99 protein-coding genes and 2 tRNA genes (2 of these 101 only partly in view) are annotated in these 115343 nt (G+C 61.1%); 60 read left to right on the top strand and 41 right to left on the bottom strand.

The genetic code is table 11. From position 1 onward, the window contains the following. A protein-coding gene (locus MPC4_RS15765) for a penicillin-binding protein activator (protein ID WP_174513339.1) crosses the window boundary here: on the bottom strand, positions 1-747 show its 5' portion. 477 nt of this gene lie to the left of the window's left edge; the window shows 747 of its 1224 coding nt (coding positions 1-747); its start codon is at positions 745-747; the stop codon falls past the left edge of the window. Between the two features lie 347 nt (positions 748-1094). On the opposite strand from MPC4_RS15765, the gene rsmI reads away from it, so the two are divergent. From rsmI to nadC, 6 genes are all read left to right on the top strand, one after another. Continuing rightward, positions 1095-2081 carry a 16S rRNA (cytidine(1402)-2'-O)-methyltransferase gene (rsmI, locus tag MPC4_RS15760; protein WP_174513338.1) on the top strand — a complete coding sequence of 329 codons (987 nt, stop codon included), beginning with the start codon at positions 1095-1097 and terminating at the stop codon, positions 2079-2081. Between the two features lie 25 nt (positions 2082-2106). Then, a complete protein-coding gene (locus MPC4_RS15755; RefSeq protein ID WP_134486391.1) occupies positions 2107-2481 on the top strand; it encodes a YraN family protein in 375 nt (124 codons plus the stop codon). Positions 2482-2566: 85 nt separating this feature from the next. Next, positions 2567-3550 carry an NUDIX hydrolase gene (locus MPC4_RS15750; RefSeq protein ID WP_166795840.1) on the top strand — a complete coding sequence of 328 codons (984 nt, stop codon included), beginning with the start codon at positions 2567-2569 and terminating at the stop codon, positions 3548-3550. Between the two features lie 59 nt (positions 3551-3609). Next, on the top strand, positions 3610-4647 hold the full coding sequence (gene nadA / locus MPC4_RS15745) for a quinolinate synthase NadA (RefSeq protein WP_174513337.1): 1038 nt from the start codon (positions 3610-3612) through the stop codon (positions 4645-4647). Positions 4648-4701: 54 nt separating this feature from the next. Next, positions 4702-6222, top strand: coding sequence for an L-aspartate oxidase (locus MPC4_RS15740; RefSeq protein WP_174513377.1), 1521 nt, complete (start codon positions 4702-4704; stop codon positions 6220-6222). Between the two features lie 86 nt (positions 6223-6308). Continuing rightward, positions 6309-7172 (top strand): carboxylating nicotinate-nucleotide diphosphorylase, encoded by an 864-nt coding sequence (gene nadC / locus MPC4_RS15735; RefSeq protein ID WP_174513336.1) that lies wholly within the window; start codon positions 6309-6311, stop codon positions 7170-7172. A gap of 10 nt (positions 7173-7182) precedes the next feature. Here nadC and MPC4_RS15730 read toward each other — a convergent pair whose 3' ends face one another. The 5 genes from MPC4_RS15730 to MPC4_RS15710 all read right to left on the bottom strand — a co-directional run bounded on the left by MPC4_RS15730 (position 7183) and on the right by MPC4_RS15710 (position 10050). Further along, positions 7183-7437 (bottom strand): hypothetical protein, encoded by a 255-nt coding sequence (locus MPC4_RS15730; protein WP_174513335.1) that lies wholly within the window; start codon positions 7435-7437, stop codon positions 7183-7185. Positions 7438-7532: 95 nt separating this feature from the next. Further along, positions 7533-8015, bottom strand: a complete 483-nt coding sequence (locus MPC4_RS15725; protein ID WP_174513334.1) for a DoxX family protein — start codon at positions 8013-8015, stop codon at positions 7533-7535. Positions 8016-8030: 15 nt separating this feature from the next. Further along, positions 8031-8807, bottom strand: a complete 777-nt coding sequence (locus MPC4_RS15720; protein WP_244629055.1) for an HvfC/BufC N-terminal domain-containing protein — start codon at positions 8805-8807, stop codon at positions 8031-8033. 2 nt (positions 8808-8809) lie between these two features. Next, positions 8810-9685 (bottom strand): MNIO family bufferin maturase, encoded by an 876-nt coding sequence (gene bufB / locus MPC4_RS15715; RefSeq protein WP_174513333.1) that lies wholly within the window; start codon positions 9683-9685, stop codon positions 8810-8812. 68 nt (positions 9686-9753) lie between these two features. Next, complete coding sequence (locus MPC4_RS15710; RefSeq protein WP_134486405.1) at positions 9754-10050, bottom strand: BufA1 family periplasmic bufferin-type metallophore; 297 nt, start codon at positions 10048-10050, stop codon at positions 9754-9756. A gap of 173 nt (positions 10051-10223) precedes the next feature. On the opposite strand from MPC4_RS15710, the gene MPC4_RS15705 reads away from it, so the two are divergent. The 6 genes from MPC4_RS15705 (at position 10224) to MPC4_RS15680 (ending at position 16674) form a co-directional block, all read left to right on the top strand. After that, a complete protein-coding gene (locus tag MPC4_RS15705) occupies positions 10224-10799 on the top strand; it encodes a sigma-70 family RNA polymerase sigma factor (RefSeq protein ID WP_174513332.1) in 576 nt (191 codons plus the stop codon). Next, complete coding sequence (locus tag MPC4_RS15700; RefSeq protein ID WP_174513331.1) at positions 10796-11431, top strand: NrsF family protein; 636 nt, start codon at positions 10796-10798, stop codon at positions 11429-11431. The genes MPC4_RS15705 and MPC4_RS15700 overlap by 4 nt, the downstream gene beginning before the upstream one ends. Positions 11432-11782: 351 nt before the next feature. Continuing rightward, the gene (gene proS, locus MPC4_RS15695) at positions 11783-13105 is read left to right on the top strand and encodes a proline--tRNA ligase (protein WP_174513330.1); all 1323 of its coding nucleotides are present in this window, start codon (positions 11783-11785) and stop codon (positions 13103-13105) included. Further along, positions 13102-14373, top strand: coding sequence for a lipoprotein-releasing ABC transporter permease subunit (locus tag MPC4_RS15690; protein ID WP_174513329.1), 1272 nt, complete (start codon positions 13102-13104; stop codon positions 14371-14373). Before proS ends, MPC4_RS15690 begins: the two co-directional genes overlap by 4 nt. Before the next feature lie 2 nt (positions 14374-14375). After that, positions 14376-15059, top strand: coding sequence for an ABC transporter ATP-binding protein (locus MPC4_RS15685; protein ID WP_134488328.1), 684 nt, complete (start codon positions 14376-14378; stop codon positions 15057-15059). 658 nt (positions 15060-15717) lie between these two features. Beyond that, positions 15718-16674: a GNAT family N-acetyltransferase gene (locus MPC4_RS15680; RefSeq protein WP_174513328.1), complete on the top strand. Its 957-nt coding sequence runs from the start codon at positions 15718-15720 to the stop codon at positions 16672-16674. A gap of 11 nt (positions 16675-16685) precedes the next feature. Here the strand turns inward: MPC4_RS15680 and lipB are convergent, their stop codons facing one another. Next, entirely contained in the window at positions 16686-17405 is a 720-nt protein-coding gene (gene lipB, locus MPC4_RS15675; protein ID WP_174513327.1) for a lipoyl(octanoyl) transferase LipB, read from the bottom strand. A gap of 224 nt (positions 17406-17629) precedes the next feature. On the opposite strand from lipB, the gene MPC4_RS15670 reads away from it, so the two are divergent. Beyond that, positions 17630-17714 (top strand) — tRNA-Leu (locus MPC4_RS15670). 54 nt (positions 17715-17768) lie between these two features. Here the strand turns inward: MPC4_RS15670 and MPC4_RS15665 are convergent. Beyond that, a complete protein-coding gene (locus MPC4_RS15665) occupies positions 17769-18740 on the bottom strand; it encodes a polysaccharide deacetylase family protein (RefSeq protein WP_244629054.1) in 972 nt (323 codons plus the stop codon). Positions 18741-18860: 120 nt separating this feature from the next. Here MPC4_RS15665 and mgtE point away from each other — a divergent pair, with 120 nt between their 5' ends. After that, a complete protein-coding gene (mgtE, locus tag MPC4_RS15660; RefSeq protein WP_174513326.1) occupies positions 18861-20276 on the top strand; it encodes a magnesium transporter in 1416 nt (471 codons plus the stop codon). A 9-nt stretch (positions 20277-20285) separates the two neighbouring features. On the opposite strand, the gene MPC4_RS15655 is transcribed toward mgtE, so the two are convergent. From MPC4_RS15655 to MPC4_RS15645, 3 genes are all read right to left on the bottom strand, one after another. Then, the gene (locus MPC4_RS15655; RefSeq protein ID WP_244629053.1) at positions 20286-21701 is read right to left on the bottom strand and encodes a multicopper oxidase family protein; all 1416 of its coding nucleotides are present in this window, start codon (positions 21699-21701) and stop codon (positions 20286-20288) included. A 113-nt stretch (positions 21702-21814) separates the two neighbouring features. Beyond that, on the bottom strand, positions 21815-23149 hold the full coding sequence (locus MPC4_RS15650) for an ABC transporter ATP-binding protein (RefSeq protein WP_174513324.1): 1335 nt from the start codon (positions 23147-23149) through the stop codon (positions 21815-21817). Between the two features lie 9 nt (positions 23150-23158). Beyond that, positions 23159-24895: an ABC transporter permease gene (locus MPC4_RS15645; protein WP_174513323.1), complete on the bottom strand. Its 1737-nt coding sequence runs from the start codon at positions 24893-24895 to the stop codon at positions 23159-23161. 667 nt (positions 24896-25562) lie between these two features. Between MPC4_RS15645 and MPC4_RS15640 the strand changes: the two genes are divergently transcribed. Next, positions 25563-26309: a glycoside hydrolase family 25 protein gene (locus MPC4_RS15640; RefSeq protein ID WP_174513322.1), complete on the top strand. Its 747-nt coding sequence runs from the start codon at positions 25563-25565 to the stop codon at positions 26307-26309. Positions 26310-26703: 394 nt separating this feature from the next. On the opposite strand, the gene lhgO is transcribed toward MPC4_RS15640, so the two are convergent. The 4 genes from lhgO to MPC4_RS15620 all read right to left on the bottom strand — a co-directional run bounded on the left by lhgO (position 26704) and on the right by MPC4_RS15620 (position 33106). After that, positions 26704-27900, bottom strand: a complete 1197-nt coding sequence (lhgO, locus tag MPC4_RS15635; protein ID WP_174513321.1) for an L-2-hydroxyglutarate oxidase — start codon at positions 27898-27900, stop codon at positions 26704-26706. 111 nt (positions 27901-28011) lie between these two features. Next, entirely contained in the window at positions 28012-29181 is a 1170-nt protein-coding gene (locus tag MPC4_RS15630; RefSeq protein WP_174513320.1) for an acyltransferase family protein, read from the bottom strand. 140 nt (positions 29182-29321) lie between these two features. Continuing rightward, positions 29322-30815 (bottom strand): hypothetical protein, encoded by a 1494-nt coding sequence (locus MPC4_RS15625; protein ID WP_174513319.1) that lies wholly within the window; start codon positions 30813-30815, stop codon positions 29322-29324. 323 nt (positions 30816-31138) lie between these two features. After that, positions 31139-33106 (bottom strand): hypothetical protein, encoded by a 1968-nt coding sequence (locus MPC4_RS15620; protein WP_174513318.1) that lies wholly within the window; start codon positions 33104-33106, stop codon positions 31139-31141. 482 nt (positions 33107-33588) lie between these two features. Between MPC4_RS15620 and MPC4_RS15615 the strand changes: the two genes are divergently transcribed. Next, positions 33589-35172 carry a 2-isopropylmalate synthase gene (locus MPC4_RS15615; RefSeq protein ID WP_174513317.1) on the top strand — a complete coding sequence of 528 codons (1584 nt, stop codon included), beginning with the start codon at positions 33589-33591 and terminating at the stop codon, positions 35170-35172. 94 nt (positions 35173-35266) lie between these two features. Here MPC4_RS15615 and MPC4_RS15610 read toward each other — a convergent pair whose 3' ends face one another. Further along, positions 35267-36283, bottom strand: a complete 1017-nt coding sequence (locus MPC4_RS15610; protein WP_174513316.1) for a phytanoyl-CoA dioxygenase family protein — start codon at positions 36281-36283, stop codon at positions 35267-35269. A gap of 236 nt (positions 36284-36519) precedes the next feature. Here MPC4_RS15610 and MPC4_RS15605 point away from each other — a divergent pair. Beyond that, positions 36520-36595 (top strand) — tRNA-Lys (locus MPC4_RS15605). Between the two features lie 436 nt (positions 36596-37031). On the opposite strand, the gene MPC4_RS15600 is transcribed toward MPC4_RS15605, so the two are convergent. Next, positions 37032-38417, bottom strand: a complete 1386-nt coding sequence (locus MPC4_RS15600; RefSeq protein WP_174513315.1) for a hypothetical protein — start codon at positions 38415-38417, stop codon at positions 37032-37034. Positions 38418-38711: 294 nt separating this feature from the next. Between MPC4_RS15600 and MPC4_RS15595 the strand changes: the two genes are divergently transcribed. Next, positions 38712-39449 carry a carbonic anhydrase gene (locus MPC4_RS15595; RefSeq protein ID WP_244605731.1) on the top strand — a complete coding sequence of 246 codons (738 nt, stop codon included), beginning with the start codon at positions 38712-38714 and terminating at the stop codon, positions 39447-39449. 182 nt (positions 39450-39631) lie between these two features. On the opposite strand, the gene MPC4_RS15590 is transcribed toward MPC4_RS15595, so the two are convergent. The 5 genes from MPC4_RS15590 to MPC4_RS15570 all read right to left on the bottom strand — a co-directional run bounded on the left by MPC4_RS15590 (position 39632) and on the right by MPC4_RS15570 (position 44768). After that, entirely contained in the window at positions 39632-40618 is a 987-nt protein-coding gene (locus MPC4_RS15590; RefSeq protein ID WP_174513314.1) for an aldo/keto reductase, read from the bottom strand. 200 nt (positions 40619-40818) lie between these two features. Next, a complete protein-coding gene (locus MPC4_RS15585; protein WP_174513313.1) occupies positions 40819-42003 on the bottom strand; it encodes a glycosyltransferase in 1185 nt (394 codons plus the stop codon). Between the two features lie 415 nt (positions 42004-42418). Then, on the bottom strand, positions 42419-42715 hold the full coding sequence (locus tag MPC4_RS15580) for a hypothetical protein (protein WP_174513312.1): 297 nt from the start codon (positions 42713-42715) through the stop codon (positions 42419-42421). Then, entirely contained in the window at positions 42702-43697 is a 996-nt protein-coding gene (locus MPC4_RS15575; RefSeq protein ID WP_244629052.1) for a bifunctional riboflavin kinase/FAD synthetase, read from the bottom strand. Before MPC4_RS15575 ends, MPC4_RS15580 begins: the two co-directional genes overlap by 14 nt. A 153-nt stretch (positions 43698-43850) precedes the next feature. Beyond that, a complete protein-coding gene (locus MPC4_RS15570) occupies positions 43851-44768 on the bottom strand; it encodes a TIGR01459 family HAD-type hydrolase (protein ID WP_174513311.1) in 918 nt (305 codons plus the stop codon). Positions 44769-45176: 408 nt separating this feature from the next. Here MPC4_RS15570 and MPC4_RS15565 point away from each other — a divergent pair, with 408 nt between their 5' ends. From MPC4_RS15565 to MPC4_RS15540, 6 genes are all read left to right on the top strand, one after another. Continuing rightward, complete coding sequence (locus MPC4_RS15565; protein ID WP_174513310.1) at positions 45177-45881, top strand: hypothetical protein; 705 nt, start codon at positions 45177-45179, stop codon at positions 45879-45881. Positions 45882-46037: 156 nt separating this feature from the next. Next, positions 46038-46682 carry a molybdenum cofactor guanylyltransferase MobA gene (mobA, locus tag MPC4_RS15560; RefSeq protein WP_174513309.1) on the top strand — a complete coding sequence of 215 codons (645 nt, stop codon included), beginning with the start codon at positions 46038-46040 and terminating at the stop codon, positions 46680-46682. Between the two features lie 87 nt (positions 46683-46769). Then, on the top strand, positions 46770-47102 hold the full coding sequence (locus tag MPC4_RS15555) for a rhodanese-like domain-containing protein (RefSeq protein WP_174513308.1): 333 nt from the start codon (positions 46770-46772) through the stop codon (positions 47100-47102). 488 nt (positions 47103-47590) lie between these two features. Further along, complete coding sequence (locus MPC4_RS15550) at positions 47591-47932, top strand: septal ring lytic transglycosylase RlpA family protein (RefSeq protein WP_342343637.1); 342 nt, start codon at positions 47591-47593, stop codon at positions 47930-47932. 232 nt (positions 47933-48164) lie between these two features. Continuing rightward, entirely contained in the window at positions 48165-49928 is a 1764-nt protein-coding gene (gene rpsA / locus MPC4_RS15545; protein ID WP_174513306.1) for a 30S ribosomal protein S1, read from the top strand. Between the two features lie 202 nt (positions 49929-50130). Continuing rightward, a complete protein-coding gene (locus tag MPC4_RS15540) occupies positions 50131-51429 on the top strand; it encodes an Hsp70 family protein (protein WP_174513305.1) in 1299 nt (432 codons plus the stop codon). Between the two features lie 4 nt (positions 51430-51433). Here the strand turns inward: MPC4_RS15540 and MPC4_RS15535 are convergent, their stop codons facing one another. Both MPC4_RS15535 and MPC4_RS15530 read right to left on the bottom strand, forming a co-directional pair. Then, entirely contained in the window at positions 51434-51670 is a 237-nt protein-coding gene (locus MPC4_RS15535; protein ID WP_174513304.1) for a hypothetical protein, read from the bottom strand. A 105-nt stretch (positions 51671-51775) separates the two neighbouring features. Next, positions 51776-52660: an alpha/beta hydrolase gene (locus MPC4_RS15530; RefSeq protein ID WP_174513303.1), complete on the bottom strand. Its 885-nt coding sequence runs from the start codon at positions 52658-52660 to the stop codon at positions 51776-51778. Between the two features lie 390 nt (positions 52661-53050). On the opposite strand from MPC4_RS15530, the gene rsfS reads away from it, so the two are divergent. After that, the gene (gene rsfS, locus MPC4_RS15525; protein WP_341264366.1) at positions 53051-53365 is read left to right on the top strand and encodes a ribosome silencing factor; all 315 of its coding nucleotides are present in this window, start codon (positions 53051-53053) and stop codon (positions 53363-53365) included. Between the two features lie 13 nt (positions 53366-53378). Beyond that, positions 53379-53861 (top strand): 23S rRNA (pseudouridine(1915)-N(3))-methyltransferase RlmH, encoded by a 483-nt coding sequence (gene rlmH / locus MPC4_RS15520; protein WP_174513302.1) that lies wholly within the window; start codon positions 53379-53381, stop codon positions 53859-53861. Between the two features lie 44 nt (positions 53862-53905). Here rlmH and MPC4_RS15515 read toward each other — a convergent pair whose 3' ends face one another. Continuing rightward, positions 53906-54493: a hydrolase gene (locus MPC4_RS15515; protein ID WP_174513301.1), complete on the bottom strand. Its 588-nt coding sequence runs from the start codon at positions 54491-54493 to the stop codon at positions 53906-53908. A 108-nt stretch (positions 54494-54601) separates the two neighbouring features. Here MPC4_RS15515 and MPC4_RS15510 point away from each other — a divergent pair, with 108 nt between their 5' ends. The 4 genes from MPC4_RS15510 (at position 54602) to MPC4_RS15495 (ending at position 58892) form a co-directional block, all read left to right on the top strand. Next, positions 54602-55243, top strand: a complete 642-nt coding sequence (locus MPC4_RS15510) for a TetR/AcrR family transcriptional regulator (RefSeq protein WP_174513300.1) — start codon at positions 54602-54604, stop codon at positions 55241-55243. Between the two features lie 76 nt (positions 55244-55319). Continuing rightward, positions 55320-56705, top strand: coding sequence for a murein hydrolase activator EnvC family protein (locus tag MPC4_RS15505; RefSeq protein WP_425312486.1), 1386 nt, complete (start codon positions 55320-55322; stop codon positions 56703-56705). Continuing rightward, positions 56702-58045, top strand: coding sequence for a S41 family peptidase (locus MPC4_RS15500; RefSeq protein WP_134492366.1), 1344 nt, complete (start codon positions 56702-56704; stop codon positions 58043-58045). The genes MPC4_RS15505 and MPC4_RS15500 overlap by 4 nt, the downstream gene beginning before the upstream one ends. Positions 58046-58358: 313 nt before the next feature. Next, complete coding sequence (locus MPC4_RS15495; RefSeq protein WP_174513298.1) at positions 58359-58892, top strand: RNA pyrophosphohydrolase; 534 nt, start codon at positions 58359-58361, stop codon at positions 58890-58892. Between the two features lie 170 nt (positions 58893-59062). Here the strand turns inward: MPC4_RS15495 and infC are convergent, their stop codons facing one another. After that, entirely contained in the window at positions 59063-59590 is a 528-nt protein-coding gene (infC, locus tag MPC4_RS15490; RefSeq protein WP_174513372.1) for a translation initiation factor IF-3, read from the bottom strand. A 193-nt stretch (positions 59591-59783) separates the two neighbouring features. Then, the gene (locus MPC4_RS15485; RefSeq protein ID WP_174513297.1) at positions 59784-61007 is read right to left on the bottom strand and encodes a glycosyltransferase; all 1224 of its coding nucleotides are present in this window, start codon (positions 61005-61007) and stop codon (positions 59784-59786) included. Between the two features lie 117 nt (positions 61008-61124). Here MPC4_RS15485 and MPC4_RS15480 point away from each other — a divergent pair, with 117 nt between their 5' ends. The 3 genes from MPC4_RS15480 (at position 61125) to rplS (ending at position 62844) form a co-directional block, all read left to right on the top strand. Further along, a complete protein-coding gene (locus MPC4_RS15480) occupies positions 61125-61916 on the top strand; it encodes an alpha/beta hydrolase (RefSeq protein WP_174513371.1) in 792 nt (263 codons plus the stop codon). Between the two features lie 108 nt (positions 61917-62024). Next, positions 62025-62264, top strand: coding sequence for a hypothetical protein (locus MPC4_RS15475; protein WP_174513296.1), 240 nt, complete (start codon positions 62025-62027; stop codon positions 62262-62264). A gap of 130 nt (positions 62265-62394) precedes the next feature. Further along, complete coding sequence (gene rplS / locus MPC4_RS15470; RefSeq protein ID WP_134488258.1) at positions 62395-62844, top strand: 50S ribosomal protein L19; 450 nt, start codon at positions 62395-62397, stop codon at positions 62842-62844. A 48-nt stretch (positions 62845-62892) separates the two neighbouring features. Here the strand turns inward: rplS and MPC4_RS15465 are convergent, their stop codons facing one another. Further along, positions 62893-63294, bottom strand: a complete 402-nt coding sequence (locus tag MPC4_RS15465; RefSeq protein ID WP_174513295.1) for a VOC family protein — start codon at positions 63292-63294, stop codon at positions 62893-62895. Between the two features lie 135 nt (positions 63295-63429). Between MPC4_RS15465 and leuC the strand changes: the two genes are divergently transcribed. After that, positions 63430-64836 carry a 3-isopropylmalate dehydratase large subunit gene (leuC, locus tag MPC4_RS15460; protein WP_174513294.1) on the top strand — a complete coding sequence of 469 codons (1407 nt, stop codon included), beginning with the start codon at positions 63430-63432 and terminating at the stop codon, positions 64834-64836. A gap of 193 nt (positions 64837-65029) precedes the next feature. Here the strand turns inward: leuC and MPC4_RS15455 are convergent, their stop codons facing one another. Then, positions 65030-65947, bottom strand: a complete 918-nt coding sequence (locus tag MPC4_RS15455; protein ID WP_174513293.1) for an anti-sigma factor family protein — start codon at positions 65945-65947, stop codon at positions 65030-65032. A gap of 13 nt (positions 65948-65960) precedes the next feature. Then, the gene (locus tag MPC4_RS15450; protein WP_244629050.1) at positions 65961-66536 is read right to left on the bottom strand and encodes a sigma factor-like helix-turn-helix DNA-binding protein; all 576 of its coding nucleotides are present in this window, start codon (positions 66534-66536) and stop codon (positions 65961-65963) included. A 234-nt stretch (positions 66537-66770) separates the two neighbouring features. Here MPC4_RS15450 and fabI point away from each other — a divergent pair, with 234 nt between their 5' ends. Continuing rightward, positions 66771-67619 carry an enoyl-ACP reductase FabI gene (gene fabI / locus MPC4_RS15445; RefSeq protein WP_174513292.1) on the top strand — a complete coding sequence of 283 codons (849 nt, stop codon included), beginning with the start codon at positions 66771-66773 and terminating at the stop codon, positions 67617-67619. A 254-nt stretch (positions 67620-67873) separates the two neighbouring features. After that, on the top strand, positions 67874-71959 hold the full coding sequence (locus MPC4_RS15440) for a Pls/PosA family non-ribosomal peptide synthetase (protein WP_244629049.1): 4086 nt from the start codon (positions 67874-67876) through the stop codon (positions 71957-71959). A 27-nt stretch (positions 71960-71986) separates the two neighbouring features. On the opposite strand, the gene MPC4_RS15435 is transcribed toward MPC4_RS15440, so the two are convergent. Both MPC4_RS15435 and MPC4_RS15430 read right to left on the bottom strand, forming a co-directional pair. Beyond that, on the bottom strand, positions 71987-72682 hold the full coding sequence (locus tag MPC4_RS15435; RefSeq protein WP_174513291.1) for a uracil-DNA glycosylase: 696 nt from the start codon (positions 72680-72682) through the stop codon (positions 71987-71989). Next, positions 72679-73299 (bottom strand): LabA-like NYN domain-containing protein, encoded by a 621-nt coding sequence (locus MPC4_RS15430; protein ID WP_174513290.1) that lies wholly within the window; start codon positions 73297-73299, stop codon positions 72679-72681. Before MPC4_RS15430 ends, MPC4_RS15435 begins: the two co-directional genes overlap by 4 nt. 589 nt (positions 73300-73888) lie before the next feature. On the opposite strand from MPC4_RS15430, the gene rpoZ reads away from it, so the two are divergent. Then, positions 73889-74284 (top strand): DNA-directed RNA polymerase subunit omega, encoded by a 396-nt coding sequence (gene rpoZ / locus MPC4_RS15425; RefSeq protein ID WP_134488246.1) that lies wholly within the window; start codon positions 73889-73891, stop codon positions 74282-74284. Positions 74285-74825: 541 nt separating this feature from the next. Next, the gene (locus MPC4_RS15420; RefSeq protein ID WP_174513289.1) at positions 74826-77036 is read left to right on the top strand and encodes a RelA/SpoT family protein; all 2211 of its coding nucleotides are present in this window, start codon (positions 74826-74828) and stop codon (positions 77034-77036) included. Between the two features lie 84 nt (positions 77037-77120). On the opposite strand, the gene MPC4_RS15415 is transcribed toward MPC4_RS15420, so the two are convergent. Next, the gene (locus MPC4_RS15415) at positions 77121-78263 is read right to left on the bottom strand and encodes an MBL fold metallo-hydrolase (RefSeq protein WP_174513288.1); all 1143 of its coding nucleotides are present in this window, start codon (positions 78261-78263) and stop codon (positions 77121-77123) included. A 240-nt stretch (positions 78264-78503) separates the two neighbouring features. Here MPC4_RS15415 and MPC4_RS15410 point away from each other — a divergent pair, with 240 nt between their 5' ends. The 11 genes from MPC4_RS15410 (at position 78504) to MPC4_RS15360 (ending at position 88907) form a co-directional block, all read left to right on the top strand. Beyond that, positions 78504-79256: a pyridoxine 5'-phosphate synthase gene (locus MPC4_RS15410; RefSeq protein WP_174513287.1), complete on the top strand. Its 753-nt coding sequence runs from the start codon at positions 78504-78506 to the stop codon at positions 79254-79256. Positions 79257-79270: 14 nt separating this feature from the next. Further along, positions 79271-79714 (top strand): holo-ACP synthase, encoded by a 444-nt coding sequence (gene acpS / locus MPC4_RS15405; protein WP_174513286.1) that lies wholly within the window; start codon positions 79271-79273, stop codon positions 79712-79714. 240 nt (positions 79715-79954) lie between these two features. Further along, positions 79955-80749, top strand: a complete 795-nt coding sequence (gene lepB / locus MPC4_RS15400; RefSeq protein WP_174513285.1) for a signal peptidase I — start codon at positions 79955-79957, stop codon at positions 80747-80749. Beyond that, positions 80750-81463, top strand: coding sequence for a ribonuclease III (rnc, locus tag MPC4_RS15395; RefSeq protein ID WP_134488236.1), 714 nt, complete (start codon positions 80750-80752; stop codon positions 81461-81463). Further along, positions 81460-82395, top strand: a complete 936-nt coding sequence (era, locus tag MPC4_RS15390) for a GTPase Era (RefSeq protein WP_244629048.1) — start codon at positions 81460-81462, stop codon at positions 82393-82395. Before rnc ends, era begins: the two co-directional genes overlap by 4 nt. 144 nt (positions 82396-82539) lie before the next feature. Continuing rightward, the gene (locus MPC4_RS15385) at positions 82540-83424 is read left to right on the top strand and encodes a YicC/YloC family endoribonuclease (protein WP_174513284.1); all 885 of its coding nucleotides are present in this window, start codon (positions 82540-82542) and stop codon (positions 83422-83424) included. Between the two features lie 103 nt (positions 83425-83527). Next, positions 83528-84139: a guanylate kinase gene (gene gmk / locus MPC4_RS15380; protein WP_174513367.1), complete on the top strand. Its 612-nt coding sequence runs from the start codon at positions 83528-83530 to the stop codon at positions 84137-84139. Between the two features lie 474 nt (positions 84140-84613). Further along, the gene (gene rfaD, locus MPC4_RS15375; protein ID WP_174513283.1) at positions 84614-85594 is read left to right on the top strand and encodes an ADP-glyceromanno-heptose 6-epimerase; all 981 of its coding nucleotides are present in this window, start codon (positions 84614-84616) and stop codon (positions 85592-85594) included. Positions 85595-85965: 371 nt separating this feature from the next. Beyond that, a complete protein-coding gene (locus MPC4_RS15370) occupies positions 85966-87060 on the top strand; it encodes a glycosyltransferase family 9 protein (RefSeq protein WP_174513282.1) in 1095 nt (364 codons plus the stop codon). An 87-nt stretch (positions 87061-87147) separates the two neighbouring features. Then, positions 87148-87702, top strand: a complete 555-nt coding sequence (locus MPC4_RS15365) for a D-glycero-alpha-D-manno-heptose-1,7-bisphosphate 7-phosphatase (RefSeq protein ID WP_174513281.1) — start codon at positions 87148-87150, stop codon at positions 87700-87702. 227 nt (positions 87703-87929) lie between these two features. After that, the gene (locus MPC4_RS15360; protein WP_174513280.1) at positions 87930-88907 is read left to right on the top strand and encodes a CgeB family protein; all 978 of its coding nucleotides are present in this window, start codon (positions 87930-87932) and stop codon (positions 88905-88907) included. Positions 88908-89362: 455 nt separating this feature from the next. Here the strand turns inward: MPC4_RS15360 and greA are convergent, their stop codons facing one another. The 3 genes from greA to MPC4_RS15345 all read right to left on the bottom strand — a co-directional run bounded on the left by greA (position 89363) and on the right by MPC4_RS15345 (position 94841). Next, positions 89363-89836 carry a transcription elongation factor GreA gene (greA, locus tag MPC4_RS15355; RefSeq protein ID WP_134488222.1) on the bottom strand — a complete coding sequence of 158 codons (474 nt, stop codon included), beginning with the start codon at positions 89834-89836 and terminating at the stop codon, positions 89363-89365. Positions 89837-90107: 271 nt separating this feature from the next. After that, on the bottom strand, positions 90108-93431 hold the full coding sequence (gene carB / locus MPC4_RS15350; protein WP_174513279.1) for a carbamoyl-phosphate synthase large subunit: 3324 nt from the start codon (positions 93429-93431) through the stop codon (positions 90108-90110). A gap of 405 nt (positions 93432-93836) precedes the next feature. Further along, a complete protein-coding gene (locus tag MPC4_RS15345) occupies positions 93837-94841 on the bottom strand; it encodes an aldo/keto reductase (protein WP_174513278.1) in 1005 nt (334 codons plus the stop codon). Between the two features lie 146 nt (positions 94842-94987). Between MPC4_RS15345 and MPC4_RS15340 the strand changes: the two genes are divergently transcribed. The 4 genes from MPC4_RS15340 to MPC4_RS15325 all read left to right on the top strand — a co-directional run bounded on the left by MPC4_RS15340 (position 94988) and on the right by MPC4_RS15325 (position 101260). After that, complete coding sequence (locus MPC4_RS15340) at positions 94988-96172, top strand: glycosyltransferase family 2 protein (RefSeq protein ID WP_174513277.1); 1185 nt, start codon at positions 94988-94990, stop codon at positions 96170-96172. 256 nt (positions 96173-96428) lie between these two features. Then, positions 96429-98951 (top strand): sensor histidine kinase, encoded by a 2523-nt coding sequence (locus MPC4_RS15335; protein WP_174513276.1) that lies wholly within the window; start codon positions 96429-96431, stop codon positions 98949-98951. Beyond that, positions 98941-100512, top strand: a complete 1572-nt coding sequence (gene tsaE / locus MPC4_RS15330) for a tRNA (adenosine(37)-N6)-threonylcarbamoyltransferase complex ATPase subunit type 1 TsaE (RefSeq protein ID WP_174513275.1) — start codon at positions 98941-98943, stop codon at positions 100510-100512. Before MPC4_RS15335 ends, tsaE begins: the two co-directional genes overlap by 11 nt. Positions 100513-100534: 22 nt before the next feature. Further along, positions 100535-101260, top strand: a complete 726-nt coding sequence (locus tag MPC4_RS15325; RefSeq protein ID WP_244629047.1) for a nucleotidyltransferase family protein — start codon at positions 100535-100537, stop codon at positions 101258-101260. A gap of 191 nt (positions 101261-101451) precedes the next feature. On the opposite strand, the gene MPC4_RS15320 is transcribed toward MPC4_RS15325, so the two are convergent. After that, complete coding sequence (locus MPC4_RS15320; RefSeq protein ID WP_174513273.1) at positions 101452-102549, bottom strand: acyltransferase family protein; 1098 nt, start codon at positions 102547-102549, stop codon at positions 101452-101454. A 265-nt stretch (positions 102550-102814) separates the two neighbouring features. Between MPC4_RS15320 and MPC4_RS15315 the strand changes: the two genes are divergently transcribed. From MPC4_RS15315 to rfaE1, 3 genes are all read left to right on the top strand, one after another. Continuing rightward, positions 102815-104353 carry a YifB family Mg chelatase-like AAA ATPase gene (locus tag MPC4_RS15315; RefSeq protein WP_174513272.1) on the top strand — a complete coding sequence of 513 codons (1539 nt, stop codon included), beginning with the start codon at positions 102815-102817 and terminating at the stop codon, positions 104351-104353. A gap of 116 nt (positions 104354-104469) precedes the next feature. Continuing rightward, entirely contained in the window at positions 104470-105681 is a 1212-nt protein-coding gene (locus tag MPC4_RS15310) for an AGE family epimerase/isomerase (protein WP_174513271.1), read from the top strand. 136 nt (positions 105682-105817) lie between these two features. Beyond that, complete coding sequence (gene rfaE1, locus MPC4_RS15305; protein WP_174513270.1) at positions 105818-107293, top strand: D-glycero-beta-D-manno-heptose-7-phosphate kinase; 1476 nt, start codon at positions 105818-105820, stop codon at positions 107291-107293. A 45-nt stretch (positions 107294-107338) separates the two neighbouring features. Here rfaE1 and MPC4_RS15300 read toward each other — a convergent pair whose 3' ends face one another. Further along, positions 107339-108901 (bottom strand): bifunctional aminoglycoside phosphotransferase/ATP-binding protein, encoded by a 1563-nt coding sequence (locus tag MPC4_RS15300; protein ID WP_174513269.1) that lies wholly within the window; start codon positions 108899-108901, stop codon positions 107339-107341. Positions 108902-109096: 195 nt separating this feature from the next. Between MPC4_RS15300 and ribH the strand changes: the two genes are divergently transcribed. The 3 genes from ribH to thiL are packed head-to-tail and all read left to right on the top strand — an operon-like array spanning position 109097 to position 111073. Beyond that, the gene (gene ribH, locus MPC4_RS15295; RefSeq protein ID WP_174513268.1) at positions 109097-109591 is read left to right on the top strand and encodes a 6,7-dimethyl-8-ribityllumazine synthase; all 495 of its coding nucleotides are present in this window, start codon (positions 109097-109099) and stop codon (positions 109589-109591) included. After that, positions 109591-110055: a transcription antitermination factor NusB gene (nusB, locus tag MPC4_RS15290; protein WP_134488197.1), complete on the top strand. Its 465-nt coding sequence runs from the start codon at positions 109591-109593 to the stop codon at positions 110053-110055. Before ribH ends, nusB begins: the two co-directional genes overlap by 1 nt. Further along, entirely contained in the window at positions 109994-111073 is a 1080-nt protein-coding gene (thiL, locus tag MPC4_RS15285; RefSeq protein WP_174513267.1) for a thiamine-phosphate kinase, read from the top strand. Before nusB ends, thiL begins: the two co-directional genes overlap by 62 nt. Positions 111074-111245: 172 nt before the next feature. Here thiL and MPC4_RS15280 read toward each other — a convergent pair whose 3' ends face one another. Then, a complete protein-coding gene (locus MPC4_RS15280; RefSeq protein WP_174513266.1) occupies positions 111246-112133 on the bottom strand; it encodes a hypothetical protein in 888 nt (295 codons plus the stop codon). 30 nt (positions 112134-112163) lie between these two features. Continuing rightward, the gene (locus MPC4_RS15275) at positions 112164-112532 is read right to left on the bottom strand and encodes a hypothetical protein (protein WP_174513265.1); all 369 of its coding nucleotides are present in this window, start codon (positions 112530-112532) and stop codon (positions 112164-112166) included. Positions 112533-112919: 387 nt separating this feature from the next. Here MPC4_RS15275 and MPC4_RS15270 point away from each other — a divergent pair, with 387 nt between their 5' ends. Next, a complete protein-coding gene (locus MPC4_RS15270; protein WP_134488188.1) occupies positions 112920-115058 on the top strand; it encodes a sodium-translocating pyrophosphatase in 2139 nt (712 codons plus the stop codon). Between the two features lie 259 nt (positions 115059-115317). Here the strand turns inward: MPC4_RS15270 and bamE are convergent, their stop codons facing one another. Next, positions 115318-115343 carry the 3' portion of an outer membrane protein assembly factor BamE domain-containing protein gene (gene bamE / locus MPC4_RS15265; RefSeq protein WP_174513264.1) on the bottom strand. It continues 463 nt past the right edge of the window, so 26 of the gene's 489 nt are visible here — the last part of the coding sequence; its start codon lies off the right edge, out of view — the gene reads right to left on this strand; its stop codon occupies positions 115318-115320.

Here is a 115343-nt window from a genome sequence, read left to right as displayed (position 1 = left end):
ATCGCCGAGCGCCGCGATTTTCTGCGCGGCGGCCGCCAGCGTCTGTGGCTGATAATGCTCGATCGTCATGACGCGAACATTGTCGCGTGCGGCCGCCTGCTGGAAGGCGGCTTCGGCGACGCGGCCGTAGTCATTCTCTGGGATCAGAGCAGCCATCGATTTTTTGCCCTTGGACGCGGCGAAATCAATGATCCGGTTGACATAGGATTCGACAAGGAAAGACAATAGATAGACGCCCTTGCCGCCGGTCGATGCGTCGGTCGAAAAGGCGATCACTGATTTGTCGGCCCCGTGCGCCAGGCGGCCGACTTCGCGCACGCTTGGGGCAAAGAGCGGGCCGATGATCAAATCGGCGCCTTCGGCCAACGCCTCTTGCGCCGCGATGCGCGCGCCATCCGGCGTCGAATGATCGTCCTTGACGATCAAGGTAAGATCATTGCTCCCCGCCTCGGTCAGAGCCATTTCGGCGGCGTTGCGCAAAGACGCGCCGACGACGCTGGGAGCGCCGGAAGCCTGCGTCAGCGGCAGCACCAGGGCGACCTTGACCGGACCCGAGCCGATATGCTCGGCGGGCGCTCCTGCGGCCGCGGGGCTGTTCTTCTGTCCACCCGCGATCGAATCGGCGGGCGGGCGCACGAATGGGCCGTTGGAGGACCCGCAAGCCGTCAGCGATAAAGCAAACGATAGGGCGCAGAATGATTTCATCAGCGCCGCCGCCGGGCCGCCTGCGCGGAAAAGAGCTCTCATCGATGCGGTCTCCGAACGCCGCGTCGGCGCTTTCCAGCCTGATCTTCAATAACAGTCGAGCCCTCGGCCAAGATCATGCGTCCAACACATCCCGTGCGCGGCCGTGCGGCGCTACGCGCATTTGAGCCAATCCACAAGGCTGCGACCGTGTTACCATGAAACTTACCGGCAGTTTCAGTCACAAAATTGAAGCTTGGGCAATAGAAACCGTACATGCACCGCTCTTTCTTGCAGAATCGCGCGGCGAGTTCTATAAATAGAACGAGCGGATGATTTATCGAACGGGCTGCGGGAGCGTTCAACCCGCGGGCCCGGAGACCGGCCGGGAAACCAGGGCGGAGCGGACCATGAGCACGAGTGAGCGGCGGAACGGTCGCGATCTGGACGAAAGCCGAGGCGAGGCGAAAGGCAAGGCCGGCCGTGAGAGCGACGGCGGCTCGTCGGCCGCCTTTACCGCTTTTGGCCTCCGGGCGGAGGCTGAGCCGATCCGCAAAGGCCTGCATGTCGTTGCGACGCCGATCGGCAATCTCGGCGACATATCGTTCCGTGCGCTGGCGACGCTCGCCGCCGCGGACGCGGTCATCGCGGAAGATACCCGCGTGACGAAGACGCTGCTGGCGCATTACGGGATAGCGACGCCTCTTGTCGCCTATCATGAGCACAACGCCGCGGTTATGCGACCGCATCTTCTGGCCCGTCTTGCGAGCGGCGCGGCGCTGGCGCTGGTGTCGGACGCCGGCACGCCGCTCGTCTCCGATCCCGGCTTCAAGCTCGTGTCGGACGCTTTGGCGCAAAATATCGAAGTGATCTCCGTGCCGGGCGCGTCGGCCGTTCTGGCCGCTTTGGTGGTGGCGGGCCTGCCGACCGATCGTTTCTTTTTCGAAGGATTTTTGCCGCCGAAATCCGGCCCCCGCCGCCAGCGGATCGCCGAGCTTGCGAACATTCCCGGCACGCTCGTGTTTTTCGAGTCGCCGCGACGGGTTGCCGAGATGCTCGCCGATCTCGCGGCCGTGCTTGGCCCGCGCGATGCGGCGTTGGCGCGCGAACTCACCAAGTATTATGAGACCGTCCGGCGCGCGCCCTTGCCGGAGCTCGCGGCAGCGCTCGCCGCCGAGGCGCCGCCAAAAGGCGAAATCGTCGTGCTGGTCGGGCCGCCCGGGGAGCAGGCGCTGACCGACAGCCAGGAAGAAATCGACGCCAAATTGACGAAGGCGCTGGAGACGCTTTCGGTCAAGGACGCCGCGGCGATCGTTTCGGCCGCGACAGGCCAGCCGCGCCGGAAAATTTACGCCAGAGCCATTGAACTGACGGGCTCGTCCGTCGTGAGAGAGTGATCCTTGACACGCGACAGGAAAATCCTTGCGCAGCGCGGATGATCGGCGCGCCGCGCTTTGGCAGGGGCTGACGGCCGAGCGCGTCGCCATCGCGGCCTTGCGGTTCAAATTCTACGCGATCCTCGCCTGCCGCTATCGCGTTCACGGCGGAGAGATCGACATTATTGCCCGGCGCGGCGACACCATCGCCTTTGTCGAAGTGAAGGTCAGACCGACCCTCGACGAAGCGCGGGCGGCGATTTCCGCCGAGAAACGCCGCCGCATTTCGCGCGCCGCGAGAGTCTGGCTGGCGTCCAACTCTTTCGCCGCCGCTTTGACCCTGCGCGGCGACGCTGTTTTCGTCGCGCCCTGGCGATGGCCGCGTCATGTCGTCTCGGCGATCGATCTCGACATAGGATGACCGAGGGTCGCCGATGGATGGCGCTCGTCCCCGACAAAGATTAGATATAAGCGCGTCATCGGGGCCTGTTCAGAGCGCATAAGTCATGGCATCGTTTCAGGAGCGAGATATCGTCGGGGCGCAGGCGCGCGCCAGTTCGTCCGCGATTCCCGTCGCGGAGGGGAAGGGCATCGCCGCCGATCTCATCGCGGTGCTCGTCGCGGTCACCTGCGGCGACCCGCGCGTTTTGACGATCCAGGATCAGCGGGCCCTGCCTTCGGGTCCTTTCCAGATCGCGCATCGCTCGCTTCAATCTGGCCTTCGCGCCTGGGTCGAACGCCAGACCCGCCTGCCGCTCGGCTATGTCGAGCAGCTTTACACTTTCGCGGACAAGGATCGCGCTGGCGCCGAGCAGCAGATCATCTCGATCAGCTACCTTGGCCTTACCCGTGAACAGCCCGCCTCCGGCGAATATGAAGCGAGCTGGGGCAGCTGGTATTCCTATTTTCCCTGGGAGGATCATCGCGTCGGAGCCCCCGCCATGATCGAAACGACGCTGGCGCCGCGCCTGCGCTCCTGGATCGACTCCGCGGAGGAGTCCGAACTGCGGCAGGAGCGGCTTCAGCGTGCGACGATCACCTTTGGCCTCGATGGCCGCGCCTGGAACGAGGAACTCGTCCTGCAGCGGTACGAGCTTCTCTTCGAGGCCGGGCTCATCGCCGAAGCGCGGCGCGGGAGCCCGATCACGCCGCCGGAGGGCGGGCGCTCGATGATCCTCGATCATCGTCGCATCCTTGCGACCGGGATCGCAAGGCTCCGCGCAAAGATCAAGTATCACCCCGTTGTTTTCGAGTTGATGCCCGAGACTTTTACGCTCTTGCAGTTGCAGCGCTGCGTTGAAGCTTTAGCTGGACGATTGCTGCACAAACAAAATTTTCGCCGCCTGATCGAACAGCAGGAACTCGTCGAAGAAACCGGGGAAACTAGCCAGGATACAGGGGGGCGGCCCGCCAAACTCTTCTGCTTCCGTCGCGCCGTTTTCACGGAGCGCGCCATCGTCGGCACCAAGTTGCCGATCGCGAAGGCTTGACAAATCTTATACTCATCCCCAGCATATGGACCAATAATGCTCAGAGGGAGTATAAGTCCATGGCTCTGCCGTCGGAAGTTTTGCGTGTCGACAATCGCGGCGAGGAGCCTCAGCGCGCGCGCCGGGCCGTCGCGCCTCATGCGCGCGATCTCTACGCCAAGGTAAGCCACGCGATCCCGGCGATCGAATGGCCTATTTACGCAGCCGACATTGACGCCATCATGACGTTGAAGCGCACCCGCAACGCGGTGGTGCTCGCGCATAATTATCAGACGCCTGAGATCTTTCACTGCGTCTCGGACATCGTCGGCGACAGCCTCGCCCTCGCGCGTGAAGCCATGAATGTCGACGCCGATGTGATTGTTCTGGCCGGCGTCCATTTCATGGCGGAGACGGCGAAACTGCTCAATCCGGACAAGACGGTGCTGATCCCCGATCTGGGAGCCGGCTGCTCGTTGGCCGAGTCGATCACGCCTGAGGATGTGCGGCGGCTGCGCCGGACTTATCCCGGCGTCCCGGTGGTGACTTATGTCAACACGTCGGCGGCGGTGAAGGCGGAATCGGATATCTGCTGCACGTCGGGCAACGCCAAGGCTGTTGTCGAATCGCTCGGCGTCGATCGCGTCATCATGCTGCCGGACGAATTCCTTGCGCGCAATATCGCCGCACAGACGAAGGTCAAGATCATCAACTGGTCAGGCCACTGCGAAGTGCATGAGCTGTTCACCGCCGCCGAGGTGCGCGAACTGCGTGAAGACTATCCGGGCGTCGTCGTTCTGGCGCACCCCGAATGTCCGCCGGAAGTCGTGGCGGAAGCCGATTTTTCCGGCTCGACAGCGGCGATGCAGGCCTATGTGGCGCGGCATCGTCCGGCGCGGCTGGTGCTGCTCACCGAATGTTCGATGAGCGACAATGTCGCCGTGCAATATCCCGAGCTCGAGTTCGTGCGCCCGTGCAATCTCTGTCCGCACATGAAGAAGATCACGCTCGGCAACATCAGACGCGCCCTTGAGACAATGCATCATGAGGTGCGCATCGATCCCGCGATCGCCGCCCGCGCGCGCGTCGCCGTCGAGCGCATGCTGGCCGTCAGTTAAGTCCGGCTGGCGTGATTGAACCAACACACCGAACACAGATTTAGGGTGACCGAAATGGACGCCACGGGCGCTTGCATCATTGTCGGCGGCGGTCTCGCCGGATTGTCGACGGCCCTTGCCTTGGCGCCGATGCCGGCCATCGTCTTGAGCAAGGCGCCGCTGGGCCTTGAAGCGTCGAGCGTGCTCGCGCAGGGCGGCGTCGCGGCGAGTCTTGGACCGGATGATGACGTCGCTTTGCATCTTGCCGATACGCTCAAAGCCGGTGACGGGCTGTGCGATGCGGCTGTCGCGCATTCCATTCTAAGCGCCGCCCCCGCCGCGATCGAGGAACTGATCCGCTATGGCGCGCCGTTCGATCGCGACGCGGAAGGGCGTCTTGTGCTTGGCCTTGAAGCCGCGCATTCGCGCCGCCGCATCGTCCATGCCGGCGGCGACGGCAGCGGCCGCGAAATCATGCGTGCGCTGGTTGAGCGCGTCCGCAACACGCCAACGATTACGGTTATCGAGGGGATCTCGGCGCACCGTCTGATCGTCGAAGACAATGCCGTCACCGGCGTCGTCGCCGAGGCGGAGACCGGACCCGTTCTGTTCGCCTCCAATCACATCGTCATCGCAACAGGGGGCGTTGGCGGCCTCTACCAATATGGCACCAACCCGGCAGGTTCTTTCGGTCAAGGGCTGGCGCTGGCCGCTCGCGCAGGAGCCGTGATGGCCGACCTCGAATTTGTGCAGTTCCACCCAACGGCGCTCGACAGCGACTCTTTTCCGCTGAAGCTCATCAGCGAGACCGTACGGGGCGAAGGCGCCATCCTGATCGACGAAACCGGACGCCGCTTCATGGCCGGCAAACCAGGCGCCGAACTTGCGCCGCGCGACATCGTGGCGCGCGCTGTCTTTGCGCAACTGGCGGCGGGGCATCGTGTTTTTCTCGACGCGCGCGAGGCCGTCGGCGCCGGTTTCGCCCAGCGCTTTCCCGCGATCACGAGCTTTTGCCAGGCGGCGGGCGTCGACCCAGCGACGCAGCCGATCCCGATCCGTCCGGCGGCGCATTATCACATGGGCGGCGTCAATGTGGATCTTATGGGACGAACTTCGGTCGAAGGGCTCTGGGCGTGCGGCGAGGCGGCCTGCACGGGCCTCCATGGTGCGAACCGGCTTGCCAGCAATTCTCTGCTTGAGGCGGTCGTTTGCGGCGGCTTCGTCGCAGAAAGCGTCGCCTCGACCAGCCCCGTCCGCCGGCGGAAAGTTCACTGCGATCTTCAGCCCATTGTTCCCGACGATCCGGCTCCGGTGCGCCAGATCATGACACGCGCGGTTGGCGTTTTGCGCGACGGCGAGGGACTACGCGAGGCCGTTGGGACATTGTTTGCTTTGGCGCGGGATCACCGGGCGGCGAGCGACGCCGCCATCGTCGGATTGATGATCGCGGTCGCGGCGTTACGCCGAAATGAGAGCAGAGGCGCTCATGCGCGCACTGATTTTCCATGTCCCGCGGCTACGCCGCAAAGATCGACTTTGCAGCTTGAGGAAGCGATGCGCGCGGCGGAGGCGCTTGTTCCCGAACTGGTCGATTGAGCATTTCCAGGCGAGGCAAATACCGTTGGCGTAGCGCCTATCCGGTTCTTTGACAAACGCCCGATTCAACGTGGTTGAGACTTGCGATGAGCCTTGCGTCAACTCTTGCGCCGCTGCCAAAGATTGCCATCGAACCACTCGTTCGCGCCGCGCTTCTCGAAGATCTCGGCCGGGCAGGGGACATCACCTCGGACGCCATCGTCCCCGCGGGGCTGAATGCCCGGACCGTGTTGGTCGCGCGCCAGCCCGGCGTCGTCGCCGGGCTCGACCTTGCGCGGCTTGCTTTCGAACTGATCGACGCGCGGATTTTTGTCCGCGTTGAGCGTCAGGATGGCGCGGCGGTGGGCGCGGGGGATCGCATCGCGGTCGTCACAGGACCAGCGCGGGGCATTCTCACAGCCGAGCGCACCGCTTTGAATTATCTTTGTCATCTAAGCGGCGTCGCCACCGCTACGGCGGCGGTGGTCGCGGCGGTGCGCGGTTACGGCGCCAAGATTGTCTGCACCCGAAAAACCACACCGGGCTTGCGGGCGCTCGAAAAATATGCGGTGCGCGCCGGCGGCGGCGGCAATCATCGCTTTGGCCTCGATGACGCCGTCCTGATCAAGGACAATCATGTGGCGATCGCCGGCGGCGTCAGGGAAGCGTTGCGGCGCGCGCGCGCAGGCGCCGGCCATCTCGTGAAGATAGAGCTTGAGGTCGATACGTTGGAGCAGCTTGTCGAGGCGCTTGATGAAGGCGTCGACGCGGTGTTGCTCGACAACATGAGCCCCGAAACGTTGACAAAGGCTGTCGCGCTAGTCGATGGCCGCGCGCTGACGGAAGCGTCAGGCCGCATCACCCCGTCGACAGCGCCAGCTGTCGCCGCCTCAGGCGTCGACCTGATTTCAATCGGCTGGCTGACGCACAGCGCGCCTATCCTCGACATTGGGCTCGATTTCGAGCCCTGAGCCGCCGCGCTTATTGATCGGACGAATAGCCCTTGTAATCAATCGGGCGCGCAAAATCGTCGAATGCGCCGGAGATTTCGCCTGGACGCTGAGCGACGAACGCGCTGCGGCCTTCTCGCAGCGGCGCTGTCGGCTCGACGCCGATCGCGGGCGCTGAATACTGCGACGGCGACGCGCTCATCGGGAAAGGCGTTTGCGCGTAAAGCGTGGTGGCCCCGAGGGCAAGCCCCGAAAAGAGGGTGAGTGTCAAGAGACTACGCGTCATTCCTTTTTCTCCTGCCTGAAGCGTCGCTACAAGCCACAATGCGCAACCTGCCAAAAAGTTCCGCGTGGCTTGGGCTGGGAACGAAAAGCCCGGCTTTATGGCTTGTTTCCAGAAAAGCCGAAGCGCCGCGCGATCAGATGGTCCAGCGAAAGCGCGCCGGGGCCCCGCGCGATGACCACGAGAAAGCAGGTCGCCCAGACGCCATGCGTCGGCCAGGCGTCGGGATAGACGAAGATTTCAATGACTGCGGTCATGCCGAGTAGAGCCAATGCGGCAAACCGGCTGGCGAGGCCAAGGACCAGCAGAACCGGAAAGAAATGTTCGGCGAAGGCGGCAATATGCGCCGCTATCGAAGGATCGATCAGCGGAAGCCGGTATTCGTCGCGAAAGAGATCAATCGCGCTGTCGCTCAGACGCCATCCGTCGACTTTCGTCTGGCCCGACATCCAAAAGACGGCGGCGGGAAAGATCCGCGCGCAAAGGGACACAAAAGATTGTGGAATGCGATCGAAACTGTCGATCGCGGCGCGGATCGGACGAACCGTGTTCGGCGCGCCATAGCTTTGCGAAATGTCCATCAGCTCGTTCCTTCTTTATGAAATGATTGTCCGAATGGCGAGGCCGGCGCTGACGAGCGAGGCGAGGTTAATCGCCAGATCGAAACTGCGACTATCTTGCCGCGCGACCGCCGCGGCCTCGCCCAGGGGCTCGCCGGATTTGAGGCTTTGAAGAAACGCCGCCGCCCCGGGCGGCAAGCGCCGCACCTCGACTTCGAAGGCGGGACGCAGGATGAGCGCATCTTCGCCGCGCCAATGCGCAACCGGCGCCAAAACCATTTCGCCCGCGTTCATCGCCCAGATCGTCACCACAGGAAAAACGGAGCGGACGATCTCCAGGGAAGGGTGCAGCGCGAAACGCAGTTCGCCTATGGCTGCAGCGGAGACGCCCGCGAGGTCTGACGCCGCAAGCGGGCGGACGTCGGCTGCGTGATAGGCGCGCGTCCGCGCCGCCTCGATGCGCGTGACGTCGGCGAGATACGGGACCTTGGCGGCTGGTTCGAACGCCGCGAGGAAATCGGGAAATTCATCGCCGTAGGTCGTCATCAGGGGCGAATGTGGTGGATGCGCCCCTGCGAAGACGCGGGCGCTCGCCTTGAAGAACTCTTCGCCGACGATGCGCCGCGTCGCCGGAAAGCGCGCCTCGAGCGCGCTGATGAGGCCGACCATGACATTGTTGCGGTAGACCGCGAAGCGCTTGGCCGGCGCTGGCGCGACGTCTGAGACGATCCCGGCCGGAGGCGCCACCGAAGGATCGCGCAACGCGGCGGCGAAATCCGTTTGGAATTGTTGTATGATGTCTACCATCGTCATGGTCAGGCCGCCGGGCGTGTTTTGACATTACGCGAGAACGCATCCAGCCGCTGTTGCGCGATCACGGCTTGGCCGAGAAGAATTTCGAAAGGCGGTACGTCATTGTCCCACTCAATCAAAGTTGGCAGCGGGCCGGCCCGTTCGATTGTCATATCAAACAACATGCGCACCTTGTCGGCGACAGGCGATCCATGCGAGTCGATGAGAAGCGGCGCGGATGCGTTGTCAGCAGTCTCAAAGAATCCGGCGAGGTGGATTTCGCGGACGAGATGCAAAGGGAAATGGTTGAGATAGGCGTTGGCGCCGGAGCCATGATTGTGTGCGCTGACGAAGACGTTGTTGAGGTCGAGCAACAGCCCACAGCCGGTCGCGCGAGCGAGTTCGGTGAGAAATGTCGTCTCGGGGATCGTGCTTTCCGCGAAACGCACATAGGTCGCCGGATTTTCGATAAGAATCTGCCGTCCGAGCGCATCTTGCGTTTCATCCACGTGGGTGATGACGGCGGCGAGCGTGGCCTCCGTATAGGGCAGCGGCAGAAGATCGTTGAAAAAAGCGCCGCCGTGCGAGGACCATGCAAGATGCTCGGAGAAGCTCTCGGGCTCGTAGCGATCGCAAAGCAGTCTCAGGCGGCGAAGATGTTCGCGGTCGAGCGGTTCCGTCGATCCGATCGAGAGGCCGACGCCGTGCAGCGAAAGGGCGTAATGGTCGCGCAGGAAACGCAGCTGCGCGTGTGGAACGCCGCCGTCGCCCATATAATTTTCCGCATGGACTTCAAAGAAGCCGATGGGCTGACGCTCCGCCGTGATTGCCGCGAAATGCTCTGGCTTGAAACCAGCGCCGGCGGTGGCGGGAAGGCGTGAGGCCGAAAAAAAGGACATGGCAAACCCTTGCGGCGTCGATGAAAAGGGAGGCGCGAGGATGATCCCGCGCGCCTCGATGCCGATCTTCAGGACTTGGAGGGGGTCATGGATCCCATGCCATGCGGGGTCGTGATGGTGTCGCATGTGCCCTTGGCGACATATTTCCAATGGGCGCCGTCGTAATCGACCTTCGAGGTGCCGGCGCAGGTCGTGCCCGCGCCCGCGGCGCAATCGTTTTGACCCTTGAGGGCAACGCCGTAGCATTTGTCCTTGCCTGGCTGCGCGGGGGCGGGGCCGGCGGAGGCTTGCGAAGCGAGCAGGGTCAGAGCCGTCGCAAAAGCGCCGGCGAGGGAGGCGGAGGCCATCTTGTCCTTGGCGGTCATGAATGTTTCCTTTATCGAAAGGTAGGATAGGCGCAGGCTGCTTCAGCCCGGCGTTGTCTATTACGGTGGCTGGACGGCCAGCGTTACGGCTGCTTTTGCGCTTTCCCGGTTGACAAAAAAGTGACCGTGAAGCCGCGCTACAGCGTAACGCAGGGGCCCTGGACGCCGAATGTATGAAAGATGGAGCGCGCGTGCGCGTTGAGGACCGCGAAAAAGAATGGGCCGGACTGATGCGCGCGAGCAACGCGGGCGACGCGGCGGCGTACCGGCGGCTGTTGCTTGAATTGACTCCGGCGTTGCGAGCCTTCGCGCGAAAGGGCGTCGTGCGCGCCGGTGCGGCGATAGCGGATGCCGAGGATGTCTTGCAGGAGACGCTGCTCGCGGTGCACCTCAAACGGCAGACCTGGGATCAGGACGCGCCGCTCAGCCCCTGGCTTTTCGCCATCGCGCGCCACAAGCTGATCGACGCCCTGCGCCGGCGCGGCCGCCGGATCGAGCTTTCGATCGACGATTTCGCGGAGGTCCTGCCGGGCGGCAGTGATGATTCTGAGTCTATCGTCTCGGACGTCAGCCGCCACCTCGACGGCCTGCCGCCCGGACAACGCAATGTCGTGCGCTGCATCGCGGTCGAAGGCGCCTCGATCGACGAAACGGCCACCCTTCTGTCGATGAGCAACGGCGCCGTTCGCGTCGCCCTGCATCGCGGACTGGCGGCGCTGGCTGCGAAATTTCGAAGAGTTGAGTCATGAAGACGAGCGAACTCCTCAACGCGCTTTCCGAAGATCAGGTCACGCCGCCGGCGCCTCGTCGCGCGTTGACGCTTGCTTTGATCCCCGCCGTCGTGATCGCCGTGTGCCTGTTTCTCGCGGTTCTGGGCCCAAGGCCTCATTTTCTGGCGCTGCTCGCCGAGCCGCGATTTTTGTTCAAGCTGATCGTCTGCGACTTGCTGGTCGCCTTCTCCGGGCTGCTGGTCTTGCGCCTGTTCCGGCCGGGCGCCGCCGTCCACGGCGCTTTGATGCTGGCCGTTGTCCCGCCGGCGTTGCTTGCGATCGGCGTCGGCGTCGAACTGGCCGTCGTTCCGGCCGCGCAATGGGGTCCGAGGCTGGTCGGCTCCAATTCGATGGTTTGCCTGAAAAGCATTCCCTTTCTTGGCTTTGCGCCGCTCATTGCGACATTGTTCGCGCTGCGTAATGGGGCGCCGGAGCGTCCGGCTCTCGCCGGCGCCGGAGCGGGGCTTTTCGCCGGCGCGATCGGCGCCGCCCTCTACGCGACGCATTGCCCGGACGATTCGCCTCTTTTCGTAGCGGTCTGGTATCCATTGGCGATCGCGCTGCTCACAGGCCTCGGCGCCGTGCTGGGCGCACGCCTGCTGCGCTGGTAGCGGGCTAGACTAGCGGATGGGCGACGACGATCAACGCGCGCATGGGCGGCCTCTGTTCACGGCGATAAGCCCCTCGAGCGTAAGCGCCGTTTGCAAAAAGTGAATGCCGATCTTCCCATTAAAGTGATAGGAAATCTCAAGCAAAAGTCGGACTGACGGTAGGGCATGCCGCCGAAAGGCGGAAACCGGTTTTCGGGCGACATCAAGTCTTCCTTGTTGATGAGAGCCGGACGAACGGGCGCGGAGGCGATTTGGCCGCCGCGCTTGCGTTTGCGCCTTTGCCTTTCGGCGGCGCGCGTCCTAAACCTCGTTTTCCATTTTGCCCGCTCTCAAGACACGTGTCCCTGATCCATGCGCCTTTCCCGTTATTTTCTGCCGATTCTGCGCGAAACGCCCAAAGAAGCTGAAATCGTCTCGCATCGTTTGATGCTTCGCGCCGGCATGATCCGGCAGGAAGCCGCCGGCATCTATACCTGGCTGCCGCTCGGCCTTCGCGTTTTGCAGAAGGTCACTGAGATCGTGCGCGAGGAAATGAATCGCGCCGGGGCGATCGAGCTGTTGATGCCGACGTTGCAGCTTGCGGACCTTTGGCGGGAGACCGGCCGCTATGAGGCCTATGGGCCGGAAATGCTGCGGATCAAGGACCGGCACGAGCGCGAGCTGCTCTACGGGCCGACCAATGAGGACATGATCACGGCGATTTTTCGCGCTTATGTGCGCTCCTATCGCGAATTGCCGAAAATCCTCTATCATATCCAATGGAAGTTCCGCGACGAGCAAAGGCCGCGGTTCGGCGTCATGCGGGGTCGCGAATTCTTGATGAAGGACGCTTACTCCTTCGATGTCGACGAGGCGTCGGCGCGGCTCGCGTATCACCGTATGTTCGTCTCATATCTGCGCATCTTCGCGCGCATGGGTTTGCGCGTCATTCCAATGCGCGCGGAAACCGGGCCGATCGGCGGCGATCAGAGTCATGAATTCATCATTCTCGCCGAAACCGGAGAATCGGCTGTATTTTGTGACGCTGGCGTCTTGGAATTGCCCGTTCCCGATGAGACCGTTGATTACGACGGCGATTTGTCGCCCATCGTAAAGCAGTGGACGAGCCTCTATGCCGCGACCGAGGACGTCCATGACGAGGCCCGTTTCGAGCGCGAGACGCCGGAAGGCAGGCGCATCCACACCCGCGGCATCGAGGTCGGACAGGTGTTTTTCTTCGGCGACAAATACTCAAAGCCGATGCACGCCATGATCACGGGGCCCGACGGCGTCGAGCGTCCGTTCCAGGGCGGCTCTTATGGGGTCGGCGTGTCGCGTCTCGTCGGGGCGCTGATCGAGGCCAACCATGACGAAGCCGGCATCATCTGGCCGGCGTCCGTCGCGCCGTTCAAGGTCGGGCTCGCCAATCTGAAAGCCGGCGACGACGCCGTCGACGCCGCCTGCGCAAAAATTTACGAGGCCCTCGAAACGGCGGGCGTCGACGTGCTCTATGACGACAGCGACGAGAGGCCGGGCGCGAAATTCGCCAAGCTCGATCTCATCGGCCTGCCATATCAGCTCATCGTCGGCCCCAAAGGCCTGGCCGAAGGGAAAGTCGAGGTGAAGACGCGGGCGACCGGGGCGCGCGAGTCGCTGAGCGTCGACGAGGCGATCTCACGTCTGACGCTCGCATGATGCGATCCTCACCCGGCGGCGCGCGGCCATTCGCGGCGTTTGAATGGATGGTCGCGCTGCGCTATCTGCGCGCACGACGTTCAAGCGGCTTTGTGTCGGTCATCGCCGGTTTTTCCTTCGCGGGAATCATGCTCGGCGTCGCGACCCTGATTGTCGTCATGTCGGTGATGAACGGATTTCACAAGGATCTGCTCGACAAGATTGTCGGCATCAATGGCCATATTTTTCTGCAGGCCGCCGATTCGCCGCTGACCGATTATGATGAAGTGTCGCGCGAAGTCGCCGCCATTCCGGGGGTTCAGCTCGCCATTCCCATGGTCGAAGGACCCGCCGCGGTCTCGACCACCAGCATGGCCTTCGCCCTCGTTCGCGGCATTCGAGAGGCTGACATCAAGCGCCTCCCGGGCATCGCAGGCAACGTCAAGTTTGGCGCGCTCGACGGCTTCGACAAGGCTGGCGGCGTTGCGATCGGGCAGAGGATCGCGGAAAATCTCGGACTGCGCGTCGGCGACAAGATCAAAGTGCTGATCGCCAATGGGCCGCAGACGCCCTTTGGCGTCGCTCCCCGCAGCAAGGTCTACCCCGTGACTGCGATCTTCCAGATCGGCATGGCGGAATTCGATAATCTTTTCGTCTATATGCCGTTGCCGGAGGCGCAGGGTTTCTTCAACAAGGACAATGAGGCGAGCGTCATCGAAGTCTTCCTAAACAGGCCCGAAGATCTCGACGCGGTGCGCAGCAAGATCGACGGGGCGGTGACGCGTCCGATGATCATGACCGACTGGCGCGAGCGCAACCGGACATTCTTCGACGCGCTGAACGTCGAGCGCAACGTCATGTTCGTGATCTTGACGCTGATCGTCCTCGTCGCCGCGCTTAACATCATCTCCGGCCTTATCATGCTGGTCAAAGACAAGAGCCACGACATAGCGGTACTGCGCACGATGGGCGCGACGCGCGGCGGCATCATGCGGATCTTTCTCATCACCGGAGCCTCCATCGGCGTCGTCGGCACATTCGCTGGCTTTTTGCTCGGCCTTCTCGTCGCCGGCAATGTCGAGACGATCCGCCAGCTCCTGAACCATCTGCTGCACGCCAATCTGTTTCCCGCCGAGCTATATTTTCTGTCGCGCCTGCCGTCGGTGGTCGATCCTGTCGACGTGCTGACTGTCGTTGGCATGACATTGGCGCTTTCCGTCCTTGCGACGATTTACCCGTCCTGGCGCGCCGCAAAGCTCGATCCGGTCGAAGCGCTGCGTTACGAATAGCGATGTCCGCCCCGGCCCTCTATCTGGAGAAGGTTGAACGCCGCTACGATCAGGCGGGCGCGCCGCTCGACATTTTGCGCGGCGCCGATTTTGGACTGTGGGCGGGCCAGTCGGCCGCGCTGATCGCGCCCTCCGGGGCTGGCAAATCGACCTTGCTGCATATCGCGGGCCTGCTCGAGCGTCCGGACGCGGGCGAGGTCTATATCTCAGGCGTGCCAACGGTCGCTATGGCGGATGAATCCCGCACCGCTCTGCGGCGCAGCGAGATCGGATTCGTCTACCAGTTTCACCATCTGCTGCCGGAGTTCTCCGCGCTCGAAAATATCATGCTGCCGCAGATGATCGCCGGACATTCGCGCAAGGAAGCGCGGGAGCGAGCCACTCAGCTTCTGGATTATCTCGGTCTTTCGGCGCGCGCTGACCATCGGCCCGCGGAGCTTTCGGGCGGCGAACAGCAGCGCGTCGCGATCGCAAGGGCGGTGGCGAACGGGCCGGGGCTCCTGCTGGCGGACGAGCCCACGGGCAATCTCGATCCGAAAACCGCCCATCACGTTTTTGAGGCCCTCGACGCCATCGTCAGGGCGACCGGGCTCGCAACCTTGATCGCGACGCATAATATGGAGCTCGCGGACCGTATGGATCGCCGCATCACGCTGCGGGACGGGCTTCTGGTTGAACTTCCATAGAGCGCATTCCTTAGTATCCGGCCCGAGGGTTGTCAGTTCGTCATACTGAAGGCCCATAATGCTTGGCTTCTGGCGTGCTTGCGCAGGCCTTCGGAATGTGTCGAAATACGCAGACCTACTTTGGAGCGCGGTGTATCAGCCAGTCGCCGATCGGACCAAAAGATTTCGCAATTTGATTGGAGTCGCGTCCGAGGGCAAAAAAAAACGGGGCGGCCGCGAGCGAGTGGGGACCTGATTCTCATGCGGCAGGTGGATCAGCCCGCATTACGATCGAACATTTTGCGATAACTCTTCTGAATAAACAAATATTGATAGGACTCTGCGCGAGAGCTTTTCTCTTTGATCCCTGTCGATCCGGCGTTCAAGGAAAAGCGTGCTACAAGGTAAACGGAGATTCAATTCGTTGGGACATTACTCTGAATCCTGGCGTCGTTCATAGGCCCGCCTCGATGAAGACTTTCAGGAGAAATGCTTCATTGAGGCAATGGATTGTGGCTTACTTAAACTCTGATTTATGCCAGCAATTTATTTGCGTGTATCTTTTAAGGTTGTTTTTTTAATAGAAATTGAAAGAATAGATTGTATACTAAGGGGGGTAGTGTGCACCGTAAATTTCCTCCTAAAACTATTTCAATTATATTGACGGGGGGAATGCCCGATGGAACATGTTTTTCCAGCGCCAAAAGTCATGATCGATGAGCTCGCGCCGACCATTTATCATGAGAAATGGTGGCTCGATATTGTCACCGGCGGTCAATATGAATGCGTCGAGGTTATAACCAACGGCAAACGCGTCGGCTGGCTGCCCTATTTCATGAAAAATAAATTCGGGCTGAAATTCAGCGTCCCGCCCGGTATGACCCATGTTCTCGGACCCGCCATTGACGCTGGCGGCGGAGACGCCGACGCCCAAGCCTATAATCGCACCGCCATCACGCGCGAACTGATCGCCAAGCTGCCGCCCGCCGCCATCTATAATTATAAATGCCAGCGTGATGTGACCGACGTCATCGCCTTTCAGCAGGAAAAATTTGCGACCTCCGTCCAGTTCACGCAGGAACTTGCGCCAAAACCGGCTGACGCCATCTGGAGCGGCATGCGCAAAAAGAAACGCAGCCAGATTCGCAGGGCGCAGGAGATCTTGAAAGCGTCAACGATCAACGATCCTGAACTTTTCTGGCGCTTCTACGAGAAGAACGTCAGCGAGCGGGGCCTGCCAAATCATTATAAAAAGCATGCTGTCCTCGCCTGCGCCGAACAGTGCCTGCTGCGCCAGCGCGGGCGCATTTATGCGGCAAGAGACAAGGACGATCGTCTGACCGCCGCGATCTGGTGCATCTGGGACAAGACGTCGGCCTATTATTTCATGACGTCGCGCAGCTTGGACGCCCATGATGGAGCCGTGAGCTTTCTGCTCTGGGAAGCGGTCCAGGATGCAATGCAACTTGGCCTCGTTTTTGATTTCGACGGCATAAGCAGCAATGAAAGCGTCGCCTTTTACGCCGGATTCGGCGGCCGTTTGACGCCGCGGTACATTGTGACGCGCACCTCGGGCATCGGGCGACTGGTCTGGGATCTCAAGGAAGCGCGGCGCGCCAATCGCTATCTTTGCTGATTCGCAAAGCATTAAATTCGAAGGAGCGGGCCGAAAATCGCTTCGAATTCGCGCGCCAGAATTGCGTCGACGTCGCTCATGGCGATCGGAAGGCCAAGATCAACGAGGCTCGTCACGCCATAATGCGCCGTCGCGATGCCGCACGGAACGATGCCGGAAAAATGCGACAGATCGGGCTCAACGTTCAGGGAAACGCCGTGGAATGACACCCAACGCTTGATGCGGATGCCGATCGCGGCGATCTTGTCCTCGGCGATTTCGCCCCCCAACCCGCGCGGCTTGTCCGGCCGCGGCGTCCACACGCCGACCCGATCCTCGCGCCGGCCTCCTTTGACGTTGAAGGCGTCGAGCGTCGCGATGATCCAGCTCTCGAGGGCCGCGACAAAGGCGCGGATGTCGGGCCGGCGCCGCCTGAGGTCGAGCATCACGTAAGCGACCCGCTGGCCGGGTCCGTGATAGGTATATTGGCCGCCCCGGCCGGTCTTGTGCACAGGAAAGCGCGCATCGACGAGATCGGCCTCTTTCGCCGACGTTCCCGCCGTATAAATCGGCGGATGTTCGAGGAGCCACACTTGTTCCCGCGCCTCGTCGGCGGCGATTGCCACGGCTCGCTCCTCCATGAAGGCGAGCGCAGCCGCGTAGGGCGTTAGCCCGCCGGACACGCGCCATTCGACGGGCACGCCGTCCGTCCGCTTCCATGAGCCTGTTTCCAGCCTGTCGCGTGAGGTCATGATTCGTCAGGCCTGCTTGTCTTTCGATATCGTCGCGGGATCGGCCGGAAAACGGCGCGCATTGCGATTATGCTCTGCACGATCCGAAGCCGGGAGTCTGCACTTTTTGCGCCTTCTCACGCGATCGGCGGAAATCCCCAACGCGGCCTTGCCAGCGGCCCACGCATTTGTTAGACGACGCGCCTGCCCCGTGCGGAGCTTCTTGCTCACAAGCACGGTTATCCGCGGCCATGGCGGAACTGGTAGACGCGCTAGCTTGAGGTGCTAGTCCTGAAAGGGGTGGAGGTTCGAGTCCTCTTGGCCGCACCAATCTTTTCGCGCTCTTGAGCGCGATGACGACGCCAGAGCAGGCGTCGTTTTTTTTTAAGGGCGCGCGGCGCCGGAGCCCTCGGGAATTTGCGGAATCGCGGCTTTTTCCGCGCCGCCTTTTCCCGCTGCGCCGCGGCTTTTTTGCGCGGATTCCTGCGAAAAAATCTGCGAGATGATCTTTTCCGTTTCGGACGTCCAGCCGGAGGGGGCGGCGCGCAGCGGCGGCGGATCGTCGCCCTGCTGAATATGCACGATATGGAAGCCGCGTTGCTTCAATTCGCGCAAGAGATCCGGCAGCATCGCCGCGGTTTGCGCCTTGATGTCATGCATCAAAAGGATGCCGCCCTTCGTCTGCTCGAGCCGGGAAAGGATAAGGGCAAGCTCGTCCTTCGGCGACATCGGCAGCCAGTCGGAGGCCCAGACATCGGCGCCGAAGATTGCGATATTGCGCGAGGCGAGCCAGGCGTCGAGCTCTGGCGTATCGGCAAAGCCGGGAAATCTGAAGAATTTTACGCGCGGTTCCGCGCCGGGCGCCCCATAGGCGGCCTTGTCGTCGGCCGCAAAGCCCCTGTCGATGTCCGCTTTGGCGGCGGCTTCGCTGAGGCGGCGCAGGGTCGCGGCCGGATGCGAAAACGTATGATGAGCGACGCTATGCCCTTCGGCGATTTCGCGCCGCACGAGGCGCGGGAGGCTTTGCGCATTGCGGCCGATGAGAAAGAAAGTGGCCTTGACGCATTCGGCGGCGAGAGCGTCCAGCACCTTGGCGGTCGAGCCGCTGGCCGGGCCGTCGTCGAAGGTCAGGACGATTTCATGGTCGGCTAGCGCGAGCGTCCTCGGATAGGTTTTGAGGCCGGCTTCAAATCCGCCCTGCGTGTTCAGGGACAAGGTGCGGCTGACGCCGAGCTTGTCCGGCCCGCAGGCCCCGACAGAGGGCGGGGCCGCGGCCGCCGCCGCGCCCATCCATAGACCCACCGCGAGACAGATCGCGCGCGGCGCGCCCGCTCGCAGCATCTTGCCCGCGGGCATTGTGCGCCTCCACATGAAACTCAAGCGCCGCCCGGAGGTTTCGGCTGCTTGTCGATTTGCCAGATCATAAAAGAACTCTATGAACCAGATTGCACAGGCTGACGAGGATCGATCGCGGGCATGGCCGATATGGAAGAGCAGGACCTCATCGCCGCCGGCTCCGCATCGATCTACGATGAAGATGGCGGCTTCAAGTCGGAATTTCTCGATAAAGTGAAGGCGGCGCTCGCGGCCGGCGACGCTGAGGGCGTCATAGAGCTCGCCGGCGCCCTGCACGAGTCCGATCTTGGCGCGCTTCTCGTCGCGCTCGATTCCGATCAGCGATTGAGGCTGGTCGAATTGATGGGGCCGCACTTCGACTTTGCCGCGCTGACCGAAATCGACGCCAATATTCGCGACGAAATTCTTGAGGAATTGCCGAACCGGGCCGTCGCCGAGGGCGTGCGCGAACTCGAGAGCGACGATGCCGTGACCCTGCTCGAAGATCTCGAGCCGGAGGACCAGGCCGAAATTCTGGGCGCGCTGCCGCCGATTGATCGCGCGCAATTGCAACGCTCGCTCGACTATCCGGAGCATTCGGCCGGCCGTCTGATGCAGACGACCTTTGTAACGGCGCCGCCCTATTGGACGGCGGGGCAGGCGATCGACGTCATGCGCGACGCCGATGAAGCCGATCTGCCGGACTCATTCTTCGAGATCTTCATCGTCGATCCGGCGCACCGGCTGCTCGGAACGCTGTTCCTCGACACATTGCTGCGCGCGAGAAGCACGACCTTGCTCCAGGACATCATGTCATCGGACCGCCGCCGGGTGGAAGTGACCGAGGATCAGGAGGATGTCGCCCGTGTCTTTGAGCGCTACAATCTCGTCTCGGTTGCCGTCGTCGACGAGGGCGAGCGTCTTGTCGGGGTCATCACCATCGATGACGTCGTCGACGTCATACAGGAAGAGGCCGACGCCAATCTGAAGGCGCTCGGCGGCGTCTCTGAATCGGAAGAGCTTTCCGATACCGTCTGGTGGACCACCAAAAGCCGTTTCGTCTGGCTCTTCGTCAATCTGATCACCGCCTTCGTCGCGTCCGCTGTGCTCGGGCTGTTCGAGGGTTCATTGCAAAAAATGGTGGCGCTCGCCGTGCTCGCGCCGATCGTCGCGAGCCAGGGCGGCAATGCGGCGACGCAGACGATGACGGTGGTGGTGCGCGCCCTGGCGACAAGGGAACTGTCGCATTCCAACGCCACGCGCGTTCTTTGGCGCGAGATTTTTGTCGGAGCCTTGAACGGCGCCGCCTTTGGCGTTCTGACCGGCGTCGTCGCCGGCTATTGGTTCGGCCTTGCTGGAATAGGCGTCGTCATCGCGCTCGCCATGTTGACCAACCTTGTCGCGGGCGCGCTCGGCGGCATTTTGATCCCGAGAATCCTTGATCATTTCGATATTGATCCGGCGGTCTCATCGAGCGCCTTCGTCACCACGGTGACGGATGTCGTCGGCTACGGATCGTTCCTTGGCATTGCGACGCTCTGGTTCAGCCTTGGGTGAGCTATTGGCTCAGACGTAGCGGATCGTCGTGAACATGCCGGCCTCCATATGATAGAGCAGATGGCAGTGCATCGCCCACCAGCCGGGATTGTCTGCGTCGAAGGCGACCGTCACCGTCGTCTTTGGCGGCACAAGCACGGTGTCGCGCATCGCGCCGGCAAATCTTTCGCCGTTGATGTCGACGACCTGAAAGAAATGGCCATGCAGATGCATTGGATGCGACATCATTGTCCTGTTGACGAAGACGAGCTCCACCCGTTCGCCGGCGAAGACCGGCAAGGGCGGCGTGTCCTTCGTGTAGGCGACGCCATTGATCGACCATTGATAGCCTGACATGGCGCCCGTCAGCTCCAGCCTATGCACCCGGTCCGCCTGCTGCGCTGCCAGAGGATCTTCGGCGCGAAGTCGACTTTCGAGATCGAAATCGATCGGCGCCGAGGCTTGATCCGCAAGCTCCGGCGCGCGCCGGACTTCGGCGTCGCCCGCGACGAGAATGACGCCGGTCTGGCTCCGATCTCCTTCGAGGATCGCCAGAATGGGATAGGCGCCCGGTCCTTTCGGAAATATCAGGCCGATGTCGAGCCGCTGCGCCGGCGCGATCGGAAAACGCCGCGCCCGGATGGGGGCGACGGCGTGCCCGTCGACGGCGACGAGATCGCCTTCGATCTGTCCGAGATCAATATGATAGGCGCTCATTGCCGAACTATTGATGATGCGCAGCAGCGCCATCCCGCCAGCCTCGACTTTCGTGACCTCGGGGTCCGCCAGCGTGCGGCGGTTGGCGAGAAATGCGTCATATTTCACGTCATTGAGGTCGGGCTTTGCGTCGCCGCCCATCTTCATGTCCGGCATATCGGCCATGCCGGCGCCCATAGACATGCCGCTCATGACGCCCATGGCGGGCTTGCGTAGCGCGGCATAGATCTCTTCCGGCGGCGTAAAGCTGAAATCGGCAAGCTCGATGATGATTTCCTGCTGCTTCGGCGCCTGGGGATCGCGGATGATCAAGGGCGCGGACATCAGCAGCTGCTCTTGCAGTCCCTGATGCGAATGCATGAAGAATGTCCCGTCGAATGTGAGCGGGAAGTCGTAATCGGCGGATTCGCCCGGCGCGAACGGCGGCGAAGAAATGTCGGGCACGCCATCCTGTCGCCACGGCGGCTTCAGCCCATGCCAGTGAATGAGGCTCGGTTCCGAGAGGTGATTTTCGACGCGCACGCGAAAAGCCTTGCCGACTTCCGTCTCGACGCCAAGCATGCCGCCCGGCTGGCGAATGTCCAGAATGGACGCCGCCTTGCCGTTCACCTCGATGTCGCGGCGCTCCAGCCGCAGGATCGTCGGCTGCGGCTCGCTTGTTTGCCCGCATGCGAAAGATGTCGCGCAGGTCGCAAGCGAGCCGCCAAGAAACGCGCGCCGCGAGAACATATCGGTCGTCCCTCTGGAGCAGAACGCATTTAAGCGGAATTGCATTCCGCCCTTTAGGGCTTGTTTTAATCCATACTGGGGATGAAAAGTCAGCAACTTTTCGGCATCATGCTCTATTGCGGATTCTCGAGGCTCAGCGTTTCCGAGCTCTCATCATAGGCGAAGACCTCGCCGTACCGGCCCCAGGTGATGACGCTTTTGAGCGTCTGCTCGGCATATTCCTCGGACATGTAATCTTCGAGCTCCCCAAGGAAGCGGGTTGCTCGCGCGGTATGGCTCGGGCGCTCTTCCAGCACCGCCTTGATGCGCGCTGCGAGCGGCAGATAGGCGAGCAGATGATCGCCGAAAAGCTTTTTGCGGGCGTCGGTTTCAAGGTCGGCGAAGCGCGCGCCGGCGGGGGTCAGCTTGATGTCGCCTTCCTCGATTTCGGCGAAGCGCAGCAGTTGCAGGGTTTCGCCGACGGGGAACAGCTCGTCGATCTCCATTTGCAGGCTGTCGGCGAGCGCCGGCAGATCGGCGCGGCCATGATAGGGTTCGGCGGCGATTTCTTCGATCATGCCGGCGAGGGTGTTGGTTGAGACCTGAGGCAAGGCCATCGCAAAGCCAAGGCCTGGAAAGGTCCCCTCGCGGCCGGGAGAGACAGGCTCGGGACGCTTCGTCATCAGCGCGTAGATCTTGTCGACGAGCTGGCGGAATTCGGGATCGAGGCGATTGCGCGGATGCTGTAGCGTCACCGTGATCTCGGCGGCGATGCGGCCCGGATTGGAGGCGAGGACGATGATGCGATTGCACATCAACACCGCCTCTTCGATATTGTGCGTCACCATCAGGATCGATTTGATTGGCATGCGCCCTTCGACCCAAAGGTCGAGAAGATCGGTGCGCAAGGTCTCGGCAGTGAGGACGTCGAGCGCCGAAAAGGGCTCGTCCATCAACAAAATGTTCGGATGCACGACAAGGGCGCGGGCGAAGCCGACGCGCTGGCGCATGCCGCCCGAGAGCTCTTTCGGAAAAGCGGATTCGAAACCATCAAGGCCGATGAGGTCGATGGCCTTCAGAGCGCGCCGCCTTGCCTCCTCCTTCGGCACTTTTCGAGCACGAAGGCCCAGCTCCACATTGGCGAGCACGGAAAGCCACGGGAAAAGCGCGAAACTCTGGAACACCATCGCCACGCCGTCGACCGGCCCCTCGACCGGCGCGCCGAGATAGCTGACGTCGCCGCTGGCCGGTCTGACAAGGCCGGAGACGATGCGCAAAAGAGATGATTTGCCGCAGCCGGAGCGTCCGAGCAGGCCGACGATCTCGTCCTCTTTCAAAGAGAGCGAGACATTGTCGAGAACGGCCGGACCCTGCTCGCCCGATCCGGTCTGATAGTGCTGGCTGACGTTTTTGACTTCGAGAAGCGGTTCGCGGGTTCCGAGCGAGGTTTTTGCGGCGGCGTCAAGCATGCGGCATCCTTAATCCAAACGCAGGCGGCGTTCGGCCAGACCAAACAGAGGCCGCCACAGCAGCCGGTTGAACAAGATGACGAAGACCGACATCACGGCGACGCCGAGCACGATCTTCGGGAAGTCGCCGTCCTCGGTCGCCTTGGCGATATAGGCGCCAATGCCATGCGCCGATATCGTCTTGTCGCCCCACTTCACATATTCGGCGACGATCGCGGCGTTCCATGAGCCGCCGGAAGCCGTCAAGGCGCCGGTGACGTAAAATGGGAACACCGCCGGAATGATGACGCTCTTCCACCAGTCCCAGCCGCGAATGCGGAAACCCGCGACGGCTTCCTTGAGATCATTCGGAAAGGCCGAAGCGCCGGCGATCACATTGAACAGAATGTACCATTGCGTGCCGAAGACAATAAGGGGGCTGAGCCAGATGTCGGGATTGAGCGAAAACCTCAAGATGAGGACGACGGCGATGGGAAAGATCACATTGGCCGGAAAGGCTGCGAGGAATTGCGCCAGCGGCTGAACCTTTTCCGCGATCCGGGGCCGAAGGCCAATCCAGACGCCGACAGGAACCCAGACGATCGTCGCAAGAATCATCAAGATGATGACGCGGAGCATGGTGAAACATGTGTATTCGACGCTGACCCAGAAATCGCTCCAGCTCAGTTCAGTGCTCACATATTGGACGATCTGACGCCCCGCCCATAGGATCACCGCGGCGATCGCGAGCAGCCAGACTATGTCGATGATGCGGCCCATGAGCGGATTTGCCGCGCCCGGGCGAACCGCCGCTCGCGGCCATTGCAGGCGCAGCAGAGCGATGCTCTGGAAAAGCTGGGCCGGCGGATGCGTCAAAGCGCGGAGCCAACGCGTGCGCGCGAACATTTGCGCGACCCATGATCGCGCCTCGACCTGGCCGGCCGAAAGTTCGACGCGAAAGCGCGACCCGAATGCGACGAGGGGGCGAAACAACAATTGGTCATAGAGCAGGATGACGACGGCCATGGCGACGATCGCCGCGAAGACGGCGTCAATCCGCTTCTGTTCGATGGCGAGGGCGAGGTAGGAGCCGATGCCGGGCAATTTGATGGTCGTGTCGCCAACCGAGATTGCCTCGGCGGCGACGACGAAGAACCAGCCGCCCGACATCGACATCATCATGTTCCAGATGAGCCCCGGCATGGCGAAGGGCGCGTCCAATTGCCAAAAACGCTGCCACCCCGAAAGCTGGAACCCCTGCGCCACCTCGGTCAGATCGCGCGGAACGCTGCGCAGGGACTGATAGAAGGAAAACGCCATGTTCCAGGCTTGCGAGGTGAAAATGGCGAAGATGGCCGCGCACTCGGCGCCGAGAATCGAGCCCGGAAACAAGCCAAGAAAAAAGGTCACGGTGAAAGAGAGAAAGCCGAGAATAGGAACGGATTGGAGAACGTCGAGGATGGGAATGAGGACAAGCTCGGCGCGACGGCTCTTGGCGGCGAGCGTCGCATAGATAAAGGTAAAGACCAGCGAAAGTCCCATCGCCGCGAACATGCGCAGTGTCGTGCGCAGCGCGTAATAGGGCAAAAGCGCATAATCAAGCGAAGTGACCGTCGATTCCGGCGCAGCGATCGGCAAAGTCAGGCCGCTCGAGAGATGCGCCGCCGCGATGAAGGCGGCGAAGATCAACACAAGGGCGAGCACGTCATATTGATTGGGCAGCGCCCTGCGGCCGAGCGACGTGAAGGCGACAAACTGGGAGAGCATAGAAGACTTTCGCGGACGAGGAAGAGGGCGGGCGGCGCGAATTCAGATGGAGGACACGGGCGCCATCGCCTCCGATGGACAGCGCGCTCTTATGGACTTTCCCCGGCCGGTTCACATGAACATAAAACCGGCACGGCTCACCTCAAGCAGCGCGCGCCTGCGGATGGATCGTGCGGTTGAGCATGTCGTATTTGTATGAAATTTCAAAGACCGCAAGCCATTTCACGGCCGAGTTTTTGTCATCTGGATCGAGCTTGCCGGCGGTCCGAAGCTTCTCGCAAAATATTGAGCGGCCAAGGGCGCGGGGGAGGTCCCGCACGGCTCGCCGCGCCGGAGAAAACCATAACTCCTGACCGTTCCGCGGCGCGAAAAAGGCGGGAGCGCCAGCGCCAAGCAAGCGTAAAGTTAGAAATAAGGTAAAGGACGGCTCTTGTCTCGCGTCGCCGCCGCGTCCAGGAGGCTGGGCTTTGTTGGGGGTCGAGAATAATGAAAAGAGGCGCTCCAGCAGCAAGGCGATTGCCATTCGATGGCGGTCCGGCGCCGCGGGCGGGCGGCTTCATCGGCGCCTGACTGTGAAATTGACTCCGCGCCGCCGTTTTTTCGACTTGTTAACGAGGCTTTACTAAACTTCAGCTAGATTGATTGCATTGAATTTGGCTTAGGCATTATGCGGCAGCTTTCCTTTTCCTTCTTTGCGCTCGCGCTCACGCTTCTCGTCGCTGGCTGCGCCGGCGGCGGCCTTGGCGATGATCCGTTTCCGAGTCCGTCGGATTACGAAGTCTACGGCATCGACGTCTCCAAATATCAAGGCGACATTGATTGGGACAGCGTGCGCGGTTCTGGCGTTCAGTTCGCCTGGATCAAGGCGACGGAAGGCGGCGATCACGTCGATGAGAAATTCGCCCGGAACTGGGCCGCCGCGAAAGCCGCCGGCATCCCGCGCGGCGCTTATCATTTCGCCTATTGGTGCCGGCCGGCGGAAGAGCAGGCGGCCTGGTTCACCGCCAATGTGCCGAACGATCCCGACGCCTTGCCGCCCGTTCTCGATGTCGAGTGGAACGGTCAATCAAAGACCTGCCCGAGAAAGCTGCCGCGCGAAGTGGCGATCGCTGAGATGAAGACAATTCTCGCGGCGATGGAGCGCGCCTACGGCAAGCGGCCGGTCATCTACACCTCGGTCGATTTTCACCGCGACGTGATGCAGGGCGAGTTCAACGATTATCCGATCTGGGTGCGAAGCGTGAAATGCCATCCGGCGCTGAAATATGGCGCGCGAAAATGGCGCTTCTGGCAGCATACGGCGGAAGGGCATGTCGCCGGCATCAAGGGCTATGTGGACCGCAACGCCTTTAACGGCACCGCCAAGGATTGGCGTGTCTGGCTTGCCGGCGTGTCGGTCGCCTCGCGCGCCTGATCCGCACGCGCGATGATTCCGCCACGATGATCCCGCATCGGATCAATCACGCCAGTTATCCTTCGCTTCAGGCGAGGATTTGAGCAGATCCCGTTCGAATGCAGGCGTGTCTTTATTCGGCGCGGAGGGGTTGATCGGATGCAAAAAGAAGGGCCGCCCGATGGGACAGCCCTTCCATTGTCAGACCGCGGTGCGCGATGCCTGATCACCTTAGGAGGCGAGAACCTCAAAGGCGCGAGTCCAGGTCCGGGCCCGCAGCATGAGACAATGAGACACTGGATCACCTCCTTCCGTTACGTTGAAGATGAAAGGAATATAGCCGCGAAGAAGCGATTCGCCAATGGCGCGTTTTGCCTCTCGGGAAATATCTGTTGAGGGCGATGAACGTCATCCGTCATTTGTCGCGCTCGAAAATTTTCGAGGCGATGACGCGGCCGATCGGAATCGCCGACGTCGCCGCTGGAGAGGGAGCGTTGCAGACATGCAATGTCCTCGCTGTTTCGGCGAAAAGGAAATCATGGGCAAAGCTGCCGTCGCGCAGCACCGCCTGCGCCCTGATTCCGGCGACAGCCGGCTCAAGATCTTCGATCGTGAGGCTCGGACAATATTTGCGGCATTCCTCGAGATAGGCCCGCTTCGAAAGCGCGTTTCTGAATTCTCTCAGTCCCGATCGCCAATGAGGACGAATGGCGCGCCAGAATCCTGGAAAGGCGACAAAGGAAGCAACGTCACGCGCCTCAAACGAGAATTTTTGATATTTCTCCCGCGCCAATCCAAGCACGGCGTTCGGGCCGACGATGACGCCGCGGTCCATGGTGCGCGTCAGGTGAATGCCGAGAAACGGCAGCTCGGGGTCGGGTATCGGATAGATGAGCGCATTGATCAGTCCGGCGCGCCTTGGGTTCACGGTGTAATATTCGCCGCGGAACGGCACGATCTGGTGACTGATCGCGACGCCCGCCATTTGCGCGATGCGATCGGCTTGCAGGCCGCCGCAAACGATGAGCCTTCGCGTCCTGAAAGTCTGTGAACGCGTCGAAACCGAAACCGCGTCGGCCTCTTCCTCGATGGCGACGATCTCGGACGACAGCTCCACATTGCCGCCCGCGGCTTTGAAATCATCCGCCAGGGCGGTGCTGACCCGCTTGTAATCGACGATCGCGGTGGCGGGTACGAAGAGGGCTGCGAGGCCGACGATATTCGGCTCGCGCCGCGTCAGTTCCTTCGCGTCGATGCGCTCGACCTCGATGGCGTTCTCTCGCGCTCGCTCGTAAAGGGCTTCCATGCGCGTGAGTTCGGCCGCGCTGGCGGCGACAAGCAATTTGCCGCAAGTCTCGAACGGAATGCCGTGCTCGGCGCAGAAAAGCTTGGTCGCCAGCGCGCCGTCCCGGCACAAGCGCGCCTTGAAGCTTCCCGGCGCATAATAGATGCCGGAGTGAATGACGCCGCTATTATGTCCGGTCTGATGCCGCGAAATGGCGGCCTCCTTTTCAAACAGGACCATTGCGGCGCCCGGACGCGCCTTAGCGATTTCGCGCGCGGCGGCGAGGCCGACAATGCCGCCGCCGATGACGCCATAATCATAGATCATGCGGGTCGGTTCTCATCTATCGCTGCGGGGGCTGCGGCGCTCGCAGCGATTTGGCGTAATCGCCTGCATCGAATCTCAATTCCTGGCGTCTTGTGCGGCGGATCGGCAAGGTCAAAACCCGTCGATAAATGCGAAGAACGAATTGGAGGCCCGGATTGCGAAGCGCTCGACATAGCGAAATGCGAATGCGGCGAGAAGACTCGCGCAGATGGTCGTCAAGATGATGAGATATGCTCCTGGACGAGTGACGACGCCATCCGAAAACATGCGCAGGACCAGATAGGACTGTAGCGACACGATGATCGGGAAATGAACGAGATAGATCGGAAACGATAACTCGCCTAAAAAATGGGACAGACGATTATCGAACACGCTTCCCAGCCAGTTCGAGCTATAGATCGCAAAGAGAAAAAGCGCCGCCGCAAAACTCAGCCGATGAGCGACGCCCGCTTGCGGTATCGGGAGCATCGGATAGATGGTCAATCCGAGCCCGACATCTAGCACTATGAAGAGAGCGATCCAGTTTGCCGCGGGATGCGCGGCAAAACGTTTGAAAACGCCAGACACCCGCATTTCGCCAAAAATCATCCCAAAAAGAAAACACATAAGCAGCGGGCTGAAGACAAGCATAAAAGCTCCCGTGACGGCGTAAACCGCCCATCTTTGCGCCGCGGTTCGGGTTACAAAAAGAGTAAGAAAAACAAACCCTGATCCAAATAATTCGAAACTCATAGTCCATAAAAACGAATTATATGATAGTTCTTTAGAGTAATCAAAATATACTCCGTAGAGTGAATAGGACAAGAAGGTTCGAATGTTGGGTTCAAAGCGCAGGAATTGTCCAAGCCAGTCCTCGCGATTGAGCAGGCCCGCTGCTTGATGAGAAAATATCAGGTTTGCCTTCATCAGGCAGAATACGATAAAGCAGGACGCGATAATCGGTATCGTCAGACGTACATAGCGTTTGATCGCAAGCTTGCGCACTATATTGATGTCATTCCGAACGAAGTATCCGTGCGCCAGAACTTCTCCGGATAAAACAAAGAATACAGCGACGGCAAAGCCGCCGTTCAGAATAAAACCCAGCCAATCCGACCCAAGCTCGGGCACTTTATGGGCGAACATTTCATGGGCGATGTGGAAGAAAAGAACCTGTAACGAAGCCCACCCGCGGATCGAATCGAGCAGATGCAGACGAAGCTTTGGCTTGGCAAGTTTCTCTGAAGGCGCTGATGTGTTCGAGATATCTCTTTGATCAACGTCGTCCACGGCACTGACCATGTAAGGCACCTTCTAGAAACGATTGCGGACGGACAACAACGTCTATGCTTTTGTCCCATGCGGCCGCTATTGCGCGATCTTGCCCTCGCGTTTGGGGCAATGCTCTGCCGTCGTAGTGGCGATTAGATCGCTCGCGCGGCTCAATGCGGTGTAGACGGGGCGATTGCAAGCGGATGGCGCCGGGTGGAATGACGAAAGAAGACAAAGTATATTCCGGTTAGAGCGACCAATAAAACTGGAATTTCTCTTGTTAGAGCAACCATGAAACCGTTCGACAGCCATTCGATCATGCCTGTTTGCAAAATTGTGAACAAATATATGCTTAGAGGGAGAGGCATGCGGAAGCTTGAAATACGCGCAAAGGCAAGAAGCACAGGAAGAATGAATATTACTGGATAGGCTATGAAACCGGGCCATCCCCAGGTCGCCAGCCCTTCCATTGGCAGGCCGAAATTAATGTAAGTAATGTACGGAGGCTGCAATATGCCGACTTGCCAGCCCATCCAGTCGCCCAAATTCGCGTCCTCTTTAACATAGCCTAGAAAGCCCGGCATGATGTCAGACAGACTTCGTTTGATTGCCGTGCTTCCAATGAGTGCTCGCGTTTTGGTGCCACTATAGACCGCGTCGAGCAATCCGATAAAAGAGAGTCTGTTGCCAACGTTCGACCGATCTCCATAGTAGTCATAAGGCGGATCGTCTTTTATATCTCCGAGAGCTGTATATTTTGCTGTCTCGTAAATTGTCTTACGAAAATTGGAATCGAATGTGGCTTTCACTGCAGTGTCCAAAGCCAGCTGAATAAATTGCAGCTTTGGCATTCTTTGCATGCGAAGGTATAGTGTCATTGGTGACAAGAAGTACATAAAAAATGCTAGAAACAAGGCGCCGATCACAATATATCGAAAGTGTATTACACGATAAATGAAGGCTATGACGACTATGGCGATGACGCCGTTCAAAAATGCGCCGCGCGCATTCAGCGCGATAACGATAAGAAGAGTTGCGGCCAGCATGGTTAATAGCCGTGGAGAAAATAGGGTGCGCCGACCGGACTTTTCGATGGCGTAAGCCGCTTCGGCGATCAAACCCAGATTGCTCAAGCTCGCCAGCGACGACACGACGATAAATAAAACTCCAGCGCTGGCAGTGCCATTGCTATCGGTCGCTCCGACAATGGCGTAGCTTATGGTGCCGATGACAAAACAGATAAGGGCCAGACGGCGCAAGCTCTTTGGGTCGTTGGGAAAGGGAAACAATGTCTTTCCCGGATCAAAGTGGCGTGCAGCCAGTATGACCGTTGTAGTAATAGCCATAAGAAGCAGTGCCCACGCGTAGGAGGCGGTGGGTTCCAGGAGATTGCTTTGTAGCGGCTGGCCGTACAGAGTCTTTATAACCAAGGCTGCACCGATATAACGAACGCTGAATAATATTGAAAACATTGCATAAAGGTCACGACCGTATATATACAATGGAATAAATGTAATCGTGATCCCGGCGGCGCTCATAAAGACAATGAGCGGATCGGCTCCTAAGTATAACTGGGTAAATTCGAAAACGCACGTCACGCCCAAGGGAATGGCGATCGGAACTCGTGTTGATTTTAGGTCAATCGAACCGATGTAATTTGCCAAAGGAGAGCCTTCTCTTTCGATGCCGCTGAGCCTGACTGTAAGTCGCCGAATGGCCCGCTTTTCCTAGCGCGGACGACGTCTCCGGCGCCAGGGTCATGGATAGCTTCTATCGTTCGCGATTTAATGCAGGTCTGCCGTACAGAACTCGTTCCGGCTCTTCTTAACACGAAATTCCATTCTATGTCTTCAATGCTTTCGCGATGCAGCAGAACCGCTGCTGGACTTAACGAAGGCGCCCCGACGGCGCGGGCCGAACTCCGTTTTGGTTTCGTCGGGCGTGAGACGCACTGGCGTCGCTGCAAAGGGCGGCGCAATGGTCCCCGTCACGGCAATTTTTCTATGATCATCCTATAGGCTTCTGCCACTCGCCGCCCCCATTCGTCATATCCGCAATCGGTGAGATGGGGGCCGCCGCTGCTCACGTCGAAAATGGCGTTGCCGGCTTTCGAGCCGCTCATATGGGCGGTGGCGCACGTGCCGTCCGCGACCGTCTGCCTTCCGGCTCCCATGATGAAGGGATATTGCGGAGGCTTCAAACTATTGTTTTGAATGAAATAGGTCAGATGATCGCCGGCGCGTTGCAACAGCGTCACCGCGTTCATGAAAGCCGTCTCATATTCAACGGCGATGGCGAGCGGGTAGGGCGCATAATAGGGAAGACCGCTATGCGCGCCCGCATTCCCGGAGATGGTCAGTTGCGTAGGATTAGACACGCTCGAAACCGGGTAGACGACATTATCGATGTCGATCGTGGTCATTCCGGTCAGACCAAATCTGTCACCCCCGCTGAGCGTCACCACGGAATTAGCCGCATCGGTCGTGCTGACTGTTCCTTTGAGGTGGTTGTCTGATCCCCAGGCCGACCCGACCCCGATAATCAGCGCGTTCGGATACTGCGATCTGATGTCCTTGAGCAGCGCGAGCGCAGCCGTCTGCAGCGCCGCAGGGGTAAAGGATGGGTCGCCTACTTTCGTATCATTGATCGGGGCCTCGATCAAAATGACCTTTGGCGCCCCCCTGAAATGAGCGTAGCGCTTCAAATCGCCGATAAAATGGCCCGCATAATTTGTCCCGTATGAGGAGGATGGCGCGGCGGGATTGAGGATGCCCGTCGCTCCGATGGCGAAGGTCGCATAATCGGGAAGGCCGACGAGATATCTGAAGCGGTTTCCCCAGCCCATGGCCTGGCTCGACGCCGTCGTCGCAACGGAGAGACTGGTCCCGACGAGCGCTATCCCGAAATTGTCGGACTCGGCCGGGTAAAATAGGCTGTCTGTTGGTCCGACGGCGACGCCGGCCAGCCCATTGGCGCTGGAGAACTCGACTTTGATTTTGCGGAACTTCCTGCCGCCCGAGTTGGTGAAGTCCAACTGAAGATAAGCAGGATTATCCCAGATTATATATTTGCTGATAGGCGAAACATAGCTATCATCTACAATAATATTTATTGTTGAGCTATTGCCGAGTGCAAACTCAATTATATTTGCCTGTGATAAAACAGTAAAAGATTGATAGTTGCACTGAATATCAAGCCCGCTATCGCCCAGGATCGTCAGGTTTCGCCCACAACCCGCGCCGTTAGCATTCGGGGCGACATTCGGTCCTGCCACCGTCGCCGTCGCATTCTGTACGAAAGGCCAGCCGCCCTCGAACCGCACGGCGCCAGAATTGTCTGGAATCAGAGCGTTGGCCGGCAGCCCTTGCGTCGCGTCATAGAAATTTGTCAGCGAAGCGTTATGACCAGCGGCGTTCGTCGCCACGGGCGCCGTTTGCGGCCCGACATATTTCCAGAGGATCGTGCCGTCCATGATCGCGGACGAAAATCCAGTTGGACCGGCGCCGCTCGTTGCCGGAAGACCCGCGGTGACGACCTCGTAGACGCTGCCGCCGTTGGAAACCTGATCTCCAGCAGCCAACCCGACATAAACCCAGGAGACGCCTCCGTCGTTATAGTAATCGTTACGACTTGTTGACGTTGGAGCGCCATTCGAGCCAGTCGTTCCACCTTTGAACGCATAATAAACATTTCCGCCGCTGGAGTAGAGCGCCCCGGCGGCCACGGGCTTTTCGCTCCCCGGGTATGCGCCAGCCAGCGGCAGCCACGCTTGGCCGCCGATCAATTGCGGCCGTTCGACCGGGTTGTTGTTTCTTGCCGCCGCCGCCAATCGGCGAAGTTGCGCGCCGAGCGTCTCCGTTTGTGAAAAATCACGAGAAAACTCCCCCGCGGAGACAGCGTCGCAGCTGATAAAGACCAATGCGACAAAGGCTAGAACTGACTTTATACAGGTCATTTCTTTGCAATTCTCCGCTCGGCGGAGCGTCGTCGACGCTCCTGTTATCATCCGCTCCTGTCGGAGCGGCGCATCATCAACGCGTCACCATTATCGAACGAATTGCGCCAGGTCTCGAAGACCTTTGCGCGCCGGTCTCACGATTATGCGAACGCAGGCCCTAAGTTTCTGCGAAGTCTTCGTCCAGAGCGTCAGCACGACGGCTCCGCAGGGCCCATCATCATTGCTTGCTTTTTTGAACCGGCTGCTCTAGTTTTGCGACGCGCTTCGATGCGAAGCGCCAGCTCACAATGAGATGCCGCGTGCCTTTCGTTTTTGACTTTCCGCTAGTGAACAGCGCAGGGAAATTCCCGGCGTCCTGCGGAGCTTTGCTGGCGAGCGGCCTTCTTCTGCTTACCCGCCCCTGAGGGCCGGCCGGGCGATCCGCCTGGGCGCTCAGGGGTCGCGCTTTAGCTTGAAGACCACCCTTTCCGGATAGAGTCATGACCGAAACAAATCATATCTCACGTGTTGAGACAGCGCGTCCGAATTCTGAATCTGTCGTCATTTTCGACACGACCTTGCGCGACGGCGAACAATCGCCCGGCGCCACCATGTATCTCGAAGACAAGCTGCAGGTGGCGGACGTTCTCGACGCCATGGGCGTCGACATCATAGAGGCGGGTTTCCCGATTGCGTCCGTCGGCGACTTCGAGGCCGTATCGGCCATCGCCGAGCGCGCGAAGAACGCCGTCATCGCCGGTCTCGCGCGCGCCATAGAAGCCGATATAGCGCGCTGCGGCGAGGCTGTCCGCAAGGCGCGCCGGCCGCGCATCCACACCTTCGTCTCGACCTCCCCCATTCATCTGCAACATCAGATGAACAAATCCGAAGAGCAGGTGCTCGAGATCATCGCACGCACGGTCGCCCAGGCGCGCAATCTCGTCGACGACGTCGAATGGTCGGCGATGGATGCGACGCGCACGCCGATCGAATATCTTTGCCGTTGCGTCGAGGCGGCGATCAGGGCCGGAGCGACGACGATCAACCTCCCTGATACCGTCGGCTATGCGCTGCCGTCCGAATATGAAGCCATGTTTCGCACCATACGCGAGCGGGTTCCGGACGCCGACAAGGCCATTTTCTCGGTCCATTGCCACGATGATCTCGGACTTGCCGTCGCAAATTCGTTGGCCGGGGTCGCCGGCGGCGCGCGGCAGATCGAATGCACCATCAACGGCCTTGGCGAGCGGGCCGGCAACGCCGCGCTGGAAGAGGTCGTCATGGCGCTGCGGGTGCGCGGCGACGCCATGCCCTATCACAGCGCGATCGACTCGACGATGCTGACGCGAGCCTCGAAGCTGGTGTCCGCGGTGAGTTCATCGCCCGTGCAATACAATAAGGCGATCGTCGGACGGAACGCCTTCGCGCATGAAAGCGGCATCCATCAGGACGGCATGCTGAAGAATGCGCAAACCTATGAGATCATGACGCCAGCGAGCGTTGGCGTGAGCAAGACCTCGCTTGTGATGGGCAAACATTCGGGCCGTCACGCCTTCAAGGATAAACTGCGCGAACTCGGCTATGAGCTGGGCGAGAATGCGCTTCACGACGCGTTCGTCCGCTTCAAGGATCTGGCCGACCGCAAGAAGATCGTCTACGACGAGGATCTGATCGCACTTGTCGACGATGAGATCGTTCATGCGCATGAGCGGATCAAGCTCGTCGATCTGACCGTCTTCGCCGGCACCAAAGGTCCGCAATCGGCCGCATTGACGCTGGAGATCGACGGAGTCCGCGTGACGCATCAGGCGACCGGAAACGGGCCGGTGGACGCGATCTTCAACGCCATCGTCGCTTTGGTGCCGCACAACGCCGTGCTCGAACTTTATCAGGTTCACGCGGTGACCAAGGGAACGGATGCGCAAGCGGAAGTTTCGGTGCGGCTCGCGGAAGACGGCAAGACCGTCACCGCGAAAGGCGCAGATCCTGACACACTCGTCGCCTCGGCAAAGGCCTATATCGCGTCTTTGAACAAGCTGATGGTCAAGCGCGGCAAATCTCAGCCTGGCGTCCTTGCAGGGTAATGCCTCAACAATCGAGTGATGCGGCGTGATGTCGGCGGAACTTTGCATTTCCGCCAACGTCATTTCGCTCGCTTTGCTCGCGTTCCAACGGCTTTTACCTGGTAAGCATCTTTATCGCTAATTTCTTGAGCGCCAGAATTGGTTTGGGGAATCTGCTTTCAGCCGCGAGAATCGCTCTATTCTTAAGAGAGACTTGGTCTTTTGGGTGATTTACATCCATCCCGTTGATTTTCTTCAAATGCATCGGCTTGATAATTGACTGAAATTGCAGAAGCCGATGCGATTGAGGAATGTAGTGGCTTGTGAATGATCGCCTCGAAAATGCGGGTTGCGTCGTTTCGAGGCTCCCATGGATGGTCTTCGCGTTCCACAAAAGCACGTCGCCCTTTCCCATAAACGGCGCGCGACACTCAAATCGACGCTCTTCGATGAATCGCCGCACGGTTTCTTTGTAACGGCTGTGGTTGAACGCGATGTCGTAATGGCCGCCGTTCTTGACGACGTCGGAGACGTGCGACCGTGGATAGATGAAAAAGCGCCCGGCGCCCGGCCTGATGTCCTCTAGGGCGAACCATGCGCCGACCATTGCGCCGATCTTTTCCGAATCCAGATAATAGCTGTCTTGATGCGCCCAAGTCGCCAGATTGCCTTCGAAATACATGGATTGAGCCATCTTGGCAGGCTCGCCGTAGAACGTCCGCAGGATGGCCTGCAGCTTCGCCGACGTCACAATATCTGACCCCAACTTGCGAAATCGAGGGAAACAGACCGGGTCGATGCTCTGAATGTTCTGGATGGCGTTCAGCATGAATCCGCTTTGGTCGAAGACATGACGCTCGGGATTCGACGTTTGCTGGCGATAGATGAAATTGTTTGAAGGCTTGACTTCTTTCTCAAAGGCCTCGTTCGCAAGATCACAGACTTGCGGATCAATCAGACCGCGAATGACGACATATCCTTCCGCCTCATAGTAAGAGCGAATCTCTGTCGCATCAGGCGCGAAATAAGGCGAATCGTCATTCAGTCCCACTGGCGTAGTCATCGTTTGGCCTAGTGGATCTTTGATCTCGTACCGGTTTTGTGCTTCATCGGAAGGAACTTGCTGCTTCATGGCGGTTCCAGATCTTCCAGAGGCATTTCTTTTGCTTTGGGTTTTCCATCAATGAAGCGGATGGCAGTTTTTCCCCGCACCCGCGAGCTTAAGAAATGTGGCCGGGTGCGAAAGACCCAAACGGGGCTTTTTGATCCAGTCGACAATGACGCTGGACAGCCCGGATGACATTTGCTAGATGCGGTGACCGCTTGGCTTTGGAGGCTCCCGCTTTCAAAGGAGCAAATCGGTTTGATGGGCGCATAGCTCAGTTGGTAGAGCAGCTGACTCTTAATCAGCGGGTCCACAGTTCGAGCCTGTGTGCGCCCACCATCAAATCAACGACTTCGGTAAAGTCAGTCCGTGCGGCCAAACGCTGTCCTGTTTGTGTATCAATCGGGACAACAGCCGCAGCGTTTCTGGCAGCCTCGCCCAGGCGGCTTTCACTTAGATGAGCACAGCCGCCATTCGCCGTCCAACGCAGCGGGGACAGTCGGCTCGGCGCGCCCGACCACCGCAGGCTCTCGACGATAATGTCGGAGCATAGGAGCGCCTCTTGCTGGATTGCCGCATCAGCTTGCCGGCGCCGCAAGCGGGACGCCGGAGCTTCCCGGCGTCTATCCATTCTTTGGCAAGGCGCCGGAGCGCGCGCTTTGCACCGCTTCACGCGCACGGAAGCGACGGAAAGACCACCGGCGTCTTGTCATTGCCGGACAGCCCTAAGAGGTTGCTCGAAGCCTCCGTGTTCCGCCGATCGTTGCGAGGCCGTTCATGGCGCCCGCGCGCCGCACAGCGTCCCGTTGATTTGACATTGCGGCGTGATCTGTAGCCTTTCCTGCTTTGCGTTCAGCTTCGCAATTTCCACTTGCGTCTCTGCGTCGATGTCAACGCCCGCGTTCGAACAACCACAGACCTGGCTGGCGCAACAACTGCACCCATCAGCCATTTCGAGAGCCAGAATCGCCTGGATCCCGCTCTGTTCCGCAAGGTTGCCACACGCGTTCTTCAACAGGTTGGCCTTTTTCAGCGGGTTTGACGGCGACTGTGTTGTTTGCCCAATTCCGAGGGTCGTGCACAGCGCGGCGTCGCAACTATAGGCGACCTGGACGCCCTTCGAAGATGGCGTGCTTGTGCCCTGGCGAATGCTGTTCTTGTAGCTTTCGCATACTTGCTTGCAAAGCGCGCTTCCCCTTGAGACGGGATAGCTGGTCGTCGGAGAGTAGAGCGGGCAACCCTTGCCACCCGCCATGTCCGGCAGGCAGCCTGTTGCCGGAGGACTGTCGGGGGTGGGGTTGGCCTTGGGATCGTGGGCGGCTGACCACACATATTGTGGTTGCGCGGGTGCGTTGGTTGGGTGACTGGCCTTTGGCGTCAACGCGTTTGCGTCGCACGGCGCCCCAACTTGCCCGACTTCGAACGGCCCATCGTACACGGGACACTTGCATTGGACGAGTTCTTCGCCCGCGCTATCGAACTTTCCGGTATGATAGCAGGGGGCCGTCATGCATCCCGCATATTTCCCGGCGGAGCATTTCGTTGATCCGCTGGGGTAGTCTCCGCTCTTGACCGGCGAAAACACCGAGATGAGTTCTGCGGTGGGAATGACCGCGTTATGATTGGCCGCCTTACAAGCCGGAGCCTTGTTCCAGGCCGTGTTCGCGACGATTGGTTGGCGCGGATTGCAATTTGCGCCGCCGTGACCGCAGACGGCGATCGTGCTCAAATAAAGATCAAGATTTAGGATGCTATTAATATCGATGAAATAGGGCACGTAAGGCGGATATTCTTCGGTGGTCAGTCCATAGCATGTGCAGTCCGCTGTTTTGCCGTCGGCGGACAGCGTGCAGGGCAATGGTGGATTGTAGGATGCGCCGCTTGTGGGTACGGGAGTGCCGATCGCGGGACCTGAATAGTAGCACAATGCGTAGGAGAACGTCCGCCCGACTGGCGGTTTGCAGGCTAAGAAATTTTCCGCCTTAAGCAGAATATCCGCGTAAGCGGGGCCAAAAGGTGTCGTATAAACGTCGTTGAAGCGGAAAGACTGCGCGGATACGCCACCGGTGCTTACGCCAATTATTACGGCAAGAAGAAACAATAAACAGAGCGGGCGATACAGCCATGGAAATAGATCGAGAGTCCGGCCGTCAGTCTGCATCGCTTCACCCCTCCGCAAGGACTTATCGCTAGTCGTTCTTGATATATATGTCAAAAAGATAGCTCATATTTATCATCCGATTTCTCCTGTCGGTGAACGGTTCGTTGCATAGGGTCATGCAGCGCCGCCCGGGCGTGGCGATCCGCCGATGACGGAGACGCCGCGGCGATGCCCTTCGACGGGGCGCCCCGCGCCGGATTGTGTTGAGCCGTCTTGCCTTTCCAAAAATCGCCGATACCATTCCCCGGACACAGCTTTGACCATTTCGAGTCGATTTCGATGGAGCCGCCAGCCGTGACCCTTCTCCATCCCTTACAAAATGCGTCAAAGCCGTTCTGCGGCTGCGCCGCCTGCGCGCCGCTCCAGCCGCGCCGGCGGTTCCTCAAGGAGTCGATCGCCGCTATGGCGCTGGCGGCCGGCGGCATGAGCCTGTTGTCTTGCCGGCCGGCGGCGGCGCAGACGACGCTGCGGCCGGACGAGGCTCTGAAGGAGCTGATGGACGGCAACGCCCGTTTCGTCGCGGGCGAGCTGACCTCCTTCGATGACGATCTCCACATCCTCAAGAGCAATACGATCGACAAGCAGGAGCCGTTCGCTGCTGTGTTATCCTGCGCCGATTCCCGGGCGCCGGTGGAGTTGCTGTTCGACCAGAGCATCGGTCATGTCTTCGTCGCCCGGGTCGCGGGCAATATCTGTACGCCGGAGATCATCGCGAGCCTTGAATATGGCGCCGGCGTGTTAGGGACGAAGGCGATCGTCGTGCTCGGCCATTCGGACTGCGGCGCGGTGAAAGCGACGGCCGCGGGCAAGGCTGTTCCCGGCCAGATCAGCGCCCTTTATGCCCCGATTCGTCCGGCAGTGGATCGCGCAGGCTCCGACCTCGAAGCCGCCATCAAGGCGAATGCGCAAATCCAGGCGGGTTTATTGCGGACCGCCTCACCCTTGATCGCCGGTCTCATCAAGGACAATAATGTCAAAGTCGTCGCCGCCTATTATAATCTCGCCGACGGCAAGGTTTCGCTGCTGCCGTAAGCGGCGACAGGGCATGATGCGGGAAACAGGAACCCGACCCAAAGTCGTCCGCTCTCACACCTAGAGGATATTCCGATCAGATCGTTCGATCTGATCGACAAGAATATGCTCAAGCTTCTGACTCTGGAGCGATTTCTGATCGATCGAATGACTCCATTCGATCGGAGAGCGCTCTCGGCGGCTTAAAAGTGGGGCGGCATCTTGGCGGCTGGCGAAGCGAGAACAGTCTTGTTGACGAACTCCACGACATCCGTGCGCGGCGCCCGCGAAGCCCTCGCGCAGTTCAGTTCGATGTGCGCCGGCTGAGACATGGCGACGACAACGACGCCCTTCGGATTATTGCCGAAAGCATAATCGATCAGAATTTCGCTTGCCATGAACGGCGGACCGTAGGCGAGTTGGGACGCAAGCGAGGCGAGACGGCCGCCATCGCCGACCAGCAAATGGGACAGACGCTCATAGGCTCCGCCGCCAAAGGCGCTCTGAAGAACAAAAAATGCCTCTGCGGCGCTCGGCGGCGTCGAACGAACGCGCTCGACCGTCCGGTGAAAAGGATTGCTGCGGAACTGAACGATCGCGAAGATTGGATGCGCGCGCGCCGCCTCGATCGCGTCGGGATCGCCGATGATCGACAGGCATCGGACATAGCCCTTGTCGACGACATGCTGGAGCGCCGCGAGAATCGCCGGATTTCCGCAGTCCTCAGGCGTCGGATCCTGCAGCGCGAGCACATCGATATAGTCGGTTTGCAGGCGCCGCAGACTTTCGACGACGGAGGGTTCGATCGACTCCGCGCGCAGCGGCTCTCGCTGCCTAATTAATTTCATCCTGCCGAAGGCGAGCGCGGATATTCCAGGAAAGGCGTTTAAGGCGCTTCGCTTAATGGCGCCGATGAAGTGCATGACCGGCGACAACGAGGGGCGGGCAACGCCGATACGGGTCGATACAACAGCCCGGTCGCGGCGCCCCGACAGAAAATGCCCAAGGATCGTCTCTGCCTCGCCATCACCATGGGGAGGCGCGACGTCGAACCAGTTGACGCCGCGCTCGAAAGCGTAATCAAGCACACGCCGCGATTGCGCCTCCGACACGCGCGATCCAAGCGAGGCGCAGCCAAAACCCAATACGGAAACATCTCGACCGAGGCCTGGACAGACGACGGTTCTCATGTGCGGCTTCCCCCCTTAAAGGGTCGCAACTAATTTTCTAAAGGTCGGACAAAGCCCCGCTACGTGTCAATCCCGATTACGATTGCGCATCGTCCCGCGCGCGCTGCTCTTTTGGAGGCCGGGACAAGGCTTGCATAGAAAGCAATATTGCGCCGGCGGGGCCGGTCAAGGGCGTCGAAGCTGAAAAATCAAGAGGCGGCTCAGGACGTGCGAAACGCCTCGATCAACTGGGGCGCCATTGTCGCGATATCGAACTTATCGACATAGGCGTTCCGCGCTCTCGCGCTCATCTCCCGCTTTTCCTGGGCCGAGAGGCTTACGAACTGATCGAGGAGACGGGTAATTCCATTCAGATCGTCGTTTTCGATGAAGCCCGCGTGATATTCGGCCACTTCCCGCCAAGTCGCCACACGAAACGTGGTCAGGACAGGCTTGCGGCAGGCGAGAGCTTCCGCGACGACAATGCCGAAATTTTCCTGATGCGAGGGCAGAACAAAGGCCTCCGCGGCGTGGAAGGCGCCCCACTTCAAATCGCCCTTCAGCATGCCCGGCCAATGGATGCGGCTGGCGACGCCCAGTCTCGCCGCCGTCTCCCGTAATTTAGCGACCGAGCCGACTGAATCGGGTCCGGCTATGACAAGATCGAGATCGGGATCCTTCGCCGCGATTTTGGCGAAGGCCTCGACAAGCAGATCACAGCCCTTCTTGGGATGAATCCGGCTGAGGAACAGAATGTATCTGCGATCGGCGACGCCCGGACAGGCGGCGCGGAACATCTTGACCTGGGCCTTCGCATCGCCGGGCGCGTCCACGATGCCGTAAGGCACAACCCGGCTCTTGGCGCGATAGGGCCAGAAGGATTTGGGCGCAAGCGCCCGTTCTTCCTCTGAGACGAACATCACGGCTGTGGCGTTGTTGACGAGACGGCCTTCGCTGACCCACCACAGAAGCTGCTTGAACAGCGCCTTCAGCGGCGAAACCCTGTTGAAATAGGGATCGAGCATCCCGTGGGTATAGACGAAATAGCGAGCGCCCGTTTCTGCGAGCGCTCCCCGCGCGGCAAATGACGTGAAATTCCACAGCCCGTTGATGATAATTGCGTCATAGCGCTTGATGTTTTCTTTCAACCAGGGCGAAAATTCCGGGCTGTAACCATGCCGCAGCCAGGGGATTTTATTCCGCCAGCTCTGATATTTCAGATTGCTGACGCCCATGGGGTAGACAGGCACCGGACAGGATTTGACCCAGGGATCGTCGGGCATGTCGAGAGATAATATTTCGCGATCGCATCCCTGCTGTCTCAGGATCGGGGCGGAGGTGAAAATGCCCTCGATAGGACCGCCGGAGACCGGATTTACGGACGGTATGATGTGCAATATGATCATAGAGTACTATCCGTTTGCCGGATTGAATTGGATGAGGCTGTCCGGCAGTCTGGCCGCAAACAGATTTCGCGGCCGCGCCTGATTACAAGCACCCCGATGAGTTTGTACACGAACTCCGGGTTTGAAGCAATGCCTGCGGCCTTCTACGTTGGCGGCAAAGTCTTCTCCGGTGAGTATATAGGGGGCAGGCATCGAAAGCCGACAGAATGATGACCCTGAGGCGTCACAGTCATGCTCATGCATAAGCCAATATGCACATAATACTTGCCTTAAGATTGAACTATTACTTCTTGCGGATTGTGCCTGGCCCTCAAAGCAAGTGGAAATCTGTTTCGTCGAGTAAAGCCTTCACTGAAAGGGAGATCGACAGCCCTCCTGGAAATGGCCGCCAGGCCCTTTTGATGGATTTAGCAGGCTAGTCGCCTGCCGCCGCCTTCGAACTCCCAAAGTGCGCTACGCAAATTTCATGCATGTTCCAGTGTTCGCCTTTGTTAGGCGGCGTCGCTACTTTCGACATTTTGCCGGACACGCAAAGAAAATACTTTTTCAAAGCTTCTCGCCGGACGACAAAATCGCGTCGAATTGCGAGACCCGGCTGATTCATCGGGTAATCCGCATCGTGGGCTGCCTTGAGGTTGACGATTTCCACCGGCTCTTTCGGCGGGCGGCCTGAAAAAGGGAACACGCCGGAGGGCGTTTCAGCCCTTTGCAATATCGACTCGAAGCATCTGTTTGGCCTGCTCGGCATCCGCCGCGATCTGCGCCTTCAGCGCGTCGAGGGACGAAAATTTCTCCTCCGGCCTGATCCAGCCGATGAAACACACTTCGATCGTCTTGCCGTAAAGATCTCCGGAAAAATCGAACAGATAGGCCTCGAGCAGCGGTGAGCCATTGTCGACGGTCGGGCGGCGGCCGAAGCTTGCGACTCCGCTGTAGAGCGCATCGTCAACCTCGACGCGAACGGCATAGATGCCGTGGCGCAGGCGGCAGCTTGGCTCGGGCAAAAGATTGGCGGTGGGGAAGCCGAGCGCGCGGCCGAGCTTTTGACCGTGCAGGACCTCGCCCATGATGGAAAAGGGATGGCCGAGCAAATGGGCCGCATGTTCGACGTCGCCGGCCTCGAGCGCCGCTCTGGTCGCAGTCGAAGAGGCCGCCTCGTCGGCCTCGCTCCCGATGGCGCTGACGCGCTCGACGATCTCGACGAGGAAGCCGTGGCGTTCCCCGGATTGTTTCAGAAAAACCGGCGTGCCTTTGCGCCCGGCGCCAAAATGGAAATCATAACCAGCGACCACCGCGCGCACGCCAAGGCGGCGCAGCAATATCTCGGCAATGAATTGTTCGGCGGTGAGACTCGCCAAAGCGGCGTCGAAGGTGATGACGATCATCCCGTCTATGCCAAGCCGCTCCAGGGATTTTGCCTTCGCCTGCATCGGGGCAAGGCGGAATATGGTCTTTTCGCCGCGAAAGAAATCGGTCGGATGGGGCTCGAAGGTCAGCACGGCGCAAGGACGGCCAAGTTTCTGCGCCAGCGCCTCGGCCCGTCGGATGACCGCGACATGGCCACGATGGACGCCATCGAAATTGCCGATGGCGACGACGGCTCCTTCAAGCCCCGGCGGCGGCGCGGCGGGGTCGATGGCGAGAACGAAATTTTTGGAGGGGCGGGGATCGGCCAATGAGTCAGACCACCTCAATGCGCTTGGGCTCCCGCGCGCCTGCGCCGGGGGGCCGGCCGCGTTCAACCCGAAACCGCGACATATGCGTCAAAAGCGCGCCGCTCCAAAGAGGCGCGAACCTGCCGCGAGCGCCAGTCTTCGTCAAGTTCTTGAGCGCTTTCACCTTCGCTCCTACCAAATGAGTCTCGCGATCGCGGCGGTCGGGCGCAGGCCCGCCGCTTCGACGAACTGGCGTAGCGCCGCGACGTCGAGTTCGTCGACTTCCTCGGCGCGGCGGCGCAATTCGTCGCGGTGCAATTCGTCGCGGTGCAATTCCTCGCGGTGAATGCCTGATGTGACAAGGAGGCTGTCGAAACCCTGCTCGGCGGCGCCGCGAATGTCCGTGCGCATGGCGTCGCCGATGGCGAGCACGCGCGATCGCCTGACCTTGCCGCCTCTCGCGGCGTTGGCGAGATCGAGCGCCCGCTCGTAGATCGGAGCAAAAGGTTTGCCGGCCTGGATGACCTTGCCGCCAAGGCGCTGATAGCGATCGGCGATCGCCCCCGCGCAATAGGACAAAACGCCGTCGACCTCGACCACGAGATCCGGATTTGCGCAAAGAAAATCGAGGCCGCGCTCGAAGATGCGTTTCAGCCTTGCGTCATAATCCTGCGGCGTCTCGCGCCAGAAATCGATGAAGCCGGTGCAAAGGACGAAATCGGCGCTTTCTATCGGCGCCTGGCGCGGCGCCTCGCCGCGCAATGCGGCGACCTCCTCGAAGAGACCTGTTTCCTCCGCCGCGCCAATATGGAACAGGCTCTGGCCCGCGCGCTCCATGAGAAGCGAAACAGTCACGTCGCCGGATGATACGATGGCGTCGTATGCGTCACCGCGGCCGCCGAGATCGGCGAATTGCGCGGCGACGATGCGGCTGGGCGCCGGCGAGTTCGTGATCAGAACGACCGCCCCGCCTTTGGCGCGAAAGCGCGACAGCGCCTCCATGGCGGCGTCGAACGCGACGGCGCCATTGTGAACGACGCCCCAGACATCGCTCAAAACGACGTCGTAGCCTTCCGCGAGTTCGCTCAAGCCGGCGATCAGTCGAGGCAAATCCAATCATCCTTTGCGGGCTTCGAGCGCCCGGCCATGACGTATGATCTCACGAGGGGCCGAATGCCGCTTCGCGTCAAATTGTTGCATCGGGCTAGGCTCGTCCGTCCGAACAGTCAAGCTTGTGGCGCACAGCCTTGAGCGCCACAAGATAAGCAATTGTTCAGCATCTGCTCGATTAAGCCAAAGCCTGCGCTTAAACTGTAGCCTGACATTTGTTGATATGTTTTATTGCATAGTCGCCTGCGTACCCGGGTGTTCCTTGCGTAAATCGCGTATCAGCGGCGTGACGGTCAGCGCGCGCCTGTCCTTGGCCTTGTGAGCGTGGGCTTGCCCTTTGCGCGCGCTTTGGCCGTTTGGCTCCTTGTCATTCTGGCGGCCGGCGGCGCGTCGGCGGGAGCCTGGCTAATGCCGCCAGGGGAGGGGCAGATTATTGCCGGCGCGGCTTTTTCAGGCTCGAGCCGCGCCTTCGATTCGCACGGCCATCTGATCCCCGTGCCGTCTTACGACAAATTTGAACTTGGGGCCTATATCGAATATGGCCTCGTCGATTGGCTGACCTTGGTGGCCTCGCCCGCCTATGACCGGATCCGCCAGCCCGCGCCCGCCCTTTCTTACAATGGCGCTGGAGAAAGCGCGATTGGCGGCAGAATAGGGCTTTATCAATCGGATGGGCTCGTCGCCTCGCTGCAGGCCGTCTTGCTCACCCCCGGCGCGTCCTTCAATAGCGCCATCGAGCCACGCCGCGCGGGTTCGATCGACCTGCGTGGAATGATTGGCTCGAACTTTACGATCGGGTCCACCCCGGCCTTCGTCAGCGCCGAAGGGGGCTATCGGTTCTATGCGCAATCCCAGCCGGGCGAATGGCGTCTCGACCTCACTTTTGGCGTGCGCCCGATCGAGAAAGTGCTTGTCTTATTGCAAAATTTCGGCGCTCTCCAGACGGGGGCCAGCGCCGCTTTCCCGAGATCCTCGTGGGACAAGCTGCAGACAAGCCTCGTCTACGATTTTACCCCGTCCATTTCGGGCCAGATTGGCGCATTCCTTACGGTAGCGGGCGTCAATACGGGGCGCGAGCTTGGTCCGCTCGCTGCGCTCTGGTATCGCTTCTGAACCGCGGCGCCGTTTTCCAGATTCATCAGGATCGACTTTGGTCCAATATAGGCGGTCAATGCTCATATAGGATATGAGAGTTAGACCATAAATGCCTGAACTAAAGCGAATGATTGCGTATGAATCTTCACTCCCGGCTGCCTGGCGAGTTTCCCAATGACTGAGCGCTGCCTTGGCGTGCTGCTCGCTGGCGGGCGCGCCGAGCGCATGGGCGGAGGCGACAAGCCGCTGCGGCGGGTTGGCGGGGCGTCCATTCTGGAGCGCGTCATCGCAGCGATGGCGCCGCAATGTGATGGCCTTGTTCTGAACGCCAATGGCGATCCCGGTCGGTTCGCGGCCTATGGGCTTCCCATCGTCGCCGATGATGCGCCCGGCTTCAAAGGACCGCTCGCCGGCATTCTTGCCGGCCTCGACTGGATCGCGGCGAACCGTCCAGATGTCCGCCTTGCTGTCAGCGCGCCGACCGACACGCCCTTCCTACCTCTCGATCTTGTGAGACGGCTCAAGGTCGCGCGGAGCGATGCAAAGGCGGATCTTGCCTGCGCGCGTTCGGAAGGGACGGCGCACCCTGTCGTCGCGCTCTGGCCTGTCGCGATCCGGGAGGATCTGCGCCATGCGCTCATCGAGGAGGATGTGCGCAAGATTGATCGCTTTACGCAACGCTACAGCCTTGCCTATGCCGATTGGGCGGCGGCGCCTGTCGATCCCTTCTTCAATGCGAATGAGCCGGCGGATCTCGCCGCCGCCGAGGCGATCGCGGCGGCGGCCGAACAGGAAAATTCTCCTCTTCCCGGCAAATAAAATGGAATTTATAAGCCGTCCGTAACAGGACAACTATCATATCTTTACAGAATAGACGCGGGCGCGACAGGCGCGGAAGGGTTCGTCATGGTGCTGACGCCAGGCAAGGTTGAAAATATAGACATCGAGGAATTGAAACTCGGATTGGCCGACGGCTCCATTCTGCTCGTCGATGTCCGCGAACCGAACGAATTCGTCGCCGGCCACATTCCAGGCGCAACGCTAAATCCGCTGCAAAGCTTTGATGTGTCGAGGCTTCCGGATGTGCCGGGCAAGCGCGTCGTGCTGTCCTGCCGTTCCGGCAAGCGCTCGCTGACCGCCCTTGACCTCGCCCGTCTGTTCGGCCGCGGCGACGTTTGCGCCCATTATCCGGGCGGCTTTCAGGAATGGTCCCAGCGCGGCGAAAAGGTCGAGATCTGAGAGCTTGATGGCTCGAGCTATTCCTCTTCCGGGAAAAAATCTTCGTCGATCAGGATCACGCGCTGCATGAGATGCTGGACGTAACAGGCATCGGTTTTCCTAAAACTCATGCGCGATCTTATGATCTTATTAAGACGACGCCGGGATGAGTTGATGCGTTCCGGCGACGGACGAGGGTCAAACGCCTTCAATGCGCTGAGTGCCCCCGAACTTTATCTAGACGGAATCGCGCCGCGATCCGGTCCAATGTTCCAAATCTGTCTCGTCTTAACAACTGCGAGCATAATGTCGTCCGAAAACGGGCTTCCGCTTTTTGGCGTCATGCTCCAGGGCGCCATGATTTGACCTCTCAAACCCGGAAAAAGCTTAACGAGGTCAAAAAAACATCGTTGTGTGGCCACAATCGAAATATATCTGCCCGGCATCGATCGTAATTAAGGGTAGATGCATTGAGATGTATACGTATAATCGCATTAATGGCTCCGTGTATGTTGCAATTGACGACCGGTATTGCTAGCGCAAATGAGGAGTATCTTATTACAGCATCATATTATTCATCAGGCGCCGTGACGGCGTCGGGGGAACGCTTCGATCAGGATGGTTTTACTGCCGCGAGCAGAACTCTGCCATTTGGCACGCGGCTTCAGGTCACCAATCCCGCGACCGGCCGTTCAGTGATCGTGCGCATCAACGATCGCGGCCCGTTCGTCCGCGGGCGCGCCCTTGACCTCGCGAAGGGAGCGGCGGAAGCTCTTGGGATGATCTCGGCCGGCGTTGCAACGTTGAAGATTGCACGCCTGACGAGCGAGGAAGCCTCCAATTCGCCATGACCCCAGGCGCTCGATTCGGCGCGCGCCGAACGATTGCCGCCGCGCGCCCCTTGCCGCGGGGCCTGCGGCTTGCTAGATAGGCCGCTTAACCTGCTTTTTACCGCCGTCTCGGCGCCGGCCCGCTTTCGAGTGGTGGTCCTTAGCTCTTGAAGCAAAGGATGCCGGCGGCAAAAAGCGCAACCAACCCTAAAACCACCGGCGCTGCCCGAGATTCGGGCATCCAGGAGACCACATGGCATCAACTTCCACCTACGCGCCCTCGCGCGAGGATTTCGCGGCGCTTCTCGACGAAAGCTATGGCCAGAACGAGGCTTTCGAAGGCTCCGTCATCAAGGGCATCGTCGTTGCGATTGAAAAAGACGTCGCCGTCATCGACCTCGGTCTGAAGACCGAAGGACGCGTCGCCCTCAAGGAATTTCAAGGCCCCGGCCGCGAAGGCCCGCCCAAAGTCGGCGATGAAGTCGAGGTCTATCTCGAGCGCATCGAAAACGCGCTCGGCGAAGCCGTCATCTCGCGCGACAAGGCCCGCCGCGAAGAGAGCTGGGTCAAGCTCGAAAAGGCTTTCGAGAAGCAGGAAAAGGTCGAAGGCATCATCTTCAACCAGGTCAAGGGCGGCTTTACCGTCGATCTCGACGGCGCCGTCGCCTTCCTGCCGCGCAGCCAGGTGGATATCCGCCCGATCCGCGACGTCACCCCATTGATGCAGGTGCCGCAGCCCTTCCAGATTCTCAAAATGGATCGCCGCCGCGGCAATATCGTCGTCTCGCGCCGCACCGTTCTCGAAGAATCCCGCGCCGAGCAGCGCCATGAGATCGTCGCCAACCTCGAAGAAGGTCAGGTGATCGAGGGCATGGTGAAGAACATCACCGATTACGGCGCCTTCGTCGATCTCGGCGGCATCGACGGCCTTCTGCATGTCACCGACATCGCCTGGCGGCGCGTCAACCATCCGACCGAGGTGTTGACCATCGGGCAGACGGTTCGCGTCAAGATCATCAAGATCAACCACGAGACCCACCGCATTTCGCTCGGCATGAAGCAGTTGCTCGAGGATCCGTGGCAGGGCATCGAGGCGAAATATCCGGTCAACGCGCGCTTCCAGGGACGCGTCACCAACATCACCGACTACGGCGCCTTCGTCGAGCTCGAGCCCGGCATCGAAGGCCTGATCCACGTCTCGGAAATGTCCTGGACAAAGAAGAACGTGCATCCTGGCAAGATCGTTGCGACGAGCCAGGAAGTCGACGTGCAGGTGCTCGAAGTCGATCCGGTCAAGCGCCGCATCTCGCTCGGCCTCAAGCAGACGCTGGCGAACCCGTGGGAATCCTTCGCGGAAAAATTCCCGATCGGCTCCGAAGTCGAGGGCGAGGTCAAGAACAAGACCGAATTTGGTTTGTTCATCGGCCTCGACGGCGATGTCGACGGCATGGTCCATCTCTCCGATCTCGACTGGAAGAAGCCGGGCGAACAGGCGATCGAGGACTACAAGAAGGGCGATATCGTCAAGGCCAAGGTGCTTGACGTCGATATCGAGAAGGAGCGCATTTCGCTCGGCGTGAAGCAGCTCGCCTCCGATCCGTTCGCCGCCAAGCCGAGCGAAGGCGCGGCCGGCAAGACGGGCGAAGACGCCTCCGATCTCAAGAAGGGATCGGTCGTCACCTGCGAAGTGCTTGATGTCAAGGACGGCGGCATCGACGTCAAAATCGTCGGCAGCGACTTCACCGCCTTCGTCAAGCGCAATGAACTCGCGCGTGATCGCGCCGACCAGCGGCCGGAGCGTTTCGCGGTCGGCGAGAAGGTCGACGCCCGCATCACGCTGTTCGACCGCCGCGCCCGCAAGGTCTCGGTGTCGATCAAGGCGCTCGAAGTCGCCGAGGAGAAGGAGGCCATTGCGCAATATGGCTCCGCCGACTCCGGTGCTTCGCTCGGCGACATTCTCGGCGCGGCGCTGCGCGCCCGCGAAGAGACACCGAAGAAGAAGTCGTCCGACGAATAATCTTTAAGAGGGCAGCTTTCAAGCATACTCCGATCAGATTGGTTCAATCTGATCGGTCAGGAATATGCTGAAGCTTCTGAAGCGGGAGCGGTTTTTCAGGTCAAATGGCTCCATTTGATCGGAAAGCGCTCTCCCCGCCCACGCATAGCAAGCCCGTGCGAAAGATTTTCGCGCGGGCTTTTTTTCGCCGAGAGGGATTTTGATGTCAGGCGCGAATATCGGTCCGCTTGTTGGTATTGGCGTCGACTTCGGCACGACGAACAGCGTCGTCGCGCTCGCTTTCGAGGGCGGTCATGTCGAGAGCCTCACCTGGCCATCGGCTTTCGGGGCGACGGACACTTTCCGCACGGCGCTGATGTTCTGGCGCGAGGGGCGCAAAATCGCTCACGCGGCGGGGCCAAGCGCCATCGCGCGCGCCATTGCCCAGGAAGGCGAGCAGCGCTTCATTCAGTCGATCAAGACCTACCTTGCGAGCCGCCTCTTCAGCGAGACGCGCCTTTACGGCGAGCGTTTCACCATCGAGCGGCTGATCGCGGTGTTCCTCACCGCCCTTTTCGACAATGACGGATTGCGCGGCTCCGGCGGATTTTCGGCGCGGCCGGCGGTGATCTCAGGGCGCCCGGTGGTTTTCGCGGGCGAAACGCCAGACGAAGCGCTGGCTGTCTCGCGGCTGCGGACGGCCTATGATCTTGCTGGCGTCACGGGCGTCGAACTCGCCTTCGAGCCGCTTGGCGCCGCATATTGGTATGCGCGAAAGCTCGACCGTGAGGAGACCGTCCTCGTCGCCGATTTCGGCGGCGGCACCAGCGATTTTTCGGTGCTTCGCTTCGCACGCCAAAATGACGGATTGACGGCGAAGCCGCTGGCGCATAGCGGCGTCGGCGTCGCTGGCGACACCTTCGATTATCGCATCATCGATCATGTCGTGGCTCCAAAGCTCGGCAAGGACACGTTTTATCGCTCTTTCGAAAAGAGGCTGCCGATCCCGGCCTATTTCCACGCCGCCTTCGCGCAATGGCATCAATTGTCCTGGCTGAAGACGACGCAGACGCTCGGCGAATTGCGCAAGCTAATCCAGAGCGCGGAAGAGCCCCGGAGGCTTGAGGATCTGCTGATCCTCATCGAACATGATCTTGGTTTCGAGCTTTATCGCGCCGTTGGCGACCTCAAGGCGAAATTATCAGCTCACGACGAAGCGCGTTTCCTGTTTGCCCGCGAAGGGATCGAGATCGAGGCTGAGGTGAGCCGAAAAGATTTCGAGGGCTGGATCGCGGAGGATCTGGAAAAGATCAGCGCGGCGATGGACGAGGCTGTCGCCGCGGCCGGGTTGACCGCCGCCGGCATAGATGCGGTGTTCTTGACCGGGGGCACATCCTTCGTGCCGGCGGTGCGCGCGCTGTTCACGCAGCGCTTCGGCGAGAAACGCGTGCATATCGGCGACGCGTTCCAGTCGGTCGCGTCGGGGCTCGCGTTGATCGCAGCCGATCGGGCGGGGGGCTGACGGTTTAGCGCCAGCGACAGACGCGGCGTCCTCTATGCCACCAGCACACCCTGCGGGGCCGGCGCCGATGTACGACGACAACGGTTTTTTCGATGGGATTTTCTGGGGGAGCGTCAAGCTGCTTGCCCATCATGAGCGGCGCGGCTTCCGCGAGCTCTGGCGTCAGGGCCAGTCCAAAGGCGGCGACGGCGGCGCCTCCCAGCAGCGTCCCGAGCATCGCGCGGCGATCCATGGCTGTCATGTGCTTCCTCCCAGAAAAACATCGGTCTAACGCAGTGAAACTAACTTCGGCGCCAGTGAAGTCCAGCCCCGCATCGCTCGGGGCGGCTACTCAGGCTTTTACGCCTCATCCCATCCTCCCGCGCGCCCAATCCCCGATCCGCGCAATCGCCTCATCGGCCTCTGGAAATAATCCCGCCCAGATCGGATAGACATGCTGCATCCCGGCCGCGACGATCGCCGTGGCGTCGCAGCCCGCCATTCCCGCTTTCCGCACAAGGAATATCGTGTCATCGAGCAAGACTTCGTCGCCGCCGACGAGGCAGAGGATCGGCGGCAGGCCCGAAAGATCGGCGGACAGGGGCGAGGCGAGGGGGTGGCGCGGATCGGCGCCGCCGAGATACCAGCCGGCCATCTCCAACAGGCTTTCGCGCGTGCAGGTGATGTCGGCCGAGGCGCGGCTGGCGAAACTCTCGGCCTCGCAGGCAAGGTCCGTCCAGGGGCAAATCAGGGCGATCCCCGCGCAGGCGGGCAGGCCGGCGTCGCGCGCCGCGACGACGGTGGCGAGGGCCAGTCCGCCGCCCGCCGAATCGCCGGCGACGATCGTCCTTGCGGGGTCCGCGCCCTCAGCCAGCAGCCACTGATAGGCGCGCAGGGAATCCTCGACAGCGGCGGGGAAGGGATGCTCCGGCCCGACGCGATAATGCGGGACCAGCGCGCGCGCTTCGCAGGCGAGCGCCAGATGTCCCGCCGTCTTGCGCCGCGACTTTGGCGAGCCGAGCACATAGCCGCCACCGTAAAGATAAAGGATCGCGGCGCCCTCGCGCGCCTCCGGCGGCTCGGCCCAAAGGCCGCCAACCTCGTGCGCCGGGGAGAAAGCGACGCCGCGCGGCTCCGCCGTCATGCTCTCGGCGCGCTCGCCGGCGCGACGGCGCATGTCGAGCGGCAGTTCGAACTGCTTTGGGCTATTGGCGATAAAGGTCCAGAACTGCTGCGCCTGGCGGCTGATCACGCGGCGGCTCCGCGCAAAAAATGCAAAATGAAGGCGGCGATCATGGAAAGTCCTCGGTGCTCCGGCGACGTCCGAATCGTCGCGACAAGGCGGCGCGGATTCTCTTTGGCGCCAAACCGGGCCGGCGTGAAGGTCATGGGGCGAACAGGGCGTAACGGCGCAAAGGCTTCAGCATAGCGGGGACAAAATAATGCCATTTGCAAAAACAGGGAATCTACGCCATGTTTTCTATACGTTCGGCGGTCATCATCTCTTCAACTCTTCCGGCCGGCGCTTTTTTAAGAGGATCGCACCCTGATACCCACGATTTCTGGCGGAACGGCGCCTCAGCCGATTCATCAACTTTCCGGTCTTTCTGGATCTGAGGCCGGGACCCTCGTGCGGACTATCTTGACGGCTCTCGATGACTTAAAGGCCGAGGACGTCGTCTCAATCGACCTGCACGGCAAAACCACCCTCGCCGACGTCATGATTATCGCGACTGGCCGCTCCAACGTTCATGTCGGAGCCATTGCCGAGCGCGTCATCAAGGCGTTCAAGGACGTCCAGGCGGCGCCCCGCGCCGAAGGATTGCAGGCGGGCGACTGGGTTCTGATCGATGGAAGCGACGTCATCGTCCACATCTTCAGGCCCGAGGTGCGCCAGTTCTACAATCTCGAAAAGATGTGGGGCGTTGGGCGTCCCGGCGAGTTGCGCGCCGGCTGACCGCGCTTAAGAGGTGCGCCTCATCCTGTTTTGCGTCGGCCGCTCCAAGGCCGGCGCCGAGAAGGAGCTGGCGCTGCGCTACATCGAGCGCGCGAACGCCTCTGGCCGGGCGATAGGCTTCGCAGGCGTCGAGCTGCGCGAACTTGATGAGAGCCGTGCGCGCAGGCCAAATGATCGGAAAGCCGACGAGGCGAAGGCGATTCTTGGCGCTCTGCCGCCGGGCGCGGAGCTTATTGCGCTCGACGAAGGCGGAAAGCTGCTGCCGAGCCGGGAGTTTGCTTCGCATCTCGGCAAGCGCCGCGATCAGGGCGCGCCCGCTTTGGCGCTGGTCATCGGCGGCGCGGACGGCCTTGGCGCGGATGTCCGCGCGGCGGCCTCCCTCACCCTCTCCTTTGGTCCGATGACCTTTCCCCATCAATTGGTGAAGATCATCGCGGCCGAGCAGATCTACCGGGCGATGACGATTCTCGCGGGCCACCCTTATCATCGCGATTAGAGACCGCGCCGAAAGCTGCGGATTTTTCGCATCCACATCGTGCGTCAGGCGAGCTCGCCGCTGGCGCCGGCGAAAGTGATGTCCCGGCTTTGAGCCACCCGGGCGATGCGCGGAAAGATATGCCGGATTGCCATATCGTGCAGTTCCGCCGATATGCCGGCGCAGGCGTCTTCCACGAGGATGACCTCATAGCCATGCTCCCAGGCCTGGCGCGCCGTCGATTCGACGCCAAAATTGGTCGCAACCCCTCCGAGCACAATCGTCCGGACGCCGCGCCGCCGCAGTTGGAGATCGAGCTCGGTCCCGTAGAAGGCTCCCCATTGCCGCTTGGTGATGACAATGTCGGTTGGCTGCGCGAGCCCTTCCGCGAGCGTGCTCCAGTCAGCAGGCAATCCGCCTTCCGGACGCGCCATCGGCTGATCGACGCGCGGCGGCGGCCTGTCGGCAAAGTCTTCAGCAAATGCGACGCGCAGCAGAATCACCGGCGCGCCAGCTGCCCGGAAACGGCCGGCGAGAGATTTGCCCGTGGCGAGCGTCGTCGTTCCGGAACGCGGCTCAAGAGGCATTCCGACAATGCCGTTTTGCAGGTCGATCAGAACGAGAGCGGCGGCGCGGAGATCAAAATCGGACATTTGGCGTCTTTCTGCGAGGCGCGGCTCCCGGCGGCGCGGAGCGCGCAAGGTGACGGCCGCGCGATGCGATGATATGCGAGGATGAATTCGTAAAACGGATAGTTGAGGATGTGCTCGCAAAAGTCAACGGCCGCGATGGCGCTCGAACCAAAGCGGTCGCGCGGCAAATTGCGCGTGGCCGCGATCATGGACGCCGGCGCCGCCGTATTCACCGAGAAGGGCTATGACGGCGCCACGATGAGCGAGATCGCGGCGCGGTCGAATACCGCCATCGGCTCGCTTTACCGCTTCTTTCCGACCAAGGATGTGCTCGCCGACGCTATCCTCAGCCGCTACTGGGCGCTTCTCAAGGAATCACTCGACGGCATCGCAGAGCGGGCGCCGAAGCTCTCGCCGGATGCGATCGCGGACGCCCTGGTCGACCTCATGCTCGACCTACGATCCGATCGATCCGTCGCGGTCGCGCTTGTCGATGCGCGCAGCGACGCCGCCGACAAGCGCTCGACGGTGCGCAACAGCATACGCGAACGGCTCGCGACGCTGCTTGTCGCCGCCACAACGACCTTGCCGGGGGCCGAGGCCGAGCGCATGGCGGCGGTGCTTCTCCACCTTTTGAAAATCGCGCCGGTTGTCGCCCAGGAAGAAGCCGGGGCCGGGCAGGAGGCGCTCATCGCAGAGGCGCGCGAACTCGTCCGGCTTTATGTCGGCCGAGCATTCAGCAAGGCGGCGGCGCTCTCGCGCGATGCTTGAACACCGCGATGTTGCAGGATCCGCCGCGCTTCGGCCATGTTCCGCCTTGAGTGTAGCCGGCTTGAGAGCGACAGTGATTCATCGAATTTTGCCTGACCGCAGCGGCTTCGGCGCGAAGAGAGCGGCATCGCTGGCGCTCGTGGTCAGCCTTTTGTCTTTTTCGCCGCAAGCCCTCGCGCAAGCCACACCGCAAGACCCGCCGCCCCAAATGCAAAAATCCGACAGCGCCGATGCGTTGAGCGGGCGCCGGCTCGAACTGCGCGGCATGCAGGACACGATCGAGGCCTCGCAGGAGCAACGCGCCAAAATCGAAGCGGAGGTCGCCTCGATCCGCACCGATCGGGCGAAGCTTTCAACGGCGCTGGTTGATCTCGTGCAAACAATCGACGGCCGCGAACGCAAGATCAGCGAGGCGGAAGCAAGACTTGATACGCTGACCGGAAGCGAGGAGGCGATCCGGCGCTCGCTCGCCAGCCGTCGCCAGGTCATCGCCGAGATTCTGGCGGCCCTGCAGCGGATGGGACGCAAGCCGCCGCCGGCTCTGCTCGTCGCTCCAGAAGACATGCTGGCGGCGATCAGAACGTCAATGATGCTGGGTTCAGTGCTTCCCGAGATGCGCGCCGAGACTGAAGCGCTCGCCTCCGACCTCTCGGATTTGTTACAATTGCGCCGTTCGATCGCCACTGAGCGCGATTCACTCGCAGGCGACGTCGAGAAACTCGGCGTCGATCGTCAGCGTCTCGCCGCTCTGATCGACGCCCGCCAATCCGCGCTGGCGGCGGCGGAAGAGGCGCTGGGCGCGGAAAATGCGCGCGCGGCTGAGCTTGCCAAACAGGCTGCGAGCCTTAAAGATCTGATTGCCAGAATGGAGACCGAGAATGCCGCCGCCGCCCGCGGGGCGGAGGCTGCGCGCAAGTCTGACGAAGCGCAGAAGGCGGCGCAGGCGGCGGTGCCGGAAGCGCAGCGCAAGCTGGCGATGGCGCCGTTCAAGGATCCTGCGCGGCTCGCCCCCGCGAGCGCTTTCGCGGATACGAAGGGGTTGCTGCCGCTGCCCGTAGCGGGTTCGCTTCAGCGCGGCTTTGGCGCGCCGGACGGTTTTGGCGGCGCTGAGAAGGGCATGTTGATTGCAACGCGCCCGCAGGCGGTTGTAGCCTCGCCCTGCGATGGTTGGGCAGCCTATGCTGGGCCTTATCGCACCTATGGACAACTCTTGATCATCAATGCGGGGCAGGGTTACTATATTATTCTTGCAGGGATGGATCGGATCAACGTAAACGTAGGGCAGTTCATTTTGGCTGGGGAGCCGGTCGCGGTGATGGGCGACGGATCGGCAAAGACGGCTGCGGCTATAGCTATCGGGGCGGCGCAGCCTATCCTCTATATCGAGTTTCGGAAAGACGGGGCGGCGATCGATCCGGGCCCATGGTGGGCGAAGCCGGAATTGCAAAAGGTTCGCGGATGATGCGGAAGGTTTCACTGGTCATGCTTGGCGCCGTTCTTGGCGCCTCGGTTGTTACGCTCGGTACGCAGACGAGAGTGTTTTCGGATGGCATGGCGCGTGCGGCCGCGTCCGATACCTATCGAAATCTCAATCTCTTCGGCGATGTCTTCGAAAAAATCCGTTCCGATTATGTCGAAAAGCCGGACGAGCAGAAGCTCGTCGAGGCCGCGATCAACGGCATGCTGAGTTCTCTCGATCCGCATTCGAGCTATATGGACGCGAAGAGCTTCCGCGACATGCAGGTGCAGACGCGGGGTGAGTTCGGCGGTCTCGGCATCGAGGTGACTCAGGAAGACGGCCTCATCAAGGTCGTGACCCCGATTGACGATACGCCCGCCTCTCGCGGCGGCATCCTGTCGGGCGACATCATCTCCGCGATCGACGGGGAGAATGTGCAGGGTCTGACCCTCAACCAGGCCGTTGACAAAATGCGCGGCGCTCCGAACACGGCCGTGACCTTGAAAGTGCTGCGCGGGCCGAACAAGGATCCCCAGGACATCAAGCTGACGCGCGCCGTCATTCAGATCAAGTCGGTTCGCGAGCACCAGGTCGGCGATGATATCGGCTATATCCGGATCACCCAGTTCAACGAACAGACCGGGGACGGCGTCGTTGACGCCATCAAGAAATTCCAGACGGATATCCCGGCTGATAAGTTCAAGGGTTATATTCTCGATCTGCGCAATAACCCGGGCGGTCTCCTCGATCAGTCGATCGCGGTTTCCAACGCTTTCATCGATCGTGGCGAGATTGTTTCGACGCGCGGCCGCAACGCCGACGAGTCGATGCGCTATAACGCTCATCCCGGCGATCTTTCGAAAGGCAAGCCTCTGGTGGTGCTGATCAACGGCGGTTCGGCCTCAGCCTCCGAAATCGTCGCCGGCGCCCTCCAGGATCACAAGCGCGCGACGATCCTCGGCACGCGTTCTTTCGGCAAGGGTTCAGTGCAGACGATCATTCCGCTCGGCCAGAACAATGGCGCCGTGCGGTTGACGACGGCGCGGTATTACACGCCATCCGGCCGCTCCATTCAGGCGAAGGGCATTGAGCCCGACGTCATCGTGCTGGAAGACGTTCCGGACGATCTGAAAGGCAAGGACGACACCAAGGGCGAGGCTTCGCTCAAGGGTCATCTGAAGAACGGCGATGATGAAAAGGGCGGATCTCAGGCTTATGTTCCGCCGAATGAAAAGGACGATAAGCAGCTCGCCGCCGCCGAAGACATTCTGCGCGGCGTGACGAAGACCTCGAGCAAGACGACAACGCAACCGGCCGACGAAGCCGAGAAAGTCCCGAATTAAGCCCGGCCGCGCGCTTGGCATGACTGGGAAAGCCGTGCGGTTCTGAAAAGCCCGGCGTCGCGACAAAAAAGAAGCGCGATGGTTCAGTTTCGATCATCGCGCCAGCACAAGGAGGAGCGCGATTTACCGATGAAATCGCGCTCTGGACCATATGACGGGAGCGTTCAACATATTTGAAGCTGCCTGCGGCCGGGCTTTCGACTTCAAGCGTCGCGCCGTTAGACGCAGGGGCCCTAGCGCAGGTTAATACCTCGCAACGAGCGGTTCAGGTTCGACGCGATCCCTCGGGCTTGATGAGAGGCGAGGTTATCCAGTGACGCAGTTTGGGAATTATCGTCCGTGCGTCGGCATCATGTTGCTCAACCGCGACGGGCTCGTGTTCGTCGGCCGCAGACGCTCGAAAAGGCCGCTCGAACAGCCGCGCGTCGGCCATGAATGGCAAATGCCGCAAGGGGGCATCGACCCCGGGGAGAATCCCTTCGACGCCGCTATGCGGGAGCTGCGCGAGGAGACCAACGTGTATTCAGCCTCCCTTCTCGCTGAATCGCCCGACTGGTATACTTACGATCTCCCCGAGGAATATTCGAGAAAGTCGTGGAAAGGCCGCTTCCAGGGGCAACGCCAGAAATGGTTCGCCCTGCGCTTTGAAGGCGATGACGGCGAGATAGATATCGACAATCCGGCCGGCGGCCAGAAGCCGGAATTCGACGCATGGCGCTGGGCTCCGATCGACCATCTTGTCGATCTGATCATTCCTTTCAAGCGTCCCGTCTATGAGAGGGTGGTCGAAAGCTTCGTTCACCTCGCGGCGCCGGCGTCAGCCTCTGCGGGCGAACGCGATAGTTAAGCCGAATCGGCTCTTTGTGACGGTGGGTCGTTCGCGCTGGCCGAGCCGGGACAGACATGAAAAGAGCGCCGGGATGGCGCTCCGACGCTGCCCATTCGCCGAGATGACGCTCGCTTCTTTGAGCGCGGAATCGAATCTGTTTGGAAGCGGGGCGAGGGCCCCGCTCGCGCTTATTTCGGCGCGAGCACCATGACCATCTGGCGCCCCTCCATTGACGGTTCGGCTTCGACTTTGGCGATCGTCCCGGTTTCGGTTTTCACGCGCTCCAGAAGCCTGAAGCCAAGATCCTGATGGGCCATTTCACGGCCGCGAAAGCGGAGCGTCACCTTGACTTTATCGCCTTCTTCGAAAAAGCGCCGGACGGCCTTCATCTTGGTGTCGTAATCGTGCTCGTCGATGCCGGGACGGAGCTTGATTTCCTTGATCTCGACGATCTTCTGCTTCTTCCGGGCCTCGGCCGATTTCTTCTGCTCGAGGAAGCGGAACTTGCCGTAGTCGAGAATTTTGCAAACGGGCGGATTTGCGGTGGGAACGATCTCGACGAGATCGAGGCCGGCTTCATCAGCTGATTGCTGCGCTACGAGCGTATCGACGACGCCTCGATTTTGGCCTTCGGCGTCGATTAACTGAATTTCACGGGCGCGGATTTCGCGGTTGATGCGTGGCCCGTCCTTTTGCGGGACCGGGGGAGCTTTCATCGGACGGCGAATGGCGTTGTCTCCTTCATGGTGATTGATCAAATCCAGACTGGACGCCAAACCGCCTATGGCCGCATCAATGAATGGACTCAAAATAAAACATCGGTTCATTACCCGACGAAGTCAATGCTCGCCACGTAAAGTGGCGCTTTCGTCTGCGCATTATTTAATCAGACCAGCAAAAAATGTCTTATCAGCCGTCGCCGCGCGCCGCCGCATAGGCGCTGAGGGTCTGCGATCGCAGCATCTCGATGGAGAACTGCGATTCGACGTGAGCTCGCGCCCGCAAGGAAAGCCGATCGCGCGCCGTCGCGCCAAGGCTTAAGGTCTCGCTCAATGCATGGGCGAGCGCCCGTTCGTCAGGGAGCGTCCGCCAGCCGGTCCGGGCGGTTTCATCGACGCCGGGCGGCGCGAGAATGGTTTCCGACGCGGCGCCCGAGGCCCCGACGATCACAGGCGCTCCCATTGCCTGCGCCTCGAGCGCAAATCCGGCAAAGGCGTCGGGATTGGCAGAAAGCGCAACCACGGCCGACGCCGCAAGCAAGGCGGCGGCCCGGTCCGGGCCGATCTCGCTGCGCCGCATGACGGATTGCAACCCCGCCTTGGCGATCGCGGCGTCGATTTCCTTGGCGAAGGCGGCGCCGGGCTCGTCGCAGGCGATAATGAATTTGGCTTCGCGCAGAAGCGTCGCGGCGGCATCCTGGCTGGCCAATCTCAGAACCGCCTCGATCAGGCTCTTATAGCTGCTCGAGGCGCGTGCGCCGGCCGCCAGCAAGACCACGCGCTCGTCGGGCGCTGCGCCCCAAAGCCGCCGCACGGCCTGGACTCTCGCCGGCGCAACGGCCTTCGGCACAAAAACGCGGCAATCGACGCCGCCGAGGACAACGTGAACCTTGGCTTTGGCTGCCGGATAGAGATTGACGATCAGGTCCGCGGTATGGGCCGAATCGGCGATGATCGAATCGCCCCGCGCCATGATCGAGTTATAGCGCAAGGCGAGCGGTCCGCCGCGCGCGTAAAACCCCTGGAAGCTGGTGACGAACGGCGTCTTGATGAGGCGCGTCGCGCCATAGGCGACCCAGGCAGGGGCGCGCGAGCGCGCATGAACGATGTCGACGCGCTCGGTTTTGATCAATTGCGTCAGGCGGCGCACGTTCAGCGCCATGCTCACGGGGTTTCTCGCATCGGCGGGAAAGCGCGTGAAGACGCCGCCCTTGGCCTGCAGCTCGCTGACGAGGGCGCCGCCGCGGCTGGCGACCAGCGCATTGGCGCCGACGCGGCTCAGAGCGCCAGCGATGTCGATCGCCGCGCGGGCGACGGGGCCGGGCTCGAGGTCCGGAACGATCTGGAGCACGGTGACGCCCGCCAGCGGGTGCGTCGCCCTGTCACGAAATGGTGAGCTTGAGCCTGATGACATTAAACGTGACTGCGTTCAAAGAACAAAGGCTGCAAAGCGGAACCATAAATTCTCGATACAACCGGAAGAATCGAGCATAGACGGGCGCGTCGGGTGGTGGAAGAGCGGGCTTTGCAAATCGGGATCTTGGCGCCGGGGGAGCCGCGGTTTCTTCATGTCGGGGAAGGGGCGAAGGCCCGGCGCATCGCCTTTTTGCGGCGCGCCGCTTCCGCTGGCGATGGCGTGGGCCTTGTGTGGCTTGGCGGCTTTCGCTCCATCATGCGCGGCGAAAAGGCGAGCTATCTCGAGCGCGCGGCTGGCGAGGCCGGAAGAGCTTATGTGCGCTTCGACTATTCCGGTCACGGCGAGTCGGAGGGGTGTTTCGACGATTCGACGATCGGCCTCTGGCTGGAAGAAGCGCTGGCCGTAGTGCGCGCGCTGACCGAGGGCCCGCAAATTCTCATTGGATCGTCGATGGGCGGCTGGCTGGCGCTTTTGGCCGCGCGGGCGCTTTTCGCGGCTGGCGAGTCCGCGCGTCTGCATGGGCTCGTGCTGATCGCGCCGGCTGTGGATTTCACGGAGAAATTGATCTGGGACAGGATGCCGGCGAAGGCGCGGGCGGCGCTGAAGGCGAAAGGGGTCTGGCCTCGACCATCGCGCTACCGGCCCGAGCCCGATCCGATCAGCCGCGAACTCATCGAGGAAGGTCGCCGCCACCTTCTCCTTGACGCGACGATCCGCAGCCATTGCCCCGTGCATATCCTGCAAGGCATGCAGGACGAGGATGTGCCCTGGCGTCACGCCCTGACCTTGATCGAGCACATGCATGGCGACCCCGCGACCTTGACGCTGATCAAGGATGGCGATCATAGGCTGTCGCGCCCGGAAGATCTTGCGCGGATTTGGGCGGCGGTCGAGGGAATGGAGTGAGCCCCTTTAATCGCGATTGACCATAGCACGCATCCTGCGTCTTCAGCAGGCTGAGAATTCGATGACCGATAACGCGGCTTTTTGAGGCAGTCCGAGAGGGAAAAGGGAATGGCTTTAGTAACTGAGCTTGTTGGCGACGAGATCAAGCGACCAAAACTCCATCCAACCCAGGTGCCGTGCTATTGGTCGATCTTGACAATAGAGGGTGCCGAAGCCCCAATACTGCAACTCGACACGCGAGGCTCTGCTGAGCGTGAAACGCCGCAAAAGCAGAGCCAGACGCTTCAATTTGATCGGCATAGCGCGACGCAGCTCTTTCTGATCATAAAGAGAGAGTTCAATTTGTAAGAGGCGATGCCTCTGCCTCATGCTCTCGACAACGCCGCCTCTCTCGTGTAGAGACCACCCCTTCAATTGAAAACAGCGCGTCAAAACGCTCGCCGGAAAAATCCGGCGGAAGGACAAGGTCTTTACTCAAATGAACATCATCGCCGAACTCGAGGCCGAACAGGCCGCCAAATTGCTCGCCGGCAAGACAATCCCGGAGTTCCAGCCGGGCGATACGGTCGTCGTCAACGTCAAGGTGAAGGAAGGCGAGCGCACCCGCGTGCAGGCCTATGAAGGCGTCTGCATCGCCAGAACTGGCGGCGGCCTCAATGAGAGCTTCACGGTCCGAAAGATTTCCTACGGCGAGGGCGTCGAGCGCGTGTTTCCGATTTTCTCCCCGAATATCGAATCAATCAAAGTGATCCGCCGCGGCAAGGTCCGCCGCGCAAAGCTCTATTATCTTCGCGATCGCCGCGGCAAGTCGGCCCGCATCGCGGAAAAGATGGAGTCTCCCGCCGCCAAGGCCGCGCGCGAAACGGCGAAGAAGGAAGCTAAGGCTGCCGCCAAGGTCAAGAAGGATGCTGCGCCCGCCGCCGAATGAGGCTTTTGCAGGATCCGGGTCGCTCGCGCGGCCCGGGCCAGCAGAAAACTATTTTAACGGCCCGTTCAAAATCCAGCGATGGCCGAAGGGGTCGCGGAAAGTCGCGAACCGCGTTCCCCAGAATGATTTGGTCGGGCTGGTCTCCGCCTTGCCGCCAAGGCTCGTGGCCTTGGCGAAAACATCGTCGACCTCCTTCGCCGTTGCATATTCGAGGCTGACGGACGCCGTGACGAGTTCGCCCGGCATTGGCATGCGGGTGTGGCCAAGCTCGGGGAAAGCGTCGGCGAGCATCACCGAGCCTCCATTGATCGACAGTTCGCAGTGCATGATTCGCAGCCCGTCGAACGCCGGCATGATCGACTTTTGCGTGGCCCCGAAGACGGTGGTGTAATAGGCGATGGCGGCAAGTGCAGGGGATGCCGTTAAATAGGGCGCAACCGACGGGCGCATTAGGTCCTCTGCTCCTATATAGCAATCAAAGATCCAGGGCAGGGTACTTCCCTGCGACAGATCTTGCGAGTAAGAACTGCCGTCTTCAGCACTTTTTTTCAAAAGCGCGCATCCGGCGCATCATAGGTTCGTCAAATGGCACATCCGCGTACGCTTTACGACAAGATCTGGGATGATCATCTGGTGCATCAGGCTCAAGATGGTTCGGCCCTCATTTATGTCGATCGTCACCTCGTCCATGAGGTGACCAGCCCCCAGGCCTTCGAAGGCTTGCGGCTGAGCGGACGCCGCCTTCGCGCGCCGGAAAAGACGCTCGCCGTCGTCGACCATAATGTTCCGACGACCGACCGCTCGAAGGGCATCGACGACCCCGAAAGCCGCGTTCAGGTGGAGCAGCTCGCGCTCAACGCCAAAGAGTTCGGCGTCGAATATTTCAACGAACTCGATCCGCGTCAGGGCGTCGTTCATATTATCGGCCCCGAACAAGGGTTTACCTTGCCGGGCGCAACCATTGTGTGTGGCGACAGCCACACCTCGACGCATGGCGCTTTCGGCGCGCTCGCGCATGGCATCGGCACCTCCGAGGTCGAACATGTGCTGGCGACGCAGACCCTGATCCAGTCCAAGGCGAAGAATATGCGCGTCACCATCGACGGCGTTTTGCCGGACGGCGTCAGCGCGAAAGACATTGTGCTGGCGATCATCGGCGAGATCGGCACCGCCGGCGGCACCGGCCATGTCATCGAATACGCCGGCGAAGCGATCCGTTCCCTCTCGATGGAAGGCCGTATGACGGTCTGCAACATGACCATTGAGGGCGGCGCGCGCGCCGGTCTCATCGCGCCTGACGAAAAGACGTTCGCCTACCTCAAAGACCGGCCGAAGGCTCCGAAGGGCGCGGCCTGGGACGCCGCCGTCGCTTATTGGAAGACCCTGCGCTCCGATGAGAACGCGCATTTCGATAAAGAGGTGCGGCTCGACGCCGCCAGCCTGCCTCCGATCGTCACCTGGGGCACGAGCCCGGAAGACGTCACCGCGATCACGGGCGAGGTGCCGCGCGCCGATCAGGCCGCGAGCGAGAACAAACGCGCCTCGATCGCGCGCGCTCTCGATTATATGGGCCTCAAGGGCGGTGAGAAAATCACCGACATCGCGATCGATCGCGTCTTCATCGGCTCATGCACCAATGGCCGTCTCGAAGATTTGCGCGCCGCAGCGAAAATGATCGAAGGCAAGCATATTTCGCCGCGCGTCAATGCGCTCGTCGTGCCAGGCTCCGGCCTCGTCAAGCAGCAGGCTGAGGCGGAGGGCCTCGACGTGATCTTCAAACAGGCGGGATTCGAATGGCGCGAACCTGGCTGCTCCATGTGTCTTGCCATGAATCCCGACCGGCTCGCCCCGGGCGAACGCTGCGCCTCGACGTCGAATCGCAATTTCGAAGGGCGTCAGGGTTTTCGCGGGCGCACCCATCTGGTTTCGCCAGCCATGGCGGCGGCGGCGGCGATCGCCGGCCATTTCGTCGACATTCGCAACTGGAATTAAGCGGCCGCTGCACCGTGGAGAGCGATTTCTCATCTGGCTGAATGAGAAAATCGCTTCCATTTTAGGAGCTTACCGCGTTTTGTTAAGGCGATGCTTTATCCGGTTCTGGAGGCAAAGGCTTGGATCGCCTCCGGATTCTCAGGGCTTCGCGAAAGAAATCGCGGGCTCCTTTTGGAGCGGCGGCGGCGGGCTTTCACCGCGCGTCGAAAGCCGCGACCTCGGCGCTGACGCGATTGGCGAGCTCTCGCAATTTCGCCTCGGGAACGGCGCCGGCGAGTGAGTAGACAGCGTCCGCTTGGCGCCAGCTGATGACGCTTGCGCCGCCATTGCCTGGGAATTGGCCGGATATATGGAAACCCGGCGCGCCGCCGTTCCCGTCGCGCGCGACGCATAGCGCGAAGGGCGGCTCTGCCGCCTTGGCGTAAAATAGGCACAGCATGCTGTCGGCTTCGGGGCCTGCGAGCCCCGGGGCGGCGCGAACGCCGACGAGCGTCAGGCCCGCCGCTGAGAGATTGGGAATGACGAGCGTGTTTTGATTCGGCGCGAGGGCGGGTTTGCCCGCCGCTGCGCTGGATGAGTTTGCTATCCTTGACGGCTTGAACGCCGAGAGGGCCGACAGCGTGCGCTCGGCCAGGCCTTTGTCGGCGGCCGGCGCGTGGATGTTATCCGAAAAGGGCGGCGCATGAAGACGATCGGCGATGAATATGCCGACAAACGCCGTGATTGCTCCTGCCGCGAAGGCTGCGAGCGTGGATCGCCGTTTGGACAGGCCGGACCGTATCGCAGCGGCGGCCGCACGCCACCCCGACGAAGATGAAGCGTTTTGAGACCCGTTCGCGGGCTGATCGGCGCCCGCCCGAAGAAGACAGAAGAGGGTTCGCTTACGGGCGGGACTCGGCAGCAAAAGGGAGGGTGGCGGCGGCTCGGCCTCGACCCGCGCGAAGGCGGCGCGCATGATGTCGCCCTGACGCCGCCAGCTGTCGACGCGTTCGACGTCGGCGGGCGAAGAGGCGAGAAAGGCCTCGACGGCGCGACGTCGCTCAGGCGAAATTTCCCCATCGACGAAGCCATGAAGGTCTTCGTCGCTGATCGGGGGCAAAGAGCCGCTCACGCCAGCGCACCTTCTATTTGACCACCCGTAGGTGGGTCGGGCGGGATTTGGCCCGGGCGGGAAGGCGTCCCTGCAGGTTTTTCGGCAGTCTTTCGCGGGCCCTCGAAAGACGCGCGATCAAAATGGGGCGGGAGATTTTCAGAATTCGCGCCACCTCGGCATAGGTGAAGCCTTCAAGGCTGACGAGCAGCAGCGCTTCCCGCTCCTCCAGCTTCAGCGCCGACAGGGCGCTGGAAAGATTGTCATTTGAGATGAAAACACTTGCGAGCTTATCGGACGGATGCAGATCGGTCGCGTATGAGCCGCCTGTCTTGATGAGAGCGCTGGAGCCATGGGCCGGAGCGCCGAAACTCGGGGCTCCGAGGCCCGCGACGCGATGATGCTCGCGATGCGTGTCGATCAGAATGGAATAGGCCAAAAGATCTGCGTCCGGCGCAGTTTGTGACAGCCCTGCGTCCAGCGCCCGCCGCAAGACGCTGCCGACGAAGGCGTCGGCGATCTCGTTTGGACCTGGATGTCCGGCGACGAGGGCTCGCGCATAGCGGCGCAGCCGCGGCGCAAGCAAATTCAGATCCTCTCGCAAACCCACTTCGCGCTCCATAGCCCACGCCAACATGGCGCTTCCGACTCTTCTCCCATCACACAAATAGTAATGCCGGTCGCGCTTTCTGGCTATGGACGAAATAAATTTTGATTGTCCAACCGCAAGCTTCAGCAACTTCCGCGTTCGCGAACCTTGCTTTCAAGATGGATAGTCCTTAAACGCGGCTGACGCAGCGGCCGTTCCATCGATCGCATTCCTCATTTCAAATCCGGATCGAGAATGACGCAACCGGAAGCATTGACCCATGCTGTGACGCGATCCGGCATTCTGGCGGGCAAACGCGGCTTGATACTTGGGCTCGCCAACAATCGCTCAATCGCCTGGGGCATCGCCAAGGCGGCCTATGAGGCCGGCGCGGAACTTGCCTTCACCTTCCAGGGGGAATCACTGGAAAAGAGAGTCCGGCCCCTTGCGGCGGAGTTGGGCGGCATTGTGCTTGGCCATTGCGACGTCACTGACGCCGCGACCCTCGACGCGGCCTTCGCGGAAATCGAGCGGAGTTGGGGAAGGCTTGATTTCATCGTCCATTGCGTCGCCTTTTCCGATAAGGATCAGTTGACCGGCCGCTACGTCGACACCACGGCCGAAAATTTCAGCAACTCCCTGTTGATCTCCTGCTACTCCTTTACGGCCGTGGCGCAACGCGCCGAAAAGCTCATGGCGCATGGCGGCTCGATGCTGACCTTGACCTATTACGGCGCCGAAAAATGGATGCCCCATTATAATGTGATGGGCGTCGCGAAGGCGGCCCTCGAGGCGAGCGTGCGTTACCTCGCCGCCGACCTCGGCGAGAAGAACATCCGCATCAACGCCATTTCGGCCGGTCCCATCAAAACGCTCGCGGCCTCGGGGATCGGCGATTTCCGCTATATCCTGAAATGGAACGAATATAACGCTCCGCTCCGGCGTTCTGTGACCATTGAAGAAGTCGGCGAAAGCGCGGTCTTTTTGCTGTCGCCAATGGCGCGGGGCGTCACCGGTGAAATTCTCCACGTTGACGCTGGCTATCATATCGTCGGCATGAAAAATCCGGCGGCCCCCGACATTGCAGCCCTCGGCAAGGATTAAGCGGCAGGCGCGAAGCTACCGCCCGTTACGCTGACGCTTGGAGAACTGGACGTTTGCCGTTCATGCCTCATTCAGGCTAGACTCTCACATTAGGAGTACAATAACTCGAAGCGTGAGCCTGCCTGAAAACCGGCGGCGTCGCGCGATCGAGGGAGCACCGCCTGTCCGGCGTCGCCAGCGTTTCAATGCACAATATGCGCAATCGAAATTTGGAACTGCTTCACTTTTAAATGCCATGGAAGAGTTCCGGCGCAATGACTGAAACAGGATCGAAGATGTCGCTTGGCGCGGCGACCGCGAAGGCCCTCTTTCCTCGCAGTGAGAGTCTCGAAGAGCTAGGCTGGCGCTCCGTCCTGCGCGGCCCGCAGGCGCCTCACCTGATTCGCGACGAATTGCTGAGTGAAATCTTCGCCGCAACGGTGGCGGCTGATCCGGACGCCGTCGCACTGGTGACCCGCGACGGCAAACTCTCTTATGGCGAAGTCGACGCCAAAGCGGAGGCCATCGCCCGCGGGCTTGTCCGCAAAGGGTTGCGCCCGGGCGATGTGGCGGGCCTCTGGATGGCGCGAGGCCCCGATCTTCTGATCGGTCAGCTCGCCATCGCCAAGGTCGGGGCGGCGTGGCTGCCATTTGACGGCGACGCGCCCGTCGAACGAATCGCCGTCTGTCTTGACGACGCCGAAGCGAAAGCCATCGTCACCTCGCCGGATTTCGCCGAAAAGCTCGGCGAGCGCATGCCATGTCCGAGCTGGACATTTCGCGATCTTATTGATCCTTCCGATGCGAAGAGGGTCGACGCCCGCGCGCTCGGCGCGACGCCCGATTCGCCCGCCTACCTCATATATACCTCGGGCTCGACGGGAACGCCGAAAGGCATCGTCATCTCGGGGCGCAATATCTGTCACTATTTGCGCGCCGCCAACGAGGTTTACGGCCTCAGCGCCAGCGATGTCGTCTTTCAGGGCGCCTCGGTCGCCTTCGACCTTTCGATGGAAGAGATCTGGGTTCCTTATCTCGTTGGAGCGAGCCTCTTTGTGGCGACGCCCGAGGTTTTGGGCGAAGCGGAAAAATTGCCCGAGATTATGGAAGCCAATGGCGTCACGGCGCTCGACACGGTGCCGACTCTTCTGGCTCTTCTGCCCCGCGACGTCGCCACCTTGCGCATCATCATTCTTGGCGGAGAGGCCTGTCCTCCGGCGGTCGCCAACCGCTGGTGCAGGCCAGGGCGCCGGATTTTCAATTCCTATGGTCCGACCGAGGCGACGGTTGTCGCGACGGTGGCCGAAGTGACGCCGGGGACGCCTGTCACCATCGGGCGGCCGATACCGAATTACTCGTGCTATGTCGTCGATGATCAGCTGAATCTGCTGGAGCCGGGCGTCGAAGGCGAACTCCTTATTGGCGGTCCGGGCGTCGCGAGGGGCTATCTTCGGCGTCCCGAGCTGACGGCCGACAAATTCATCGCCAATCCTTTCACCACCGGGACGGACGATCCCGTGCTCTATCGCTCCGGCGACGCCGTGGCGATCGACGAGAACGGCGAACTTCTGTTTCGCGGCCGCATCGACGATCAGGTCAAGGTGCGCGGTTTCCGCGTCGAACTCGGCGAGATCGAGGCCAAGCTCGGCGACATTGAGGGCGTCGCGCACGCCGCCGTTGTGTTGCGCAGCGATCACGGCATCGAACAGCTCGTGGCCTTTGTCGTGCCCGTGCAGGGCGAGGTACTCGAAACGCGCGTTTTGCGCAGCGCGCTGCGCGCGAGCCTGCCGGCGTATATGGTGCCCTCGCGCTTCGAGACGATCGAGACAGTGCCGAAGCTGTCCTCTGGCAAGGTCGACCGCAAGGCCTTGAAGCTTATTGCCCTGTCCGAAACCGACGGCGGCGACGCTCAGGAAGATCCGCGCACGCCAACGGAAGCGAGCCTTCTCGCCGCCGCCAAAGACGTGCTGCCGCCGCAGGCGATTCCTTTCGACGCTGATTTCTTCACCGATCTCGGCGGCCATTCGCTGCTGGCGGCGCGATTCATCTCAATCGTCCGCAAAACGCCGGCGCTCGCCCGCATCACCTTGCAGGATGTCTATTCGGCGCGCTCGCTGCGCGCGATCGGCGAACTGCTCGACAGCAAATGGGCGCATCTCGCGGGGCCCGAAGATCTCGGCTTTTCTCCGCCGCCCCTGCTGCGGCGCTTCCTCTGCGGGCTCGCGCAGGCCGTCGCCCTACCGGTCATCCTTGGGCTTGTCACCGTGCAATGGCTCGGCGTTTTCGTCAGCTACATGCTGCTGACCGGCGCCGACGCCACGCTGGCCGAGGAAATCATCTCACTCGTCACCGTCTATATGTGCATTAACATTGCGACGGTCGCGATCGTCATCGCCGCGAAATGGCTCATCATCGGGCGCACCCGGCCGGGGCGCTATCCATTATGGGGCGTCTATTACTATCGCTGGTGGCTCGCCCGGCGCTTCATGGGCCTGATCCATATCAAATGGTTCCAGGGCTCGCCTTTCATGCGCTTCTATTTGCGCGCGCTCGGCGCCAAGGTCGGTAAAGACGCGATGATCGGCGAGGTCGACGCCGGCGCGATCGACCTTGTCTCGTTCGGCGCCGGCGCGAGCATCGGCTCGATCGCCAATCTCGCCAACGCGCGCGTCGAGGGCAATGAACTCGTCATCGGCCCGATCACGATCGGCGATGAAGCCTATATCGGCTCGTCCTGCGTGATTGAAGAAGACGTCGTCATCGGCGCAGGCGCGGAAATCGGCGATTTGACATCCGTGGGTTCGGGCGGTCGCATCGGCGCCTGGGAAAGCTGGGACGGCTCGCCCGCGCGCAAGTTCGGCGTCGTCGACCGGACCGAACTTGACGCGCCCTCGACGGCGTCCAAACCGCGCAAATTCATCATGGCGGGCGTTTACCTCATTTTGCTCCTCGCCATTCCGCCGCTCGGTCTGCTGCCGATTTTCCCGGCTTTCTGGGTATTCGACAGAATCGACGATATGGTCGGCATCGCCGACATCGACCGCACGCTTTATATGGCCTCGATTCCGATCATGGCCTGGCCGACCGCATTCGTGATGGTCCTCGTCACGGTCGGCTTCATCGCGGCCTGCCGCTGGATCATTCTGCCGCGCGTGCGGGAAGGGCGCTATTCCGTCCATTCCTGGTTCTATCTGCGCAAATGGGCCGTCACCTTCGCGACCGAGATCACGCTCGAGACGTTGTCCTCGCTTTACGCTACGGTCTATATGCGCGCCTGGTATCGTCTGATGGGCGCCAAAATCGGCAAGGACGCCGAGATCTCGACCAATCTCTCCGGCCGTTATGATCTCGTCGAGATCGGCGAGAAAAACTTCATCGCCGATGAAGTCGTGCTCGGCGATGAGGAAATCCGCAATGGCTGGATGTTCCTGCGTCGCGTCAGGACAGGGCCGCGGGTTTTCGTCGGCAATAGCGCGGTGGTGCCGACAGGCAGCGACATTCCGGCCAACGCTCTCATCGGCATCAAATCGAAACCGCCCGCCAACCATCTGATGAATGAAGGCGACACCTGGTTCGGTTCGCCGCCGATCAAACTGCCCGTCCGCCAGAAATTCGACGCCGGCGGATCGAATTGGACCTATGAGGCGCCGCCCTGGAAGAAATTCCTGCGCGCCTGTTTCGAGGCCGTCACGATCTCCATGCCGACCATGCTGTTCATTACCTTCGGCACCTGGGCGGTCGAATGGTTCAGCGCCAGCGTGCTCGATGGCGATTACGCTCTTGTGCTCCTCCAGTTCACCGTGTCTTCAATCGCCATCTGCCTCGCCCTGACGATTGTCGTCATCGTGCTGAAATGGCTCACCATGGGACGCTATGAACCAATGGTGCGGCCGATGTGGTCCTGGTGGGCGATGCGCACCGAGGCCGTAGCCGTGATCTATTGGGGCATGGCCGGCAAGGTGCTGCTCGACCATTTGCGCGGCACGCCTTTCCTGCCCTGGATGATGCGCCTGTTTGGCTCGAAATTCGGGCGGGGCGTCTATATGGACATGACCGACATCACCGAATTCGACTGTGTCAGCGTCGGCGACTTCGCCTCGCTGAACGCAATATCTGCATTGCAGACGCATCTTTACGAAGACCGCGTGATGAAAGTCGGCCGCGTCGTCATCGGCGCCGGAGTCACGGTCGGCGCTGGCTCGACAGTTCTTTACGATACCTATGTCGCGGATTACGCCAGGCTTGGGCCTCTGACCTTGGTGATGAAGGGCGAACAGATCCCGCCGCATTCGGAGTGGGTGGGGGCGCCCGCCGAGCCGAAGGCGTCCTCCGAGATTCTGATTGAGAAAGAAGCGGCCTGAGGGCAGCCGCGCCGCTTTTTTTGAAGCCTACCCCAACTCGTCGATCCGGCGCCGCACCGCCGCGAAGACCTCGCGAAACATCAAGGGCGTCAAAACGCCTGTGTTGGTGTTGTAACGCGAGCAATGATAGCTGTCGAAAAGACGGACCGTCGCGCCCTCCGGCCACCAGAGATCATGCGCCGCGCCATGCGCGAATGCGAAGGAGGATAATTTCATCCCCGCTGCGCGCAGGACCGACTCATGCGCCACGCGGCCGAGCGCGACGATAACGCGAAGCTCGGGGCGATCCTCGATCGTCGCCTTAAGAAAGGGCCGGCAGGCCGCGATTTCCTGAGTCGTCGGCTTGTTTTGGGGCGGCACGCAGCGTACGGCGTTGCTGATGGCGCAGTCCCTGAGGCGCAGGCCGTCGTCTGCGCTGGCGCGATAAATCCCTTCTGCGAAACCAAATTCGAGCAGGGTGGCGTAAAGCAGATCGCCGGCGAAATCTCCGGTGAAAGGACGTCCCGTCCGGTTGGCGCCTCTAAGTCCGGGCGCCAGCCCGACGATGAGCGCCCGCGCCATGGGATCGCCAAAGGTGGCGACCGGCGCGTTATGCCACGTCGGCTCCGCGACCCGGACGGATTGACGGAAAGCGACAAGGCGCGGACAGCGGGGACAATTGGTGCCTGGCTCGCTTCTGGCGTGACGCGACGGCGATTCGAGAGCCGAAGTGTCCGCGCTCACTCCAGACGGTCGTCCGCCAGTGCCGAATCGAACTGTTCGACCGGCGCAGCCCGGCGATCCTGAGCCGGCCTATGCTGCCGCTCGCCCCGTTCGCCGGAATCACGCCCGATTTTCGCGGCGAGATGGATGATGTCGATAAACTCATCCGCTTGTCGGCGCAGTTCGTCCGCCACCATCGCTGGCTGGGTGGCGTTCGTCGAGACGACGGAGACGCGCACGCCTTTTCTCTGGACGGCTTCAACGAGGGAGCGGAAATCGCCGTCGCCGGAAAACAGCACGATATGGTCAAGATGCTCCGCCATCTCCATCGCGTCGACGGCGAGTTCGATATCCATATTGCCCTTGACCTTACGGCGGCCAAGCGAGTCCACAAATTCTTTGGCCGGCTTCGTCACGACCGAATAGCCGTTATAATCGAGCCAATCAACGAGCGGGCGAATGGAAGAATATTCCTGATCTTCAACCAGAGCCGTATAGTAGAAAGCCCTGATTAGTTTGCCTCTGCTTTGAAATTCTTTTAATAGACGCTTGTAATCAATATCAAATCCGAGCGTTCTAGCTGTCGCGTATAGGTTGGCGCCGTCGATGAAAAGCGCTATTCGCTCCTGGTCAGCCATAAGTGTACTCTTCAAAATCATTGGGTTCCGTTTTTTCGCTCATTCGAACTCAGACCCTGAGGCAAAATTCAAAAATGCTCGGCGTTTTTTTATACGCGCCTAAGTAGGCGTAATTCAATTATTGAGGTGTGTGAAGGGTTCCCACAAAATTTAATAAAAATTGATGAACCCAGACGGAATTTTCTGAACTGGCCGCTTAAGCGCCTCGACCATTTTGTTGGTAGGTCTATTTCGCGCATGAAGCGCAAAAATCGGCTTCTTTGAACGGTCTTTAGGAAAAAAATCACCGGCGAAGAGAGCCGCGCCCTTTGTTTATACCTCTAAATAGGGCGTTAACACTACACTCCAATGGTCACGCAGGGTCATCGTTAATCATTTCCTCGCCCGAGCTTAAGCATACGCACGATCATGACCAAATCGCGTCCTAAACGACAAAATATTTTTATTTAAGGCGCATAATGACGCTTTCATCCAGCGCGCCTGTTCCGCTTAAGGTTGTCCTATCAAGATTGCGCTTGCCACCGGTGCGCGTTCGGGGATAGATCAACTTCAATCCCCAAATTGTCTCGAACGAAGGAGCGAGCGTTCTATGGCCCGCGTCACCGTTGAAGATTGCGTCGACAAGGTCGAAAACCGGTTTGAGCTCGTGCTCCTCGCGAGCCATCGGGCGCGCATGATCGCAGCTGGAAGTCATATCACGGTAGACCGCGACAATGACAAGAATCCCGTCGTGTCTTTGCGTGAAATTGCTGATTCGACTTTGACGCCTGACGATCTCAAGGAAGATCTCATCCAGTCGCTGCAGAAGCATGTTGAGGTGGATGAGCCCGAACTCGAGGCGGTGCCCGCCCTGTCGTCGGCACAGCAGGACTCGCGCTCCGACGCCGCCGGAGACATTCAGTTCGACCGGATGACCGAGGAAGATCTCCTGCGCGGCCTCGAAGGCCTCGTGCCTCCGGCTGAGACAGAGGACGAAGGCGAGTAGCGCTCGCCACCGGCCGCGCCGCGCGAGTCGCTAAAGAAATCTCCCAGACTTTTACAGCGCAAGGCCGCTGCGAAGAATGTCGCACGGGCGTCATAAACTGATCCCCGTGGACCCGCCCGGTTTGCGGCCGCGAAGATGATCAACGCCTGTTTTCGTGACAGTTGCGTGACGAACAGTTCTGGCTGAGCTGGAGTCGGAGGGTCTGGCTGTATCTGCCCCGGTTGTTCCGGCGCGGCCTCAGAGACGGTTGGCGGACGCGGAAGAGGCAGACCTCCGTCTCCTTCAAACCTGCGGGGCGCCTCCACAATCGCGCGACAAAACAGGCGCTTGTCGCCGCTCTTTCCAGATTTTTGCCAAGACTGGACATGTTTTAAGATATATTGTTTGAGAAACACGCGTTGTGTTCGGCTCATCGGGAACAGCAAAGCCTGCGCCGGCGCTCATCGCTCGGCAGCGTTGGGCGCGACGGCCGGTTAGATACGCCGATTTTCCGATACGCCGTCTTTCCTCATTGCTTCAACGCGACGGGTCCGTTCGAACCATGATGCGGCAATATGAACTCGTCGACCGGGTGCGGCGGTATAATCCGCAAGCCGACGAAGTATTGCTCAACCGCGCCTATGTCTACGCCATGAAGGCGCATGGCGCGCAGAAGCGCGCGTCAGGGGACCCTTATTTTTCGCACCCGCTCGAAGTCGCCGCAATCCTGACCGACATGAAGCTCGACGATGCGACGATCGTCTCCGCCGTGCTGCATGACGTGATCGAAGACACAGACTCGACGCGGGAGGAAATCGACCGGCTGTTCGGCCCGGATATTGGCCGCCTGGTCGATGGTCTGACCAAGCTGAAAAAACTCGATCTCGTCTCGAAACGGGCGGCGCATGCGGAGAATTTTCGCAAGCTCCTGCTCGCCGTCGCGGAAGACGTTCGGGTGCTTCTCGTCAAGCTCGCCGATCGCCTTCACAATATGCGGACGCTGCATTTCGTGCCGGCGGAAAAGCGCGCGCGCATCGCTGAGGAAACGCTGGATATCTATGCGCCCCTCGCCGGCCGCATGGGCATGCAGGGCATGCGCGATGAGCTTGAGGATCTTTCCTTCAAGCATCTGATGCCGGACGCCTATGCGATGATCCAGACGCGCCTCGAGGATCTTCGCCAGAAGAATGGCAAGATCATTGCGACGATCGAAAGGGAGCTCGCCGACGAACTCGCCGCCCGCGGCATCAAGGCCCATGTCGAAGGGCGTCAGAAGCAGCCCTATTCGGTATGGCGCAAGATGGAGCGCAAATCGATCGCCTTCGAGCAATTGTCCGATATCTTTGGATTCAGGGTCGTCGTCCAAAGCGTCGAGGACTGTTATCGCGTCATCGGCGTCGTTCATACCAAATGGGCCGTCGTCCCGGGCCGATTCAAAGACTATATTTCGACGCCGAAGCAGAATGACTACCAGTCGATCCATACGACGGTCGTCGGTCCCGGCCGGCAGCGCGTCGAGCTGCAGGTGCGCACGGAAGCGATGCAGGACATCGCCCGTAACGGCATCGCCGCGCATGCGCTTTATAAAGACGGGGTCGCCGCGGACCGTGAGACGCTGACGGGGGAGAGCCGCGCCTATCAATGGCTGCGGCGGACCATCGAAATGCTGGCCGAAGGCGATACGCCCGAGGAGTTTTTGGAGCATACAAAGCTCGAATTATTCCATGACCAGGTTTTCTGCTTCACTCCGAAAGGCCGGCTGATCGCCCTGCCGCGCGGCGCGACGCCGATCGATTTCGCCTATGCGGTCCATACCGACGTCGGCGATTCCGCGGTTGGCGCCAAGATCAACGGCTTGCACGCCCCGCTTCTGTCGGAGCTGCAGAACGGCGACGAGGTCGAGATCGCGCGGGCCGAGGGACAGGTTCCTCCCGCTGCCTGGGAGGGCCTCGTCGTCACGGGCAAGGCGCGTTCTGCGATCCGGCGGGCGACGCGCGAGGCGGTGCGTTCGCAATATGCGGGGCTCGGGCGCCAGATCGTCACGCGCGCCTTCGAGCGGGCGGGCAAACCTTACGCGGAAGACAAGCTCAAGGCTGTATTGCCCCGGCTGGCTCGCGCAAGCGTCGAGGATGTCCTCGCAGCGGTCGGCCGTGGCGAGATGTTTTCCGGCGATGTCGTCAAGGCCGTCTATCCGGAATTCATGGAGGAGCGCAAGACGGCGCAAGCGCGTCCGCGCGGAGAACCCGGCTGGTTCGGCATGAAGAAGGGCGCCGGCCTCGTTTTCAAAATTCCGGGCGAAGGCGGCTATGAGCAAAATCAGAACTCCATCCCTATTCGGGGCCTGCAGGGCGATCTGCCGGTGCGCTTCGCGCCGAACGGCGGCGCCGTGCCGGGCGACCGCATCGTCGGCATTCTGACGCCCGGCGAAGGCATAACGATCTATCCGATTCAGTCGCCGGCGCTGACCGCCTTTGACGAACAGCCGGAGCGCTGGCTGGACGTGCGGTGGGACATAGACGAAGGACGGCACGAGTTCTTTCCGGCGCGCATCGTCATCACGGCGATCAATGAGCCCGGCGCGCTCGGCACGATTTCGAGCGTGATCGGCGATCACGCCGCCAATATCGACAATATCGTCTTCCGCCCGCTCTCGGCGGATTTCCGCGAAATGACAATCGACCTCGAGGTCAACGACCTCAAGCACCTTAATGCGATCATTTCGAATTTACGTTCGCGGTCGGTGGTCAGCAAAGTCGAGCGGGTCAACGGGTAAGCTTTCGCCGCTGAATGAGACGCGCCGGAGTCGGGCGATTGAGGCCAGATAGCCGCGACGCCTCCCGATGCGGGAAATCACATCCTACGTCTCGAAGGTGAATTGCGTTCCGGTGTAGGAGCGCAAAAGCTTCGCAGGAAGCTCCGCCTTCATGATCTCGTAGAATGGCTCGCCGCTGCAGTGCATCGGGATGACATAATCCGGCCCGATCTCCTTCAAGGCCGCGACGACCTCGCGAACATAATCCTCGCTATAAGGAGCAAGGTGAAACCCTCCGACGACGGCGTGGATCTTATCGACGCCGGAAGCCGCTTTTGCTTGCTGAACGATATTGACGATACCCCGGTGGCTGCAAGAGGAGAAAACGACGAGGCCGCGTCCTTTCAAATGATAGGCCGTCGCGATCTCATGACGAAACTGATCGGGGATCACGCCTTTGGTCCGTTCCTCTTCGGTGAAATCGGCCGCGTAGCAGCCGAAATTGCCAACCCGGCCGATACGCATTGAACTCGGCGCCAGCACTTTTTCGAACGAGGCGAGGCTGACTTGTCCGGTGGTGAAGCCATGCTCGCCGACGAGCGCCGGTCCTGGCGAAAACATCACCGTTAGGTCGGCGTCTTTCAAGGCGTCGCGGTCGAGGGCGCCGAAATCACCCTTCGTCGGCGGCGCGTTCCATTGCCGCGCGCAAAAACATTCTTCACCGCCGAGATAGATCGGCAATTTCGCCTGAAGCTTCCCTTTATTCTGGCGGAGAAAACCGGGGAGGCCGCCAAAATGATCGTAATGCCCATGCGACAGAACCAGCGCATCGATGCGCGAGGGATCAAGGTCCAGCAAAGCCACATTATTGTTCAAGGCTTCCGGCGTGAAAGCAAAATCAATCAGAACGTTCCGGATTTGCGCGCCCAGTTTTGAGGCGACATGCAACGACAGGCCGAATTCACTGGCGATAGCGCGGTTCGGCGGTTGGTCGCTGAGCGCGAAGCCAAACCGCTTGACGCCGACGTTGCCTGTTTTGAAGTCAGGGGCGACGGCGATCTGATAACTGTCGACGACCGTCGTCACGACAAGCTGGTCGACCTCGGGGACATGGCCCGAAACCTGATCAGCCCGGACGGGCGCTGTTCCGGCAAGAAGCGAACTTGCCATGGCCGCGAAAAGCGACGCCCCGCCGCCACAAAGAACATCACGGCGGTCGGTCAGCGCGAACTGCGTGTAGCTAGCCATTTTCTCCTCCCTGCACGTCTCTACTGCCCTCGGGGCGCGATGCGTGGAAATGCGGAGATGGCGGAGTTTGGCAGACCAATTAACCCCAACAAACCTCAAAACCACAAGAATTACAAATGCAGGGGTCGTTTTTCGAGGCGGATTTCATTATTCAATGCAGCCGACAGGGCTGGAGATGCCGCCAGCAGTCTTTCGTGGTAGTCGAACCGCTGCAAACTGTCTCAATAAGGCCGAATTCCCATGCCGCACAGCCCCCGTCTCGGCGTCAACGTCGATCATGTTGCGACCCTGCGTAATTCGCGCGGCGGCGCTTTTCCCGATCCCCTGCGCGCGGCTCTGGTCGCGATCGCGGCCGGCGCGGACGGCATAACCGCGCATTTGCGCGAGGATCGCCGCCACATCCGCGACGACGACATGGCGCGCCTCAGGCGGGAAATTTCGGCGCCGCTGAATTTCGAGATGGCGGCGACCGACGACATGGTCTCGATCGCGCTGGAGACGCGGCCTCACGCCTGCTGTCTGGTGCCGGAGCGGCGCAGCGAACGCACGACAGAAGGCGGCCTCAATGTCCATGACGGACATGATCATTTGAAGCTCGTCACGGCGGAGCTTGCGAGAGCCGGCGTGCGTGTCTCTCTGTTTATTGAGCCAGGACGCAGGGCCGTCGAGGCGGCGCGCTCGATCGGCGCGCCGGTCGTCGAATTGCATACCGGCGCCTGGTGCGACGCTCTCGCTCACGGCGAGATCGAGCGGGCCGATCATGAATTCGCCCGGATCAAGGCGGCCGCGACGCTGGCCGACGATCTCGCCATCGAATGTCATGCCGGCCACGGCCTCGATTTCATCACCGCCGAGGCTATTTCGGCGCTGCCGGAAATTGCCGAACTGAATATCGGACATTATCTCGTCAGCGAGGCGATTTTCATCGGGCTTGGGGCGGCGATCGAGCGCATGCGCGCGGCGATGGACGCCGGGCGGGCAAGGGCGGCTTGAGGCGGATTGATGCAATGATCATAGGGTTAGGCAATGATCTTTGCGACATTCGCCGCATTGAGGATTCGCTGGCGCGCTTCGGCGAGCGCTTCACCAACCGCTGCTTCACCGACGTCGAGCGCCGCAAATCCGACGGCAGGGCGGGGCGGGCGGCCTCCTACGCGAAGCGTTTCGCCGCGAAGGAGGCTTGCGCCAAGGCGCTTGGCACGGGACTGCGCTTTGGCGTCGCCTGGCGGGAAATGGGCGTCGTCAATCTTCCCTCGGGCCAGCCGACCCTGAATTTGACGGGGGGCGCTGCGAAGCGGCTGGAAAGCTTGACGCCGAGGGGCTTTCGCGCCGTGCTGCATCTGACGCTCACCGACGAATATCCGTGGGCGCAGGCGCAAGTCATCATTGAGGCGCGTGAAGATCCGGATGCGGTTCTGACCCCTCCCGAATCGGCGATCTACGAGGTCTGAGCCGAGGTTTCGCCGAGGGCGCCGAAAAATCTGCAACTTTTCGGCATTTGCCCGGCGCGCCCTGTACCGTCGTTTCGCTGCATGATAAGGAGCGAGGCTTCTGGCCTGGTTTCGCTGCGATTTTCACCGATTTTCGAGAGCCACGCCGGCGGAAACGGCCTTTTCAGTCTAAGCGCCTCAGTTGCAGGCGAACCGTTTGGAAGGTTCGCTCCAAATTGCCCAGAAGAGAGAAAAGTTGAGATGACAGAGCCTGCGCGGTTGGACGGAAAAGGGGCTAAGCTCAAGCCCCAGGCGAAGGAAGGCGGCATTGGCGAGACGATCAAGGTCGTCATCCAGGCTCTGCTGATCGCTCTCGTCGTGCGGACTTTTCTGTTCCAGCCCTTCAACATTCCATCAGGGTCGATGATACCGACGCTGCTTATCGGAGACTATCTGTTCGTCTCTAAATATGCCTATGGCTATTCGGATCATTCCTTCCCGTTCAGCCCGGATCTCTTCAAAGGGCGCATCATGGGCTCCGCGCCAAAGCGGGGAGACGTCGTCGTGTTCAAGCTGCCGCGCGATGGAACGACCGACTACATCAAGCGCGTGATCGGCCTGCCCGGCGACAGAATCCAGATGAAGGAAGGGCGCCTCTATATCAATGACGAACTGGTCCCCCGCACGCCGATCGCCAAAGCGCATACGGAAGATTTCTATGGCCGCGAGACCGACGTTCCGACCTATGAGGAAACGCTCCCCGGCGGCGTCAAGCACACGATCATCGAAATTCAGGGCGATACCGGCTTCAACGACAATACGCCGGTGTTCGTCGTGCCGCCGAATAACTATTTCATGATGGGTGACAATCGCGACAATTCGACCGACAGTCGTGTTTCGCCGGATCAAGGCGGCGTCGGCTATGTGCCGTTCCAAAATCTCGTCGGCCGCGCCGAGTTGATCTTCTTTTCCGTCGGCAAGGGAGAACCCGCCTGGGCGTTCTGGGAATGGCCCTGGACCGTCCGCTGGGATCGGATGTTGAAACCTGTGAAGTAGATGACGGGCCGGCAGCCGGACGTAAGCGCGCTCGAGGCGCGCATCGGGCATCATTTCGACGCGGGCGGCCTTATCACCGCCGCCCTGACGCATGTCAGCGCGGCGGCGGGCGCCAAGCGAGAGACCTATCAAAGGCTGGAATTTCTCGGCGATCGCGTCCTTGGCCTCGTCGTCGCGCAAATGCTCTATGAAGCTTTCCCCGACGCGGATGAGGGAGAATTGTCGCGCCGCCTTGCCGACCTCGTGCGCAAGGAGAGTTGCGCGGAAGTCGCGCTGGAATGGGGCGCGCAGGCCTTCGTGCGCCTCGGCGATAGCGAGAAGCAGAGCCCCGCCGTGAACACGGCGATACTCGGCGATATTTGCGAATCAATCATCGGGGCGGTCTTTCTCGACGCGGGCTATGCGGCGGCGAAAGCTGTCGTCACGCGCGCGTTTGAACCACGGATGCGCTCGCCGCGCCGGCCATTGCGCGACCCGAAGACGGCGTTGCAGGAGTGGGCGCAGGCCCGCGGCCTGCCGCCTCCCTCTTATCGCCAGACGGCGCGCGAGGGCCCGGACCACGCGCCGGAATTTACCATCTGCGTCGAAATCCCAGGCTACGCAAAAGCCGAGGCGAAGGGTTTGGCGAAGCGGCTCGCCGAGCAGGCGGCCGCCGCGGCCTTCATGGCGCGTGAAAACATCAATGAGTCCGGCGGCCAGAAAGGCGTGGCGTGAACGAAGCTTTGGGTGCAGGAGGCGGCGCCGGCGGCGCGCAGGAGACGCGCTGTGGTTTTGTCGCCCTGATCGGCGCGCCGAACGCCGGCAAATCGACGCTGATCAATCAGCTCGTCGGAGCGAAAGTCTCGATCGTTTCGCGCAAGGTGCAGACGACGCGCAGCCTCGTGCGCGGCATCGCCATCGAGGGGATGGCGCAGATCGTCTTTGTCGACACGCCGGGAATTTTCGCGCCGAAGCGAAGGCTTGACCGTGCGATGGTGACGTCCGCCTGGGGCGGGGCGGGGGACGCCGATGCGGTCGCCCTCCTGGTTGATGCGCGCAAAGGCGTCGACGACGAGGTCGAGGCCATTCTGGCGCGGCTGCCGCAAGTCGGCGGCGCCAAAATTCTTGTCCTGAACAAAATCGATACGGTCGAGCCACCGAAACTTCTCGAATTGGCCGCGCGGCTCAACGGCGAGCTGTCATTTGCCGACACATTCATGATTTCCGCGCTGCGCGGGCATGGCGTGCCAAAACTGAGAGCCGCGCTCGGCGCCATGATGCGGCCGGGGCCGTGGCTCTACCCGGAAGACCAGATCTCTGACGCGCCCTTGCGCTCACTCGCCGCCGAAATCACGCGCGAAAAAATCTTCGAACGGCTGCACGATGAATTACCTTATCAATCAACGGTCGAGACGGAGCTTTGGAAAGACATGCCGGATGGCTCGGCGCGCATCGAACAGACGATTTATGTCATGCGCGAGGGCCACAAGAAAATCGTCATCGGCGAGGGCGGACGCACCATCAAGGCGATCGGCAGCGCCGCGCGTAAGGAAATCATGGAGGCCACCGAGCAGACGGTGCATTTGTTCCTCTTCGTAAAAGTGCGTGAGAATTGGGCTGACGATCCCGAGCGCTACCGCGAAATGGGGCTCGATTTCCCGAAATAGGCGGGAATGATCCGAAATTCACAGAATTTCGGATCAGATTTCCCTCGAGATCGCCCGGCTTTCCGGCGCGTAACTTGAGCCAGCCGCCGCGCGGCCCTATGTTGCGCTCAAGCCCCCGCTCCTCCAGCATTCAAGTTTAAAACAATGACAATCGCCAGCATGACTGGTTTTGCCCGGATCGCGGGCGGCGTCGGCGCCTACAGCTGGGCGTGGGAGCTCAAATCCGTCAACGCCAAGGGTTTCGACGCGCGGCTGCGTTTGCCGGCGCCTTTCGAGGCGGTTGAAGCTGACGCGCGCCGAAGGCTCGCGGACCGGCTGGCGCGCGGAACGCTTTACGCGACCCTGTCGGTTCAGCGCGAGGCTTTGAACCCGGATATCCGCATCAATCACGAGCTTCTAGGCAAGCTCGTGGCGGCCGTGGCTGACGTCGATCTTTCCCGAAATCTTGAGCCGGCGCGCCTCGATGGGCTTTTGTCCATGCGGGGCGTCGTCGAAATCATCGACGCAGCCGAAACCGAGGCTGCGATCGCCGCCGCCCGCGCGGGCGCGCTGGAAGATCTCGACAAGGCGATCGAGGCCTTGCTGGCGATGCGGCGAAGCGAGGGCGCGGCTCTGTCGTTCGTGCTGGATGCCCGTCTCGACCGAATCGACGCGTTGACGCAAGCGGCCGAAGCCAATCCGGCAAGACAAGCTGACGCGGTTAGGACGCGGCTCGAACAAACGATTGCAACCCTCTGTGAAAGCAGCAATCTGGATCCAAACCGCCTCCATCAGGAGGCGATGATTCTGGCGGCGAAAGCCGATATCAGGGAAGAGCTTGACCGGCTGGCGACCCATCTTTGCGCGGCGCGCGATCTCCTCGCGGCCGGCGGCGTTGTCGGCCGTCGGCTGGATTTCCTTTCTCAGGAGCTCGCGCGCGAAGCCAACACGCTTTGCGCCAAATCGAACGATGCGAGCCTCACGACCATTGGCCTCGAACTGCGCGTTGAAATCGAGCAGTTTCGTGAGCAGATTCAGAACATCGAGTAGGCTGATGCATCCAGACGAGGACCGCGCGATACAGGGGACAGGCCGGGACGCGGATGACGCGAAGGATCTGCTGGGACGCAACGACGCAGGTCGGCGCGGCTTTATGCTGATCCTCTCGTCGCCCTCGGGCGCCGGCAAAACGACGCTGACCCGCATGTTGCTCCAGACCAAGGAGCTTGATCTCACGCTGTCGATCTCGGTGACGACGCGGCCGCGACGGTCGAGCGAAGTCGACGGCATTCACTACACCTTCATCACGCGAAAACAGTTCGAGGCGCTGCGTGACGGCGGCGAACTGCTCGAATGGGCGGAGGTGCATGGCAACTGCTACGGCACACCGCGCGAGCCCGTCGAAAAAGTGCTGGCGCAGGGACGCGACGTCCTGTTCGACATTGATTACCAGGGCACACAGCAGGTCAAGCAAAAGACGGCAGAAGACGTCGTGACGATTTTTATCCTGCCGCCCTCGATGAAGGAGCTTCGAGCCAGACTCGAACGCCGCGCGGAAGATCCGCCAGAGGTCATCGCCAAGCGGCTCGAGAATGCGCGCAATGAAATCCGGCGCTGGACCCAATATGATTACGTCTTGGTGAATCGCGATCTGCAAACGACCTTCAGCGATCTTTTTGCCATCCTGACCGCCGAGCGGCGGCGCGCCGTTCGACTAAAGGCAGGGATCGGCGCTTTCGTCGAAGAGCTGCTACGCGAGAGTTAAGCGAGAAGGATTAACCAAATGGGCCTGTATAGACCATGCGGAAGCCTCTAGAGAGCTGCGTTTGGGCGGGTGTCGCATGGCTTTTGAATAGGAACATTTCGTGCTAAAAGAGCTTTGTCTGTATAGCCGGTCAAAGCGTCGGCGCGACCTTGGGCCGATCGCAAACAATACACAGTTTTCTTGAGGAAATGCTCAACGGGAACCCCGCCGGCTCCCGCTTGAGGGGTTCGTTTGTCCGCGCGGCCGGGATATCCGGAGGCGCCGGCCGCTTAAGCTTTGTTTTAAGTCTGGAGTCAGTATCCTTTTGTTTTAAATGATCTTCCTTTCTGGGGGAGGCCTCTCGTTCGGAAAGGCGGCTGCGCATTTTTCGAAAATTATGCTAAAGCTGAACAGGACATACCGACTGGCGATGCTCGTCCGTCAACCCTCTTTCGCACGACCCTGACGGGCGTATCGACGTAACGGGAAGGCGCTATGATTTTTGTAACAGGCGGGACCGGGTTCATCGGCTCCAATATCGTCGCGACGCTGAACGAGCGCGGCGTCACCGACATCATCATCCTCGACTCTCTCGGTCATGAATCGAAGTGGAAAAATATCGCCAAGCGGCGCTTTTACGATGTCATCACGCCAGACAGGATTGAGAGTTTTCTGAGCACGGCGCCGCGCGCGGAAGCAGTGTTCCATATGGGCGCCATTTCTTCGACCACCGCTTCGGACGGCGATGAAATTCTGCGCACAAACTTTCAGTTATCCGCCAGATTATGGGATTGGTGCGCGCGGCAGCGCACGCCCTTCATCTATGCGTCCTCGGCCGCCACTTATGGCGATGGTTCAAATGGCTTTACTGACGATGAGTCGGCGCCCGCGCTCGATAAGCTTCGTCCGCTCAATCTCTATGGCTGGTCGAAACACGCTTTCGATCGCTGGGCGCTGGAGCGGGTCGCGGCGGGAATAGCGCCGCCGCAATGGGCCGGGCTGAAGTTCTTTAACGTCTATGGGCCAAATGAGTCGCATAAGGGCGACATGCAGAGTCTCGTCGCCAAAAATACCGCAGCTGTTGCGGCGGGGGAGACGATCTCGCTTTTTAGATCCCATCGCGAGGACTTTCGAGACGGTCAGCAACTGCGGGACTTTGTCTATGTCGCCGATTGCGTCGCGGTGATGATGTGGCTTCTGGAGCACAAGGACGTCTCCGGTCTATTCAATCTGGGGACAGGCAAGGCGCGCTCCTTTCTTGATCTTACTCTGGCGATTGGCGCAGCCCTGAACAAAAATGTGGATGTGCGGTATGTCGACATGCCGCTGAGCATCCGCGATCGCTATCAGTATTTTACGCAAGCGGACATGAGCAAGCTTCAGCGCGCCGGCTGCAACATTCCGTTTCATTCTCTCGAGGGTGGAGTTGCAGATTATGTTCTTTCTTATCTCACGCAATCCGATCCTTACCGGTGATGCGGAGGGAGCGGGTGATGCGGAGGGAGCGGGCGACGCCCATGGGGCGTGACAATGACGCGCTTTTTTTCCCCGGTGGACTATGTTAAATTCACAATCATTAGATATCAGTTCGGCCGAGCGCATTGATGTGGCGCAAGCGCGACGCAACGGTTCAATGCGAAGAGCGGCAGCCGATGCGGCGCTTTGCCGCGTATGGGCGGCCTTGTTCTCAGAGGGAGCGACGTCGGCAAAGGCTCAATCCTTGACAGGGTTGTCACAACGCATTGGTAGTGGTCAAATTCCTGCGGCGGGATCAAGCTAAACGAAACGTGACAGTATAGCGGACGGTCGGACGTATGGGTCGGAACAACAAAAGGTTTTTGTGAATCATGTTGGATCAGGTGGACGCCGTCACAAAAAGGTGCGTCGCCGCACCTCAAAAGCCGGTCGAACGCATCCTGATCTATCGGATCGGCAGCCTCGGCGACACCGTCGTTGCTCTGCCATGTTTTCACAAACTGGCCGAAGTGTTTCCCGATGCGGAACGCTATGTCCTGACCAATATTCCCGTCTCGTCGAAAGCGGCCGCGCTCGAACTGATCCTTGGCCAATCGGGCCTGATCGACGGCGTCGTCGACTATCCAATCCAGATGCGTTCGATCGGGGATGTTTGGAGATTGCGGTCGCGCCTTAGGGCGTTTGGCGCGAAAACGCTGATTTATCTTGTTCCACGGAGCGGGCGACTGCCTGTCTTGCGCGACCTTTTGTTTTTCCGCCTTTGCGGCTTCACGCGCTTCATCGGGATGCCGCTCACAAAGACGTTGCAAGTCGATCAGATTGAAGCGGACACCGGCCTCGTCGAATATGAGTGCCGCCGCCTGGCGCGCTCGATCGCCGAGATAGGCCCGACGGATCTCGATGATCCTAAAAATTGGGATTTGCTGCTGACAGAGGCGGAACAGGAGGCTGGCGACCGGGCCATCACGCCTTTCGCCGGCAATCCTTTCGTCGCCATAAACATGGGCGGAAAGGTCATCGAGAAACATTGGGGTCAGGAGAACTGGCGGCAATTGTTGCGTGAGCTATCGGGTAGTTTCGGCGGCTATGGACTTTTGTTTCTCGGCGCCGCCGACGAGGCGGCCGCCGTGGAGGAGGTTTCGGCGAGTTGGCCGAGCACGGTGGTGAACAGCTGCGGAAAACTGGCCCCTCGTGAGAGCGCGGCGGCGTTGAAGCGAGCGAGCCTCTTCGTCGGCCATGATTCAGGTCCGATGCATCTTGCCGCGGCGGTTGGCATCGTCTGCGTCGCGCCATTTGGAAGCCTGAATAAGCCGCGCAAATGGTACCCTTACGGAAAGCAGCACCGGATCGTGCATCGCGCGGATGGGGTAACGAACGTCAAAGTCGAACAGATCGTCGCGATGGTGCGTGAAGTGCTGCCGGAACGCGCCGTTCCGAGGTTGAACGCAAAAGCCAGTCTCGGTTGAGGATCAATCTGTCCCGCGTCGCTATGAGAGTCTGAACTTGCCGCATCATTCGCATTTCAAAACGACGCGTCGCGGCTAGGGGTGCGGATGTCGTCTCCAGCCATCTTTCTCGACCGCGATGGAACCATCATCGTGGAAAGAAACTATCCTTCTCATCCTGATCAGGTCGAACTTCTCGACGCCGCGGCCGCTGGTCTCCGCGCTCTGGCGAAACATGGCTTTCCCTTCGTGGTCGTCTCCAATCAATCGGGCATCGGGCGTGGCTATTTCTCGGTTGACGAGGCCGACGCTGTCGAAGCCCGGGTCAGGGAGCTTCTCGCCGGCGAAGGCGTCGTCATCGCTAAATGGTACCGATGCCCTCATGCGCCGCACGAAGACTGCGGGTGCCGGAAGCCTCTGCCAGGCATGATCCATTGGGCTGTCCGCGATCTTGATATTGATCCATCCCGCTCTTTCGTCATCGGCGATAAATGGTCGGACGTCGAGCTTGCCGCCGCGGTCGGTGCCGTCGGCATTCTGGTGACGACCGGACACGGACAATCGGATGCCGACCGCGCGCGCCGTCTCGGCGTCGCTGTCTGTCGCAACCTCCTCGAGGCGAGCGAGGAAGTCGCCCGCCAGCTGGCTCTGAACAATGCGTAAGCTTGGCGATTTCTGCTTTGAGCGGCGCGAGGGTTCGGCGCCCCTGTGTCTTGTCTCCCCCGGTCCGCCGGCGCTTTGCCGCGGCGGTTCATAGGTTCTTGCGCGCGTCGCCATGAGCGCGGCAGATCATGCTCACCAGTCTTTCGTTGCAGGGCGGATGCCAGAAGGTAACTCGAATGAAGATATTGTATCTGGGTCCAACAGAGGGAACTGCGATACAGCGAATCATGGCGCTCCGCAGGCTTGGCCACGACGTCACTGTCGTGGACCCGCACCTCGGCCGCTCCGTTCCGCTCATTCCTGAGAGGTTGATTGACGCATGGTGCTTCAGGACAGGCGCCATCGGCATTGAGTGGCTCGTAGCGCGCTATGTCGCCAAGCAAATCGGAAACGCCACTTTCGACGTCGCCTTTGTCGACCACGGAGACTTGCTGAACGCCTCGTGCATTGCTCATTTGAAGACGATCGCAAAGGTCGTCGTCAATTATAATCAGGATAATCCCTATGTGCCGAGGGATAAGGGTCGCTGGCGCGTCTTCCTGACAGCGCTGCCACTCTATGATTTGATTGCGACCCATCGGGTAACCAGTGCCAATAGCGCCGCGCGGGCCGGGGCAAAGCGCGTATTGCTGACGAGAGAGGCGGCCGACGAGGCTGTCCATCGGCCGATCGAGCTGAGCAGCGAGGACCTTGCTCGCTTTTCATCGAAAGTCGCCTTCGTTGGAACGTGGATGCCTGAACGGGGACCGATCATGCTTAGGCTCATCGAACGTGGGGTCCCCTTGCGCATCTACGGACCGAGGTGGCAAAAGGCGCCGGAATACGAACAGTTGCGCTCCCACGTCGTTTTGGGGGAACTCAAAGGTGACGACTATGTGAAGGCGATCCGGGGCGCTTCGATCGCAATCGGCCTTCTGTCAAAGGGAAACGAGGACCTTCACACGACGCGAAGCTTCGAGATCCCCGCCATCGGCACGCTTTTCTGCGCCGAACGCACAAGCGATCACCTCGAAATGTACAAGGACGGTGAGGAAGCGGTGTTTTTCGATACGGTCGACGAATGCGCGGATCTTTGCCTGTCCCTGCTCAAGCATCCGGACCGCATAAAAGAGATCGCCGACGCCGGCTTGAAGCGGGTGCACAAAAACGGCGACTTCAATGAAAAGCTGGTGATGAAAATCATCAACGGGGCCTTGAAAGGCTAGTCTAGCGGCATTCTTTGCGTCGCGGCGCGTGATCAGGAAGAGCGGGGCAAGCATGTGCGGCTTGCTACGCCCGTCTCGAGAAAAATAGCCTAAGCGAGCGGCCGCCAAGCTTCGGCCTTGCCGAACTGATCACGGCCATCGAGCGCCTTGCAGCGCATCCGCCGGCCTGAAATCAAGCGCCCCCCTTGGACGATTGGATCACTTGCCCGAGCAGGCGATCGCATGAGATTCGCCGAAGCCGGGGCCCCCCGCCGACGAAGGCGCAAAACCCTTGAGGCGTCGCAGCAGTCCTCCACGCAAGACCAAAATGGTTAGCCTTGTCAGCGGCTTGGTGCGTGTTTTTCGAGCGAATCAAGAATTTGATGCTCTTCAGTAGTCCTCGAAGGACATGGGACTCCGAAGTGTTGCGGGGATCAAGGCTCATGCGTCCGTTGACGTGACGCACGAGCCTACGGTCACTGAAATGCTACTTTCAAGATTTCATAGCTCTTGCCGCCGCCGGGCGTATTGACCTCGACCGTATCGCCGACTTTCTTGCCGATCAGCGCGCGCGCCGTGGGAGACGTGATCGAGACGCGGCCGGACTTCACGTCCGCCTCGGTCTCGCCAACGATCTGATAGGTCTTTTCCTCGTCCGTGTCCTCGTCGACCAAGGTTACGGTCGCGCCGAACATCACCGTGTTTCCGGACAGTTTTGAAACGTCGATCACCTCCGCGCGAGACAATTTATCCTCGAGTTCGGCGATGCGGCCCTCGTTCAGGGACTGCGCCTCTTTGGCGGAGTGATATTCGGCGTTCTCGGACAGGTCTCCATGCGAGCGCGCTTCCGCGATCGCCTGGATGATCCGCGGCCGCTCGACCTGCTGGCGCCGCTTCAACTCGTCTTCGAGCGCGAGATGCCCCGCTGCCGTCATGGGAAACTTGTCCATCGCGATTCTCTTTCACATCCTCTTTAACCAATACAGACCGCTCCGCCCAAGGCGCAACGTCCTCACAGCGTCGGGAGACGGCTTCTTAAGGCGCCGATAAAACGCCGCCGGATTTGAGCGTTTCACCGCTGCAAATCCGTTATTGAATAAGAGACACCTTCATGAATGCCGCCGCAAGGGGCTCGTTTCATAAAGGACGCCAAGGCGCCGGCGCCTCTCGCTCCGCGGCGGGAAGGCGCGGCGGTCCCGTTCTTGATTTGGCGTTGAATCGTTAAGCGAAATAGTCCTGGAGGGCGCGCACTTCGAGATCGCCGGCGAGATAGGCCTTTATTCCTTCCGAGGCGGCGATCGCTCCGGCCAAAGTGGTGTAATAGGGCACCTTATGGAGGAGCGCCGCGCGGCGCAGGGAGCGCGAATCAGCCAGGGCCTGCTTGCCTTCGGTGGTGTTCAGGACAAGCTGTATGCCGCCGTTCTTGATGGCGTCGACGACATGCGGCCGGCCCTCCGACACTTTGTTGATCCGCTGCGCGGGCACGCCCTCGCTTTCGAGATAGCGCGCGGTTCCTCCCGTGCCGAAGATCTTGAAGCCGAGACCCGCGAGCAGCTTGACCGTGCCGAGGACGCGCGGTTTATCGACATCGCGCACCGAGACGAAGACGCTGCCCGAGACCGGCACTATGGTGCCGCCGCCAAGCTGACTCTTGGCGAAAGCGATTGCAAATGAGCGGTCGAGGCCCATCACTTCGCCGGTCGAGCGCATTTCGGGTCCGAGCACAGTGTCAACGCCCGGAAAGCGCGCGAAGGGAAAGACGGATTCCTTGACGCCGACATGATCGAAGCGGGACGGCTTAAGACCAAAACTCGCAAGGCTCTCTCCCGCCATCACCCGCGCGGCGATCTTGGCGATCGGCGCGCCGATTACCTTGGCGACGAAAGGCACTGTCCGCGCCGCGCGCGGATTGACCTCGAGCACATAGATCTCGCCGTCCTTCAGCGCATATTGCACGTTCATCAGGCCGCCGACGCCGAGCGCCAGCGCCAGCTCTCTCGTCTGCCGCTCGAGTTCGGCGATCTTGTCGGCGGAGAGCGAGCGCGGCGGCAGGGAGCAGGCGCTGTCGCCGGAGTGGATGCCGGCCTCCTCGATATGCTCCATGATGCCGCAGATGAAAACGTCGGCGCCGTCGGAGAGCGCATCGACGTCGACCTCGACCGCGTCGGAGAGATAACGGTCGAACAGCAGCGGATTCTTGCCGAGCACCGTGTTGATCTGGCCGGTCTTGTCGTTCGGATAGCGCGCCTTGACGTCGGAGGGCACGAGGCCGGGCAGGGTGCCGAGCAGATAATCGTCGAAGGCGCCATTATCGTGGATGATCGCCATGGCGCGGCCGCCCAGAACATAGGACGGCCGGACGACGAGCGGCAGCCCGAGTTCGGCGGCGACAATGCGCGACTGCTCGACAGAATAGGCGATGCCGTTCATCGGCTGCTTCAGCCCGATGCGATCGAGCAGCCGCTTGAAGCGGTCGCGATCTTCCGCGAGGTCGATCGAATCGACCGACGTTCCGAGAATCGGAATGCCGGCCTTTTGCAGCGCATTGGCGAGCTTCAGCGGCGTCTGTCCGCCAAATTGCACGATGACGCCCTTGAGCAGCCCCGACTCATTCTCCTTGGCGAGGATTTCGAGCACGTCTTCCGGCGTCAAAGGCTCGAAATAGAGCCTGTCCGAGGTGTCATAGTCGGTTGAAACCGTCTCCGGATTGCAATTCACCATGATCGTCTCATAGCCCACGTCCCTGAGGGCGAATGAGGCGTGGCAGCAGCAATAATCGAATTCGATGCCCTGGCCGATGCGGTTCGGGCCGCCGCCGAGGATGACGATTTTCTCGCGATCCGAGGGGCGCGCCTCGTCGGCCGGAGCGCCCGCGAAGGGCGGCGCGTAGGTCGAATACATATAGGCGGTCGGGGAGGCGAATTCGGCGGCGCAGGTGTCGATCCGCTTATAGACAGGATGCACATTAAGCCTGTGACGCAGTTCGGTCACGGCGGTGCGCGGCGCGCCGGAGAGAGCCGACAGGCGCGCGTCGGAAAAGCCCGCGGCCTTCAGCATCCGCAGATTGGCGGCGTCATTCGGCAGGCCATGCGCGCGAACCAGCGCCTCGAGCTCGAGAATCTCCCGCAGCCGCTCGATGAACCAGAGATCGATTTTGCACGCGTCGTGGATTTCGTCCGGCGTCATGCCGTAGCGCAGAGCCTGCGCAGCGACCAGCAGCCGGTCCGGCGTCGGACGGCCGAGCGCGGCGCGCAGCGCGTTCATGTCGTCGCCAAGGCCAAGGCCCTCGATCTCGATTTCGTCGAGCCCATTGAGGCCGATGTCGAGCGAGCGCAGGGCCTTCTGCAGGCTCTCGCCGAAGGTGCGGCCGATCGCCATGGCCTCCCCAACGGACTTCATCGCCGTGGTCAGTATATTCTCGGCGCCGGGAAATTTCTCGAAAGCGAAGCGGGGAATCTTCGTCACGACATAGTCGATGCTCGGCTCGAACGAGGCCGGGGTCGCGCCGCCGGTGATGTCATTGGCGATCTCGTCGAGCGTGAAGCCGACCGCGAGCTTGGCCGCGACCTTGGCGATCGGGAAGCCGGTCGCTTTCGAGGCAAGGGCCGATGAACGCGAGACGCGCGGGTTCATTTCAATGACGATCATGCGGCCGTCCGCCGGATTGACCGCGAACTGAACGTTGGAGCCGCCCGTCTCGACGCCGATCTCGCGCAGAACCGCCAGCGAGGCGTCGCGCATGATCTGATATTCCTTGTCGGTCAAGGTCAGCGCGGGGGCGACCGTGATCGAATCGCCAGTGTGAACGCCCATCGGATCGATGTTCTCGATCGAGCAGATGATGATGCAATTGTCCGCCTTGTCGCGGACGACCTCCATCTCATACTCTTTCCAGCCGAGCACGCTTTCCTCGACCAGCACCTCGCTCGTCGGCGAGGCGTCGATGCCCCGTTCGATAATGTCGATGAACTCTGCCTTGTTGTAGGCGATGCCGCCGCCCGTGCCGCCCATGGTGAAGGAGGGGCGGATGATGGCGGGCAGGCCAATGTCATCGAGGATCGCGAGCGCCTGGCTCAGCGTCTTGATCTGATGCGAGCGCGGCGTTGAAAGGCCGATGCGCGTCATCGCCTCGCGGAACAATTCGCGGTCCTCGGCCATGTCGATCGCCTCGGCGCTGGCGCCGATCATCTCGACGCCGAAATCGTCGAGCACGCCCATTTTCTTCAAGGAGAGAGCGCAATTCAGCGCGGTCTGGCCGCCCATGGTGGGCAAAAGCGCGAAGCCGCCGGGAATGGCGTAGCGCTCCTTGGCGATGATCTTGGCGACCACTTCCGGCGTGATCGGCTCGATATAGGTGCGATCGGCCATGTCCGGGTCGGTCATGATCGTCGCCGGATTGGAATTGACGAGGACGATCCGATAGCCTTCCTCGCGCAGCGCCTTGCAGGCCTGTGTGCCGGAATAATCGAATTCGCAGGCCTGTCCGATGATGATCGGACCCGCGCCGATGATGAGGATCGTCGAAATATCAGTCCGCTTCGGCATAAAATCTCTTTCCCCGTCGCGGCGGGCGTTAGAGCAAAGCCAGGCAAAGGGGAGATCCTTTATCCTGACCAGCGACAAGACAACGCCTCGGAGCGGGGCAGCCTGACGATCAGGGCCGCTCCCGGCGTTCCGAGGGCATGCAAAAAGACCGCGCCGAGCCTTGCGGCCAGCGCGTCCGTGGCGCCTTTGCTCGAAACGGGATTGTTTCGAGGTTCGTTGACTATGGCGCGCGACTGAAGGCGCTGACCCGCGCGCAATTATTAGAGGCATACTCGTGATGAGACGTGTCTAAACCAGAATTCAGCCGCTGTGAACCCGCCAGCTTCAGGCATGCGTCATCGCCGCGCCCGCCATCCGGCGCAAGCGCGCCCGCGCGCCGAAAAAAGCGCCGCGCGCCCTCACTCGCTAGAGATAAGCGTTTTTCAGCGCCGCCTCGGGATAGCGCTCTCCGGCGGCGGCATTGTTCGGAATCATTGTCGAGAGCTCTTCGAGCTCGCCTGCGTCAAGCTTTACCGCGAGCGCGCCGATGTTCTCAAAAAGGCGGCTGGTCTTCGTCGTGCCCGGGATCGGCGTCACATCTTCCCCCTGGCTCATCAGGAAGGCGAGCGCGAGCTGCGCCGTGGTGCAGCCTTTCGCCTCGGCCATCGCCGCGACGCGCTCGGCAAGGCGGCGGTTGTGTGAAAAATTCTCCGGCGCAAAGCGCGGATGTTCGCCGCGCCGGTCACCCGCGACATCAGCCGCCGACCGGATCGCGCCGCCGAGAAGGCCGCGTCCGAGCGGCGAATAGGCGACAAAGGCGACGCCAAGCTCGCGGGTCGTCGCCAGAACCTCCTCGGCCTCGGCGCGATAGAGCAGCGAATATTCCATCTGCACCGCGGCGAGCGGATGAATCCTGTGAGCGCGGCGGATCGTTTCGGGCTTTGCCTCCGACAGTCCGATGGCGCGCACTTTGCCTTTGGCGATGAGTTCGGCCATGGCGTCGACGGTCTCGTCGATCGGCACCTGTGGGTCGACGCGGTGCTGATAATAGAGGTCGATATGATCGGCCTTCAGCCGCGTCAGGCTGGCGTCGCAGGCCTTGAATACATAGTCCGGGCGCCCGTTGACGCGGATTTCTCCGCCGGGCCCGCGGACATGTCCGAATTTCGTCGCCAGCACGACCTCATCGCGCCGCCCGGCGATCGCAGCGCCAACGAGCGTTTCATTATGGCCCCAGCCATAAATGTCGGCGGTGTCGAGAAAATTGATCCCGGCGTCGAGCGCCGCCTTGATGACGGCCGCGCCATCGGCGTCCTCACATGCGCCATAGACGCCGGAAAAGGACATGCAGCCAAGGCCGAGCGCGGAGACGGTAAGCCCACTCCCTCCGAGGCGATGAAAACGGGTGACGGCGGGCGAAGATTGGGCCATGCGATGGACTGTCCGGAATGAGCGCCGCGTTGACTGCGATCGGGAGCTTGCACGGCCGGACAATGTCCTCAGGACCATTCGGAGCACAAGTCAATATTGACTGATGGCGGAAATCTCGTCCATGTCTCGGCTTTCGGGGATGAGCCATGAACGAAGTTCGAGTGACGGAGCGGTTTCGAAGCGAGCCGCGCGAGGCGCCAGCGCTGAGCCTTCCGCTCGTCAGCGTCATCGTCGTCAATTACAATTATGGCCGGTTCCTCGACGCAGCCGTCGATTCGATCTTTCATCAGACCTATCCGAACGTCGAATGCGTGATCGTCGACAACGCCTCGACGGACGAAAGTCCCGCCGTCCTGCGCGGGATCGAGGCGCGCTACCCCAAAGCAAAGGTTGTCCGGCGGGCGGCCAATGACGGCCAGACGCCCGCGGCGCTCGACGGGCTCGCCGCGTCGAGCGGCCCTTATGTGATCTTCCTCGACGCCGACGACATGCTGCTGCCGCATGGCGTCAGCTCGCACATTTTCGTGCACCTTTCTTTGCGGGTTCACGTCGGCTTCACGTCCGGCGATCTGCTTCAGGTCCTCAACGATCAGGTGGTGCTGGGTTCGGAGGAAGCTTTCAACCGCGTGATCTGCGCCAATCGCGGCGTCAAAGCCGATTCGGTGCGGCCCTATCGGCACGCTGCCGGCCAGGCGTTGGGCGCGCCCTGGCCGGAGGATGGTTTCGACCGCTCGATTCTCGATCGCATCCGGTTCGTCGCGCCGATGACCAATGAATGGGTCTGGTCGCCGACATCCGGCAATTGCTTTCGCCGTGACGCTCTGGCCCTTTTTGCCGACAATCCCGCCCTTGGCGGCCTTCGCACGGGGACGGATCTTTATTTCTGTCTCGGCGTCAACGCCATCACCGGCAGCGTCCTGATCGATGACGCCATCGGAGTCTACCGCCTGCATGGCGGCAATATCTATTCGAAGCGGCCGCAGCTGCACAATGTTCTGTCTTATCAGCCAGGCTGCTCCGGCGACAGCAATGCCCAGGCCAAGGCGGTTCTCGTCGACCATCTCATTGACCGCGCGGCGTTCTTCCTGCAGCGCGGCTGGACTCCTTTCGATTATGCGCGGCTGCTGCGCCGGATCGACTGCTCGGACCCGGACGCCGGGCCCTTGAGCCCGCGCTGGTCGGCGCGCTCGCGCGTTGCGAGCACCCTCGTCAAGCGCTTTCCCGAGGTCGCGCCGGTTCTCGGGCCGTGGATCACGAGGGGCTTGATGTTCGCCAGCGGCGCGCCCTGGCCGAACGTCCTGTCCGCGCGCGCCTCGCGCCAGGCGCTTTGAGGGCCGCCCGGAGCGCTTTCGGGATCGAATGGAGTCATTCGATCGATCAGAAATCGCTCTAGATTCAAAAGCTTCAGCATATTCTTGTCAATCAGATCGAACCGGTCTGATCGGAATATGCTCTGGCCGCTCCGGCGCCTTGAAGGGAAAAGCCCCGCATAGGGTCTTAACGGGATTCTCAAAGGTTGGCTGTACCGCTACAGTGCTGCGAATCAGGCGGCGGTCGGCCTCGATCGAGACCGATTCGGAGACGTGTATGGAGCGGCGCTGGGATCAGCGGGGGGAAACAATGTGGAAGCCGGCGGCGGGGCTGCGTCTTGGCCTCGGTGTTTGTCTCGCGCTGGCCCTGTTCCTCGCGCCGGCATCGGCAGGGATGGAGACAAGCGCCGGCGAGGCTTTGCATCACAGCGCCGAGGCGGCGGGACTTGCGATCATCGCCGGGCTCATCCTCTTTTCGACGCTGACCGCGCTCTTTCACCTGAAGGAACGGCGCCAGGGCGCGCGGCGCGAGAGCGTCCTCACCACTGAGGTCGCCGCTTTGCGGGCGAGGCTCGATCGCGCCGAGCTCTTCCTTGCGGGCGAATCGCAAATCGTCATCGTGTGGGGCGGCCCCGACGACGAACCCGAGATCGAGGGCGATCTCGGCCTCGTCACGCAGGCGTTGATCGCGCATCGCGTGCTCGCCTTCGGCTCATGGCTGCCGCCCGAGATGGCGCGAAACCTCGAAGACAGCGTCGCGCGTCTGCGCGCAAGGGGCGAAGGCTTCCGCTTCGCGGCGACGGATCTTGAAGGCCGTCATCTCGACATCGAGGGCCATCCGATCAGTGGCCTCGCCGTCATGCGGATCAGGGATGTTTCAGGCGAACGCCTCGAAGTCATTCGCCTGCACGAATTGCAGGCGCGCACCGTCGGCGAACTGCGTTCCTTGTGGGCCATGCTGGACGCGGTTGCGAGCCCCGCCTGGGTGCGCGATGGGGAAGGGCGGCTGACCTGGGTCAACGCCGCTTATGCGCGCGCCGTCGAAGCTAAAGATCCGGCCGAGGCGGTGGCGCGCGGCGTCGAGCTTCTCGAGCGGACGACGCGCGACGCAAGCGCGGAAGCGCGGGAATCAGGTTCGATCTGGCGCGGTCGAGCGCCCGCGATCGTCGTCGGCGAGCGCCGCATCTTCGACATCGTAGACGCGCCGGCGGGCGCGGCTTCCGTCGGAATGGCGATGGACGTGTCGGAGATCCAATCCGCCCGCGACGCGCTCGAACGCGAGATGCAGGCGCATGCGCGAACCCTCGATCAACTGTCGACGGCGGTGGCGATTTTTGATCGCACGAAGCGGCTCGTTTTTCATAACGCTGCTTATCGCCAGCTCTGGAGCCTCGATCAGGCCTGGCTCGGTCAGAAGCCGGCCGATTCCGAAATTCTCGACCGCCTGCGCGCCGCGCGGCTGCTGCCCGAACAGGCCGACTTTCGCGCCTGGCAGGCGAGCCTTCTTGGCGGCTATCAGTCTCTCGAGACGGAGGAGCAGGCCTGGTATCTTCCCGACGGCCGCACGCTTCGCATCGTCATCAATCCCAATCCGCAGGGCGGCGTCACCTATCTCTTCGACGATGTGACGGAGCGATTCCATCTCGAACAGCAGTTCAACGCCGCGATCCGCGTCCAGAGCGAAACGCTCGACACGCTGAAGGAAGGCGTCGCCGTGTTCGGCAGCGACGGCCGCCTCAAGCTGTTCAATCCGGCCTTCGCCCGCCTATGGGCGCTGCGGCCGGAACAGCTGGATGATCAGCCTCATATCGACCGCGTGGCGCGGATCTGCGCGCCTCTTTCCGTCAATGAATCGGACTGGAACGAACTGCGCGCCATCGTCGCCGGCCTGCAGGATCATCGCCTCGGGTTTGAAAGCCGCCTTGTCCGGCGCGATCATTCAGTTCTGGATTGCGCCGCCGCGCCGCTGCCGGACGGCGCGACCATGCTGACCTTCATCGACGCCACGGCGGGCGTCAATGTCGAGCGCGCGCTGACCGAACGCAACCAGGCTCTGCTCGACGCCGAGAAGCTGCGCAATGATTTCGTTCACCACGTCTCCTATGAATTGCGCTCGCCGCTGACCAACATCATCGGCTTCATCCAGCTCCTTGGCGACCCGGCGGTCGGCCCGCTCAACGCCAAGCAGTTCGAATATGCCGGCTATGTGACGAAATCCTCCTCCGCGCTTTTGGCGATCATCAACGATATTCTCGATCTCGCCTCGATCGACGCCGACGCCATGGAGCTGTCGCTGGAAGCGATCGATATTGCCGAGACGATGCGCGGCGCGGCCGAGGGCGTGCAGGACCGTCTCGCCGAGTCAAATCTTACGCTGCGCGTCATCGCAATGGACGGCGTCGGCTCGTTTGTCGCGGACGGCAAACGAATCCGGCAGATCCTGTTCAATCTGCTGTCCAATGCGATCGGTTTTTCTTCGGCTGGCCAGACCATCGATCTCGCCGCCCTGCGCCGCGGCGAGGAGATCGTATTCAAGGTGAGCGATCAGGGACGCGGCATTCCGGCCGATGTCATCGATCATATTTTCGATCGTTTCAAGACGCATACCACGGGCTCGCGCCATCGCGGCGTCGGGCTTGGCCTTTCCATCGTCCGGTCGTTCGTCGAATTGCACGGCGGCCGCATTTTGATCGACTCCGCGCTGGGGGAGGGAACAACCGTGACTTGCATCTTTCCAGGCGAACGTATGAAGGTGAGCGCGATCGAAACAGGGCGGGAGCGTGAACGTAATGGGGGCTGAGGCGGAGCTGGCGACCCGGCCCGAGACAGTGTGGCTGCGCCGCCTTGTAGACGAGGCGGCGACGGAGGCTCTCGCCGCCGACATCGCCGAACTGGTCGGCGCCGGCGATCTCATCACGCTCTCCGGCGATCTCGGGGCCGGCAAGACTACCTTCGCCCGCGCCCTGATCCGGCGGCTGACGGGCGAGCCCAACCTCGAAGTGCCGAGCCCGACTTTTCTTCTCATGCAGATCTATGACGGCGGACCCGCGCCGATCGTACACGCCGATTTCTACCGGATCGAGCGGCCGGACGATCTCGTTGAACTCGGCTGGGACGAGGCGACCGATGGGGCGCTGGTCCTCGTCGAATGGCCCGACCGCGGCGGGCGGCATCTTGGTCTCGACCGGCTCGACATAAAGTTTACGCTCGATCCAGCTTCGGGCGCGGGCGGCGGTCCGGCCGGATCGCGCACCGCGACGGTGACTGGCTTCGGCGCTTTCGCGGCTCGCCTCGCCAGAGCCAAGGCGATTCAGGATATTCTGGAGCCGACGAGCTGGCGCGACGCGCAGCGCCATTTCATGCAGGGCGACGCCTCGACGCGCTCCTTCGAGCGCCTCGTCAAGGACGACGGCTCGAGCGCCGTGCTGATGATCGCGCCGCAGCGTCCCGATGGTCCGCCGATCCGCTACGGCAAGCCCTACAGCGCGATCGCCCGGCTCGCCGAGGACATCAGACCGTTCATCGCCGTCGATAAAGGGCTGCGCAGCCACGGCTTCTCGGCGCCGGAAATCTACGCCTTCGATCTTTCGACGGGCGTCATTTTAATGGAGGATCTCGGTTCTGAGCCGATCATCAACGACGCCGGCGTCGACGTCGAGCGTTACGTCTCGGCGGCTTCGGCTCTCGCCAGGCTTCACGCGACCGCGCTGCCAGACGTCTTGCCGATCGGCGATGACGAGACCTATCGCATCCCGACCTACGATCTCGACGCGCTTTCCATCGAGGTCGAACTGCTCCTCGACTGGTATGCGCCGCATTGCGCGCGCGCGCAGCTCTCTTCCGGCGCCAAAGCGACCTTCGTCAACCTCTGGCGCCGCACATTGACGGAAGGGTTGACGACCGATTCGACCTGGACCCTCCGCGATTATCATTCACCGAACCTGATCTGGCTTCCGCGGCGCCAAGGCGTGGCCCAAGTCGGCATGGTCGATTTTCAGGATTGCGTGCTGGGCCATCCAGCCTATGACGTCGTCTCGCTCCTGCAGGACGCGCGAGTGGATGTGCCCGACGCCGCCGAGCTGAAGCTTCTGTCGCACTATGCGCGGCTGCGGCGCGAAGCCGATGCAGGCTTCGACATGGGCGATTTCGCGCGCGCCTATGCGATCTTAGGGGCGCAGCGGGCGACCAAGATCCTTGGGATTTTCACGCGCCTCAATGTGCGCGACCATAAGCCGCATTATCTTGCCCATATCCCGCGCGTCGAAAAATATCTGGCGAAAGATATGAACCACCCGGTTCTGGCGGAGCTCAAGATCTGGTATGAGACAAATCTTCCACGGATCTTCGAAATAGCCGCCTGAGCGCACCGTAACCAGGGCCGATATGTCTTTCACTGCGCCAAGCAAAGCGATGGTCTTCGCCGCAGGGCTTGGCACGCGCATGCGCCCCCTCACGGCGACTGTCCCAAAGCCGATGATCAAAGTCGCGGGCAAGCCGATGATCGACCATATGCTGGACCGTTTCGCGCGCGCGGGAACCCGCACCGCCATCGTCAACGTGCATCACCTTGCCGATCAGATCGAGGCGCATCTTTCGACGCGCACGGATCCTGAGGTCATTATCTCCGATGAGCGGGACGAGCTTCTCGATCAGGGCGGCGGCATCGCCAAGGCGCTGCCCCTGCTGGGGAGCGAGCCCTTCTTCCTCGCGAACACGGATGCGCTCTGGCTCGAGGGTCCGCGGCAAAATCTGCGCCGCATGGCCGAAGCGTGGGACCCTGTCAGAATGGATATCCTGTTGCTTGTCGCCGCGACGACGGCGAGCGTTGGCGTCGACTGGCCCGGCGATTTTCTGATGGCTGCGGACGGCCGACTGACCCGCCGCGCGGAATTTCAGGTCGCGCCGTTCGTCTATGCCGGCGTCGGCATCGTGAAGCCGGAGTTGTTCGCGGCGCAGGCGCGCAGAGTGTTTCCGCTGGCGCCATTTTTCTTCGAGGCGGCGCAAAAGGGCCGGCTCTATGGACAAAGGCTCGATGGTTTGTGGCTGCATGTGGGCGTGCCGGAGATGATCGCCGAAGCCGAATGGATCATCTCGCGCAGCGTGCTGTGAGGCGAAACGCCGCTGTCCGCCCTGCATCCGGCTCTCATCAATAAGTCAGGGCATGATGTCGCCCGAAAAACCGGATTCCAGTTTTCGGCGTCATGCTCCAGCGTTCAGGCGCAATCGCATTCCGCTCTTTAAGCCTTTGTTTTATCGCATGGGATCAACCCGAAAAATCTGCACCTTTTCGGCGTCATGCTTTAATCCAATGCTTTCGCGAGTCTGTAGCCGCTTTTCCTGAAGCCGAGGAGAAGAGCCTCCTTCAGCCGGGGGTAAAACGGCCGCACGAGCGCGCCAAGAGCAGCCGAGGCGACCAACGCGCCAATCACGACGGCGCCGGTTTTGACCGGACCATCCGGCCGCTCATGAAGCGCGGCGGCGATCCAGAGCTCCAGCGGGAAATGGAAAGCGTAGATTGCGAAGGTCAGGGCGCCCGCGTGGCGGATCGCTCGTTCGGCCGGTCTCAGCAGGCGCCCGAGTCTCCCAGCGATGGCCATCGCCCCCAGAAGATGAAGGCAGATCAAGGCTCCGACCAAATTTTGCCAGAGAAAATTTTCGGCGATATTGAGATAACGATCAGCTACATCGGCGCCGAGCAGCAGGCGCTGCATTGAGAATAGCCACGGACTGACGTGGAGCGTCTTCAATGCGAAGATCAGGGCTGGCGCTCCAAGGTAAAGCGCGAGGCCCCAGCCTGGGCTCAACTTTAACTTGTCCCGCCTCTGGTAGAGCCACACGCCAAATAGCCATCCAGGCATGAGAAGCAGGATCTGCGGACCCGCGAAAAGTGCGACCGCCGCGACGATCCAGTTGCGCCACGCGCGCGGCGAAAACATGAACGCAGCGAAAATGGCGTAATACCAGGCGATATATCCAATCGACCACAGTGGAATGTTCGAAAGCGGGGAGACTTCGAGGAACCAGGTCTGGTTTTGAAATATGGCTGTCAGGAAGAGCCGCAGCAGGGGACTGTCGAATCCCATATACTCGCCCCAACCCTCATAGGGCGCGGGGGACAGGCGTAATCCGATGGCGTCGAGGATAAAGGTCAGCGCCAGCGCCGGCAACACGATAGACCACAATCTGGCGAGGCGCGACGCGCTATAAACAGCGAGACTGCGTTCGCGCGTCGCCACGACATAGGCGATAACAAAACCTGACAATACGAACGTCGCCTCGATCGCCTCCAGTCCCAAACTGAACTTGAGCCAGTCTCCACCCATCTGCGTCACAAGTCCATGGGAGATGACTATACTCAGCACCGCCAGGAAACGAAACAGGTCAATGTAAAGCGACAATCCTGGAGCCATAGAGCCAGCCTCAATCCTGGAAGAACGGGAGATCTAAACCAAAAATAATACCGTCAAGACGCGGAGAATTCATGGGATATGGTTTCAACGACGCGCCGAAGACGCGACAATGACAGCATATTGTGTGCATTTTTTGGCCTATTCTTGGAGCTGTTCGCCGCGCTGCCTTGCTCAAGCTCCGTTCCCCGATTGTTCTTGCTGGTCCGCGAGATCTCCGTTAAGCTGAGTATAAGCTGAGAAATGAGGCGTCTCCATGGTCGTCAGAATCGCGACAGTCGCTTTCGAAGGCATCGAGGCTCGGCCCGTCGACGTTCAGGTGCAGATCGCCAACGGCAACGTCGCCTTCACCGTTGTCGGACTCGGCGACAAGGCGGTCGCTGAATCGCGCGAACGGGTGCGCGCCGCCCTCAACGCCTCGGGCCTCGCGCTCCCGGCCAAGCGCATTACCGTCAATCTCGCGCCCGCCGATCTGCCGAAAGAGGGCAGCCATTATGATTTGCCGATTGCGCTCGGCGTCATGGCGGCGATCGGGGCCATCCCTCCCGACGCGCTGCAAAATTATACGGTGCTCGGCGAACTCGCGCTCGATGGGACGATCACGGCGGTGACCGGCGTTCTTCCCGCGGCGATGGCCGCCAATGCGCGCGGGCAGGGGCTGATCTGCCCGCATGACAGCGGCGCGGAGGCGGCCTGGGCAAGTCAGGATCTTGACGTGCTGGCGCCGATCTCCCTGATCCAGCTCGTCAATCATTTCAAGGGTCTTCAGGTCATGGCGGCGCCGCGCCCGGCGATCCGGCAGGCGGGGGGAGCTTTGCCGGACCTTCGCGACGTCAAGGGCCAGGAAAGCGCCAAGCGCGCGCTCGAAATCGCCGCGGCGGGCGGCCATAATCTGCTTTTCAACGGGCCGCCCGGCGCCGGCAAGTCCATGCTCGCGGCGCGCCTCCCCTCGATTTTGCCGCCGTTGACGCCGCGCGAATTGCTGGAGGTTTCGCTCATTCATTCGATCTCCGGCGACCTTGCGGGCGGCGCCTTGACCGATCGCCGTCCGTTCCGCGCGCCCCATCATTCCGCATCGATGGCGGCTCTCGTCGGAGGCGGGGCGCGCGCGCGGCCGGGAGAGATTTCTCTCGCCCATCATGGCGTGCTTTTTCTCGATGAATTGCCAGAATTTCAGCCGCAGGTCCTCGACAGCCTGCGCCAGCCGATAGAGACCGGCGAGGTGGCGATCGCCCGCGCGAACCATCGCGTCATCTATCCCGCGCGCTTTCAGCTTGTCGCCGCGATGAACCCTTGCCGTTGCGGTCATGCGACCGATCCGGGATTTGCCTGCAATCGCCAACCAAATGCGCGATGCATCGCGCAATATCAGTCGCGCCTATCGGGGCCTTTGCTGGACCGCATCGACCTTCACGTCGAGGCGCCTGCCGTCGCCGCGGCCGATTTGATGCTGCCGCCGCCCGCCGAAGGGTCCGCCGAGGTCGCCGCGCGGGTCGCCGCGGCGCGGGCGATTCAGGCGCGCCGCTATGCCGAGCTTGGCCTCCAGGGCGTAGGCTCCAATGCCGCCGCTCCATCCGCCGTCATTGAACAGGTCGCGCAACCGGACGCCGGCGGCCTCGCCCTTGTCCAGGAAGCCTCCGACCGTCTCCGTCTCTCGGCTCGAGGATTCCACCGCATTTTGAAGCTGGCCCGCACGATCGCGGATCTCGACGGGGCGGGGACCGTCGGCAGTCTGCATCTGGCAGAAGCGCTCTCTTACCGCGTCGATGCGACGCGCCAGTTACGGGCCGCTTGACCCAACTGTGAAGGCCACGCTTCGTCTGGACGTCTCAGAAACGTGCTACACAAGCGTGAGGCTCATTGGATGCGGTCTGGACAGGCGCCTCCGCGAGGCGCGCAATGGAGAGAATAATGGATGTCGCCGCTCCGGTTACGGCAGACACATTGAAATCGGCGCGCGCCAGCGCGACGGCTTTGCGCGACTGGATAGTCGAGAGAGCGCTTCCCCTCTGGTCGACGATCGGCTTCGACGCGCAGCGGGGCGTCTTTCAGGAACGCCTTGACTGGAGCGGGCGGCCAGTCGAGACGGTCCCGCGCCGCGCCATGGTGCAAGCCCGGCAGATCTATGTCTTTGCCCATGCGGCGCATCTTGGCTGGTTCCCCGAAGGCGGCCGACTGGCCGAGATCGCGATGAGTTCGCTTTTGCAGAAGTTCCGCGAGGCGGACGGCGGATCCGGCGGCTTTGCCTTTTCAGTCAGCACGGAGGGCCGCGTCGTCTCGACGGCGCGCGACGCTTACGCGCATGCCTTCATCCTCTTCGCCATCGCCTGGCTCTATCGCCTTAATGGCGATCCGCGGCTGATTGGCCACGCCGACGAGACGATCGCCTTCATTGACGCGGCGCTCGAAGATCGCGCGCATGGCGGCCTTTACGACCAAAGCCCGGTGCAGGACCGCAACAAGCGGCAAAATCCGCATATGCACCTGCTCGAGGCCTATCTCGCGCTGGAGGGCGCCGCTCCCGGCCGCGGCTACGGCGAACGCGCCAAGAGCCTCGTCGATCTTTTCAAGGCTCATTTGTTCCGCGAGGATCCCGGCGTCCTGCTCGAATATTTCGCCGAGGACTGGAGCGCTCATCCCGATCCGCTGAAGCGCGGCGTCTTTGAACCCGGGCATCATTTCGAGTGGGTCTGGCTTTTGGCCGAATATGAGAAACTCACCGGCGAGGATATGCGGCGGTGGATTTTGCCGCTCGATGGCATCGCCCGGCGCAATGGGCTCGCGGAAGACGGGATGATCTTTGATGAAGTCGACAGCGAGATGCGCGTTCTGAAACGCTCGCACCGGATCTGGCCGCATACGGAAGCGGCGAAGGCGGCGGTCGCCCGGTGGGAGATGGGCGACGACGCTTCGCCGCGCTTCGCCGCCGCAATGATCGACGCGCTACGGACAGGTTTTCTCGACAGGCCATTCGTCGGCGGCTGGACCGATCATATCAGCGCGGACGGAAGCCCTCTTGTCGATTACGCGCCGGCGAGCTCGCTTTATCATCTGTTCCTGGCGACGGCGGAGACATCTCGCGCCTTTCCCCGTAGCCCACCGGCTGAACCGCAGGAGTCCTAAGCTCAAGCTTTTGCCCGGGCGCGCTTTCACGATAGACTTCAGCTATGTTCTGGCTGGATCCTTGCTAGCCCTTCCTTCACTCCCGAGGCGTCGTGGCTGCGCCGCCAACGCCTTTCTATTGTCGATTGGATCTTCAATGCTTCCTATTCTCGATCGCTTTGCGAAAGCTCGCGTCGCGGTGATCGGCGATCTGATCCTGGATTGCTATCTGCACGGCGACGTCAGCCGGATCTCGCCCGAGGCTCCGGTTCCTGTCGTGCGCTCTCTTTCGGAGGAGGTGGTCGCCGGCGGCGCCGCGAATGTCGTCGCGAATCTTGCAACGCTTGGCGTCATCGTCGACGTCGTCGGCCTGACCGGCCTCGACAACGCCAGGGACAGTCTGATCGATCGTCTCCAAACGCACGGCGAAATCGACATATCCGGCATGATCGGCGTCGCAGACCGTCCGACGACCAGAAAGCTCAGGGTTTTGGGGGCGCATCAGCAGATCGTTCGCGTCGATCATGAAGACACCTCGCCATGCGGCAGCCGGGTGGAAGATCAACTTCTGGAGGCCGCTCTCAGCGCCGTGGACCGGGCCGACGTCGTGATTTTGTCGGACTATGGCAAGGGCGTCCTCTCGCAGCGCATCCTGCGGGAGGTCATCGCCAAATGCAACGCGGTGGGGAAGAAAGTCCTTGTCGATCCCAAGCAGCTTGACCTTTCAGCCTATAGCGGCGCGTCGATCCTCACGCCAAACCGCAAGGAACTGACCGCCTCGACGCGCTTGCCCTGCGAGACCGACGCCGAGGCGCTGGTCGCGGCGGCCGCGGCCCAGGAGATGAGCGGGGCCAATGTTCTGCTGACGCGTTCCGAAAAAGGCATGTCCTTCTTCCCGCTCTCCGGCGAGCCGATCCATCTTGCAACCGTCGCGCAGGATGTGTTCGACGTGTCTGGCGCGGGCGACACAGTGATCGCCGTGATGGCGGCCTCGCTGGCGACAGGCCTCTCCGTCCGCGACTCGATGAAACTCGCCAATCACGCGGCCGGCATCGTCGTCGCCAAAGTCGGCACGGCCTGCGTTATGCCGGAGGAGCTCGCCGCCTCGCTCGCGGCCGAACTGGCGTCGCCCTCGGTCAATGACGGGCGCCACATTTCCCGCGAGGAGGCCGTCGCCCAGCGCTGGGCCTGGGCCAGGGAGAAGCTTACCGTCGGCGTCGCCAACGGCTGTTTCGATCTTTTGCATCCCGGCCATGTGTCGCTCATCAAGCAGGCCGCCGCAGCGTGCGACAGGCTTATCATGGCCCTTAATTCGGACGCCTCCGTGCGCCGTCTTAAAGGGCCGAGCCGTCCCATCCAGGATGAAGAGTCGCGTGCGGCGGTGATGGGCGCCCTCAAAGGCGTCTCCGCCGTCGTGCTTTTCGATGAAGACACCCCGCTCGAACTGATCAAGGCCTTGCAGCCCGACATTCTGGTCAAGGGCGCCGATTATACGGAAGACAATGTCGTCGGCGCCGAGATCGTCAAGGCGCGCGGCGGCCGCATCGTCCTCGCGCAACTGTCGCCCGGACAGTCGACGTCGAAGCTCGTTGCGACCTCGAAGCTGCTCGCAAAAACAGAAACCGCCTATTGAGCAGCGCCGTGGCGCGCAACTGAGAGCAGGGGCTTCGGCTTTGCGTCACTTCGGCGTTTCAACGCGGGCGCCTGCGTCGATTGCAGCAAGCGCCTGATTGACGAGCGCCTCGATCGGCTGTGACGCGTCGAGGCGCCGCCAGTCGATGGTCCCGACCGCCTCCCGCGCCTGCGCGGCGGCGATTTCGGGGCCGGCGTCCGACGCATCATCCTTGCGGCGCGAAACCCGTTCCAGCCTGATCCCGGTTGGCGCTTCGAGCCAGAGACCCGTGAATCGCGCCCCCGCGCTTTTGCCGATATCGGCCCGCGCCCGCTCTTCGGCTGTTCGGTGGGCGGCGTCGAGGACCACGCTCTGACCCGCTGCGAGCGCCGTCGCCGCGAGATCGCGCAAACGGCGGTAGACGATCACCGAGATTTCCGGCCGGTAGGCCTGCTGCGGCAAGGTCTCGAATTCGCCGGCGTGAAGAAAGCGCTTTCGCTCGATGTCGCTGCGCAGATGGACCGCGCCGGGCGGACGGCCGATCAAAGGCGCGATTTTTCGTGCGAGCGAGCTTTTCCCGGTCCCCGAGAGGCCGCCGACGGCAACGAGCTGAAGCGGCTCCGGCACAAAAAAGGCGCGGGCGGCGGCGAACAGCGCCCGCGCCGCGGCGATCGTCGCGGCCGTTTTGCGAGGTTCGAGGTTTGTCACTTTGGCGCGGATCGCCGCGCGCAGACTGAGAAAAAGCGGCAGCGCGGCCAGCGCCTCAAGCTGCCTTTCGACGTCGTCGCACTTCGAAAAATAGCGGTTCATCAGCAAATTGGCCTCGATCTTCAGGCCGCGCGTCCAAACATCCATCAGCAGGAAGGCAAGATCATAGAGAATGTCGCAGGTCGCCAGCCGCTCGTCGAATTCGAGCGCGTCGAACAAAACGGGCGTGTCGTTTATCATGGCGATATTGCCTAAATGGAGATCGCCGTGGCAGCGCCGCACTTCGCCTGCGGCTTCGCGCCGCTGGAGCAGCGATTTTGAGCGCTCGAAACTGTCCAGCATGCGGCGCTTGAGGTCAGCCGTCTCACCGGCCGGAAACACGTCGGGAGCGCCTTCAAGGGACGCCATCGTTTCTTCGATTTGAGCGCGCAGGGCCGCCGGCGCGTCCCTGTCGCGCATGATCGGCGCTCTTCGGTGCGAGGCGGCGACCGCCTCGGCGAGCTTTTCGACGAGCTTCATATCGAGTTCGCCGCGCGACGCGAGCCGATCCATCGCAAGGTTTTCGTCGAAGCGGCGCAGATGCACAGCCCATTCGATGATTTCGCTGCCAGAGCCAAGCTTTAAGCGGCTATTCTCGCGTGAAATGGGAACAACTCCGAGATAGATCTCCGGCGCATTTCCCTTGTTGACGGCAATCTCGCTCTCACATGCCGCGCGCCGTTTTTCCAGCGTCGAAAAATCCATGAAAGGAAAGTGCACGGCGCGCTTGACCTTGTAGACATGTTCGCCGGCGAGGAAAACGGAGGCGCCATGCGTGTCGATCCGCACCACCGGCTCATCGAGCCCATAGGTCGCGGAATCTGCGAGGAAGGAGAAAACCTCCGACTGGTCCGGCTTGTGGCTACGCTCAGCTTCGTTCATTTGAAAGTCTCGCTGTGGCTTTGAGATCGCCGCGCCAGGCGCGAGCATCGGCCGTGGGATTGTGGCGCTTTGAAGCGGAGGGCTCGTTCGCGCGCTTTCAGCTTGCCGCGACGGGCGGGCCTTGTTACTCCCAAAAGAAATTTGCGAGGTTCGTCCTCGATCCTTCCCGAAATCGTCTTGAGTTTAAGATCCATCATGGTCATCCCGCGCCGGTCATCCCTGGATGCCGCTGAAACAAACGCCGCCGGCGCAAGATTTCTTATCGTTGAAGCGCGCTTTTACGACGCCATTGGCGCGATGCTTCTCGCCGGCGCGGAGGCGGCGCTGAGCAGGGCTGGAGCGCGCCATGACGTCCTCACCGTGGCGGGCGCCCTCGAAATTCCGATCGCCATGGCGATCGCGCTCGACCATGCGGAGAAATCGGGCGAGCCCTTCGCCGGCGCGATTGCTCTTGGCTGCGTCATTCGGGGAGAAACCTATCATTTCGAAATCGTCTCCAATGAAAGCGCGCGCGCTTTGACGCAGCTTGGGGTGGCGCGTCAGCTTGCTCTCGGCAATGGCGTCCTGACCGTCGAAACCGAGGCCCAGGCTTTGGAGCGGGCGGACCCCGGCCGGGGCGATAAGGGAGGCGACGCCGCGCGCGCTGCTCTTGGCCTTCACGCGCTCAAACAGAAAATAGGAGCGCTCTGATGGCCAATGCCGATGGACGCTCCGCAGCCCGCCTCGCCGCCGTTCAGGCCCTCTATCAAATGGAAGTGTCGGAAAAAGGTTTGAACGAGACCTTCGCTGAATTCGAGTCTTTCTGGATTGGCAATGAAATCGAAGGCCAGCGCTACAAGGCGGCTGAAGTTGCATTTTTTCGCGATATTCTAACGGGCGTGCTGGCCGATCAAGGCCCCATCGACCGGGCGATCGATCAAACGCTTGTCGACGGCTGGCCTCTTGCGCGGGTCGACGCGGTTTTGCGCGCCATTTTGCGCGCGGGCGCCTATGAACTGAAGAAGCGCGCCGACATTCCCGCGCGCGTCTCAATCAAGGAATATGTCGATGTCGCCGGCGCTTTCTTCGATCGCGAAGAGGCCGGGATGGTCAATGCGGTGCTGGACGGCCTCGCCCGCCGTTACCGCGCCGCCGAATTCGAGCCGCGCGCTTAAGAGGCTGAATGAGGCCGGGCATCTGACGCAACTCACCGAGGACGAACTGATCGCGGCCTATTTTGCGCCGCTCGCGGGCGACGCGGGGTTGCGGCTCAGCGATGACGCGGCCCTTTTGCGCGCTCCTTTGGGACGCGAACTCGTCCTCACCAAGGATATGCTCGTCGCGCGCGTGCATTTTTTCAGTAACGATCCGCCCGCGGCCATCGCGCGCAAGGCGCTGCGCGTCAATCTGTCGGACCTCGCCGCCAAGGGCGCGGAGCCTTTGGGATTCCTGCTTGGGCTCGCCCTGCCGGAAGACTGGACGACGGACTGGCTCGGGGCCTTCGCGAAGGGGCTTGGCGAGGACGCAGCCCGCTTTCAATGCCCGCTGCTTGGCGGCGATACCGTTAAAACGCCAGGGCCTCTCACGATCTCGATCACAGCCATCGGCGCGGTCGTTCCTGGAAAAATGGTTTTGCGCGGCGCCGCCGAGCCTGGCGATCTCATCTACGTAACAGGAACCATCGGCGATGCGGCGCTCGGCCTCAAGCTTCGGCTTGGCGCGACGTGCGATCAGGACTGGATCGGCGCCTTGAATGAAGCCGACGCGGCTTTTCTGCTCGAACGCTTTCTGCTGCCGCAACCGCGTCTCGCGCTGAAAGACGCGCTCGCATCAAACGCCCATGCCGCGATGGACGTTTCCGATGGTCTTGCCGGCGATCTTTCCAAAATGCTCCGCCTTGCCGGACTGACGGCGAAGATCCCGGCAGCAAATATTCCCCTTTCGCGCGCGGCGCGGGAGGCTTTGAGGTTGGAGCCAAAGCTCATCGAGCCGGTCTGCGCTGGCGGTGACGATTATGAAATTCTATGCGCCGTTCCGCTTGCCAAAAGCGCGGCGTTCGAGGCGGCGGCTCAAGCAGCCGGCGTCATGGTGAGCGCAATCGCCAGCGCCGCGCCGGGAGATGCGCCGCCCGTGTTCGAGGACAGGGAAGGACGAAAACTGATCTTCGCCCGGCCTTCCTTTCAGCATTTTTAGCTTCACCGGGCCTTTCGCGGAATGCGCCGATGTGCGCCGCTGCATCGCCCGCGAGAATGCTATTCCATCTTTTCGATGGCGTCCCGAGACTCGCGAAGCGGCCGGAAGCAAATTTCGGACTCTCAATGGCGATAGCAACGGCTTCAATGGTCCGCACGAAGCCGGCCGGCAGTTACCCGACATTGGGCGGAAGATCGCTTGCCCAGAAATCCAGTCTCATCGGGGAAAGCCCTCTGTCGGACTCGCTATGGGTTAGAAAGTCGTTTCCCTTAATGCTTTTATCAAACGCCGGCAGGAAGATATCGTTTGCGATCGGTCCCGATGGATTCGCCAGAATGGCCTGCAAATCAGCGTCGCGGGGCGGCCCCGCGACAAATTTATCCAATATTGTAAACGAGCCCCATTCGGATGCGGACGGAACTCCCGATCTCCAGAAAAAATCAACCTTGTGCGCGACGCGCCAGTGGAAGTGCGCCAGATAGTTGCGAGACTGGTCGGGAGCGATCGCTGTAAGAATCGTCCAGAATTCACAATCATGTTTAAAGTCATACAGAAAATTATTGATGTTCGACGCTGTATGGTTCTGCATCAACAGCGGCACGCTTAAACGCGGTTCATCATGCGCGCTTGGACTGGCCCGCGATCCTGTGAATTTGGATTTGTCGTCTGGGTCGCGCATCCACGGAATCGTGGATTTGTTCAAACAATCGAGCAGCGTTGGAGTCGAAATTCCTTGAGTGGCGTCACAGACGATTGAGCCTTCCGATTGAACTCTCCCAGTATAGCGCGTCCTCAAAGCTGTTTGACGCACGATCTGAAAGAAGCCGACTTTCCAGCCGTCGAGCGCGTCTCCGGGCGCGATCGAGAATTGGACCCGCGCATCCGCCTTAAAACCGAATGGCGCCAATGCTTTTTCATCTTTGTTGCTCGTGAAGAACGCAGCGGATCCAGGCGCGGCCGGCACGATTTTGCCTGGGAAATTGAGGATGACGGCGAGCGGCCTCACATCATCGGCATGAACGGTAATCTGGATCGATGACATGTCGATACTAACAGTCATTTGGCCTCCTGAGCAATCTGGAGGGACAAGTCAGGACACTTTCATGCCATAAGTTGACGGATCCGGTAACAAGCGCGGCTGCTGTTCCTTGCGCAGCATCTCTTCGTCGAGCGCGGCGATCGTCATCTTGCCAACGATGTTGTCTACCTCGTTTTCATACGCGTAGTTGATGATGTTTCTTTTTCTTTTGAACGCCAAGACTGCGGCGACGGTGGATTGACCATAGCGGCAGGTCTGCAGATCGTCGGTAGACACAGATAAATTATCAAGCGCGAACAAGGCCGAATGTATTTTGGAGACATGTTCTCCCGTCGCCCCCTCCTTGATGTGAGCGGAATTATCGACGAGGCAGGCCTCAAGCGCGGGATCGCCTTTGAAGAGATTCGATCGCAGCCCCATTTCTCGCTCCGAAGAGGACCCGCCCCGGTGGCGGATGGTAAGCTTGGAAATGATGTCATAAATTATTAGTTGACAATATCATAAAATGACGAACCCCAAAACGGACGAATCGGCGAGGTTCAAGCTCTCGTGTCCGGCGACGCGGCGGCGCGGGAATCGTGGCGCCCCCGGCCGAACCCGGCCTGTCGAGCCCCAGTTTCCGCATTTTTGTAGAAGCTCATGATTACATGGGTATTTCTTGCCAATAGTCGCCGATCGCGCAACCGATAAAAGCCTTCCGAATTTGATCGGTTCGATTGCGCCCCGCGGCGGTTTCTGCAAAACTCATTCATCAGGCGCGAGCAACGTCTCTTCAAAGCCTCAACAAAAGATCAAGGTAGGAAACTGATGAACGCCATTTGGCTTGTCATCCTGGCAGGGCTTTTATCCATTGTTTACGGAGTGACGACATCCTCGAAGCTGATGTCGGAGAGCGCCGGCTCGGCGCGAATGCAGGAAATCGCGGGGGCCATCGCGGAGGGCGCGCAGGCTTACCTCAAACGACAATATCTGACCATCGCCCTCGTCGGCGTCGTCATTTTTCTCGCTTTCTGGTTTTTCATGAGCGGGACGATCGCGATCGGCTTTCTCATTGGAGCCGTTCTGTCCGCCGCCGCCGGCTTCGTCGGCATGAACGTCTCGGTGCGCGCGAATGTGCGCACGGCGCAGGCCGCCTCGCGATCGCTTGCCGCCGGACTTGATATTTCGTTCAAGGCAGGCGCCGTCACCGGCATGCTCGTCGCCGGCCTCGCGCTGCTCGGCGTCGCCTCATATTTTTATGTGCTGACCGGGCCGCTGGGTTTCGCGCCGAACAGCCGGCCGACCATCGATTCGCTCGTCGCCCTCGGATTCGGCGCTTCGCTGATCTCGATTTTCGCCCGGCTTGGCGGCGGCATCTTCACCAAAGGGGCCGATGTCGGGGCCGATCTCGTCGGCAAGGTCGAGGCGGGAATTCCGGAGGACGATCCACGCAATCCAGCGACCATCGCGGACAATGTCGGCGACAACGTCGGCGATTGCGCCGGCATGGCGGCGGATCTCTTCGAGACCTATGCCGTGACCGTCGTCGCCACCATGGTCCTCGCCGCGATCTTTTTCGTCGGTCAGCCGGTTCTCTACAGCGCCATGCTCTATCCGTTGGCGATCTGCGCGACCTGCATCGTGACGTCGATCGCTGGAACCTATTTCGTCAAACTCGGCGCCGATGAATCGATCATGGGCGCGCTTTATAAGGGTCTGATCGCAGCGGGCGGCCTGTCCATTATCGGACTGGCGCTCGCGACAACCGTGACGGTCGGCTGGGGAACCATCGGCGTCGCCAACGGGACGCCAATCTCGGGGGCGCATTTGTTCGTTTGCGGCCTGATCGGCCTGATCGTCACCGGCTGCATTGTCGTGATCACGGAATATTATACCGGGACCGGCAAGCGTCCGGTGGTGTCGATCGCCCAGGCCTCCGTCACGGGACACGGCACCAACGTCATTCAGGGCCTCGCCGTGTCGCTTGAATCGACAGCGGCGCCCGCGCTCGTCATCATCGGCGGCATCATCGCAACGAGCCAGCTCGCGGGCCTCTACGGCACCGCGATCGCCGTGACGACGATGCTCGGAATCGCCGGCATGATCGTCGCGCTCGACGCTTTCGGGCCGGTGACCGACAACGCGGGCGGCATCGCTGAAATGGCCGGCCTGCCGAAGGAGGTCCGCCGCGTCACGGACGCGCTCGACGCCGTCGGCAACACGACAAAGGCTGTGACAAAAGGCTATGCGATCGGATCGGCGGGTCTTGGCGCCCTTGTGCTGTTCGCCGCCTATAGCCACGATCTCGAATATTTCGCCGCAAATCCCGGTCAGTTCCCATATTTTAAGGGAATTGGCGCGATCTCCTTCGATATCTCCAACCCTTATGTCGTCGCCGGGCTCATCTTCGGCGGGATGATACCCTATCTGTTCGGAGGCATTGCCATGACGGCGGTGGGGCGCGCCGCCGGCTCCGTGGTGGAAGAAGTGCGGCGTCAGTTCAGGGAGAAGCCCGGCATCATGCAAGGGACGGAACGCCCTGATTACGGCCGGGCGGTCGATATGCTGACCAAGGCGGCGATCAAGGAAATGATCGTGCCCTCGCTCCTGCCGGTGCTGGCGCCGATAGTCGTCTATTATGGCGTGCTGCTGATCTCCGGCTCCAAGGCTTCGGCTTTCGCGGCGCTTGGCGCCTCGTTGCTCGGCGTCATCGTCAACGGCCTTTTCGTCGCGATCTCGATGACTTCCGGCGGCGGCGCCTGGGACAACGCCAAAAAAAGCTTCGAGGATGGCTTCGTCGACAAGGACGGCGTCAAGCATTTCAAGGGCGGGGAGGCGCATAAGGCGTCGGTGACCGGCGATACGGTCGGCGATCCTTATAAGGACACGGCGGGTCCCGCGGTAAACCCGGCGATCAAGATCACCAATATCGTCGCTCTGCTGCTGCTCGCCGCGCTGGCCCATTGAGAGGCCGCGCGGCCAGCTTGCAACCGCATCCGGCGCAAACCTCAGGCGACGTCCGCCTGAGGGGTCCAAAGCGCTCTTTGCTTATGATCTGTTTGTGAATTGTCACGTCGCGCGCTGCGCGGGCGGACTGAAAACCCTGGAGCCGGACGGCTTGGGATGGGATCGCGCCACGATCCCACCCAAAGTCTAAATCCGACTCTCATCAATAAGTCAGGACATGATGTCGTGCGAAAGCCGGTTTCCGTTTCTCGGCGTCCGGCTAGAAGTGCATCAGGTTAAGGAACA

The sequence above is a fragment of the Methylocella tundrae genome, from assembly GCF_901905185.1.
GTDB lineage: Bacteria > Pseudomonadota > Alphaproteobacteria > Rhizobiales > Beijerinckiaceae > Methylocapsa > Methylocapsa tundrae.
Note: the sequence above shows the minus strand (reverse complement) of the source record. Positions and strands in the feature narration are given on the sequence as shown.

Excerpts from the sequence above, each read along its gene's own strand:
- rsmI (WP_174513338.1), top strand. The coding sequence starts at position 1,095 with ATGAGCACGAGTGAGCGGCGGAACGGTCGCGATCTGGACGAAAGCCGA.
- MPC4_RS15750 (WP_166795840.1), top strand. The coding sequence starts at position 2,567 with ATGGCATCGTTTCAGGAGCGAGATATCGTCGGGGCGCAGGCGCGCGCC.
- nadA (WP_174513337.1), top strand. The coding sequence starts at position 3,610 with ATGGCTCTGCCGTCGGAAGTTTTGCGTGTCGACAATCGCGGCGAGGAG.
- MPC4_RS15740 (WP_174513377.1), top strand. The coding sequence starts at position 4,702 with ATGGACGCCACGGGCGCTTGCATCATTGTCGGCGGCGGTCTCGCCGGA.
- nadC (WP_174513336.1), top strand. The coding sequence starts at position 6,309 with ATGAGCCTTGCGTCAACTCTTGCGCCGCTGCCAAAGATTGCCATCGAA.
- MPC4_RS15730 (WP_174513335.1), bottom strand. The coding sequence starts at position 7,437 with ATGACGCGTAGTCTCTTGACACTCACCCTCTTTTCGGGGCTTGCCCTC.
- MPC4_RS15725 (WP_174513334.1), bottom strand. The coding sequence starts at position 8,015 with ATGGACATTTCGCAAAGCTATGGCGCGCCGAACACGGTTCGTCCGATC.
- MPC4_RS15720 (WP_244629055.1), bottom strand. The coding sequence starts at position 8,807 with ATGACGATGGTAGACATCATACAACAATTCCAAACGGATTTCGCCGCC.
- bufB (WP_174513333.1), bottom strand. The coding sequence starts at position 9,685 with ATGTCCTTTTTTTCGGCCTCACGCCTTCCCGCCACCGCCGGCGCTGGT.
- MPC4_RS15710 (WP_134486405.1), bottom strand. The coding sequence starts at position 10,050 with ATGACCGCCAAGGACAAGATGGCCTCCGCCTCCCTCGCCGGCGCTTTT.
- MPC4_RS15705 (WP_174513332.1), top strand. The coding sequence starts at position 10,224 with ATGAAAGATGGAGCGCGCGTGCGCGTTGAGGACCGCGAAAAAGAATGG.
- MPC4_RS15700 (WP_174513331.1), top strand. The coding sequence starts at position 10,796 with ATGAAGACGAGCGAACTCCTCAACGCGCTTTCCGAAGATCAGGTCACG.
- proS (WP_174513330.1), top strand. The coding sequence starts at position 11,783 with ATGCGCCTTTCCCGTTATTTTCTGCCGATTCTGCGCGAAACGCCCAAA.
- MPC4_RS15690 (WP_174513329.1), top strand. The coding sequence starts at position 13,102 with ATGATGCGATCCTCACCCGGCGGCGCGCGGCCATTCGCGGCGTTTGAA.
- MPC4_RS15685 (WP_134488328.1), top strand. The coding sequence starts at position 14,376 with ATGTCCGCCCCGGCCCTCTATCTGGAGAAGGTTGAACGCCGCTACGAT.
- MPC4_RS15680 (WP_174513328.1), top strand. The coding sequence starts at position 15,718 with ATGGAACATGTTTTTCCAGCGCCAAAAGTCATGATCGATGAGCTCGCG.
- lipB (WP_174513327.1), bottom strand. The coding sequence starts at position 17,405 with ATGACCTCACGCGACAGGCTGGAAACAGGCTCATGGAAGCGGACGGAC.
- MPC4_RS15665 (WP_244629054.1), bottom strand. The coding sequence starts at position 18,740 with ATGCCCGCGGGCAAGATGCTGCGAGCGGGCGCGCCGCGCGCGATCTGT.
- mgtE (WP_174513326.1), top strand. The coding sequence starts at position 18,861 with ATGGCCGATATGGAAGAGCAGGACCTCATCGCCGCCGGCTCCGCATCG.
- MPC4_RS15655 (WP_244629053.1), bottom strand. The coding sequence starts at position 21,701 with ATGTTCTCGCGGCGCGCGTTTCTTGGCGGCTCGCTTGCGACCTGCGCG.
- MPC4_RS15650 (WP_174513324.1), bottom strand. The coding sequence starts at position 23,149 with ATGCTTGACGCCGCCGCAAAAACCTCGCTCGGAACCCGCGAACCGCTT.
- MPC4_RS15645 (WP_174513323.1), bottom strand. The coding sequence starts at position 24,895 with ATGCTCTCCCAGTTTGTCGCCTTCACGTCGCTCGGCCGCAGGGCGCTG.
- MPC4_RS15640 (WP_174513322.1), top strand. The coding sequence starts at position 25,563 with ATGCGGCAGCTTTCCTTTTCCTTCTTTGCGCTCGCGCTCACGCTTCTC.
- lhgO (WP_174513321.1), bottom strand. The coding sequence starts at position 27,900 with ATGATCTATGATTATGGCGTCATCGGCGGCGGCATTGTCGGCCTCGCC.
- MPC4_RS15630 (WP_174513320.1), bottom strand. The coding sequence starts at position 29,181 with ATGGTCAGTGCCGTGGACGACGTTGATCAAAGAGATATCTCGAACACA.
- MPC4_RS15620 (WP_174513318.1), bottom strand. The coding sequence starts at position 33,106 with ATGACCTGTATAAAGTCAGTTCTAGCCTTTGTCGCATTGGTCTTTATC.
- MPC4_RS15615 (WP_174513317.1), top strand. The coding sequence starts at position 33,589 with ATGACCGAAACAAATCATATCTCACGTGTTGAGACAGCGCGTCCGAAT.
- MPC4_RS15610 (WP_174513316.1), bottom strand. The coding sequence starts at position 36,283 with ATGAAGCAGCAAGTTCCTTCCGATGAAGCACAAAACCGGTACGAGATC.
- MPC4_RS15600 (WP_174513315.1), bottom strand. The coding sequence starts at position 38,417 with ATGCAGACTGACGGCCGGACTCTCGATCTATTTCCATGGCTGTATCGC.
- MPC4_RS15590 (WP_174513314.1), bottom strand. The coding sequence starts at position 40,618 with ATGAGAACCGTCGTCTGTCCAGGCCTCGGTCGAGATGTTTCCGTATTG.
- MPC4_RS15585 (WP_174513313.1), bottom strand. The coding sequence starts at position 42,003 with ATGATCATATTGCACATCATACCGTCCGTAAATCCGGTCTCCGGCGGT.
- MPC4_RS15565 (WP_174513310.1), top strand. The coding sequence starts at position 45,177 with ATGCCGCCAGGGGAGGGGCAGATTATTGCCGGCGCGGCTTTTTCAGGC.
- mobA (WP_174513309.1), top strand. The coding sequence starts at position 46,038 with ATGACTGAGCGCTGCCTTGGCGTGCTGCTCGCTGGCGGGCGCGCCGAG.
- MPC4_RS15555 (WP_174513308.1), top strand. The coding sequence starts at position 46,770 with ATGGTGCTGACGCCAGGCAAGGTTGAAAATATAGACATCGAGGAATTG.
- MPC4_RS15550 (WP_342343637.1), top strand. The coding sequence starts at position 47,591 with ATGTTGCAATTGACGACCGGTATTGCTAGCGCAAATGAGGAGTATCTT.
- rpsA (WP_174513306.1), top strand. The coding sequence starts at position 48,165 with ATGGCATCAACTTCCACCTACGCGCCCTCGCGCGAGGATTTCGCGGCG.
- MPC4_RS15540 (WP_174513305.1), top strand. The coding sequence starts at position 50,131 with ATGTCAGGCGCGAATATCGGTCCGCTTGTTGGTATTGGCGTCGACTTC.
- MPC4_RS15535 (WP_174513304.1), bottom strand. The coding sequence starts at position 51,670 with ATGACAGCCATGGATCGCCGCGCGATGCTCGGGACGCTGCTGGGAGGC.
- MPC4_RS15515 (WP_174513301.1), bottom strand. The coding sequence starts at position 54,493 with ATGTCCGATTTTGATCTCCGCGCCGCCGCTCTCGTTCTGATCGACCTG.
- MPC4_RS15510 (WP_174513300.1), top strand. The coding sequence starts at position 54,602 with ATGTGCTCGCAAAAGTCAACGGCCGCGATGGCGCTCGAACCAAAGCGG.
- MPC4_RS15500 (WP_134492366.1), top strand. The coding sequence starts at position 56,702 with ATGATGCGGAAGGTTTCACTGGTCATGCTTGGCGCCGTTCTTGGCGCC.
- infC (WP_174513372.1), bottom strand. The coding sequence starts at position 59,590 with ATGAAAGCTCCCCCGGTCCCGCAAAAGGACGGGCCACGCATCAACCGC.
- MPC4_RS15485 (WP_174513297.1), bottom strand. The coding sequence starts at position 61,007 with ATGTCATCAGGCTCAAGCTCACCATTTCGTGACAGGGCGACGCACCCG.
- MPC4_RS15475 (WP_174513296.1), top strand. The coding sequence starts at position 62,025 with ATGGCTTTAGTAACTGAGCTTGTTGGCGACGAGATCAAGCGACCAAAA.
- rplS (WP_134488258.1), top strand. The coding sequence starts at position 62,395 with ATGAACATCATCGCCGAACTCGAGGCCGAACAGGCCGCCAAATTGCTC.
- MPC4_RS15465 (WP_174513295.1), bottom strand. The coding sequence starts at position 63,294 with ATGCGCCCGTCGGTTGCGCCCTATTTAACGGCATCCCCTGCACTTGCC.
- leuC (WP_174513294.1), top strand. The coding sequence starts at position 63,430 with ATGGCACATCCGCGTACGCTTTACGACAAGATCTGGGATGATCATCTG.
- fabI (WP_174513292.1), top strand. The coding sequence starts at position 66,771 with ATGACGCAACCGGAAGCATTGACCCATGCTGTGACGCGATCCGGCATT.
- MPC4_RS15440 (WP_244629049.1), top strand. The coding sequence starts at position 67,874 with ATGACTGAAACAGGATCGAAGATGTCGCTTGGCGCGGCGACCGCGAAG.
- MPC4_RS15430 (WP_174513290.1), bottom strand. The coding sequence starts at position 73,299 with ATGGCTGACCAGGAGCGAATAGCGCTTTTCATCGACGGCGCCAACCTA.
- rpoZ (WP_134488246.1), top strand. The coding sequence starts at position 73,889 with ATGGCCCGCGTCACCGTTGAAGATTGCGTCGACAAGGTCGAAAACCGG.
- MPC4_RS15420 (WP_174513289.1), top strand. The coding sequence starts at position 74,826 with ATGATGCGGCAATATGAACTCGTCGACCGGGTGCGGCGGTATAATCCG.
- MPC4_RS15415 (WP_174513288.1), bottom strand. The coding sequence starts at position 78,263 with ATGGCTAGCTACACGCAGTTCGCGCTGACCGACCGCCGTGATGTTCTT.
- MPC4_RS15410 (WP_174513287.1), top strand. The coding sequence starts at position 78,504 with ATGCCGCACAGCCCCCGTCTCGGCGTCAACGTCGATCATGTTGCGACC.
- acpS (WP_174513286.1), top strand. The coding sequence starts at position 79,271 with ATGATCATAGGGTTAGGCAATGATCTTTGCGACATTCGCCGCATTGAG.
- lepB (WP_174513285.1), top strand. The coding sequence starts at position 79,955 with ATGACAGAGCCTGCGCGGTTGGACGGAAAAGGGGCTAAGCTCAAGCCC.
- rnc (WP_134488236.1), top strand. The coding sequence starts at position 80,750 with ATGACGGGCCGGCAGCCGGACGTAAGCGCGCTCGAGGCGCGCATCGGG.
- MPC4_RS15385 (WP_174513284.1), top strand. The coding sequence starts at position 82,540 with ATGACAATCGCCAGCATGACTGGTTTTGCCCGGATCGCGGGCGGCGTC.
- gmk (WP_174513367.1), top strand. The coding sequence starts at position 83,528 with ATGCTGATCCTCTCGTCGCCCTCGGGCGCCGGCAAAACGACGCTGACC.
- rfaD (WP_174513283.1), top strand. The coding sequence starts at position 84,614 with ATGATTTTTGTAACAGGCGGGACCGGGTTCATCGGCTCCAATATCGTC.
- MPC4_RS15370 (WP_174513282.1), top strand. The coding sequence starts at position 85,966 with ATGTTGGATCAGGTGGACGCCGTCACAAAAAGGTGCGTCGCCGCACCT.
- MPC4_RS15365 (WP_174513281.1), top strand. The coding sequence starts at position 87,148 with ATGTCGTCTCCAGCCATCTTTCTCGACCGCGATGGAACCATCATCGTG.
- MPC4_RS15360 (WP_174513280.1), top strand. The coding sequence starts at position 87,930 with ATGGCGCTCCGCAGGCTTGGCCACGACGTCACTGTCGTGGACCCGCAC.
- greA (WP_134488222.1), bottom strand. The coding sequence starts at position 89,836 with ATGGACAAGTTTCCCATGACGGCAGCGGGGCATCTCGCGCTCGAAGAC.
- carB (WP_174513279.1), bottom strand. The coding sequence starts at position 93,431 with ATGCCGAAGCGGACTGATATTTCGACGATCCTCATCATCGGCGCGGGT.
- MPC4_RS15345 (WP_174513278.1), bottom strand. The coding sequence starts at position 94,841 with ATGGCCCAATCTTCGCCCGCCGTCACCCGTTTTCATCGCCTCGGAGGG.
- MPC4_RS15340 (WP_174513277.1), top strand. The coding sequence starts at position 94,988 with ATGAACGAAGTTCGAGTGACGGAGCGGTTTCGAAGCGAGCCGCGCGAG.
- MPC4_RS15335 (WP_174513276.1), top strand. The coding sequence starts at position 96,429 with ATGGAGCGGCGCTGGGATCAGCGGGGGGAAACAATGTGGAAGCCGGCG.
- tsaE (WP_174513275.1), top strand. The coding sequence starts at position 98,941 with ATGGGGGCTGAGGCGGAGCTGGCGACCCGGCCCGAGACAGTGTGGCTG.
- MPC4_RS15325 (WP_244629047.1), top strand. The coding sequence starts at position 100,535 with ATGTCTTTCACTGCGCCAAGCAAAGCGATGGTCTTCGCCGCAGGGCTT.
- MPC4_RS15315 (WP_174513272.1), top strand. The coding sequence starts at position 102,815 with ATGGTCGTCAGAATCGCGACAGTCGCTTTCGAAGGCATCGAGGCTCGG.
- MPC4_RS15310 (WP_174513271.1), top strand. The coding sequence starts at position 104,470 with ATGGATGTCGCCGCTCCGGTTACGGCAGACACATTGAAATCGGCGCGC.
- rfaE1 (WP_174513270.1), top strand. The coding sequence starts at position 105,818 with ATGCTTCCTATTCTCGATCGCTTTGCGAAAGCTCGCGTCGCGGTGATC.
- MPC4_RS15300 (WP_174513269.1), bottom strand. The coding sequence starts at position 108,901 with ATGAACGAAGCTGAGCGTAGCCACAAGCCGGACCAGTCGGAGGTTTTC.
- ribH (WP_174513268.1), top strand. The coding sequence starts at position 109,097 with ATGGTCATCCCGCGCCGGTCATCCCTGGATGCCGCTGAAACAAACGCC.
- nusB (WP_134488197.1), top strand. The coding sequence starts at position 109,591 with ATGGCCAATGCCGATGGACGCTCCGCAGCCCGCCTCGCCGCCGTTCAG.
- thiL (WP_174513267.1), top strand. The coding sequence starts at position 109,994 with ATGCGGTGCTGGACGGCCTCGCCCGCCGTTACCGCGCCGCCGAATTCG.
- MPC4_RS15280 (WP_174513266.1), bottom strand. The coding sequence starts at position 112,133 with ATGACTGTTAGTATCGACATGTCATCGATCCAGATTACCGTTCATGCC.
- MPC4_RS15275 (WP_174513265.1), bottom strand. The coding sequence starts at position 112,532 with ATGGGGCTGCGATCGAATCTCTTCAAAGGCGATCCCGCGCTTGAGGCC.
- MPC4_RS15270 (WP_134488188.1), top strand. The coding sequence starts at position 112,920 with ATGAACGCCATTTGGCTTGTCATCCTGGCAGGGCTTTTATCCATTGTT.